At 57.1% G+C, this 115,343-nt stretch carries 90 protein-coding genes and 6 tRNA genes (1 of these 96 running past the window's edge); 41 read left to right on the forward strand and 55 right to left on the reverse strand.

The window, feature by feature from the left end:
* Together lolD and I6L41_RS07625 are read right to left on the reverse strand one after the other, a co-directional pair.
* Positions 1-57, reverse strand: partial view of a lipoprotein-releasing ABC transporter ATP-binding protein LolD gene (gene lolD / locus I6L41_RS07620; protein ID WP_005360062.1) — the beginning only. 642 nt of this gene lie to the left of the window's left edge; the window shows 57 of its 699 coding nt (coding positions 1-57); the start codon lies at positions 55-57; its stop codon lies off the left edge, out of view.
* An 88-nt stretch (positions 58-145) separates the two neighbouring features.
* Positions 146-1,381 carry a lipoprotein-releasing ABC transporter permease subunit gene (locus I6L41_RS07625; RefSeq protein ID WP_058057474.1) on the reverse strand — a complete coding sequence of 412 codons (1,236 nt, stop codon included), beginning with the start codon at positions 1,379-1,381 and terminating at the stop codon, positions 146-148.
* Between the two features lie 76 nt (positions 1,382-1,457).
* Here I6L41_RS07625 and I6L41_RS07630 point away from each other — a divergent pair, with 76 nt between their 5' ends.
* Together I6L41_RS07630 and mfd are read left to right on the forward strand one after the other, a co-directional pair.
* Positions 1,458-2,033 carry a PilZ domain-containing protein gene (locus tag I6L41_RS07630; protein ID WP_216963116.1) on the forward strand — a complete coding sequence of 192 codons (576 nt, stop codon included), beginning with the start codon at positions 1,458-1,460 and terminating at the stop codon, positions 2,031-2,033.
* A gap of 56 nt (positions 2,034-2,089) precedes the next feature.
* A complete protein-coding gene (gene mfd, locus I6L41_RS07635; RefSeq protein ID WP_216963884.1) occupies positions 2,090-5,557 on the forward strand; it encodes a transcription-repair coupling factor in 3,468 nt (1,155 codons plus the stop codon).
* A gap of 100 nt (positions 5,558-5,657) precedes the next feature.
* Here mfd and fbp read toward each other — a convergent pair whose 3' ends face one another.
* Complete coding sequence (gene fbp / locus I6L41_RS07640) at positions 5,658-6,692, reverse strand: class 1 fructose-bisphosphatase (protein WP_216963118.1); 1,035 nt, start codon at positions 6,690-6,692, stop codon at positions 5,658-5,660.
* Between the two features lie 382 nt (positions 6,693-7,074).
* On the opposite strand from fbp, the gene I6L41_RS07645 reads away from it, so the two are divergent.
* Entirely contained in the window at positions 7,075-8,691 is a 1,617-nt protein-coding gene (locus I6L41_RS07645; RefSeq protein ID WP_216963120.1) for a peptide ABC transporter substrate-binding protein, read from the forward strand.
* A 95-nt stretch (positions 8,692-8,786) separates the two neighbouring features.
* On the opposite strand, the gene I6L41_RS07650 is transcribed toward I6L41_RS07645, so the two are convergent.
* From I6L41_RS07650 to sixA, 3 genes are all read right to left on the reverse strand, one after another.
* Complete coding sequence (locus tag I6L41_RS07650; RefSeq protein WP_216963122.1) at positions 8,787-9,704, reverse strand: DMT family transporter; 918 nt, start codon at positions 9,702-9,704, stop codon at positions 8,787-8,789.
* A 164-nt stretch (positions 9,705-9,868) separates the two neighbouring features.
* Positions 9,869-10,075, reverse strand: coding sequence for a DUF1107 domain-containing protein (locus I6L41_RS07655; protein WP_005336998.1), 207 nt, complete (start codon positions 10,073-10,075; stop codon positions 9,869-9,871).
* A gap of 133 nt (positions 10,076-10,208) precedes the next feature.
* Positions 10,209-10,676 carry a phosphohistidine phosphatase SixA gene (sixA, locus tag I6L41_RS07660; protein ID WP_005351311.1) on the reverse strand — a complete coding sequence of 156 codons (468 nt, stop codon included), beginning with the start codon at positions 10,674-10,676 and terminating at the stop codon, positions 10,209-10,211.
* Between the two features lie 162 nt (positions 10,677-10,838).
* Here sixA and I6L41_RS07665 point away from each other — a divergent pair, with 162 nt between their 5' ends.
* Positions 10,839-13,625: an insulinase family protein gene (locus I6L41_RS07665; protein WP_216963125.1), complete on the forward strand. Its 2,787-nt coding sequence runs from the start codon at positions 10,839-10,841 to the stop codon at positions 13,623-13,625.
* A gap of 331 nt (positions 13,626-13,956) precedes the next feature.
* On the opposite strand, the gene I6L41_RS07670 is transcribed toward I6L41_RS07665, so the two are convergent.
* Positions 13,957-14,604 (reverse strand): thiopurine S-methyltransferase, encoded by a 648-nt coding sequence (locus I6L41_RS07670; protein WP_005337003.1) that lies wholly within the window; start codon positions 14,602-14,604, stop codon positions 13,957-13,959.
* A 310-nt stretch (positions 14,605-14,914) separates the two neighbouring features.
* A complete protein-coding gene (locus I6L41_RS07675) occupies positions 14,915-16,285 on the reverse strand; it encodes a leucine-rich repeat-containing protein kinase family protein (RefSeq protein ID WP_216963127.1) in 1,371 nt (456 codons plus the stop codon).
* 311 nt (positions 16,286-16,596) lie between these two features.
* Here I6L41_RS07675 and I6L41_RS07680 point away from each other — a divergent pair, with 311 nt between their 5' ends.
* Positions 16,597-17,361, forward strand: coding sequence for an SDR family oxidoreductase (locus I6L41_RS07680; protein ID WP_216963129.1), 765 nt, complete (start codon positions 16,597-16,599; stop codon positions 17,359-17,361).
* Between the two features lie 51 nt (positions 17,362-17,412).
* Positions 17,413-18,240, forward strand: a complete 828-nt coding sequence (locus tag I6L41_RS07685; protein WP_216963131.1) for a bifunctional transcriptional activator/DNA repair enzyme AdaA — start codon at positions 17,413-17,415, stop codon at positions 18,238-18,240.
* 316 nt (positions 18,241-18,556) lie between these two features.
* Here the strand turns inward: I6L41_RS07685 and I6L41_RS07690 are convergent, their stop codons facing one another.
* The 6 genes from I6L41_RS07690 to I6L41_RS07715 form a co-directional block, all read right to left on the reverse strand.
* The gene (locus tag I6L41_RS07690; RefSeq protein WP_216963133.1) at positions 18,557-20,932 is read right to left on the reverse strand and encodes a hypothetical protein; all 2,376 of its coding nucleotides are present in this window, start codon (positions 20,930-20,932) and stop codon (positions 18,557-18,559) included.
* Positions 20,860-22,353, reverse strand: coding sequence for a hypothetical protein (locus tag I6L41_RS07695; protein ID WP_216963135.1), 1,494 nt, complete (start codon positions 22,351-22,353; stop codon positions 20,860-20,862). Before I6L41_RS07695 ends, I6L41_RS07690 begins: the two co-directional genes overlap by 73 nt.
* 304 nt (positions 22,354-22,657) lie before the next feature.
* On the reverse strand, positions 22,658-22,930 hold the full coding sequence (locus I6L41_RS07700; RefSeq protein WP_005337011.1) for a hypothetical protein: 273 nt from the start codon (positions 22,928-22,930) through the stop codon (positions 22,658-22,660).
* Between the two features lie 379 nt (positions 22,931-23,309).
* Complete coding sequence (gene guaA, locus I6L41_RS07705) at positions 23,310-24,899, reverse strand: glutamine-hydrolyzing GMP synthase (protein WP_216963139.1); 1,590 nt, start codon at positions 24,897-24,899, stop codon at positions 23,310-23,312.
* Between the two features lie 84 nt (positions 24,900-24,983).
* Positions 24,984-26,447 (reverse strand): IMP dehydrogenase, encoded by a 1,464-nt coding sequence (gene guaB, locus I6L41_RS07710; protein ID WP_005345006.1) that lies wholly within the window; start codon positions 26,445-26,447, stop codon positions 24,984-24,986.
* A gap of 443 nt (positions 26,448-26,890) precedes the next feature.
* Entirely contained in the window at positions 26,891-27,442 is a 552-nt protein-coding gene (locus I6L41_RS07715; protein ID WP_216963142.1) for a cytochrome b, read from the reverse strand.
* Positions 27,443-27,731: 289 nt separating this feature from the next.
* Between I6L41_RS07715 and xseA the strand changes: the two genes are divergently transcribed.
* Entirely contained in the window at positions 27,732-29,111 is a 1,380-nt protein-coding gene (xseA, locus tag I6L41_RS07720) for an exodeoxyribonuclease VII large subunit (RefSeq protein ID WP_216963145.1), read from the forward strand.
* 116 nt (positions 29,112-29,227) lie between these two features.
* On the opposite strand, the gene I6L41_RS07725 is transcribed toward xseA, so the two are convergent.
* Complete coding sequence (locus I6L41_RS07725; protein WP_005360030.1) at positions 29,228-29,947, reverse strand: GntR family transcriptional regulator; 720 nt, start codon at positions 29,945-29,947, stop codon at positions 29,228-29,230.
* Positions 29,948-30,194: 247 nt separating this feature from the next.
* Here I6L41_RS07725 and mngA point away from each other — a divergent pair, with 247 nt between their 5' ends.
* Positions 30,195-32,141: a PTS 2-O-a-mannosyl-D-glycerate transporter subunit IIABC gene (gene mngA / locus I6L41_RS07730; RefSeq protein ID WP_216963148.1), complete on the forward strand. Its 1,947-nt coding sequence runs from the start codon at positions 30,195-30,197 to the stop codon at positions 32,139-32,141.
* Positions 32,142-32,228: 87 nt separating this feature from the next.
* The gene (gene mngB, locus I6L41_RS07735) at positions 32,229-34,883 is read left to right on the forward strand and encodes a mannosylglycerate hydrolase (RefSeq protein ID WP_216963151.1); all 2,655 of its coding nucleotides are present in this window, start codon (positions 32,229-32,231) and stop codon (positions 34,881-34,883) included.
* 169 nt (positions 34,884-35,052) lie between these two features.
* Here mngB and I6L41_RS07740 read toward each other — a convergent pair whose 3' ends face one another.
* The gene (locus tag I6L41_RS07740; protein ID WP_110303865.1) at positions 35,053-36,042 is read right to left on the reverse strand and encodes a D-alanine--D-alanine ligase; all 990 of its coding nucleotides are present in this window, start codon (positions 36,040-36,042) and stop codon (positions 35,053-35,055) included.
* Between the two features lie 204 nt (positions 36,043-36,246).
* Positions 36,247-36,855 (reverse strand): 2OG-Fe(II) oxygenase, encoded by a 609-nt coding sequence (locus I6L41_RS07745; RefSeq protein ID WP_058057456.1) that lies wholly within the window; start codon positions 36,853-36,855, stop codon positions 36,247-36,249.
* A gap of 350 nt (positions 36,856-37,205) precedes the next feature.
* Between I6L41_RS07745 and I6L41_RS07750 the strand changes: the two genes are divergently transcribed.
* Entirely contained in the window at positions 37,206-37,682 is a 477-nt protein-coding gene (locus tag I6L41_RS07750) for a glutathione peroxidase (protein ID WP_042080383.1), read from the forward strand.
* Between the two features lie 182 nt (positions 37,683-37,864).
* Positions 37,865-39,253 carry a DEAD/DEAH box helicase gene (locus I6L41_RS07755; RefSeq protein ID WP_216963156.1) on the forward strand — a complete coding sequence of 463 codons (1,389 nt, stop codon included), beginning with the start codon at positions 37,865-37,867 and terminating at the stop codon, positions 39,251-39,253.
* Positions 39,254-39,364: 111 nt separating this feature from the next.
* On the opposite strand, the gene hutW is transcribed toward I6L41_RS07755, so the two are convergent.
* Positions 39,365-40,726 carry a heme anaerobic degradation radical SAM methyltransferase ChuW/HutW gene (gene hutW, locus I6L41_RS07760; RefSeq protein WP_216963159.1) on the reverse strand — a complete coding sequence of 454 codons (1,362 nt, stop codon included), beginning with the start codon at positions 40,724-40,726 and terminating at the stop codon, positions 39,365-39,367.
* A gap of 256 nt (positions 40,727-40,982) precedes the next feature.
* Between hutW and I6L41_RS07765 the strand changes: the two genes are divergently transcribed.
* Complete coding sequence (locus I6L41_RS07765) at positions 40,983-42,578, forward strand: methyl-accepting chemotaxis protein (RefSeq protein WP_160880453.1); 1,596 nt, start codon at positions 40,983-40,985, stop codon at positions 42,576-42,578.
* A gap of 105 nt (positions 42,579-42,683) precedes the next feature.
* Here the strand turns inward: I6L41_RS07765 and aroG are convergent, their stop codons facing one another.
* The 5 genes from aroG to I6L41_RS07790 all read right to left on the reverse strand — a co-directional run bounded on the left by aroG (position 42,684) and on the right by I6L41_RS07790 (position 48,472).
* A complete protein-coding gene (aroG, locus tag I6L41_RS07770) occupies positions 42,684-43,739 on the reverse strand; it encodes a 3-deoxy-7-phosphoheptulonate synthase AroG (protein ID WP_042080388.1) in 1,056 nt (351 codons plus the stop codon).
* Positions 43,740-43,959: 220 nt separating this feature from the next.
* Positions 43,960-45,243, reverse strand: coding sequence for a 3-phosphoshikimate 1-carboxyvinyltransferase (gene aroA / locus I6L41_RS07775; protein WP_005351267.1), 1,284 nt, complete (start codon positions 45,241-45,243; stop codon positions 43,960-43,962).
* A 227-nt stretch (positions 45,244-45,470) separates the two neighbouring features.
* Positions 45,471-46,559: a 3-phosphoserine/phosphohydroxythreonine transaminase gene (gene serC, locus I6L41_RS07780; protein WP_120414429.1), complete on the reverse strand. Its 1,089-nt coding sequence runs from the start codon at positions 46,557-46,559 to the stop codon at positions 45,471-45,473.
* A gap of 225 nt (positions 46,560-46,784) precedes the next feature.
* Positions 46,785-47,723, reverse strand: a complete 939-nt coding sequence (locus tag I6L41_RS07785; protein WP_216963162.1) for an electron transfer flavoprotein subunit alpha/FixB family protein — start codon at positions 47,721-47,723, stop codon at positions 46,785-46,787.
* On the reverse strand, positions 47,720-48,472 hold the full coding sequence (locus tag I6L41_RS07790) for an electron transfer flavoprotein subunit beta/FixA family protein (RefSeq protein ID WP_216963164.1): 753 nt from the start codon (positions 48,470-48,472) through the stop codon (positions 47,720-47,722). Before I6L41_RS07790 ends, I6L41_RS07785 begins: the two co-directional genes overlap by 4 nt.
* Positions 48,473-48,641: 169 nt before the next feature.
* Here I6L41_RS07790 and I6L41_RS07795 point away from each other — a divergent pair, with 169 nt between their 5' ends.
* The 3 genes from I6L41_RS07795 to I6L41_RS07805 all read left to right on the forward strand — a co-directional run bounded on the left by I6L41_RS07795 (position 48,642) and on the right by I6L41_RS07805 (position 52,136).
* Positions 48,642-50,285 carry an electron transfer flavoprotein-ubiquinone oxidoreductase gene (locus I6L41_RS07795; RefSeq protein WP_216963167.1) on the forward strand — a complete coding sequence of 548 codons (1,644 nt, stop codon included), beginning with the start codon at positions 48,642-48,644 and terminating at the stop codon, positions 50,283-50,285.
* A gap of 293 nt (positions 50,286-50,578) precedes the next feature.
* On the forward strand, positions 50,579-51,526 hold the full coding sequence (gene corA, locus I6L41_RS07800; protein WP_005337059.1) for a magnesium/cobalt transporter CorA: 948 nt from the start codon (positions 50,579-50,581) through the stop codon (positions 51,524-51,526).
* 148 nt (positions 51,527-51,674) lie between these two features.
* Positions 51,675-52,136: a DUF2919 domain-containing protein gene (locus I6L41_RS07805; protein ID WP_042023947.1), complete on the forward strand. Its 462-nt coding sequence runs from the start codon at positions 51,675-51,677 to the stop codon at positions 52,134-52,136.
* Positions 52,137-52,148: 12 nt separating this feature from the next.
* On the opposite strand, the gene I6L41_RS07810 is transcribed toward I6L41_RS07805, so the two are convergent.
* Positions 52,149-52,919 carry a hypothetical protein gene (locus I6L41_RS07810; RefSeq protein ID WP_216963170.1) on the reverse strand — a complete coding sequence of 257 codons (771 nt, stop codon included), beginning with the start codon at positions 52,917-52,919 and terminating at the stop codon, positions 52,149-52,151.
* 227 nt (positions 52,920-53,146) lie between these two features.
* Between I6L41_RS07810 and I6L41_RS07815 the strand changes: the two genes are divergently transcribed.
* Together I6L41_RS07815 and I6L41_RS07820 are read left to right on the forward strand one after the other, a co-directional pair.
* A complete protein-coding gene (locus I6L41_RS07815; RefSeq protein WP_005337065.1) occupies positions 53,147-53,698 on the forward strand; it encodes a lipoprotein in 552 nt (183 codons plus the stop codon).
* A 195-nt stretch (positions 53,699-53,893) separates the two neighbouring features.
* Positions 53,894-55,891 (forward strand): hypothetical protein, encoded by a 1,998-nt coding sequence (locus I6L41_RS07820; RefSeq protein ID WP_216963175.1) that lies wholly within the window; start codon positions 53,894-53,896, stop codon positions 55,889-55,891.
* A gap of 84 nt (positions 55,892-55,975) precedes the next feature.
* Here the strand turns inward: I6L41_RS07820 and glgC are convergent, their stop codons facing one another.
* Entirely contained in the window at positions 55,976-57,250 is a 1,275-nt protein-coding gene (gene glgC / locus I6L41_RS07825; protein ID WP_005337070.1) for a glucose-1-phosphate adenylyltransferase, read from the reverse strand.
* A gap of 189 nt (positions 57,251-57,439) precedes the next feature.
* Between glgC and I6L41_RS07830 the strand changes: the two genes are divergently transcribed.
* On the forward strand, positions 57,440-59,080 hold the full coding sequence (locus I6L41_RS07830) for an EAL domain-containing protein (protein WP_204483313.1): 1,641 nt from the start codon (positions 57,440-57,442) through the stop codon (positions 59,078-59,080).
* Here the strand turns inward: I6L41_RS07830 and I6L41_RS07835 are convergent.
* The 14 genes from I6L41_RS07835 to lrp form a co-directional block, all read right to left on the reverse strand.
* Positions 59,043-59,537 (reverse strand): hypothetical protein, encoded by a 495-nt coding sequence (locus I6L41_RS07835; protein WP_069553886.1) that lies wholly within the window; start codon positions 59,535-59,537, stop codon positions 59,043-59,045. The two genes, I6L41_RS07830 and I6L41_RS07835, sit on opposite strands and share 38 nt — an antisense overlap.
* A 175-nt stretch (positions 59,538-59,712) precedes the next feature.
* Entirely contained in the window at positions 59,713-60,075 is a 363-nt protein-coding gene (locus I6L41_RS07840) for a DUF2750 domain-containing protein (RefSeq protein ID WP_005337077.1), read from the reverse strand.
* Positions 60,076-60,255: 180 nt separating this feature from the next.
* On the reverse strand, positions 60,256-61,560 hold the full coding sequence (locus I6L41_RS07845; protein WP_005337079.1) for an inosine/guanosine kinase: 1,305 nt from the start codon (positions 61,558-61,560) through the stop codon (positions 60,256-60,258).
* A 186-nt stretch (positions 61,561-61,746) separates the two neighbouring features.
* Positions 61,747-62,139 carry an MAPEG family protein gene (locus tag I6L41_RS07850; protein ID WP_005346381.1) on the reverse strand — a complete coding sequence of 131 codons (393 nt, stop codon included), beginning with the start codon at positions 62,137-62,139 and terminating at the stop codon, positions 61,747-61,749.
* A gap of 34 nt (positions 62,140-62,173) precedes the next feature.
* Entirely contained in the window at positions 62,174-63,148 is a 975-nt protein-coding gene (hemH, locus tag I6L41_RS07855; RefSeq protein ID WP_216963177.1) for a ferrochelatase, read from the reverse strand.
* 98 nt (positions 63,149-63,246) lie between these two features.
* Positions 63,247-63,891 carry an adenylate kinase gene (gene adk / locus I6L41_RS07860; RefSeq protein ID WP_005337083.1) on the reverse strand — a complete coding sequence of 215 codons (645 nt, stop codon included), beginning with the start codon at positions 63,889-63,891 and terminating at the stop codon, positions 63,247-63,249.
* 303 nt (positions 63,892-64,194) lie between these two features.
* Entirely contained in the window at positions 64,195-64,953 is a 759-nt protein-coding gene (miaE, locus tag I6L41_RS07865; protein ID WP_005346385.1) for a tRNA-(ms[2]io[6]A)-hydroxylase, read from the reverse strand.
* A gap of 205 nt (positions 64,954-65,158) precedes the next feature.
* Positions 65,159-66,679, reverse strand: coding sequence for an amidophosphoribosyltransferase (purF, locus tag I6L41_RS07870; protein WP_216963179.1), 1,521 nt, complete (start codon positions 66,677-66,679; stop codon positions 65,159-65,161).
* Positions 66,680-66,700: 21 nt separating this feature from the next.
* On the reverse strand, positions 66,701-67,189 hold the full coding sequence (locus tag I6L41_RS07875; protein ID WP_033115174.1) for a CvpA family protein: 489 nt from the start codon (positions 67,187-67,189) through the stop codon (positions 66,701-66,703).
* 187 nt (positions 67,190-67,376) lie between these two features.
* Positions 67,377-68,672 carry a serine--tRNA ligase gene (serS, locus tag I6L41_RS07880; protein WP_216963181.1) on the reverse strand — a complete coding sequence of 432 codons (1,296 nt, stop codon included), beginning with the start codon at positions 68,670-68,672 and terminating at the stop codon, positions 67,377-67,379.
* A gap of 287 nt (positions 68,673-68,959) precedes the next feature.
* Positions 68,960-70,297: a replication-associated recombination protein A gene (locus I6L41_RS07885; RefSeq protein ID WP_216963183.1), complete on the reverse strand. Its 1,338-nt coding sequence runs from the start codon at positions 70,295-70,297 to the stop codon at positions 68,960-68,962.
* A 76-nt stretch (positions 70,298-70,373) separates the two neighbouring features.
* Positions 70,374-70,982 carry an outer membrane lipoprotein chaperone LolA gene (gene lolA, locus I6L41_RS07890; RefSeq protein ID WP_216963185.1) on the reverse strand — a complete coding sequence of 203 codons (609 nt, stop codon included), beginning with the start codon at positions 70,980-70,982 and terminating at the stop codon, positions 70,374-70,376.
* A gap of 80 nt (positions 70,983-71,062) precedes the next feature.
* On the reverse strand, positions 71,063-73,579 hold the full coding sequence (locus tag I6L41_RS07895) for a DNA translocase FtsK (RefSeq protein ID WP_302054529.1): 2,517 nt from the start codon (positions 73,577-73,579) through the stop codon (positions 71,063-71,065).
* A 202-nt stretch (positions 73,580-73,781) separates the two neighbouring features.
* The gene (gene lrp / locus I6L41_RS07900) at positions 73,782-74,273 is read right to left on the reverse strand and encodes a leucine-responsive transcriptional regulator Lrp (RefSeq protein ID WP_005300047.1); all 492 of its coding nucleotides are present in this window, start codon (positions 74,271-74,273) and stop codon (positions 73,782-73,784) included.
* A gap of 150 nt (positions 74,274-74,423) precedes the next feature.
* Here lrp and ald point away from each other — a divergent pair, with 150 nt between their 5' ends.
* The 3 genes from ald to I6L41_RS07915 all read left to right on the forward strand — a co-directional run bounded on the left by ald (position 74,424) and on the right by I6L41_RS07915 (position 77,985).
* On the forward strand, positions 74,424-75,539 hold the full coding sequence (gene ald, locus I6L41_RS07905) for an alanine dehydrogenase (protein ID WP_058059143.1): 1,116 nt from the start codon (positions 74,424-74,426) through the stop codon (positions 75,537-75,539).
* A gap of 185 nt (positions 75,540-75,724) precedes the next feature.
* Complete coding sequence (gene trxB, locus I6L41_RS07910; RefSeq protein WP_216963189.1) at positions 75,725-76,675, forward strand: thioredoxin-disulfide reductase; 951 nt, start codon at positions 75,725-75,727, stop codon at positions 76,673-76,675.
* A gap of 62 nt (positions 76,676-76,737) precedes the next feature.
* Positions 76,738-77,985: a diguanylate cyclase gene (locus I6L41_RS07915; RefSeq protein ID WP_216963192.1), complete on the forward strand. Its 1,248-nt coding sequence runs from the start codon at positions 76,738-76,740 to the stop codon at positions 77,983-77,985.
* A 108-nt stretch (positions 77,986-78,093) separates the two neighbouring features.
* Here the strand turns inward: I6L41_RS07915 and I6L41_RS07920 are convergent, their stop codons facing one another.
* A complete protein-coding gene (locus I6L41_RS07920) occupies positions 78,094-78,564 on the reverse strand; it encodes a glycine zipper 2TM domain-containing protein (RefSeq protein ID WP_113739363.1) in 471 nt (156 codons plus the stop codon).
* Positions 78,565-78,583: 19 nt separating this feature from the next.
* On the opposite strand from I6L41_RS07920, the gene aat reads away from it, so the two are divergent.
* The 3 genes from aat to infA all read left to right on the forward strand — a co-directional run bounded on the left by aat (position 78,584) and on the right by infA (position 80,291).
* Positions 78,584-79,291: a leucyl/phenylalanyl-tRNA--protein transferase gene (aat, locus tag I6L41_RS07925; protein ID WP_216963195.1), complete on the forward strand. Its 708-nt coding sequence runs from the start codon at positions 78,584-78,586 to the stop codon at positions 79,289-79,291.
* Complete coding sequence (locus I6L41_RS07930) at positions 79,288-80,004, forward strand: arginyltransferase (RefSeq protein WP_216963197.1); 717 nt, start codon at positions 79,288-79,290, stop codon at positions 80,002-80,004. Before aat ends, I6L41_RS07930 begins: the two co-directional genes overlap by 4 nt.
* Before the next feature lie 68 nt (positions 80,005-80,072).
* A complete protein-coding gene (gene infA, locus I6L41_RS07935; protein WP_005300033.1) occupies positions 80,073-80,291 on the forward strand; it encodes a translation initiation factor IF-1 in 219 nt (72 codons plus the stop codon).
* 68 nt (positions 80,292-80,359) lie between these two features.
* On the opposite strand, the gene clpA is transcribed toward infA, so the two are convergent.
* Both clpA and clpS read right to left on the reverse strand, forming a co-directional pair.
* Positions 80,360-82,615, reverse strand: coding sequence for an ATP-dependent Clp protease ATP-binding subunit ClpA (gene clpA, locus I6L41_RS07940; RefSeq protein ID WP_005337110.1), 2,256 nt, complete (start codon positions 82,613-82,615; stop codon positions 80,360-80,362).
* Between the two features lie 59 nt (positions 82,616-82,674).
* Positions 82,675-82,992 (reverse strand): ATP-dependent Clp protease adapter ClpS, encoded by a 318-nt coding sequence (clpS, locus tag I6L41_RS07945; RefSeq protein WP_005337111.1) that lies wholly within the window; start codon positions 82,990-82,992, stop codon positions 82,675-82,677.
* A gap of 229 nt (positions 82,993-83,221) precedes the next feature.
* On the opposite strand from clpS, the gene cspD reads away from it, so the two are divergent.
* Positions 83,222-83,440 carry a cold shock-like protein CspD gene (gene cspD, locus I6L41_RS07950; RefSeq protein ID WP_005300025.1) on the forward strand — a complete coding sequence of 73 codons (219 nt, stop codon included), beginning with the start codon at positions 83,222-83,224 and terminating at the stop codon, positions 83,438-83,440.
* Positions 83,441-83,556: 116 nt separating this feature from the next.
* Here cspD and folD read toward each other — a convergent pair whose 3' ends face one another.
* Positions 83,557-84,411, reverse strand: a complete 855-nt coding sequence (folD, locus tag I6L41_RS07955; RefSeq protein WP_100646092.1) for a bifunctional methylenetetrahydrofolate dehydrogenase/methenyltetrahydrofolate cyclohydrolase FolD — start codon at positions 84,409-84,411, stop codon at positions 83,557-83,559.
* 213 nt (positions 84,412-84,624) lie between these two features.
* On the opposite strand from folD, the gene I6L41_RS07960 reads away from it, so the two are divergent.
* The 8 genes from I6L41_RS07960 (at position 84,625) to I6L41_RS07995 (ending at position 90,986) form a co-directional block, all read left to right on the forward strand.
* Positions 84,625-84,701 (forward strand) — tRNA-Pro (locus I6L41_RS07960).
* Positions 84,702-84,738: 37 nt separating this feature from the next.
* A tRNA-Arg gene (locus I6L41_RS07965) sits at positions 84,739-84,815 on the forward strand.
* A 53-nt stretch (positions 84,816-84,868) separates the two neighbouring features.
* A tRNA-His gene (locus I6L41_RS07970) sits at positions 84,869-84,944 on the forward strand.
* 312 nt (positions 84,945-85,256) lie between these two features.
* Positions 85,257-85,967 (forward strand): two-component system response regulator RstA, encoded by a 711-nt coding sequence (rstA, locus tag I6L41_RS07975; protein ID WP_216963200.1) that lies wholly within the window; start codon positions 85,257-85,259, stop codon positions 85,965-85,967.
* 21 nt (positions 85,968-85,988) lie between these two features.
* Complete coding sequence (rstB, locus tag I6L41_RS07980) at positions 85,989-87,314, forward strand: two-component system sensor histidine kinase RstB (protein WP_216963203.1); 1,326 nt, start codon at positions 85,989-85,991, stop codon at positions 87,312-87,314.
* Positions 87,315-87,368: 54 nt separating this feature from the next.
* Positions 87,369-87,551, forward strand: a complete 183-nt coding sequence (locus tag I6L41_RS07985; protein WP_005337116.1) for a hypothetical protein — start codon at positions 87,369-87,371, stop codon at positions 87,549-87,551.
* 151 nt (positions 87,552-87,702) lie between these two features.
* The gene (gene mprF / locus I6L41_RS07990) at positions 87,703-90,252 is read left to right on the forward strand and encodes a bifunctional lysylphosphatidylglycerol flippase/synthetase MprF (protein ID WP_216963206.1); all 2,550 of its coding nucleotides are present in this window, start codon (positions 87,703-87,705) and stop codon (positions 90,250-90,252) included.
* An 11-nt stretch (positions 90,253-90,263) separates the two neighbouring features.
* Positions 90,264-90,986, forward strand: a complete 723-nt coding sequence (locus tag I6L41_RS07995; RefSeq protein WP_216963208.1) for a virulence factor — start codon at positions 90,264-90,266, stop codon at positions 90,984-90,986.
* Positions 90,987-91,278: 292 nt separating this feature from the next.
* Here I6L41_RS07995 and I6L41_RS08000 read toward each other — a convergent pair.
* Together I6L41_RS08000 and dauA are read right to left on the reverse strand one after the other, a co-directional pair.
* Positions 91,279-91,366, reverse strand: a tRNA-Ser gene (locus I6L41_RS08000).
* 183 nt (positions 91,367-91,549) lie between these two features.
* Positions 91,550-93,286 (reverse strand): C4-dicarboxylic acid transporter DauA, encoded by a 1,737-nt coding sequence (gene dauA, locus I6L41_RS08005; RefSeq protein ID WP_216963211.1) that lies wholly within the window; start codon positions 93,284-93,286, stop codon positions 91,550-91,552.
* A 487-nt stretch (positions 93,287-93,773) separates the two neighbouring features.
* Between dauA and I6L41_RS08010 the strand changes: the two genes are divergently transcribed.
* The 6 genes from I6L41_RS08010 to I6L41_RS08035 all read left to right on the forward strand — a co-directional run bounded on the left by I6L41_RS08010 (position 93,774) and on the right by I6L41_RS08035 (position 98,689).
* A tRNA-Asn gene (locus I6L41_RS08010) sits at positions 93,774-93,849 on the forward strand.
* A gap of 4 nt (positions 93,850-93,853) precedes the next feature.
* A tRNA-Asn gene (locus I6L41_RS08015) sits at positions 93,854-93,929 on the forward strand.
* Between the two features lie 281 nt (positions 93,930-94,210).
* Entirely contained in the window at positions 94,211-95,461 is a 1,251-nt protein-coding gene (locus I6L41_RS08020; RefSeq protein WP_005361190.1) for an integrase domain-containing protein, read from the forward strand.
* A 275-nt stretch (positions 95,462-95,736) separates the two neighbouring features.
* Complete coding sequence (locus I6L41_RS08025) at positions 95,737-96,009, forward strand: AlpA family transcriptional regulator (protein ID WP_139460606.1); 273 nt, start codon at positions 95,737-95,739, stop codon at positions 96,007-96,009.
* A 2-nt stretch (positions 96,010-96,011) separates the two neighbouring features.
* Positions 96,012-96,905, forward strand: a complete 894-nt coding sequence (locus I6L41_RS08030) for a toprim domain-containing protein (protein ID WP_157188046.1) — start codon at positions 96,012-96,014, stop codon at positions 96,903-96,905.
* 80 nt (positions 96,906-96,985) lie between these two features.
* The gene (locus I6L41_RS08035; RefSeq protein ID WP_005361201.1) at positions 96,986-98,689 is read left to right on the forward strand and encodes a DUF927 domain-containing protein; all 1,704 of its coding nucleotides are present in this window, start codon (positions 96,986-96,988) and stop codon (positions 98,687-98,689) included.
* Positions 98,690-98,728: 39 nt separating this feature from the next.
* Here the strand turns inward: I6L41_RS08035 and I6L41_RS08040 are convergent, their stop codons facing one another.
* The 3 genes from I6L41_RS08040 to umuD all read right to left on the reverse strand — a co-directional run bounded on the left by I6L41_RS08040 (position 98,729) and on the right by umuD (position 101,438).
* A complete protein-coding gene (locus tag I6L41_RS08040; protein ID WP_005361211.1) occupies positions 98,729-99,235 on the reverse strand; it encodes a hypothetical protein in 507 nt (168 codons plus the stop codon).
* Between the two features lie 519 nt (positions 99,236-99,754).
* On the reverse strand, positions 99,755-101,014 hold the full coding sequence (umuC, locus tag I6L41_RS08045; protein WP_216963214.1) for a translesion error-prone DNA polymerase V subunit UmuC: 1,260 nt from the start codon (positions 101,012-101,014) through the stop codon (positions 99,755-99,757).
* Positions 100,995-101,438, reverse strand: coding sequence for a translesion error-prone DNA polymerase V autoproteolytic subunit (gene umuD, locus I6L41_RS08050; protein WP_139746934.1), 444 nt, complete (start codon positions 101,436-101,438; stop codon positions 100,995-100,997). The genes umuC and umuD overlap by 20 nt, the downstream gene beginning before the upstream one ends.
* 116 nt (positions 101,439-101,554) lie before the next feature.
* Here umuD and I6L41_RS08055 point away from each other — a divergent pair, with 116 nt between their 5' ends.
* Both I6L41_RS08055 and I6L41_RS08060 read left to right on the forward strand, forming a co-directional pair.
* Positions 101,555-101,743, forward strand: a complete 189-nt coding sequence (locus I6L41_RS08055) for a DUF3283 family protein (protein WP_216963218.1) — start codon at positions 101,555-101,557, stop codon at positions 101,741-101,743.
* A 659-nt stretch (positions 101,744-102,402) separates the two neighbouring features.
* Entirely contained in the window at positions 102,403-103,635 is a 1,233-nt protein-coding gene (locus I6L41_RS08060; protein ID WP_216963221.1) for an EAL domain-containing protein, read from the forward strand.
* Positions 103,636-103,731: 96 nt separating this feature from the next.
* On the opposite strand, the gene I6L41_RS08065 is transcribed toward I6L41_RS08060, so the two are convergent.
* From I6L41_RS08065 to I6L41_RS08095, 7 genes are all read right to left on the reverse strand, one after another.
* The gene (locus I6L41_RS08065) at positions 103,732-107,361 is read right to left on the reverse strand and encodes a transporter substrate-binding domain-containing protein (protein WP_216963224.1); all 3,630 of its coding nucleotides are present in this window, start codon (positions 107,359-107,361) and stop codon (positions 103,732-103,734) included.
* Between the two features lie 3 nt (positions 107,362-107,364).
* Entirely contained in the window at positions 107,365-107,988 is a 624-nt protein-coding gene (locus tag I6L41_RS08070; protein ID WP_139405446.1) for a response regulator transcription factor, read from the reverse strand.
* Positions 107,989-108,106: 118 nt separating this feature from the next.
* On the reverse strand, positions 108,107-108,679 hold the full coding sequence (locus I6L41_RS08075) for a cytochrome b (RefSeq protein WP_216963228.1): 573 nt from the start codon (positions 108,677-108,679) through the stop codon (positions 108,107-108,109).
* A gap of 416 nt (positions 108,680-109,095) precedes the next feature.
* Positions 109,096-112,113 (reverse strand): inverse autotransporter beta domain-containing protein, encoded by a 3,018-nt coding sequence (locus I6L41_RS08080; RefSeq protein ID WP_216963233.1) that lies wholly within the window; start codon positions 112,111-112,113, stop codon positions 109,096-109,098.
* 322 nt (positions 112,114-112,435) lie between these two features.
* Positions 112,436-112,573, reverse strand: coding sequence for a hypothetical protein (locus I6L41_RS08085; protein ID WP_180342858.1), 138 nt, complete (start codon positions 112,571-112,573; stop codon positions 112,436-112,438).
* A gap of 102 nt (positions 112,574-112,675) precedes the next feature.
* Entirely contained in the window at positions 112,676-113,689 is a 1,014-nt protein-coding gene (locus I6L41_RS08090) for a DUF823 domain-containing adhesin (RefSeq protein WP_139405449.1), read from the reverse strand.
* A gap of 114 nt (positions 113,690-113,803) precedes the next feature.
* Positions 113,804-114,886, reverse strand: a complete 1,083-nt coding sequence (locus I6L41_RS08095; protein ID WP_216963236.1) for a cadherin repeat domain-containing protein — start codon at positions 114,884-114,886, stop codon at positions 113,804-113,806.
* Positions 114,887-115,343 lie beyond the last annotated feature (457 nt).

Here is a 115,343-nt window from a genome sequence, read left to right on the forward strand (position 1 = left end):
GACATGGTTGAGCGCCTGGCAGCGCAGCAGAGGTTCACGGGATACGGCTTCATTCATAACAGGGGCTCCACTTGCCTCGGTAACAACGCTGGCACCCGCAACTACGGGGGCACCAGTCACAACAGAAGATGCATTATTCACGGCATTACTCATAACGCAGCGCCTCGGCCGGTTTCACCCGCGCGGCGCGGGCCGCCGGATAGAGGGTGGCACTGAAGCTCAGCAACACGGCGCCCAGCAAAATGGTGATGACCTGAGCCGGCTCGACAATCACCGGCAGGCCACTGCCGCCCGCCGCCATATAGAGGTTGAGCCCCACCGCATTGAGTAGGGGGTTGAGACCCAAGGAGAGCGCCAGGCCAGCCAGCCCGCCAAACAGGGCGCCAATCACCCCGCTGGAGGCGCCGAGCACCATGAAGATTTTGACGATCCCCGATTCACTCATGCCCATGGTGCGCAGGATGGCCACTTCGCCCTCCTTGTCCGTCACCACCATCACCAGCGCGGAGAGGATGTTGAAGGTAGCGACGGCGATGATCAGCACCAGCATCAGCCCCATCATCCGTTTTTCCATAGCGACCGCCTGGAACAGCTCGCCCCGCTCGCGGCGCCAATCCTGCCAGACCAATCCGTCAGGCAACGGCGTCTTGATCACTTCGTCGGCCGCAAAGGGATCATCGAGCCAGAGGCGAATGCCACCGACGGTTTCTGGCGGCAGGCGCAGCAGCCGCTGGGCATCCCCCAAGGCGATCAGCGCAATCTGGTTATCCACATCGGCGCCTACCCCGAAGATGCCGGAGACGGTAAAGAGGCGCTGGGCCGGTACCCGGCCAAACGGGGTGAAGCGGGTCCCTTCGGTCAGGATCAGGCGAACCTGATCGCCGATGGAGACATTGAGGCGGCGTGCCACCCCCTGCCCCAGCACGATGCGGTAGTGGCCGGCCTGCAGGGTATCGAGGCGTCCCCCCAGCATCTGGCTGTGGAGGATGTCATCCTTGGGCCACTTTGCAGGGTCGATCCCCTGCACACTCACCCCGGTCAGCTGGCCGGGGCTTTGCAGCATCCCTTCGCTGTCGAGCATGGGGGCCGAGGCGACCACATGGGGTAATTTGGCCAGATCCGGCAAGCCTTGCGGGTCTGCATCAATACGGCCAGCCTGATTGGTCACCACCACATGGGGGATCACCCCGAGGATGCGCCCTTTGAGCTGCCCTTCGAAACCGTTCATAACCGAAATGACCACCATCAGGGCGGCGACCCCGATGGCGATGCCAAAGGTAGAGAACAGGGAGATAAATGAGACGAAGCGATTGCTGCGCTTCGAGCCTGCATAACGCAGGCCGATGGCCAGCGAAAGGGGCTGAAAAAGTCCGGTCTTCAAGGATATGTACGTTGCCAACAAAATAAGATACCGGATAATAAAGGGAAACCGTCCATGACAACAAGGGATAGCCTCCATGCAGGAACAGTTCTTCAGCGTCACTCATGCCACGCCGGTCAATGTGATCCCCATGTCGGCCGACTTCCACCTCCCCTCGTTGGAGGAGCTGGACGCTGAGCTGCCGGAGCCCTTTCGGATCTCTTCGGCCATTACCTCCATCGATCTGGTGACCACTCGCCTGCTGCGCAACCAGAACGAGTCGATGCACGATTTGATCGAGATCGTCAATCAGCAGTCCCGCAAGATCGACATGATCATGGGCTATGTGCTCTCCCTGCAGGACCATCCTGAGCAGCGCTTCCACACCCTGCGCTTCGGGGCTGGCCAGCTCACCTACCTGCACCCCTATCATGATCACGGGGCTGCGCCGCACCTGCACCAGATAGTGCGCCTCAAGATCTTCCTGCGGGAAGAGGCGGCCGCCATCTACTGCTATGGCCAGGTCAAACAGCTCGACGGCGGTGAACATGGCACCCATGTGCAGCTCGACTATGTGCGGATCCGCGAAGATGACCGTGAACTGCTGGTTCGTGCCAGCCTCCACGTGCAATCGAAACAGCTCAAGCTGCGCGCCCAAGAGCGTCAGCGCTAACCAGAGCGAACGTCAGCGATAGATAACGTCAACGTTAAAAGAATCGAACCATGCCAATGACACTCCCCGCCTTGCCCGCCAAAGCGGGCCAAAAGATCACGCTCGGCCAGCTGGTCGGCAGCAGCCTCTCGCTGATTGCAGCCCGTCTCACCAGTGAAGCCAAGGGGCCGGTACTGCTTATCACCGCCGATACCCCGAGCGCCCTGCGCCTGGAGCAGGAGCTTCAGTACTTGCTGGCAGGCAAGCAGCCAGCCGCTCAATCCGTTCCCGTATTGCTGTTCCCCGATTGGGAGACCCTGCCCTACGACACCTTCTCTCCCCATCAGGACATCATCTCCCAGCGGCTCGAGACTCTCTACAAGCTACCGCAGATGAGCAAGGGGGTGCTGATTGTCCCCATCTCCACCCTGATGTTGCGCTGCGCCCCCCGGGTCTATCTCGACAAATACAGCCTGATGGTGAAGGCCGGCCAACGCCTCAATCTGCAACAGTTGCGCGGGCGGCTGGCCGAGGCGGGTTACGTGGCGGTGGATCAGGTGCTGGAACATGGCGAATTTGCCGCCCGCGGCTCCCTGCTCGATCTCTTCCCCATGGGCAGTAGCAGCCCCTATCGCATCGACTTCTTCGACGATGAAGTGGACTCCATCCGCCCGTTCGATCCCGAAACCCAGCGCTCCAGCGAACCGGTCAAGACGGTCAGCCTGCTGCCCGCCCGGGAATACCCTACCGACGAGGCGGCCATCGAACTGTTTCGCGGCCAGTTCCGCGAGCAGTTCGAGCTGTCGCGGGCCGAGGGTTCCGTCTATCAGGAGGTGAGCAAGGGGCGCTGGCCCGCCGGCATCGAGTATTATCTGCCGCTCTTTTTCAACCAGACCGCCAGCCTGTTTGACTACCTGCCGGAAGAGACCCTGCTGCTCACTGTGGGGGATATCTACCCCGCCGCCCAGCGTTTCTGGAACGATATCGGCCAGCGCTATGAAGACAGACGCTGGGACAACACTCGCCCCCTGCTACCCCCGGCCCAGCTCTATCTGCCGGTGGAGCAGCTCTTTGCCTCCCTCGGCCAATATGGTGCGGTGCGGCTGCAAGAGTCCGCTACCGCCGGTGATGCTGGTCAGCACGATCTGCCCATCTCCGCGCTGCCCGACCTGCAACTCGATCACAGCAAAGAGCAACCCCTGCTGGCGCTCAACCAGTTCCTCCAAGGTTTTGCCGGGCGCACCCTGTTTGCGGTGGAATCCGAAGGACGGCGGGAGGTACTCGGCGATCTGCTGGCGCGTATCTCACTGCAACCCAAGGAGTTCCCCTCCCTCGACGCCTTTATGGCGAGCCCGGATCGCCACGGCCTGCTGGTTGCACCGCTTGAGCGTGGCTTCCTGTGGCAGGAGGTCGGTCAGGATCCACTGGCGCTGATCACCGAGACCGAACTGCTGGGCGGCAAGGTGCGCAGCAAGCGGGCGCGGGAGAAGAGCAAGAACCTGAGCTCCGATGCGGTGATCAGAAACTTGGGCGAGCTGACCCAGGGTCAGCCAGTGGTCCATCTGGATCACGGGGTCGGCCGCTATCTGGGGCTCGAAACCATCGATGCCGGTGGCCTGCCCACCGAGTTTTTGACCCTCGAATATGCCGGCGGCGACAAGCTGTTCGTGCCGGTTACCAGTTTGCATCTTATCAGCCGCTACACCGGTTCTGATAACCCGCCCAGCCACAAGCTCGGCGGCGAGGCCTGGAGCAAGGCGCGGCGCAAGGCGGCGGAGAAGGTGCGCGACGTGGCAGCCGAGCTGCTGGATGTCTACGCTCATCGCGCCGCTCGCGCCGGTTTTGCCTTCAAGCACGACAAAGAGGCCTATCGCCAGTTTGCCGCCAGCTTCCCGTTCGAGGAGACCGACGATCAGCTCAACGCTATCAATGCAGTGCTGGGGGACATGTGTCAGGCCAAGAGCATGGATAGACTGGTGTGCGGCGACGTCGGTTTCGGCAAGACCGAAGTGGCGATGCGGGCAGCGTTTGTGGCTGTACACGGCGGCAAGCAGGTTGCCGTGCTGGTGCCCACCACCCTGCTGGCGCAACAGCACTACGACAACTTCCGCGACCGCTTCGCCAACTGGCCGGTGCGGGTCGAGGTACTGAGCCGCTTCCGCTCCGCTAAAGAGCAGAGCGCAGTGATGAAGGAATTGGCCGAAGGCAAGGTGGACATCATCATCGGCACCCACAAGCTGCTCGGCTCCGAACTCACCTTCAAGGATCTCGGGCTGCTCATCGTCGATGAGGAGCACAGATTCGGGGTACGCCAGAAGGAGAAGATCAAGGCGCTGCGGGCCGATGTGGATATCCTCACCCTCACCGCCACTCCTATTCCACGCACCCTCAATATGGCGATGTCCGGCATGCGGGATCTCTCCATCATCGCCACGCCGCCCGCCAAGCGACTCGCCATCAAGACCTTCGTGCGCCAGCACGAACCGGCGGTGGTGCGCGAGGCGGTGCTGCGGGAATTGAAGCGTGGCGGGCAGGTCTACTACCTGCACAACGACGTGGAGAGCATCGAGAAGTGCGCGGCAGACCTTGCCGAACTGGTACCGGAGGCCCGCATCGGCATCGCCCATGGCCAGATGCGCGAGCGCGAGCTTGAGCGAGTGATGTCGGACTTCTACCACCAGCGCTTTAACCTGCTGGTCTGCACCACCATTATCGAAACCGGCATCGACGTGCCGAGCGCCAACACCATCATCATGGATCGGGCGGATCATCTCGGACTGGCCCAACTGCACCAGCTACGGGGCCGGGTTGGCCGCTCCCACCATCAGGCCTACGCCTATCTGCTCACCCCCCATCCCAAGCTGATGACCAAGGATGCGGCCAAGCGGCTTGAGGCGATCGCCTCGCTTGAAGATCTCGGCGCCGGTTTTGCGCTGGCGACCCACGATCTGGAGATCCGTGGTGCAGGCGAACTACTCGGCGACGATCAGAGCGGCCAGATTGAATCAGTCGGCTTCACCCTCTACATGGAGATGCTGGAGCAGGCGGTCGAGGCGCTGAAAAATGGCAAAGAGCCGTCGCTCGAGCAGCTGATGAGCCAGCACACCGAGGTGGAGCTGCGCCTGCCTGCGCTGCTGCCGGATGACTATATTCCGGACGTCAACATGCGCCTCTCCATGTACAAGCGGATCGCCAGTGCGGCGGATGAGCAGGAGCTGCGCGAGCTGAAAGTGGAGCTGATCGACCGTTTCGGCCTCTTGCCGGAGGCGACCAAAACCCTGCTGGAGCTGGCTGCCTTCCGCCAGCGGGCCACCGCCCTTGGCATTCGCCGGGTGGAGATGAGCGAGCGCGGCGGCTATCTCGACTTCACCCAGGAGACCAAGGTTAATCCGGCCTATCTGGTCAAGCTGCTCTCCAGCCAGCCCCGGGTCTACAAGATGGACGGGCCGACCCGGCTGCGTTTCCAGGTGCCGACCCAGGATCGTGCGATGCGCCTGAAACTGGTCGATGGTTTGCTGGCTGATCTGGCCAACAACAGCCTGTGAATCTCTGCAACGCTGGCGTCGACCCAGACAGATAACGCCAACTAAAACGGGAGCCAAATCGGCTCCCGTTTTTGATTTGCTATCTGACTACTGCGTACGTTCAGTTCTGATTGGCCGGATCCTCATGGGCAGAGAACTCGCGCATAAAGGCCTCGGCGCGCTCCACCATTTTGGTCGAGCCAACGAAGTAAGGGGTACGCTGGTGCAGCGCGGTGGGCTGGATATCCATGATCCGGCCAAAGCCATCGGAGGCCTTGCCACCGGCCTGTTCCACCAGAAACGCCATCGGGTTGCACTCATAGAGCAAGCGCAGCTTGCCATTCGGCGAGTTGGTGCCGGACGGATAGATGTAGATGCCGCCCTTGAGCAGGTTGCGATGGAAATCGGAAACCAGGGATCCGATATAGCGGGAGGTGTAGGGTCTGTGGGTCGCTTCGTCCCGCTCCTGGCAATATTTGAGGTACTTCTTCACCCCGTCCGGGAACTTGATGTAGTTGCCCTCATTGATGGAATAGATCTTGCCCTCTTCCGGGATGCGGATGTTCTCGTGAGAGAGGCAGAAGCAACCGATGGAAGGATCGTAGGTAAAGCCGTTGACGCCAAAGCCGGTGGTGTAGACCAGCATGGTGGAGGAGCCGTAAACCACATAACCGGCGGCGACCTGACGGTTGCCCGGTTGGAGGAAGTCCTCCAGCGTCACCGGCGATCCCTGCGGGCTCAAACGGCGGTAGATTGAGAAGATGGTCCCGACCGAAACGTTGACGTCGATATTGGAAGATCCATCGAGCGGGTCGATCAGCACCACATACTTGGAGTTTTTGGAGAGCGGTGAGTCAAAGGCGACGAAGTCCTCTTCTTCTTCCGAGGCCATGCCGCACACCTCGCCGCGCGCTTCCAGCGCCGCCTTGAAGCGTTCGTTGGCGTAGACATCCAGCTTCTGCTGCACCTCGCCCTGTACGTTTTCAGCGCCCATGGAACCGATGATATCCGCCAGTCCCGCCTTGTTGATCTCCCGGTTCACCACCTTGGCAGCAAGGCGGATCGAGCTGAGCAACGAGGTCAGCTCGCCGGTCGCGGTAGGATAATCCGCCTGCTTTTTGACGATGAACTCACCCATGGTGATCATGTTTCGCATTTTTGTTCCTTTAGATCGCATCCGTTGGCATTGAAAACGTTTGCAGGCGTCAGCAAAAAAAATGCCGATCACCGGCGGCCTTGATTTGTAACCTAATGTAACGTCTGTTTTTTGTTTTTGCAGCGAATTAAGCGGCCTATTAAATAGGCTATTTCGCCTCATGTTATGGTAAAAGGCGCTTTTTATTCGGTTTCATTCGATAAGTTTCGGCCCCTTAATTCGTGGCAATAACCTGCTGCGAGCCATGATCCGACTGGCCTTGGGACATTAAAAATGGAGTCTGATGGGCCTGCCGTTCCCTCAGCCATTGCCTCTTGAGATCCGATCGCCAATCCAGCACACTGATTTCGCTTTGGAAGCAAATAAAACTCAAGGATTATCAATGAACAAGACTCTCATTGCCGGCATGGTAGCCGGACTGTTTGCCCTTCCCGCCTGGGCTGCCCAGGTGCCTGCCGGTACCAAGCTGCTGCCGGATGCCCAACAAATCTACGTGACCAATATCGGCACCGAACCCACTACCATCGACCCCCAGCTGGTAGAAGAGACCGCCGGTAGTGCCATCGTCAACGATCTGTTTGAAGGGCTCTATGAGCTGGATAATACCGGCAAGATCAAACCAGCAGGCGCCGTCAGCTACGAGGTCGACAAGACAGGTACCGTCTACACCTTCAAGCTGAGGCCCGAGGCCAAGTGGTCAAACGGTGAACCGGTCACCGCCGCCGATTATGTCTACGGCTGGCAACGGGCGGCCGATCCCAAGACGGCCTCCAACTACGCCTGGTTTATCGAGTTGACCGGAGTGGTCAATGCAAGGGAGGTGACAGAGGGCAAGAAGAGCCCGTCAGAGCTCGGGATCAAGGCGCTCGATGACCACACCCTGCAGGTCACCCTGAAAAATCCGGTCCCCTTCTTCCTGAAGACGCTGGCCCACTACACCACGTTCCCGGCCCCCAAGGCCACCATTGAAAAATACGGCAAGGATTGGGTCAAACCGGGCAATATCGTCTCCAACGGTGCCTTTGTACTCAAGGAGTGGACCCCCAACGAGCGGCTGAGTGCCGAGCGCAATACCCACTACTGGAACAACCAGCACACCGTCCTGAACAAGGTGATCTATCTGGAGATCATCTCGGAAACCGCCGCCTACAACCGCTATCGCACCGGTGAACTGCACTACACCACTTATCCGCTGGAGCAGTACAAGCAGCTCAAGAGCAAGAGCCCGGAAGAACTGGTCAGCGTCCCCACGCTGGCCAGCTATTACTATGTCTTCAATACCCAGCGCAAACCGTTCGATGACCCGAAAGTACGCAAGGCGCTCTCGCTCGCCATCGACCGGGAGACCATCACCGACAAGATCCTGGGACAGGGACAAATTGCCGCATATAGCTTCACGCCCCCCATTGTGGACGGCTTTGAATTGAAAAAACCGGCCAGCCAGCTGCAGAGCAAAGATGAGCGGATCAAGCAAGCCAAAGCCCTGTTGGCCGAAGCGGGATATGGCCCGGACAAGCCACTCACAGTGGACATTCTCTACAACACCAACGAGAGCCACAAAAAGATTGCGCTGGCCGTCTCCTCCATGTGGAAACACAACCTGGGGGTCACTGCCACCCTCAACAACATGGAGTGGAAGACCATGGTCTCGGCACTCAACGAGGGGGATTTCGGGGTTAGCCGCTATGGCTGGAACGGGGATTATAACGATGCCTCCACCTTCCTCGACATCATGACCTCCAGCAGCAGTGCCAACAGCGGCAAGTGGTTCAACAAGGAGTATGACGCCCTGCTGGCCAAGGCCCACGACTCGCTGGATCCCGCTGAACGCAATGCCCTGTATCAACAGGCAGAGGCACTCATTGATGCGGATGCCCCCATCGCCCCCATCTATTTCTCGGTCAAATCAAGGTTGCTCAAGCCTTTCGTGAAAGGCTACCCCCACCTTAACCCGCAGGATGTGGTCTACAGCAAGGAGCTCTATCTGGTTGCCCAGTAACCGGCTCGGCAAGATGTGACCATAAAAAAGCGCCTGCATTGCTGCAGGCGCTTTTCATTGGCGGCCATTGGGCCCACTTACGCTTTCACGCAAGATTACTCTTCGGGACAGGGTGCCAACACCACCCGGCGGCGACCCATCACCACCGGACGCACCAGCAGCTGTGCCAGCAAGACACCCAGCAGGGTCAGCCCACCCCCGATCAGGTGATAGCTGGTCAGCCGCTCCCCCAGCAGGGTGATGGCAAGGCCAGCCGTCATCACCGGCAGCAGGTTCATAAAGATGGCGGTACGGTTGGCGCCGAGCAGGGCGATGCCCTGCATCCAGAGCCAGGGCGAGAGCGCCGAAGTGGGGATACCGGCATAGAGGATCAGCCACAGGGCCCGCCCATCAGGCCACTGGCCATCCACCAGCAAAAAGAAGGGGGTCAGGATCACCACACTGCAGATCACCTGACCGTAGAGCAGCGACCAGTTGTCGAGCCCCAGATCCCACTTCTTGAGCAGCACGCTGTAAAGGGCATAAGTACCGGCCGAGATCAGCATATAGACAGAGCCGATATGAATGCCTTGGGTAAACAGCCGGGTCGGATCCCCCTGCCCCAGCAAGATAGACAAGCCAAGGATTGAAAGCAGCGCCCCCAGCACGGCGCCCCAGGTGGGCCGCTCGCGCAGCAGCCAGATGCTGAACAGCACGGTCAGCAGCGGCGTCAGTCCCATCATCAACCCCATCTCGGTGGCTCCCAGAGTTTGCGCCGCGTAGTACCCAAAAGTCTGGTTGAGCACCATGCCCAGCAAGGCCAGCATGGCGATCTGCCAAAAACCGGCACGAATGCGGGCACGCGCACGCCATACCCGACGGGCAAGAAACGGGCTTAATACCAGCGCAGCCACCACCCAGCGCGACCAGGCCAAGGCTGCAGGGGACAACACACCAACCGCCAGTTTACTGACGATGCCATTGCCAGCCCAGATGGCAATGCAGGAGAAGGGAAACAGACAGGCAAGGGGCATGAGAAGATCCAGACCGAAGAGACAACAGCGGGCCAGTATAGGGGGCGATGGGAGATAAACAAAGGTGTGGGCCTGAACAGCCACATGATGAACGCCAGTCGCCAGAAACAAATATGCCCGCAAAAGTGCGGGCATATCAGTGCAGAAACAGGTTCAGAAGCGCATCACGCGGCATCCATGTGCAGTCTGGAGATCAGCTCGTTGACCTCGGTGACTGTCTGGCGATGGGGAATATCCGCCGGATTCGGCATCAGCAACAAACCGGATTGGAAATCAAACCGCCCCCGACCATGGATGTAAATCCGACCTTTAAAGAAGGTTTTGACATGCTTTGCCACCATCAGTGGCAGGTACTTCTTGAACACTCTCATCGTTTGCAACCTCTTGCAGTTGTATCCGTATGACAGCAGCTTCTGCGAATTAATTCCGTAAAATATTTATAAAAATCCGGAAAACTCGCCCATCTCTTCCCAAAAAATTCAATCTATAACTTTTTATTAACTTTTAGCCTATTGTATGCGGCCCTTCGAGCCAGAGCAAGGCTCCTTTGCCATCGTGCCACTCGATACAGGCGATCCCTGAGGTGGCGAACATGGGTGCTCCTGCGGCCGGGCAGAGGCTTTGCACCAGATAACCCACCAGCGGCAGATGGCTGACCATCAGGATCTGGTCATGTTGCTGCGCCAGGGTGGTGAGGTAGCTGGCCACGAAAGCGGGATCACCGTAAGGGGTAATGTCGCCACTCTCTTCAACGGCTGCTGCGTCAGGTAATTCACTGCATATGGCTTGCCAGGTCTGGCGTGCCCGCAGATAGTTGCTGTGGATCACCCGATCCAGCGGGCCAATCAGCTGAGGCGCCAGCCAGCGGGCCATCTGGATAGACTCTTCAATACCCTGCTCGGTCAATGGACGCTGTTCATCTGTTTTCGCATTCATGCCAGCCTGGCCATGACGCATGATATAGATCTTCATTACAACCTCGCCCAACGGGCCTGTTTTGATAGCCGGGGGATCTTACCCCGCCACGGGTGTGGAAACAATTGCGCTACCTCTCAGAAAAGGGTTTGCCTGACGGGATAGCGGGGTCGATAATCATGTTTAAATTCAAATAAATCCAACGTGAGTCACACGCCAATGAGCCCATATGCCAGTCCCAATGACCATCGGCAATACCATTTTCTGGAGCTGGCCAACCGGCTCAGGGTCTTGTTGATTTGTGATCCCGACACAGACAAATCCGCCGCCTCGCTGGCGGTCAATACAGGCCATTTTGACGACCCCGCCGACCGGCAGGGAATGGCCCATTTTCTGGAACACATGCTGTTTCTCGGCACCTGCACCTACCCCAAGCCTGGTGAGTACCAGCAATTTATGAGCCGTCATGGCGGCAGCAACAACGCCTGGACCGGTACCGAATTCACCAACTTCTTCTTCGAGATCGACAACGGCTTCTTCGAAGCTGGGCTGGATCGCTTCTCCCAGTTCTTTATCTGCCCCACCTTTGATCCGGAGTGGGTGGACAAGGAGCGCAACGCAGTCGACTCCGAGTATCGCCTCAAGCTGCAGGACGATATGCGCCGCAGCTATCAGGTGCATAAAGAGACGGTCAACCCGTCGCACCCCTTCTCCAAGTTCTCGGTGGGCAACCTCGATACCCTGGCCGATCTGCCGGGACGGGATCTGCGCTCCGACCTTATCCGGTTTTACGAAAGCCACTACAGCGCGGATCGCATGGCGCTGGTGATGATCTCGCCAGAATCCATCGATACCCAGTTGCAGTGGTGCTGTCGCTACTTTGCTCCCATTTTGAATCGCAATTTGGGAAACCCGACCCTCACCATGCCGCTCTACCGGCTCGACAATCTCGGCGTGCGCATCCACATCAATCCGGTCAAGGAGACCCGCAAGCTGTCGCTCAGCTTCCCCCTGCCCAATGTGGACGAGTTTTACGACAAAAAGCCCCTCACCTTCCTGAGCCATCTGATTGGCTACGAGGGGGATGGCAGCCTGCTCTCTCTGCTCAAGGCGAAAGGCTGGGTCAACCAGCTCTCGGCGGGCGGTGGCATTAGCGGCGCCAACTTCAAGGATTTTGGCGTCAATTTCGGCCTCACCCCTCTGGGCCTTGAGCATGTGGATGACATCCTCGCCGCCCTGTTTGGCTATCTGAAACTGATCGGCCGCGAAGGGCTGCAGAGCTGGCGCTACGACGAAAAACGGACCGTGCTCGAATCGGCGTTTCGCTTTCAGGAGCGCGGCCGCCCCCTCGATACGGTGTCGGGGCTGGTGCTAAACCTCTTTAGCTACAAACCTGAGGATCTGCTCTACGGCGACTACATGATGCGCGAATATGACGAGGGGCTGATCCGCCGCTTCCTCGCCAAGCTCACCCCGCACAACCTGCGCATCACCATCACTGCTCCGGAAGTGGCGACCGATCGGCTGGCCCGCTGGTATCAGACCCCCTACAGCGTTGCGACCATTACCGAGGCCGAGAAAATTCGCTGGCAGCAGAGCGAGCCGGATCCGGCGCTGGCGCTGCCCAAGCCCAACCCCTTTATCAGCAGCCGGCTCGATCCGCGCACGCCAGAGCTTGCCGCCGACATGCCCGCCTGCCTTATCGATCGCCCCGGTTTTCGCCTCTGGCACCTCCATGAGCACCTGTTCAGCGTGCCCAAGGGCAATCTCTACATCTCCATCGACAGCGAACATGCGGTAAAAAATCCGCGCAATATCGCCATGGCGCGCCTCGCCGTGGAGCTGTTGGCCGACCACCTCAACGCCCTCACCTATCCGGCGGAGCTGGCGGGGCTGGGCTATCAGATCTATGCCCATCAGGGGGGCTTTACCATCAACCTGAGCGGTTTTGCCGACAAGCAGCCGCTGTTGCTCGACATGATCCTCGGCAACCGCACCCTGGGGTATCCGGATCCGGGCCGCTTCGCCGAGATCAAGGAGCAGCTCATCCGCAACTGGGACAACCAGTCCAAGGCGCGCCCCATCTCCCAGCTCTTTAACCAGCTCACCAGTTTGCTGCAACCGAACAACCCGCCGTTCGAGCAGTTGCTGCGTCACCTGCGCACCGTCGAGCTGGAAGAGATGCCCGGCTTCGTGGCCCAGCTGTTTGGCGAAGTGCATGTCGAGGCACTGGTACACGGCGACTGGACTGCTGCCGAAGCGCTGGAGCTGGCCGCCCTGATGGAGCGTCACCTGAGCGACATCAATGGCACCAGCAGCAAGCCGAGCGGCGAGACCCGCCGCCCGCTCATCTCCATTCAGGACAGGGGCACCCTTATTCGCGAGCAGGGTTGCGATCACGAAGACTCGGCACTGCTGGTCTACTACCAGTCCCGTACCACCCGTGCGCGGGATCTCGCCTGCTTCACTCTGGCGAACCACATCATGTCCTCTACCTTCTTTCACGAGCTGCGCACCCGCCAGCAACTGGGTTATGTGGTGGGCGCCGGTAACCTGCCCCTCAATCGCCATCCGGGCCTGATCTTCTATATCCAGTCGCCGGTGGCAGGGCCGCAGATCCTGCTCGATGCGGTGGAGGAGTTTATCGACCTCTTCCCGCTCGCCATGCTCGAATTTACCGAGCAGCAGTGGCAGGAGAGTAAGGCGGGGCTGCAAGCCCAGCTGAGCGAGCGGGATGCCAACCTGCGCAGTCGCGGCCAGCGGCTGTGGGTCAGCATCGGCAACAAGGATCTGGGGTTCGATCAACGGGAGCGGGTCTGCGACGAGGTGGGCAAGTTGAGCCGCGCCGATCTGGTGCGCTTTATCACCCAACTGCGCTCGCGCACCTCCGATCGGCTGATCCTCTGCAGCTATGGTCAGGGGCACGAACATGACGAGCGGATCACCGGCCAGTTTATCGACGATCCACGGGCATTTCGGCTCAATGCCGCCACCTTCGAGGCCTGATCAGGCCTCGACATCCCCCATTTTTCCTTCCCACCGCAAATCGCAGGCAATAAAAAGCCGACCCATCAGGGTCGGCTGGAAAAACCATAACAATTGCGACCAAAGCCGCCAAAAGTGAACATGAGCGTGAAAATCAGACACTGAGTTGCTGATCAGCAAGCGGGAAAGACCCGATACTCGCTTTGCAATGCCAACAGTGATTGAGAAACAGCCTCATATTAGGCACTCCCCCCGCCAGTCACGTTGATCTACGTCAAAGGAGGTAGCGAAGAGCGCGTAGCCCGATGATTTGTCGGCGCAGATCACCCTTTGGCCGCCCGCTAGCTGCCCGTTAACCCCGGCGAACCAGTCGGTAGGCCACCTCATCGAAGTAGGAGAGCTGACCCGACAGCACCCGCGGGTGATCCACCTCGGCGGCGCGCCCCAGCACCTCAATACGAAAATCGCGCTCGAACAGGGCTCGCACCTCCATCTCACCCACCGAGAAGGGGGGCTGACTCTGCTGCTCCGGCTGATATTCAAGGGTCACCAGCAAGATCTGGCCACCGGTCTCGACCAGCGAACTGATCAGGGCTGCATACTGGCGGCGCATCGCGGTCGGCAGGGCGATCAGCGCCGCGCGGTCATAGACCAGCCGGTAACGGCGACCCAGACTGGGGGCGGCGAAAAAATCCCCCTGAAAAATGCGCAGGCTGTCCACTTGATGGCACTGATAAGGGCCCACTTCGCTCACAGTCGCGGCGAGCTGGTTTTCACTGAAGAACTGGCTGACGGCAAGGCTCGATAGCTCGAAACCGTCGACCGGATGGCCCTGAGCGCTCAACCAGAGCATGTCGCGGGACTTGCCACACAGGGGAACCAGCACCGGCTCGTCCGCTTGCTGGGCTGACCACCAGGATTGCAGCCAGTGGTTAAAGTCCGCCTGATGAAAGCCAATCCGGTTCTCTTCCCAACGCTGATGCCAAAACGCAGCTTCCATCGTTATTACCCTTCTGTACTAAAGATGCCTCAATATCACAACTTAACCGGCACCGCGCAACCCTCTGCCCTCCCCTTTTTGCCGCGCAGCCTCTGCGTGTTATCGAGCGAATGATGGGACATCCCCTTGCCGTGTGCCTCGCAGTCGCAATGAGCGCTATTGGCTGTGCTTATGACGGGCAGAGGTATACCAATCCATGCAAAAACGTCATTGGTGTATGGCGATGAAGGAATGAAAGGAATGAAAGGAATGAAAGGAATGAAAGGAATGACGTTGGCAGGCCAAAACGTGCCTGCCAACGCCAAAAAGATCACGACAGCATGGCGCGAGCGGCCGCCAGCTGACGCTCGATATAAGCAAAATCGGGACGATCGGCGGGGAGTTCCGAGAGGCAGGCCGCTTTGAGTTGATGCAACCCATCGAGCGGTGAGTCTTGCGTATCGCAATGGGCCAACAGCTCCTCCAGCAGGCAGCCAAAGGCGCGCACTTCCAGTCGCTCAAGGCCCACGGCCCGCTCGCGGTTGCTGCGCTCATATAAAGAAGCGGCGCCAAAATCCCCCAGCAGGGCGCGAGCCGGTGCGTCAGACCCACGGGCAAACAGGATATTGTGACCGTAGAGATCCCCGTGCATGATGCCCGCGCGGTGCAGATGGCCCGCCACCGAGGCGATGCCGTGGGCCATCGCCAGCGCATCCGGCACACTCAGATGCAGCCCCTCGGGATAGACATCCCGGGTACAGGAGTCCAGGCTCGGCGGCCCGGCCAGATTGGCAAAGGCCGGATCGATCAGCTCCATTACCAGCGCCGGAATGCCGGAGGGGTGATCCGCCACCTTGCCCATCACCTTGATAAGGTTGGGATGAGTGCCCGCCACCAGCGATGCCGCCATCTCGCAGCGGGGCAACCCGTCACTGGTCACCGCCCCCTTGAACAGCTTGACCGCCACCTGACAGCCATCACCTCTGTCGCTCGCCTGAGTCACTTCATCAGCAGGATTGCCCACAAGGGTGGCGCGATGGATAACGCCAGATGCTCCCTGCCCCAGCAACTCGCCCAGCGCCAGCGTCTCCCAGGAAAGGGGTTCGACATGGGCATCATTGATGGCCCGCGCCTCCGCCCCTTCGCTAAAGGGGTTGCCGGAGTAGGCAAGCCATGAAAGGCGAGGCAGCGAGAGCAGCCACTCAGGGAAGCATTCGATGCGGTTGGCGGCGATGCGCAACAACTCAAGATTGCGGCAGTTGGCAAGACTTGCGGGCAGCTCGCGCAGACGGTTGCCCGCCAGCATCAGCTTTTGCAGAGCGTCGCACTGGCCCAGCTCGTCCGGCAGACTTTCAATCTGGTTATCGGTCAGGATCAACCAGCGCAGCCCCGCAGGCAGCGCCTTGGCCGAGACGGTAGCAATCCGGTTGGCCTTAAAGCCCACCATAGTGAGCGCCGGACAGCGCCCCAGCACCTCGGGCAGCTCGGTAAAGCGGTTCTCGGAGCAGAAGATGATGCGCAGCTTGCCAAACCCGGCCAGTTCATCGGGGAGCGTGCTTAGCTGGTTGCCGGTCAAATCCAGCACCTCCAGCGTCTCTTTCAGGCTCAAAATCTCGTGGGGGAAAACCGCGAGGTTTTCAGAGAGCTTCAGATGGCGGGCACCGCACAGTTCACCTGCGCGCAGCTGTTCCAGAGTATGCATAACCGTTTCTCAATCCTGATGATCTGCCTGATGGCTCAGCGACCATCAGCGCGCGCCGAACCCGGGTCCGGCGATTTTAAAGGGGGGCATTATAAAGAATTCGGGGCTCAGTTCTCCCCTTTTGTTGCCACAAAGGCCTGTATCGACATGTAGCAAAACGACTTGGGAACAAAGAGAGCAAGATTCGGGTCGTTCCAACGAGGAGTGGTTGCCATAGTGGGGGCCAAACCCAAGTAGGTTGGAACCTCCAACCCACAACCAACCTTGTGAGCCAATTAGCTGGCGCACAACACACATGCGAGGGAACTGCCATGTCATTACTGTCCAACAAGGTCGCCATCATCACCGGCGCCAGCTCCGGCATCGGCCGCGCCAGCGCCATCCTGTTTGCCCGGGAGGGAGCCAGCGTCGTCGTCGGTGCCCGCCGCCAACCCGAGCTGGATCTGCTGGTGGAGGAGATCCGCCATGAGGGGGGCCAGGCGGTGAGTCTGGCAGGAGATGTGAAAAGCGAGAGTTACGCCCGCGACCTTGTTGATCTCGCGCTAACTCGTTTCGGCGGGCTCGATATCGCCTTCAACAACGCAGGTACCACAGGCACGCCGGGCAGCGTAAAGGAGCTTGAATTGGCGCAGTGGCAGGAAATTCTGGATACCAACCTCACCAGCGCCTTTGTGGGAGCCAAGTACCAGATCCCCGCCATGCAGGCGCGTGGCGGTGGCTCGCTTATTTTTACCTCTACCTTCGTCGGCCATACCATGGGGCTGCCCGGCATGGCGGCCTATGCGGCGAGCAAGGCGGGCCTGCTTGGTCTGACCCGGGTGCTGGCTGCCGAATATGGGGCACAAGGGGTGCGGGTCAACGCCCTGCTGCCGGGGGGCACCGACACTCCCATGGGGCGGGCTTTTGCCAATACGCCAGAGAGCCTCGCCTTTGTGCAGAATATGCATGCCCTCAAACGGCTGGCCCAACCGGAGGAGATCGCCCGCTCGGCCCTTTATCTCGCGTCCGATGCATCCAGCTTTACCACCGGCATTGCCCTGCTGGCCGATGGTGGGGTATCAATTTGTCGTACATGACCTTGTCGCCCCCAAGATCCTGCGACCGCAACCTTATCGTGAGAGCGCCTTATGTCTGATTACGCCCGCATCGCCGATGCCATCCGTTTTATCGCAAGTCAGGTGGAGCGCCAGCCCACTCTGGACGAGATAGCGGCGCACGTGCACTTAAGTCCCTTTCACTTCCAGCGGCTGTTCAGCCGCTGGGCCGGAGTGACGCCCAAACGCTATCTGCAGGTGCTGACCCTGGAGCGGGCCAAGGCGCTGCTGCAGGAGTCGCGCCCACTGCTCGAGGTGGCCGATACTCTGGGCCTTAGCAGCGGCTCGCGGCTCTACGATCACTTTGTGCAGCTCGAAGCGGTGACGCCGGGCGAGTACAAGCAGCGCGGGGCCGGACTGGTTATCGATCACGGGGTGCACGACACCCCCTTCGGCCAGGCGTTCGTCGCCCTGACCCCGCGGGGGGTGTGCAACTTCTCGTTTCTCGATGACAAGGCCCCAGAGGCGCCACTGACCACCCTCGCCCGCAGCTGGCCTGAGGCAAGGCTGCAAGAAGCGCCATCACGCACCCAGAACGTCATCAACACCATGTTCGATGGCAGCAAGGCGCCGGATCGCCCCATCTCCTTGCACGTGATCGGTACCAACTTTCAGATCAGCGTCTGGCGGGCGCTGCTGCAGATCCCGCCCGCCAAGGTGGTGAGCTACGCCCAGGTGGCGAACGCCGTCGGCAACCCCAAAGCCGCCCGAGCCGTGGGGCTGGCGGTGGGCGCCAACCCCGTCGCCTTGATGATCCCCTGCCACCGGGTCATCCAGCAAAACGGCAAACTCGGCGGCTATCACTGGGGCGAGACCCGCAAACAGGCGATCCACGCCTGGGAAGCGGCGAGGTATGAGTAAACGTGGCCTTTTTCTGCCCGGCCTGATAAGGGTGACGAAACAGGAGTGCTGGTTGTGAGTCAGCAGACAATCAGGCTGCGCCAGACAGCGTGCGGCGATATAAAGCGGGGACATAAGAAGAATCGGGGCGCAGATCGCCCCTTTGGTTGCTTTGGCTAGGCTCCGCGCTCAGCCACAGCAGCGGATTAACGAAACAAGTAGGGTGCAATAAGCGCAGCGCATTGCACCGTTTGCCAAGCGGCTTTTGTTCAAGGTATGAGGAACAAAAGTAGAGGTGCAATTTCATTGCACCCTACGGGCTTGAAACAAACAGTTCTTATTCAAACCGCTGCTCGTGTTCCATATCCTCCCGCTGCTCTCGTTCTTTCTGGCGCTCGATTAGCTGAACCAAGTTTGCAGAGACTGTTTGAGCCGCAATCGAAATATCTGCACTTTCATGTTCAACCAACTTACGAATTACCTTCGCTCTGGACTGCATTAGTTCGGCTCGACTGCCAGACCAAGATGAAGGAATGACACACTCGGCGAATATTTCCAGAACAATAGCAGGGTCAGGAGATGACTCAAGCAGCCTGAGAGCTAACTCTGAAATTCTGAGCCCTTCAATCTCGTCATCTTTTTCCCACAAGTGAATGCTTGCTGCAATAGCTACCCATACGCGGGGCTCATTTCGGGCACAACACCACGAAATCAGAAAATCCATATTAATATGGGCAATAGGTGAGAATCGTAAGTCTCTATTACAAATAAAAAACTGCCGTCGTTCTTGTTGCTCTTCAGAGCCTTCAAAGACTCGGTTTAAAAATGCTTCTGGCATCAGCGCAGCTGTTGTCTCAATGGCGCTTTCATATGAATGAACGTAGCCATAGTGCAGATCAACAACAGCAAAGATCGTGTCCAACCACTCCTGTTTTTCTGGCTCATTGCCATCGAAACGTAATGCAGCATTGATGACGCATTCCATGTTGTAATCATCGATCCCAGAGGGATCACAGTGATCCTTTGGAAGACTTAAAATCGCCGCTTTAAGACCAATCTGACGAAAATCAAGGCCAAGCTGATCTCCTGATTCTTTACCATGTAACCGCATACTTAACGCACGCAGCACCACATCACAACCTCCCGGTTTTCTCAGGAGCCGAATCGCAAGCTCAATTACTCGTTCTCTGGATAAATCCCCATATTCATCCCGCCATAGGATTGATTCATACATACTCGGGTGAATATCAGAGTCATCCATAATATTCATACAACGATCCAGGTCGGCTTCTGTGAAACTCCTTCGAGGATGCAACTCAACCAAACCGTGTCGAGTTTGAGGATGTTGTGCACACTGATCAAGTAATACCTTTGCAAGAGCTGGGTCGATACGGTCAACTTCTTCGATAAAGCCCTCAAAAACTGACAAGTTTTTATATCCTGCAGGCTGTATCTCAAGATACTCAACAAGTTTCAGCCAAGCAGAATATAAATCATGCCCCCCCTTGGCCAAACCTCTCCCGAATGCTGTACGGTAAGGCATGTAGTCATTAGAAAATAGGTTAGGCCCCAGTTCATCGAAATTATGACTTGAGACTGCAAACTCCTCACCCAATTGGAATGCCTTGGTTGTGAGTCGCTTTTCGGCTGCCTGATACTTGTTATGATCGTTGTGATCAAAATCGGTATCCAGCGTCCAAGGGCCATGTACTCTGCTGAGCACATACATCATGATTGTCGGAAGCAAATCATGTGGTTCCAGAGCTTTCTCAAGTGCAACAAGGCTGTCTGGTATGGGCTCTACATTATTTACATTCATTTTCTTTGTATGATTGAAATAGATCGTAGAGCGGACAGCTTTCCAACCATCTCCCCAAGGGCTATGTGCATGTAGTTTACGGGCAGCGTCAACAAGCTTTTCCCTTATCGCTTGCTGGCCCCACATCCCTCGAAATGTATTCGCCATAATCTGCCGTGCGGGAACTTCAAGAGCAGGATCGCCAGAAGTACCCAATTGTAGGGCCCTATCGATAAAAGCACTTCGCCACTGCACAAGCTCATCATGATTAGGGTGAAGCCCATAGTTTCTCGGCCGAGCACCAAACGCATTCATTCCAAAGCCAGTACAGCGATCTTCTAAGGCTGTCGAAAGCATCTTGAAACCCAATGCTATACGTCGAGGAACATCCGATGAAAAACTTTCATTCATAATGGTCATTCTTTGTTCTAAAGTAGCGTGAGTACCGGACAGATATACTTGGAAGAAGCTTGTGATCTGCTTTATCAGCGAGTTATTGCTATCGTCTTCTTGTTCATAATCAGCCACATGAATAAGAATCCTAATACAGCGTTCGAATGCACTAGGCTCATATGCCAATAATTGCAGAAGATTAATCATGGTTGAAGTGCATATATTCTTACTCGTTGCATCTTCTTGAATGTAAAACGGGGTCAACACCGTTTCAATCCTATCTAGCAGAGCTTCAGGCGCAACTGGCACGATATAATTAAGCATTCTTTCCGATATATCGCTTAATTCTGTTAACCGTCCTAACAACCCGTCAGGCTGAAGCCAACATTCAACAATTTCTTTGGCCACGGGATGATCGTGCAACAGCCCTAACCTGTGCGCGAAAGACATCAGTAAGCGTTGACGACCGGTGGCTTCAAAGGTCGCCCTGAGTTGATCAACTGGAATGCTATTAAGTGCCAATGGGCCCTCTTTTGTACGATATGGCGATCTGACAACTTGCTTGTTGCTCGGAACAACTGGCTTACGGAATACCCCGAGATAGAACCCAATACCCCCAGTTCGCTTTGTCCTTCCTCAGCCGTTGAGACCGAAAATGAATAGACTAGAGACAATATTTCAGCCTGCTCCCGTAGACCATCATCCGGATTGTTTCGCTGTTCAAACAAACGGTTAAATAACTGTGCATCTGAAAGCTGGGCCAGACTTTCACCTTCCTCAACTCTCTCTGCAATAGCCAGAGAAACCCGCGCATTACCATCAGCAAACTCTGCTATTCGGCGGGCGTTATTTCGACCGATATTGGGAAAACGACGTAGAACAAGCTGTTCGGCAACCTCAGGCCCCACAGCTTCAATCTGGATGACCTCTGTGGTCTGAGGCTTGTCATCTCTAATGTCATACTCAACGGTAATAAGACTGATCGTACCTTTGGCCGCCACTTTACTGGCTAGAAGAGTGTGCAATTCAGAAGGACAATTATCGAGGATCATAATGGCCCGCCGTCCCTCAGCGATCAGTCTATCCAACATTGCTGTTGCAGAGGGCTCCGGGTTTTCACCGGTATCAACATAAACTGCGATAGTCCGATCGAGCGCATCTGCTCCGACGGATTCATCGAAAAGAGCCTGTACAATTCGGGTCTTCCCAACACCGGATAATCCCGTAATGCGAACCGCTTTATTGGTTGAGCGAATCAGCTCACGCATTGGCCCGATAGCATCCTGAATGGCTAGCTTTTGCCCTTTTCCTGATGGCAGAGTAATTGTCACCCCTGGTGCTGAAATCAAGGTATCTTCTGACCCCTGAGGTGGATTGCTCCAAGCCCCATATGGCTGCCACCCAGAATATCCCTGACCAAGTATTTTTTTGGCCCAGAGCATGACTGACGGATGCTGCCGCAGCCATTGCACCAGTTTCGAGCGGTCATAAAAATCCAAGTGAATATTGGATCGGTTAGGAACATCCGCTACCGCATACTGCATTGCTTGCAGGCGATCCTCTTTCATAAGGGGAGAACAATCATCACCCAAGCTGACGATAATATAGCTCCCTCCCTTTGCCGCTTGACCCGTGATAGTCGATGATAATGCACCATCAATAGTCATTTCTGAGGTTATCGCGGCCCTCGGCATTGGATGCTTTTTGGCTTGAAAAATCGTATCAGGTCTTTCAATAAAGCCAGTGCACATTTGCTCGACCGGTACTTTGACGTGCACATCGATACCGCCATCGGGAGCATTTATAGAGCCTGACCAGTGTACATAAGCAGGGCTATGACCATCGGCGGCAATTTCCGCCTCGGCAAGGCGCGCTATTAACTCTTCAAGCTGGGTATCAGAGAGCCGGAGTAAGTCGTCTTTCTCAATATCAAAAATCGCCACGATGCCCTCTGATGCTTCCGAGTTAGAAGGCCACTATGTTATTCACATATAAATCAATTATCTACTTGTACAGAAAATGGTGTGACCTATATCGGGAGGTGATTGCATTTCGAACAAAAATATCTACCCACGTCAACAATCGTATGAGTTTCATTTCTCCACTGTTTCGTTGTCCGAACAAAATTTACGTGCAAACTCCAGCAATAAGAAAGACGCCCTAAGGCGTCTTTACTTTTATCTGGTGTCTGAAGCAAACCGGTTAGGCGATCTCCCCCTCCCCGCCTTGCCCCGCAACGCAACGCAATCAGATCGGGGTAATGGAGGTGATATGGGCATCCCCGTCCAGTGATTTGAAGATCTGCACCACGGCTTCGCCATGGATCGGTTTGGCAAGCGGCACAGTGCTCTTGCACTTGAAGCGGTAGTTGGTGCCAGCCACCACTTGAGTGGAGACTTCAAAGGGTACGTACTGAACCCCGACAAATCCTTTCAGCGCCTGATCAAATACCGCCTGATCCTCGGCGGTCAGCTTGTGATATGCGGTCCATCCACCCACCAACACTGCTTGTTCTGACATATCAAACTCTCCGTGCTCTATGATCCCGACTCGTTTGGCCGTTCGGGCTGCGCCCCGTTGATTCAAGTGGTTTCCGGTCTCCACCGGGGTGTCATCACTGCCGGTTGGCACGATGACGATGGGCCCGATTGCGCAGCTATCTGCAACTCGATCAGCCCTCCCCCCAGCCACGAGCCGCTGTTGACAGCGGGCTCAATTGGCATGAGAGAGCCTAGTACGGGATGGCAAAAATGCCCCTGTCACATATGACAGGGGCAAGGTGGCAAAAAAGCTGCTCGAAAAAAGAAGATGTGTGGCGCAAACGATTGAGAAAAGAAAAGACGCCTCAAGGGCGTCTTTTTGCATTTTTATGCTCGATGGGCAGAAGGGCGCGAGCCGCTTATTCCCATTCGATGGTTGCAGGCGGCTTGCCGGAGACGTCGTACACCACGCGGGAGATACCGTTGATCTCGTTGATGATGCGATTCGATACGTGACCGAGGAAGTCGTACGGCAGGTGAGCCCAGTGGGCGGTCATAAAGTCGATGGTTTCGACGGCACGCAGGGCAATCACCCAGTCATATTTGCGACCATCGCCCATGACGCCAACGGAGCGCACCGGCAGGAACACGGCGAACGCCTGGCTGACCTGGTTGTAGAGGTCGGCTTTGCGCAGCTCTTCGATAAAGACCGCATCGGCGCGGCGCAGAATATCGCAGTACTCTTTCTTCACTTCGCCAAGGACGCGCACACCCAGACCCGGGCCCGGGAACGGGTGACGGTAGAGCATGTCGTAGGGCAGACCCAGCTCCAGACCAACGCGGCGCACTTCATCTTTGAACAGCTCGCGCAGCGGCTCGACCAGACCCATCTTCATCTCTTCCGGCAGGCCGCCGACGTTGTGGTGAGACTTGATGACGTGGGCCTTGCCGGTCTTGCTGGCAGCAGATTCGATCACGTCCGGATAGATGGTGCCTTGCGCCAGCCACTTGGCGTTCTTCAGCTTTTTCGCTTCATCATCAAACACTTCGACGAAGACGCGGCCGATGATCTTGCGCTTTGCTTCCGGCTCGTCAACACCGGCAAGCGCAGAGAGGAAGCGCTCTTCGGCATCGACCTTGACGATGTTCAGACCAAAGTGATCGCCAAACATCTCCATCACCTGGGTGCCTTCGTTCAGGCGCAGCAGGCCGTTGTCCACGAAGACGCAGGTGAGGCGATCGCCGATGGCACGGTGCACCAGCATGGCGACCACGGAGGAGTCGACACCGCCGGAGAGGCCGAGGATCACTTCATCGTCACCCACCTGCTCGCGGATGCGGGCAACGGCGTCGTCGATGATGGTGGCCGGGGTCCAGAGACATTCGCAGCCGCAGATGTCTTTGACGAAGTGCTCCAGCATGCGGGCACCCTGACGGGTGTGGGTCACTTCCGGGTGGAACTGCACGCCATAGAAGCGCTTGGCCTCACACGCCATGGCCGCGTGCGGGCAGGTCGGGGTCTGGGCGATGGTGGTGAAGTCGGCCGGAATGGTGGTGACCTTGTCACCGTGGCTCATCCAGACATCCAGCAGGGCATTGCCGTTGTCGGCGATGGCATCTTCGATGTTGCGCAAAAGCGCGCAGCTCTTGCCAGCTTCGCCCAGCACTTCCACCTTGGCGTAACCGAATTCACGCTCGGTAGAGGATTGCACCTTGCCACCCAGCTGCTCGGCCATGGTCTGCATGCCGTAGCAGATACCGAACACAGGGACACCGGCGTTGAACACATACTCGGGGGCGCGCGGGCTGCCAGCCTCGGTCACGGACTCGGGGCCGCCGGAGAGGATGATGCCGCTCGGATTGAATTCGCGGATCTGCTCTTCGGTTACGTCCCAGGCCCACAGTTCGCAGTAAACGCCGATTTCGCGCACGCGGCGGGCGATCAGCTGGGTATACTGGGAACCGAAGTCGAGGATAAGGATACGGTGCTGGTGAATGTCTTTAGTCATTTTATTCCTGCATCAGGCTGATGTTGTCACAAAGGGCACGGGATAAAAAAAGGGTGGAAAAACGGGGCGCAGGGCCCCGTTTTATCAGCCCATCCGATAGTTGGGGGCTTCTTTGGTAATGGTCACATCGTGGACGTGGGACTCTTTCATCCCGGCGCCGGAGATGCGCACGAACTCTGCCTTGGTGCGCATGTCGTCGATGGTGGCGCTGCCGGTCAGGCCCATGGAGGAGCGCAGGCCGCCCATCTGCTGATGGATGATCTCTTTGAGGCGACCCTTGTACGGCACGCGACCTTCGATGCCTTCCGGCACCAGCTTGTCGGCGGCGTTGTCGGTCTGGAAGTAGCGGTCGCTGGAGCCTTTGGACATGGCGCCCAGAGAACCCATACCACGGTAGGATTTGAAGGAGCGACCCTGATAGAGCTCGATCTCGCCCGGCGCTTCTTCAGTACCGGCGAACATGGAGCCTACCATGACGCAGCTGGCGCCCGCGGCGATGGCCTTGGCGATGTCGCCGGAGAAGCGGATACCGCCATCGGCGATAACCGGAATACCGGTGCCTTCCAGCGCGTCAACGGCGTCGGAGATGGCAGTGATCTGGGGCACGCCCACGCCGGTCACGATACGGGTAGTACAGATGGAGCCCGGGCCGATACCGACCTTGACCGCATTGACACCGGCAGCAGCCAGCGCCTTGGCGCCCGCGGCGGTCGCCACGTTGCCACCGATGATCTGCAGATCCGGATAGGCGTCGCGAGTGGCCTTGATGCGATCCAGTACGCCCTGGGAGTGGCCGTGGGAGGAGTCGATCAGCAGTACGTCAACACCGGCTTCCACCAGCGCAGCGACGCGCTCTTCGTTACCGGCACCGGCACCGACCGCAGCACCGACCCGCAGACGACCCTTGTCATCTTTACAGGCGTGGGGCTTGCGCTCGGCTTTCTGGAAATCTTTAACGGTGATCATGCCCTTGAGTTTGAAGTCGCCGTTCACCACCAGCACTTTTTCGATACGGTGCTTTTGCATCAGGGCAACCACCTCTTCACGAGGGGCCCCTTCACGCACGGTGACCAGACGATCTTTCTGGGTCATGATCTGTTCAACGGTCTGGGAGAGGTCAATCACGAAGCGCACGTCACGGCCGGTGATGATACCGACCAGCTGATTGCCGTCAGTCACCACGGGGTAACCGGCGAAGCCATTCTTGTGGCTCAGCTCCTTGATTTGGGCGATGGTCATGTCAGGGCGCACGGTAACGGGGTCAGTGACCACGCCGCTCTCGTACTTCTTGACCTTGCGCACTTCGGCAGCCTGCTGCTCGATGGACATGTTCTTGTGGATAAAGCCGATACCGCCTTCCTGGGCCAGTGCGATAGCCAGACGGGCTTCGGTCACTGTGTCCATGGCAGCGGAGATCATCGGGATGTTCAAGCTGATGGCGGAGGTCAGCTTGGTACGCAGATCGGCAGTATTGGGAAGAACTTCGGAGTGGGCGGGAACCAACAGTACATCGTCGAAGGTTAACGCTTCTTTGGCAATCCTGAGCATGGCAATATCTCACCGTTGAGGAAGTGGGGGTGTAAAATATTGCCGACGAAGTTTACTCACGCATTGGTCACTGGTAAAGAAGTTTTTTGAATTTTTTATGGCATAGCCCTCTTTTAGGCGGCCAAAACGCCAAAAAACCAAGATTATCAGTACGAAAAGCGCCATTTCGGGGCAAAAGAGTTGGCTAGCCGGTGATTTATGCAAAACCGGTAGGTGCCGACACATCCCAACCCCCATGCAAAGGGATGGTCGACAGGGGCTCAGGGGCAAGCGGCTTCTGCCCCCCCTCCCATTGTCTTGTGTCCTTGTATTGTCTCTTGCCCTCGCGGCGACCACTCGCACCGGTATCATTCTCTTCTCAATGTCCCTTGCTCGGTCTGGATAATAAATTTCACCCGCTGGCAATATATATTTCCCGGCACAACAAGGGGTGCATCTCTTTATTATTTTCGCCCCACCATCTGCAGCAAGGTATTATCTTTATCCAGCAGATGATGTTTCAACGCCCCGACAATATGCACCAGCAAAAATGCCAGCATGATATATGGCAAATATATATGGACTGTGTGAGCAATATCCCGAACGGATTCACTGAATGGAATCACATTGGCAGGATCATGGATATCTGGATTCATCGGGATAATAGACCAGCCAAATATCGCGACACCTCGGCCAGCCGCTGCGGAATAACAGAGACCAGACACCGGAATAAGCAGCGTTGAAATCAGCAAACCCCAGTGGATCGCCCTGGCTGCCAATGCCTCGTAAACAGGATATTGACGCACAGGCTCAGGCCACCCTTTAACAAGGCGGAGAATGGCGCGGGGCAGGATCAAGATCAGTGCAATCCCCCCCAGGGATTTATGCAGGGCATAGAGATCCCATATTTCAAATTTCACCATCAGATAGCCCACAAGGGTCAGGCCAATCATCAGCAAGGCAACCGACCAGTGCAGCAAACGGGTCGTCAAACTTAAGCGGGTTGAGGGATTCATAAGCTACTCCAAACTGGGGGCGAGTGAACGTTGGTCAAGATGGTGGCGCCGTGAACATCAGCGGGACAAGATATATCAACGGCATCGAGACAAGCCGCAACGCGGCCAGATGCGGGCAAGCGTGAGGGCTTTGTCGGGAGCCATACTGCCTGCCCGAATAAACGGCAGCGTTTCCAATCTTGCTTTTCTGCTGCTGACGCCTCCTGCTTAGCGCCCTCCCCCTGTTTCGGGTTAAGATAGCGGCCATCGTTTTATCCCGGCCCCGCCGGAGCAGACCACAGGTACGCCATTGAACCGATTTACCCCATCCAGTGCGGCAAGCGGCCGCGAGCAGCAGGTCTTTACCGTCACCCGCCTCAACAGCGCCGTGCGCATGATCCTGGAGCAGGATCTGGGACTGGTGTGGCTGACCGGCGAGCTCTCCAATCTGGCGATACCAAGCTCCGGCCACTGGTACTTCTCCCTCAAGGACATGTCAGCTCAGGTGCGCTGCGCCATGTTCAAGGGCAACAACCGGCGGGTGGCGTTTCGCCCGCAGGATGGCATGCAGGTACTGGTGCAGGCGCGGGTCTCCCTCTATGAGCCGCGCGGCGACTACCAGCTGATCATCGAGTCGATGCAGCCGGCGGGTGACGGCGTATTGGCCCTGCGTTTTGAAGAGCTCAAACGCCGCCTCGGCGCCGAGGGGCTGTTTGACGAGAGCCGCAAGCGGCCGCTGCCCCGCGAACCTCGGGCGGTGGGCCTTATCACCTCAGCCACCGGCGCGGCTTTGCACGATATGCTGACGGTGCTCAAACGGCGGGCGCCGGACCTGCCGGTCTTTATCTACCCGACTCAGGTACAGGGGAGCGCCGCCATCAGCCAGATCGTCGCGGCGATCGCCAAAGCGAACCAGCGCGCCGAGGTGGATGTGCTGATCGTTGGCCGTGGTGGCGGATCCCTCGAAGATCTCTGGTGCTTTAACGAAGAGGCTGTGGCGCGTGCCATTGCCCACTCCGCCATACCTGTGGTGAGCGCGGTGGGCCACGAGGTGGATGTCACCATCAGCGACTTTGCCGCCGACTTGCGCGCCCCAACCCCGTCGGCCGCCGCCGAGCTGGTGGCGCCGGACAATCAGGCCCGCATCCAGCGCCTCGCCCACCTTAAACAGCGACTGCTGCAGGCGATGAACCGCCAGCAGACCGCCGCCCGCCACGATTTCATCCTGCTGCAAAAGCGGCTCGACCATCAGGATCCGAAGCGGCGGCTGGAGCAGCAGTCCCAGCGCCTCGACGAGCTTTCCACCCGTTTGCAACAGCTATTGCGCCAGCGGCTGCATCAGGCTGAGCGGCGCCTCACCAACCTTGAGCTGCGCCTGCAGGGCAAGAGCCCGGAGCGCCTCTTGGCAGCTGGCAAGCGCCGCCATCAGCTGGCCGAGGAGCGACTCTATGCCCTGATTGCCAAGCGGCAAGACCTTGCTAGCCACCGCCTCGCCATGCTCACCGCCCGCCTCGACGGGGTGAGCCCGCTCGCCACTCTGGGGCGCGGCTACTCCATCACCCGCACTGCGCGTGGCGACGTCATCAGCCGCGCCGATCAGGTCAACAGTGGCGATCAGCTCATCACCACCCTGGCGCAAGGGAGCCTGCAGGTGCGGGTCGAGGGGATCGTCAAGGACTCTGCGCAGTAGGTCGGCTGCATCAAACCACCAGCCAATCTGCTATTCAGCCCGGCAATCAGCCAAAAACAAAGGCCACCACCGCAAACACGGTGGTGGCCTTTTTTATCTCGGGCGCTGGCGCCCGCTCACCCCTTGGTACGGCGCGCCACCAGCGTGAACTTGTAATCATCGCTCTTGAAGAAGTTGCGACTGAACTCGAACACGGTGCCATCTTGCAAAAAGCCACGGGAGACCTTCTCGATAATGGGCTTGGCAGGGTCGATACCGAGCGCCTCCACCACCTGCGCCGAGGGGAGCACCGGAATGATCTCCTGCTCGCTGCGGTCAATCACCAGCTGCTTCACCTCTTCGATGTAGTGGTACTTGGAGCCCTGCATCACCGCATAGCTGAGATCGGGGAAGAGGGCGAGCGGCATCCAGGTCTCCTCCAGCGTTACCGCGATCTGGCGAATAAAGCGCACCCGCTTGACGTAGTAGACCAGCGCCCCTTCCAGCAGATTGAGCCGCTCGGCCAGCTCGCTGCTCGCCTTGATCACCTCGAAGGCAAGAATGTCGCTGTGGGTCTCGGCCGCCGGATCAGTCACCTTCTCGTAGAGGCTGGTGAGCTGATAGATGTCGTAGTTCACCTTCTCCTGCCGCACATAGCTGCCGCTGCCCTGAATGCTCTCGATGACGTTGAGTTCGGTCAGCTGCTTGAGGGCCTGGCGCACCGTCACCCGGCTCACCCCGAACTGCTCGCGCAGCTCGGCTTCGGTGGGCAGGGCATCGCCGGGAGCCAGCTCCCCTTGCGCAATCCACTGCTGGATGGTGTCGGCTATCTGGCGATACATGGGTTTTTTCGACACGAAAGGCCACCTCGTCGGCTCTGCACCATGATAAATGGAAGAGGCGCCATTCTACCCCAGTTACCAGGCAGACAAAACGGCTCAGCTCCATTTGACCTAACAAATCACCCTGAACGAACAATACAAAAACAATACAAATAATGAATTGTATGATACTACTCACAAAAATCAGTCGGCCGGTTTGTTAGCATCGCTGTCACTTTCACCATGACGGCTTGCTGGCAAGCCAACCTGACAGAGGATCATCATGAATCTGACCAGTCTTACCGGCCCCCATCTCATCACGTTGCAAACCCGGTTTGCCGATCGGGATGCGGCCATTCATGCTCTGGCTGATCGGCTCGATCAGGCCGGCAAGCTGCACGACAAGGCCGCCTTTCTGGCTGCGGTCATGGCCCGCGAGGCGCAGGGCCCCACCGCCCTTGGCGAAGGGCTGGCAGTGCCCCACGGCAAGTGCGATGCGGTGCGCGAAGCGGCCTTTGCCGTCGCGACCCTGAGCGAGGAGCTGGGCTGGGAGGGGATCGACGGCCCCGAGCCGGTCAACCTGATCTTCATGCTGGCGATCCCGACCGATCAGGCGGGCTCCACCCACATGCAGCTGCTCACCACCCTCACCACCGCCCTGGTGGATGACGATACCCGCGAGGCGGTGCTGGCGGCACAGAGTGCCGAGCAGCTGATGGCGCTGCTCGATGGTGAAGGGGATGGCGACAAGCAACCAGAAAAAGAAGACAACTTAAATACAAATAAACCCACTGTGGTCTGTGTCACCGCCTGCCCGGCGGGGATTGCCCACACCTATATGGCTGCCGAGTATCTGGAAAAGGCGGGGCGCAAGCTGGGCATTCGGGTTCTGGTCGAAAAGCAGGGTGCTAACGGCATCGAGGATCGCTTGCCGCAAGAGGCGCTCGATGCTGCGGTGGCCTGCATCTTCGCCGCCGAGGTGGCCATCAAGGAGCAGGAGCGTTTTATTGGCATCCCCCGGATCGAGACGCCGGTGGCCGAGCCCATCCGCCATGCCGAGCGGATCCTCAATGATGCGCTGGAAGCGGCCAAGGCCGGTCGCACCGCCCCGACGCCAAACCCCAGCCAGAGCGACGCGCCGACCGGCAAGAAGGTGAGCCTCAAGACCGAGCTCAAGCAGGCGCTGCTGAGCGGTATCTCCTTTGCCGTGCCGCTGATCGTGGCAGGCGGTACCGTGCTCGCCGTCTCTGTGCTGCTGGCCCAGATCTTCGGCCTGCAACATCTGTTTGATACCGAGAACTCCTGGCTCTGGATGTACCGTAAGCTTGGCGGTGGCATGCTGGGCACCCTGATGGTGCCGGTGCTGGCGGCCTATACCGCCTACTCGCTGGCAGACAAACCGGCGCTGGGCCCGGGCTTTGCGGCGGGACTGGCCGCCAACATGATTGGCTCCGGTTTTCTCGGCGGCGTGGTCGGTGGTCTTATCGCCGGTTACCTGATGCGCTGGGTCAAGCAGCATGTGCGCCTTAGCCCCAACTTCAACGGCTTTCTCACCTTTTACCTCTATCCGGTGATCGGCACTCTGGTGGCGGGTAGCCTGATGCTGTTTGTCATCGGCCAGCCGGTGGCCTGGCTCAACAACAGCCTCACCGAGTGGCTCAACGGCCTCTCCGGCACCAATGCGCTGGTACTGGGCGCCCTGCTCGGCTTTATGTGCTCGTTTGACTTGGGTGGCCCGGTCAACAAGGCGGCCTACGCCTTCTGCCTCGGCGCTATGGCCAACGGGGTTTACGGCCCCTACGCCATCTTCGGCGCGGTCAAGATGGTCTCGGCCTTTACCGTCACCTTCTCCACCCTGCTGGCGCCGCGCCTGTTCCAGACCTTCGAGATCGAGACCGGCAAGTCCACTTGGCTGCTGGGGCTGGCGGGGATCACCGAGGGCGCCATTCCGATGGCCATCGAAGATCCAATCCGGGTGATCGGCTCCTTCCTCGCAGGCTCGATCGTCACCGGCGCCATGGTGGGGGCCATGGGGATTGGTCTCTCCACCCCGGGAGCCGGCATCTTCTCCCTCTTCCTGCTCCACGATGGCGGCCACGGCGCCCTGATGGCTGCTGCCGTCTGGCTCGGTGCGGCGCTGGTGGGCACCCTTATCTCCACTGTGGTGCTGATCGGCTGGCGCCGTCACGCCATGCAACGCGGCACCTATCAGGTGGTCGCCGCAGAGTAAGGCTCATCTTCACAACCGGTTTTTCAACAGACTATTTTTTCCGCACGGCAGGCAAGGGCCGCCGTGCGTCAGCAAAGGATCATTGTCATGACAGTTTCACGAGTTCACATCACGCCGCACATGCACTGGGATCGGGAGTGGTACTTCACCACCGAGGAGTCCCGCATCCTGCTGATCAACAACATGGCGGAGATCCTGGCGCGGCTTGAATCCGACCCAGACTACAAGTTCTATGTGCTCGACGGCCAGACCGCGGTGCTGGAGGATTACTTCGCCATCCAGCCCGAGAACAAGGCCCGGGTGAAGGCACTGGTGGAAGCGGGCAAACTCATCATCGGCCCTTGGTACACCCAGACCGACACCATGCAGGTAAGCGGCGAGTCCATCCTGCGCAACCTGCTCTACGGGATGCGCGACTGCCTTAGCCTTGGTGAGCCGATGAAGATCGGTTACCTGCCAGACTCGTTCGGTATGTCCTCCCAGCTGCCCCACATTTTCAACGGCTTCGGGATCGAGCGGGCCATGTTCTGGCGCGGCTGCTCCGAGCGCCACGGCACCGACAAGACAGAGTTCCTCTGGCAGAGCAACGATGGCAGCGAGGTGACCGCCCAGGTGCTGCCGCTTGGCTACGCCATCGGCAAGTACCTGCCGGAAGATGAGGCTGGCATGCGCAAGCGGCTCGAATCCTACTTCGAGGTGCTGGAGAAGGCCTCGGTCACCCAGGATATCCTGCTGCCCAACGGCCACGATCAGATGCCGCTGCAACAGAACATCTTCGCCATTATCGACAAGCTGCGGGAGATCTACCCCCAGCGTGAATTCCACATGAGCCGCTTCGAGCAGGTCTTCGAGCGCATCGAGGCGTGCCGCGATCAGCTGGCCACCCTCAAGGGGGAGTTCAACGACGGCAAATACATGCGGGTACACCGCACCATCTCCTCCACCCGGATGGACATCAAGCTGGCCCACGCCGCTATCGAGAACAAGATCGTCAACATCCTCGAACCGCTGGCGAGCATCGCCTGGGCGCTCGGCTTCGAGTACCACCACGGGCTTTTGGAGAAGATGTGGAAAGAGATCATGAAGAACCACGCCCACGACAGCATCGGCTGCTGCTGCAGCGACAAGGTACATCAGGAGGTGATGACCCGCTTCATTCTGGCCGACGACATGGCCGAGAACCTGATCCGCTTCTACATGCGCAAGATTGTCGACAACATGCCGGTGGCGCTCTGTGAAGACGGGGTACAGGTGGCCGACAAGCTCTGCCTGTTCAACCTGATGCCCTTCCCCCGTCAGGAGGTGATCAATACCAGCATCCGCATTCGCGCCCAATCCTTTGCCCTGCGCGATGAAGCGGGCCAGCCGGTCCCCTACTTCATCCGCGCCAAGCGCGAGATTGACCCGGGGCTGGTGGACAGGCAGATCGTTCACTACGGCAACTACGACCCCTTTATGGAGTACGACATCCAGCTCTGCCATCCGCTGCCGTCCATGGGCTACTGCACCCTCCATATCGAGGGCAACCAGCCGGGACTGGCGCAGCCGGTGACGGCCAGCGGCGAGCTGCTGGAGAACGATTTTTACCGCATCGCCCTCAATGACAACGGCACCCTGCAGATCCTGGACAAGCTGCGCGGTACCACCTTTGATCAGGTGCTCACGCTGGAAGAGGGCTCCGATGATGGCGACGAGTATGACTACTCGCCGTTGCGCGACGAGTGGCTGCGCTACTCCACCGAGTTTGCGGTGACCCGCGAGGTCACCCATCAGGCGTGGCAGAGTATCGCGACCCTCAAACTGCGCATGGCGCTGCCTGCCAACCTCGCCGAGCGGGCCAACCGCCAGTGCAGCGGCCACCTCGATGTCACCTGCCGCATCACGTTGGCGCACCAGAGTCCGCGCATCGACATTGAGCTGGAGCTCGACAATCAGGCCGATGATCACCGGGTGCGGGTGCTGATCCCTACCCCCTTCCCGAGCGACACTGTGGTATCCGACAACCAGTTTGGCTGCATCACTCGCCCCACCCGCGACAGCGCCATGGCGAACTGGGAGGCTGAAGGGTGGAAAGAGGCCCCCATTCCGGTCTGGCAGCTGATGAACTTCGTCGCCCTGCAAGATGGCAAGCAGGGGCTGGCGGTGCTGAGTGACGGTCTGCGCGAGTTTGAAGTGATCGGTGAGCAGTGCGACACCCTGGCACTCACCCTGCTGCGCGGGGTCGGCGTACTCGGTAAAGAGGAGCTGCTGCTGCGCCCGGGTCGCCCCTCCGGCATCAAGCTGCCCACCCCGGACTCCCAGGTGCGTGGCAAGCTCAGCTGCCGTTTCAGCCTTCTGGCGTTTGCTGGCGATCACATCAGCGCCAACGTGATGCAGGCGGCGCGCAGCTACCTCACCCCGGTGCGCTGCTACAACAAGATCCCGTTCGATGCCATGAAGCTCAACAAGGCAAGCTTCACTACCCCGCTCCACTTCAGTCTGCTCACCATGGATCCCTTCGGTCCGGTGCTGAGCGCCCTGAAAAAGGCAGAGGATGAAGAGGCGCTGGTGATCCGGGTCTACAACCCGAGCGAACAGGCGGTACTGGAGGGTGGCAAAGTGAGCTGCGAACACGCCCTGAACGACTGGCAAGCGGTGCGGATGGATGAGCAACCCCTGCCCCTTGAACTGGCTGCTGGCGAATTTGGGGAGCTGGCGCCGTGCCACTCCCGCAGCGTACGCTTTCGGGTGGCTCGCGGCTAACCGCCGGTAACACCCACAGCTAGCAACAGGCGGGGAAGAGTCATCCCCTCCCCGCCTGTTTATCCCTTCAAGCTGGCCTGCCCCGCTTGATAAAGGCATAAAAAAATCCCCGCCAATTGGCGGGGATTTTGATTGGGTTCTGCTTCATCCCGCGAGCGGGAGAGCGCGCTTAGCTGGCCTTGCGCAGGATCTGCTCAAGGTAGTCGGCGAAGCGGTGACCGTGATGCTCCAGCAGTTTCGGGAACATGGAGATGGAGGTCATGCCCGGGAAGGTGTTGATTTCGTTGAGCAGGATCTCGCCTTCATCGGTCAGGAAGAAGTCGATGCGCGAGAGGTGGGTCAGTTTCAGCTGACGGAACGCCTTGAGGGCATACTCGTGGATCGCATCGGCCTGCGCCTGGGTCAGCCCCTCGGCACGCAGTGCCGTCTCGGTATGGCTGGCGCTGCTGTACTTCTCTTCATAGGTGTAGAACTTGTCCTGCGGCACACAGATCTCGCCCGGATAAGTGGCCACCAGCTCGTCACCATACTGGTAAACCGCCACTTCCAGCTCGCGCGGCTTGACCGCTTTTTCGATCAGTACCTGTTCGGAGTAACCGAAGGCATCGGCAATGCCTTTCACCAGATCCGCTTCGTTGCTCGCGGAGTAGCAGCCAACGGAAGAGCCTTGCGAGGCCGCCTTGATAAAGACCTTGCCCCACTTGGCCAGCGCAGCCTTCGCCTCGGCAAGCGCCGCGTCATTTTGCTCGGTCAGGAACAGATATGGGGTGTTGGGAATGCCGATAGCGGAGAGCCAAAGCTTGGTGCTGATCTTGTTGAAGCAGATCTTGCTCGCCTCGGCATCGCAACCGAGATAGGGCAATCCGGCCAGTTCGAGGAAGGATTGCAGATCGCCGGTCTCACCCGGGTAGCCGTGGATGCAGGGCACCACGTAATCCACCGGACGGGCCACGCTGTCAAACGAAAGCAGCTTGTCGAGCCCCAGCTTGCACTCGCGGCCATCGGCACTGAGCCAGCGATCGGCGAACATCTCGACGCGGGTCACTTCGACACCGGGCAGAAGGCCCAGTTGTTGCTCGAGGAAATTGGCGCTGCGCAGAGAAACCTCGTGCTCTGAGCCACCGCCGCCGCACAGCAGCAAGACATGCATGTTCTTCATTAGATGTGATCCCTTGGGAAAAGCGGCCTCGTCATGACCATTTGATAAGCCAACCACCATAAAAACCGGACGAAGCCAGATACGAACATAAGTGCGCGCCAGTGTAGCAAGGGAGATCAACCCTTGTCAGCTGATGGGAGACCCATGACCCCACTTCTTGCAGTGAAAAGTCTCCCCTGTGTCAAAATCGGGACACATTGCCCCTCAGCGCGGGGGATCGACCCTTCCCATGCCGTTGCCATTGACCCGAAACCAGCCGGCAATGCTGTAGCGCTCGCGATTGGCAGGCAGCACCTCGTGGGGAAACTCCTCGGAGAGAAACATGACCAGCCGCCCCCCCTTGGGGCTGACATCCATCAGAAACTGCTCCTTGTCGTCATACATGCGCAGCACTCCACCCGCTTCGGGCAGCCAGTCGTTGTTGAGGTAAAACACGGTGGTAAGACGGCGGTTGGAGCGACCGGCAAAGGCATCCCGATGGGTGGCGTAAAAATCCCCGCTGCGATAGCGGGCGAAGTGGGCCTCGTAGTCGAACAGCCCCAGCATCAACATCCGGTTGGCGGCAAGACGCAGGGACTCCATCCGGGCGAGGTAGTCAGCCACCGGCGCACCGAGGGAGGGCTCCAGCCAGTGGATCTGGTCACGGCGAATATCGGGATTGCCCTGGTGCAGGGCGTCACGGCCGATCCCGGCCGGTTGCCATTCGCCTGGCAAACAGGCTTTGAGGGCATCCACCTCGGCGGCGGTCAAAAAATCATCCACTATCACCCATCCCCGGGTGTAAATGGCATCCATGGCAGCTTGATAGTCCAAGATTGGCTCACAATGAGTGGAGAGAGGGCGCTTTGTAGCGACTTAGCGGCAAAGTCACAAACCGGTTTGCTTCTCTTGAGAAGTCCCAACATCAATACGCGAGTTGCTGCCCGCCTCCCCGCATTTTTGTCGCCAGTTGTGATCCCGCCCTGCCAAAGAGCGTATTGGCTGTCGAAACTGTGATGGCCCTTGCAATCGGGACGAGGAGGCGCCGCGGCCTCCTTGCGGTACCAAGAGCCAACCGATACCGTAGCCGCATCGCCATGTTGCTGTTCATCCGGCGCTTGTCTCTGTCACCGACCGAACCACTCACGGCACAACCCGCGCATCACCCACGAAAGGATCTTCTCATGCCTCTGCCCGATCTCACTTTGCAACGACTGGATGGTACCCCCTACCCGCTGACTCAACTGGCGGGCAAGGTGGTGCTGGTGGTCAATGTGGCCAGTCGCTGCGGCTTTACTCCCCAATATGAAGGGCTGGAAACGCTCTATCGGGAGCTCGGCCCCAAGGGGCTGGTGATTTTGGGCTTCCCCTGCAACCAGTTTGGCAATCAGGAGCCGGGGGATGCGGACGAGATCGCCCGCTTCTGCTCCCTCGACTATCCGGTCACCTTCCCCATCATGGCCAAGTGCGATGTCAACGGTGAGCATGCCCACCCCTTCTACCAGTGGCTCAAGCAACAGAAACCGGGATTTCTTGGGCTGGAAAACGTCAAATGGAACTTCACCAAGTTCCTGATCGACCGCGATGGCAACGTGGTAGAGCGTTTCGCCCCCCAGGCCAAACCGGAGAGTCTGGCCGAGCAGATCCGCGAGATGCTCTGATGCTCCCGCACCGTTTTACGCCACTGCGTTGAACGATTGTATGGCGGCCGGTGCGACAGCTACTGCGCAGCGGCCGCTCTTTTGCTATATTACGGCCCCACTATCTTTTCCATATCGTGGCTGGCCCCAACATGCTGGCTACCCGTTGAGCCAAAGGCTCATCTCAGGAGTTTCTCTCGAACATGTCATTCAACGAACTGGGTCTGTCTCCGCATATTCTGCGGGCCGTCAAGGAGCTGGGTTACGAACAGCCAACCCCCATCCAGCAGCAAGCGATTCCGGCCATTCTGGCCGGTCAGGATGTGCTCGGCGGCGCTCAGACAGGCACAGGCAAAACGGCCGGTTTCACCCTGCCGATGTTGCAGCGTCTGCTGGCCAACCATGGTCGTGGCCGTCGTCAGGTGCGCGCACTGGTACTGACCCCGACCCGCGAACTGGCGGCACAGGTGGGCGAGAGCATCATCAAGTATGCCCACCACCTGCCATTCAAGACTCTGATCGCCTATGGCGGTGTCAGCATCAAGCCCAATCTGGACGCCATCAAGCTGGGGGTGGACATTCTGGTCGCCACCCCGGGCCGTCTGCTGGATCTGCTGACCCAGTGCGCCCTGACCCTGAGCCAGCTGGAAGTGCTGGTGCTGGATGAAGCGGATCGCATGCTCGACATGGGCTTTATCGTCGACATCCGCCGCATCATGAAGGCGCTGCCTGCAGAGCGGCAAACCCTGCTCTTCTCTGCCACCTTCTCAAACGACATCAAGGCGCTGGCGGATGATCTGCTGAACGACCCCACCCTGATCGAGGTTGACCCCAGCAATACTGCTGCCGAGCAGGTAACCCAACGCATCATTCAGGTGGATCGGGAACGCCGCCGCGAGCTGCTCTCCCACATGATTGGCCGTGGCAACTGGCAGCGGGTGCTGGTGTTTGTTCGCACCAAGCAGATCGCCGACCGCCTCGCACAGCAGATGCAAAAAGATGGTCTCAATACCGTGGCGATCCATGGTGACAAGAGCCAGGGTGCCCGCAACCGGGCGCTGGCCGATTTTCGCAGTGGCGAGGTGCGGGTGCTGGTAGCGACCGATATCGCCGCCCGCGGTCTCGATATCGATCAACTGCCCTACGTGATCAACTTTGAACTGCCCCAGATGGCGGAGGATTACATCCACCGTATCGGCCGTACCGGCCGCGCCGGTCGTGGCGGCGAGGCCATCTCGCTGGTCAGCCAGGACGAGCTGGGTCAGCTCAAGGCTATCGAAGCCCTGATCGGCCAATCCCTGACCGTGGAGATCCTGGAAGGGTATGAGCCAAGCGGCAAGCCGAGTCGCCAGACTCTGCCGGGCAGCAAGCCGGTGCAGAACCCGCCTCGGTCTCGCGGCCATGCCAACGCCAAAGGCAAGCCAGCCGCGGGCAAGGGCAAAGCCAAAGGCGACGCCAGCAAAAAGCCTGCCCAGGCTCCTCAAAACAAGTCCCGCAAGCGGGAAGTAGTGGGCGAGGATATCGGCTTTGCGCCAATGCGCCGCTTGCCCAAAGCAATGCGCGACAGCTATCAGGAGAGCAGCGACGAGTAAGCTCGCGCGACGCTGACTGCCAAGCCAAAAGAGGGAGCCTGCAAGGCTCCCTCTTTCGTTATGGATCGCACGGAGCCATGTAAGTGCTCCGTGCAAATGCTCCGCTCGGGCTCAAACCAGCGAATGGCGTACCGCGGCAGTACCATGGCTGGGCGGCGCTGAACCATCGAGCGGATTGAGCTGCAAGAACTCGAACAAGCCAGCCTGCATATTGACGTTCCAGAAGCGTCCGGCGAGGGTGAGTTGCAACCGTGCATTCTCGATCTCGGCCAGCCCGTGCTGCTGCCAGGCGGCAAAAAGCGGCATCAGATGGGTCAGCAAAGGCGCTGGCAGACGATCCAGCGCCAGCACGCCACTGTCGAGGGCGCCACGCAGCAGACCGTCCATCCTTGCATTGGGATTGCGTCCCATCACCATCCCGGGCGCCCGCTTGCCACTGGCCAGCGCGTCGTGCCAGGGGGCCAGATCCCGTCCATACATCAAGCCGTGGCCAAGAATGCTGCCCCCAGCACCGGCGCCAAAGGGGAGGATCTCGGCACCGCGCTTGGCCATCTGGTTATAACGACTCTGCTCGGCCGGACTGCGCCGCCAGTGACTGCAAGAGAGGCGCTCCCAGCCGTGAGCTTCCAGTTGCGCTCCGCCATAGGCATACATGGCCGCCCGCTGCTGGCCATCGGCGAGCCAATCCAGGGTGCCCTTCTCCTGCGCCCGCTCCAGATTGGTGCCCTGCATGGCGATGAGCTGATAGAGATCGACCCCGTGTACACCGCTCGCCATCACATCGCGGATATCCTGCTGCCACACGGCATCATCCTGACCGGGCAGACCAAAGATGAGATCCGCCACGATCACAGCCGCATCATCCCGGGTCAGCTCACCCAGACGGGTCAGCAGCGTCTCCCTGTCATCGAAACGGGCCGCCTGCTGACGCACCCGGGTATCAAAGCTTTGCACCCCGAAGGAGAAGCGGTTGAAGCCCCCCGCCAGCGCAACCTGCCATTTCTCATCATCAAAGCCGTTGAGACGTCCCTCCAGCGTCACCTCGGCATCCGCCGCCAGCGGAAAACGGCGGATCACGGCGGCCAGCATGGCCAGCTCGTCGGCGCTCATGTCGGTCGGCGTACCGCCCCCCACATAGACGGCTGAAAATGGCATGCTCTGCGCCAGCGGGGTGTCAGCTGCCTGCGTAAGAGAAGTACAGAGGGCGTTGACATAGCGGTTGATCCGCGCCGGATTGGCGCCATTTTCAAAGAAATTGCAGAAGCTGCAGCGCTTGCGGCAAAACGGAATGTGGATGTAGAGGGCGCGCTCCTCAGCTTCACTCTCTCGCTGCCACCAGCTCTGCCAGCCAGCCTCATCCAGCGGGAAGGGGCGCATCCCTCCCCGACTGGCGTGAGCCGAGGTCTTGGCGCTAAAAGCAAACTTGAGGGGATCCGGCGTGGCAATACCGGTCATGGAAGGGGTCAGATTCATGATGGTCACTATTATCAGCAAATAATGACAATGATAACGATTATCGTTACTGGCAATTTGTTCTGGATCAACCCGAGGAGCAGCCTCCCTCCCGAAAGGCATTTTGGCAACCTGCATTACCGATCTGCTTAACAGATTATTTACTCAAGAGTGGTTATCGTGTGCCGATAGAGAACCATCTCCCGCCGTTTCTTCGTCTACGATCAAGATGATACGGGATCACATAACAACACCAAGCGCATGGAACTTGCCCAAAATGCATAACCTCTCCTTGAACTGGAAAATATTCCTCCCTCTTGCGCTGGTCATCAGCACCACCTTTGGCCTCTGCTTCGAACTCTCCGCCTGGCTGCAACGGGATCTCGCCATCCGGCTGGCAGAGGAGAAAGTTGAGAGCATGGCCAACACCTATATGGATCAGGTGAACGTGTTGATGATGACAGGTGGCATGGCCAACCGGCAGATAGTGCAGACCAAACTCAAGAGTGAAGCGGGCATCGTTGAGGCCCGTCTGGTGCGCGCCCCCGCCGTCAGCAACCTGTTTGGCCCGGGTCACCCGGATCAGAAAGCGCAGGATCCCCTCGATGAGCGTGCCATCAATCAGGGCGAAGCCATCCTGGAGCAGCAGGGCAACCGGCTCACCCTGATCAAACCGTTCAAAGCCTACAAGGAGTATCGCGGCACCCAGTGCCTCACCTGTCACCAGGTCAATGAAGGAACCGTGATGGGGGCAGTGCGGATCAGTTATGACCTCAGCCACACCTTCGGCGAGATCCGCCACAACAACCTGATCCTGAGCGGCAGCCTGGCCGCCGTCTTCAGCCTCGGCTTCGGCTTGCTCTGGTGGGTATTGCAACGCTACGTGAAACACCCACTGCGCCAACTGCAGCTCACCATGATCCGGATGGCCAAAGAGCGCGACCTCGCCCTCCCCCTGATCAATCACAGCCGGGATGAACTGGGCCAGATGACCCGCGCCGTCAATGACATGGTGCAGGGCTTCCGCCACAGCCTGCAGGAGGTGGAAGGGGCAACCCACCAGCTCTATCAGGAGTCAAACCAGATCCGTCAGGTGGCGACCCAGACCGAAAACTCGGCCCGCCAGCAAGAGGGGATGACCACCCAGGTCGCCGCCGCCGTCAGCGAGCTGGCCGCCAGCTCTCATGAAGTCCGCGAACATGCCCGCCATAGCGCCGAGCTCTCCGCCCTCACCAATCAGGATGCCGCCGACACCAGCCGCCTCGCCCAGCACTCCATCACCGATATGGGCGAGATGTCGGCAGAGATTGATCGGGTGGATCAGGTGATCCAGCAGCTCGACAGCCGTTGCCTGGCGGTTGACGGTGTGCTCGAGGTGATCAAGGGGATTGCCGATCAGACCAACCTGCTGGCCCTCAACGCTGCGATTGAAGCGGCGCGGGCAGGTGAGCAAGGCCGTGGCTTTGCGGTGGTGGCCGATGAAGTACGAGCCCTCTCCAACCGCAGCCGCGCCGCCAGCGAAGAGATCTCACAGATGATCGCCGCCCTGCAAAATGAGGCCCAGAGCGCAGTTACGGTGATCGGGGATGCAAAAAGCAAAGCCGATGAGAGCATCAGCAAGACCGAAGCGACCCTGGCAGCCATGCAGAACATCATCGAGCGCATCGCCCGCATCAACGACCTAAACGCCCAGATGGCCCAGTCGGCCGAAGAGCAGGACAGGGTCTGCCATGAGGTAGACAGTTCAGTAAGCGATATTCGCAACACCTCCAACGACACCCTGGGTCAGGCACACGCCGCCAACCTAGCCAGCATCCAGCTGGTAGAGCAGTGCCAGAAACTGGAAGCGCTGCTCAAAACCTACCGCTGGTAATCCACTTCACCAACGAAAAAGCGCGACCCAAGGGTCGCGCTTTTGCTTTATGGATTCGATTTGGCCGAACGGCAGCGTTGCTGTTCCAGCGCCGCCAGGATAGCTTTAACGGGCGTTACGGGTTGCGACGGCATCAGCCAGGTTGCGCAGCAGCACTTCGGTATCAGCCCAACCGATGCAGGCATCGGTGATGCTCTGGCCAACAGTGAGTTCACACCCTTCCACCAGATCCTGACGGCCTTCTACCAGATGGCTCTCCACCATCACACCAAACACCGCCTTGCTGCCGGCACGCAGCTGACCGGCCACATCCTCGGCCACCACCATCTGGTTCTTGAACTGCTTGCTGCTGTTGGCATGACTAAAGTCGATCATCACCTTCTGCGGCAGACCGGCCTTCTCCAGCCCCTTCACAACTTCGCTGACATGGGCCGCGCTGTAGTTCGGCTCACGACCACCACGCAGAATGATGTGACAGTCCGGGTTGCCGCGGGTCGCCACGATGGCGGAGTGACCGTATTTGGTGACCGACAGGAAGTGGTGCGGCGCACTGGCCGCGCCAATGGCATCGATGGCCACCTTGATGGTACCGTCAGTGCCGTTCTTGAAGCCCACCGGACAGGAGAGACCGGAGGCCAGCTCGCGGTGTACCTGGGATTCAGTGGTACGGGCACCGATCGCGCCCCAGCTCATCAGATCCGCCACATATTGCGGGGTGATCATGTCGAGGAACTCGGAGGCAGTTGGCAGCCCCATGTCGTTGAGATCCAGCAACAGCTTGCGACCAATGCGCAGACCGTCGTTGATCTTGCAGCTATTGTCGAGGTACGGATCGTTGATCAGCCCCTTCCAGCCCACTGTGGTGCGCGGTTTTTCGAAGTAGACCCGCATCACGATCTCCAGCTGATCTTTCAGCTCGTCACGCAACGCCTTGAGGCGCTTGCCGTACTCCAGCGCGGCGACCGGATCATGGATGGAGCAAGGACCAATCACCACCAGCAGACGATCATCTTCGCCGGCCAGGATATTGTGAATGGCCTGACGGGATTCAAAAACGGTGGACGAGGCAACTTCGGTAGCCGGAAACTTCTCAAGCACCGCAACCGGGGGTAATAACTCTTTGATTTCACTGATACGAACGTCGTCGGTTTGATGCTGCATGACAAGGCTTCCTGCTAGATGACTGCGATTAGGAAATCTCAACATAGCCCGCGACAGCGCATGTGTAAATAGGAAATTACAGCAATCACAAAACTATTTTATATGGCAATCTTGCAAGTTATTGAAATGATGCTAAGCGAAATAGAAGTGCGGATAAGGAAGGCAAAAAGGCCCGCTCAGCGCGGGCCCGAAGCGTCGGTGATGACGGGTTTGTCAGTGATCAGCCACGCTGACTGATACTGGCCAGCTTGTCGAAGTAATCCGGGAAGGTCTTCGAGGTGCACTTGGGATCATTGATGGTGACCGGTGTATCCGACAGCGCCACCAGCGAGAAGCACATGGCGATACGGTGATCGTTGTAGGTATCGATCTCGGCATGCTTGAGCTGGGTCGGCGGGGTCACGGTGATGAAGTCATGCCCCTCCTCCACTTCGACGCCCAGCTTGCGCAGCTCGGTCGCCATGGCGTGCAGACGATCGGTCTCCTTCACCCGCCAGTTGTAGATATTGCGAATGGAGGTCGGCCCCTCGGCAAACAGCGCGGCAACGGCGATGGTCATGGCCGCATCGGGAATATGGTTCATGTCCATATCCACTCCGTGCAGCGGCGCCTGCTCCGCCTCGATGAAATCATCACCCCAGGTGATGCGCGCGCCCATCTTCTCCAGCACGTCGGCGAAGTGGATATCACCCTGAATGCTGTGCTTGCCGATACCGGTGACCCGCACCTTGCCCTTGATGGCGCCCGCCGCGAGGAAGTAGGAGGCGCTGGAGGCATCCCCTTCCACCAGAAAGTCACCCGGACTGATATAGGTCTGGTTGCCCTTGATGTAGAACAGCTTGTAGTTGTCGTGCTCGATGACCACCCCGAACTGCTTCATGATGTGCAGGGTGATGTCGATGTAGGGCTTGGAAACCAGCTCCCCCTTGATGTGGATCCGGGTATCACCGGCCGCCATTGGCGCCGCCATCAAAAACGCGGTCAGGAACTGGCTGGAGACGGAGCCGTCGACGTGCACATCGCCGCCCCACAGCCCCTTGGCATCCACCACCAGCGGCGGATAACCATCGTGTTTCAGGTACTGGATATGGGCACCCGCTTCACGCAGGGCATCCACCAGATGGCCGATGGGACGCTCTTCCATGCGCGGCTCGCCGCCCAGGGTATATTCACCGGAGCCCAAGCACAGGGCGGCGCACAGCGGTCGCATCGCAGTACCGGCGTTGCCGAGGAACAGATTGACCGGCTCTTTCACCGCAAAGCTGCGACCCAGACCCTGCACGGTACACTCGGTCTTGTCGGCGGAGAGCTTGTACTTGACCCCGAGCTGGGTCAGCGCAGCCAGCATATGACGAATGTCATCGCTGTCGAGCAGGTTGGTCAGACGGGTGGTGCCACGAGCCAGCGCCGCCAACAGCAGCGCACGGTTAGAGACACTCTTGGAGCCGGGCAGATTGACCTCACCGGCCACACGAGAAATGGGTTCCAAACGCAACGAATTCATAGACTTCCTGTGCTATCTCAAAAATAAACGCCTGTCCGGACGTTAACAGCCTGCGTCCCGCTCGGCAAGGGCACTTTCAGGGGAAATCGCACGGCAAACGCCAGCGCGCTGGTTCTGTTGAAAAAAAGACGCCGGGGTATCCCCGGCGTCTTGAATCACTGCAATAGCTGGAAGCGGCTCACTGGTTGTCACGAGAGGCCACCAGCAAACACATAGGGGCTCTGTTCTCAGCCGTTGCGCTTGGCAAAACCATCCATAAAGCTCACCAGGGCCTTCACTCCCTCCAGCGGCATAGCGTTGTAGATGCTGGCGCGCATGCCACCGACGATGCGGTGTCCTTTGAGGGCCAGCAGACCAGCCGCTTCCGATTCGGCCAGGAACTGCTTGTCCAGCTCGGCATTTTTCAGCTGGAACGGGATGTTCATCCGCGAACGGCAGCTGACATCCACCTGATTGCCATAGAAGCTCGACTGATCGAGATAGTCATACAGGAAGTCGGCCTTCTCCTTGTTGCGCGCTTCCATCGCCTCGAGGCCACCCTGTTCTTTCAGCCACTCGAACACCAAACCGGCCAGATACCAGGCGTAGGTGGGCGGCGTGTTGAACATGGAGTCGTTCTTTGCAGTGAGCTTGTAGTCAAAAATCGAGGGGACATCGGCTCTGGCCTGATCCAGCAGGTCATCTCGCACGATGGCGATGGCAAGCCCGGACGGCCCGATATTCTTCTGGGCACCGGCATAGATGATGCCAAAGCGGCTCACGTCGAGAGGACGGGAGAGAATGGTGGAGGAGAGATCTGCTACCAGCGGCACCTCGCCAGTGGCCGGGATGTCGAACATCTCGATGCCGTCAATGGTTTCGTTCGGACAGTAGTGAACATAGGCCGCATCGGCGCGAAACGCCGGGGTCGGCAGCAGGTGGGAGATCCCCTGCTCGTTCTTGGCAACACCCTGGAAGGTCTGGATATCGCCATACTTTTTGGCTTCATCCACCGCGCTCTGGGACCAGACACCGGTCAGCAGAAAGTCCGCTTTCTTGTTGGCCCCGCCCAGCAGGTTCATGGGCACGGCGGAGAACTGACCGCGGCCGCCACCGTGCATGAAGAGCACCTTGTAGTTGTCCGGCACCGCCAGCAGCTCGCGCAGATCCGCTTCGGCCTTCTCGGCAACCGCCATGTAGGGCTTGCCGCGATGGGAAAGCTCCATGACCGAGGCTCCCAGCCCCTGAAAATTACAAAATTCGCGCTGGGCGCGCTCCATGACTTCAACCGGCAGCATGGCGGGGCCGGCGCAGAAGTTGTAAATCTGTTTGCTCATGACGCTTTCCGTGAGTGGATGAGAGTAATCGATGACTTGTCAGGTTTTACACAAGAGCCGCCACAGGATCAAAGGCTTTTTGGGAGCTGGCTCAACCTTTTACCATCACTCTGCATCCCCCTTGCAGTAGAAAAAGCCCTGAACGGGTCAGGGCTTGCAGGGAACATGCACAGAAATGGCGGGCAGAGCGCATAAACGACCACAGCTCAGCCATTTCTGACAAATTTACAGTTTGGCGGTGAGCTCAGGCAGCAGGGTGAAGAGATCCCCCACCAGCCCGTAGTCCGCCACCTGAAAGATGGGGGCGTCGCTGTCCTTGTTGATGGCCACGATCACTTTCGACTCCTTCATCCCCGCCAGATGCTGGATGGCGCCCGAAATACCGACCGCGATATAGAGCTCGGGCGCCACCACCTTGCCGGTCTGCCCCACCTGCAGATCGTTGGCGACATATCCCGCATCAACGGCGGCCCGCGATGCCCCCACCGCGCCGCCCAGCTTGTCGGCCAGCGCCTCAATCAGAGCAAATTGCGCCTTGGAGCCCAGCGCCCGACCACCGGAGACCACCACCCGAGCGGCTGTCAATTCGGGCCTGCTGGAGCGCACCGCGCGGCGCTCGACCAGCCGGGTACGGCCAGCGAATTCGGGCACGGCCAAGTGCTCGATAAGAGCCTGTCCGCCCGTCGCCGCCTTGGCAAACGCGGTGGCCCGCACCGTCATCACCTTGACGGGTGCCGAGCTTGCCACTCTGGCAATGGCATTGCCCGCATAGATGGGGCGCAGGAAGATGTCGCTGCTCTCGATAGCCGTCACCTCGGAGAGCATCTCCACCCCGAGCCGAGCCGCGACCTGTGGCAGCAACGCCTTGCCCATGGTACTCGCCGCCATCAGACAGTGGCTGTAACCTTTGCACCAGCTGGCCAGCAGCTTGTCCACCCCATCCAGCAGCCCGTCGGCCAGCAGGGGATGTTCGGCAAGCAACACCTTGTCGACGCCGCTGAGGGCTGCCGCCTGTTCACCCGCCTCGGTCAGCCCCTGCCCGAGCAACAGCAGGTCGACCTGACCGCCGATGGCTCCGCCGATGGCTCCGGCGGCGGTGACCAGTTGTGCCACGTTGTCGGCCAGATGACCCTGATGATGTTCGGCAATGATCAGCACGCTCATGGCAGCACCTTCGCTTCGTGTTTGAGTTTGTCCACCAGCTCGTCCACCGAGCCCACCTTGATCCCGGCGCTGCGGGCTGGCGGCGCCATCACCCCGAGCAAGCGGGTCTGATTGGCCACCTCAACGGCGAGTGTCGAGAACGGGGCGCTATCAAGCGGCTTGCGCTTGGCCTTCATGATGTTGGGCAGCGAGGCAAAGCGCGGTTCATTCAAACGCAGATCGGCGCTTACCACCGCAGGCAACGGCATGCCCAGGGTCTCTAGGCCACCGTCGATTTCGCGAGTCACCAGCAGTTCTCCCGCTTCCACCTTGAGGGAGGACGCGCAGGTCGCCAGCGGCCAATCATTGAGGGCAGCCAGCATCTGGGCCACCTGATTGTTGTCTGAATCGATGGACTGCTTGCCGAGCAGCACCAGATCCGGCAGCTCCTGCTCACACACCTTGTGCAAGGCGCGGGCGACAGTCAGCGGGGTGAGCGTCTCATCAGTGACATAATGCAGCGCCCGATCCGCCCCCAGCGCCAGCCCATGGCGCAGTTGCTCGGCGGCAGCGTCAGGGCCAAAGGTCACCACCACCAGTTCGCTGGCAACCCCGGCTTCCCGCAGCCTGACCCCCTCCTCCACCGCAATTTCACAAAAGGGGTTGATCCCCATCTTCACATTGGCGAGCTCCACGTCGGAGCCGTCTCCCTTCACCCGGATCTTGACGTTGTAGTCGACTACCCGTTTGATCGCGACCAGCAGCTTCATGGGGTCATGCCTCGTCTCTTTGGATTGAATTCATTAGTGTGCCTCTGCGTTTGTTGCAGTACGCCCTTCCCTGATTTTTTGCTTTTTCTTGCTCAGTTTTGCTTACAACTGCTTTACGTTTACGTAAACTACCAGCATTACCCTAGGCCAACCAGAGCGCAGAGGCAAGATGGAACGGGAAGCAATGGAATTTGATGTCGTCATCGTCGGCGGCGGTCCGGCGGGGCTCAGTGCAGCCATCGCCCTGAAACAGCAGGATGCCACTCTCTCTGTCAGTCTGCTGGAGAAGGGGGCCGAAATTGGCGCCCATCTGCTCTCCGGCGCCCTGTTTGATCCCGTCGCCTTGCAAGAGCTGCTGCCGGATTGCTGGCAGCAAGCGCCGCTCGGCGTGCCGGTCAGCGACGATCAGGTTCATCTGCTGCAAAGCGAGCAACGTTCCCTGCAACTCCCCGCCTGGGCGGTGCCACCCCGGATGCACAATGAGGGCTGTCACATCGTCAGCCTCGGCAATCTCTGCCGCTGGCTTGGCCAACAGGCGGAAAAACTGGGAGTCGAAATATACCCAGGATTTACCGCCAGCGAACTTATCATGGAAGCGGGCCGGGTCAAGGGGGTCATCACCGGCGATCTGGGGCTGGATCGGGCGGGCAATCCAAAAGCTGATCATGTGCCCGGCATGGCGCTGCTCGGCCGCTACACCCTCTTTGCCGAAGGGGCCCGCGGCCATCTCGGCAAACAGCTGATCGCCGACTTCAACCTGGCAAGCCCTGCCCAGCCCCAGCACTATGCCATCGGCTTCAAGGAGCTGTGGCAACTGCCAGTAGGTCAAGGCAAAGCGGGACAGGTGCTGCACGGCAGTGGCTGGCCCCTCGGCAAGCAAGGGGGCGGCAATAGTCACGGCGGTTTCTACCTCTATCACATGGAGGAGGATCAGGTGGCAGTCGGGCTGATTGTCGATCTCAACTACCAGAATCCCTGGCTCAGCCCGTTCGACGAATTCCAGCGCCTCAAACATCACCCGCTTATCGCTGGCGTGTTGCAAGGAGGTGAGCGCATCAGCTATGGCGCCCGCGCCATCACCAAGGGGGGCTGGCACGCCCTGCCCCGCATGCACTTCCCGGGCGGCCTGCTGATCGGTTGTAATGCGGGCACTCTCGACTTTTCCCGCATCAAGGGGATCCACACCGCCATGAAGTCCGGCATGCTGGCGGCAAAAACCGTCGCGATGGCCCTGCGGGGGGGCGATGAAGGGGGCCGGGATCTGGCCCAGTATGGTGACGAGCTGCACCAGAGCTGGCTGGCCCGCGAACTCAAGGCGGCGCGCAACTTCGGCGCGGCGCTTCACCGCTATGGTCCCTGGTTAGGCGGTGCCTTCAACTGGCTGGAGCAACGGCTGTTTGGCGCAAACTCGCCCTTCAAGCTGCTCGATAAGGCTCACGATTACCGTCAGCTGCGCGTTGCCAGCCGCTGCGAGCCCATCCATTATCCCAAACCCGATGGCAAGCTGAGCTTTGACAAGCTCTCGTCTGTGTATCTGGCCAACACCAGTCACGACGAGGATCAGCCTTGCCACCTCAAGCTGCAGGACGAGCGCATTCCGGTCGAGGTCAATCTGCCCACCTGGGCCGAACCCGCCCAACGCTACTGTCCGGCCGGGGTGTTTGAGGTACTGGAAATGGAAGGCGCGGCCAAACTGCAGATCAACTCCGCCAACTGCATCCACTGCAAGACCTGTGACATTAAAGATCCCAGTCAAAATATCGTCTGGACACCGCCACAGGGAGGCTCCGGGCCCAATTATCCCAATATGTGATGAAGCGGGGCAGCGGCAACAAGCAGCCCCAGCTAGCCCTCCTCCAGCCAAAGGCTGGGTTCTACCCCGCATAGCCGCTCAGGTGATCCGACCTCGCTGTTTTTTTGAACAAACAAGCTGAATCCCTGATGAATAGCCCCTGACAAGCGCGGCCCGCCCCTGTATAGTTCGCCGCATTCAGGTTTTCCATCGGCCCGATCTGCTTATCCACGGGATCGCCTTCTGCAGCGATCTAAGGCCGCATGACCTGTGCAACCATCCCTGATTACCCATGACTTTTTAAGGGGGGACAGATGATCACCGCCTACATTCTCAATAACAAGGTGCTGGACATAGTCACGCTCGGGCCTGACGACATAGTACCTGACAACACGGTCTGGCTTGATGCCTACAAGCCGGACACGGCAGAGCGAGAATGGTTGACGGGCCTGTTCCTGGAAGAGGTCCCCGACAAGGAAGAGCTCGACGACATCGAAGCATCCGCCCGTTTTTACTGGGATACCGATGGTCTACACATTCACTCCCTGTTTCCCCAGCGGATCGGTCGTGACACCAAGGGTGTCCACGTCTCCTTTACCCTGCGCAACAACCTGCTGATCAGCATTCGCGAAGATGACATCGGGCTGGTGCGCCTGCTGCGCCACTATATGCGCCAGGATCGGCTGGAGGTGGAGGATGCCCTCGACATCCTGCTGGAGGTGCAGAACCTCAAGGTGGAGTACCTCTCCGACCTTATCGAAGATGGTTACAAGACCTTGGAAAACACCGCCGATCAGATCTTCGAGCCGGATCAGATCAACCCCATGTTGAAAGAGTTGATGGCACAGGAAGAGGCCAACGGCCAGATCCGTCTCTCTCTGCACGATACCCGCCGCGCCCTGCGTTTCCTCAAACGCAGCCTGCGCCAGCGCATGAGCCTTGAACAGAACAAGTGGATCGACGAGATGCTGCACGACGTGGAATCCCTGTTGCCCCACACCCAGTTCCTGTTCGACAAGATCAACTTCCAGCTGGAGGCCTCCATGGGGGTGACCAATCTGGAGCAGAACAAGGTGATCAAGATCTTCTCGGTAGCCGCCGTGATCTTCCTGCCGCCGACCCTGATCGCCAGTATCTACGGCATGAACTTCGGCCGCATGCCGGAGCTCGCCTGGGAGTATGGTTATCCCATGTCACTGGTACTGATGGTGATGTCATCGCTCGGCACCGGCCTCTTCTTCAAGCGCAAAGGCTGGCTGTAACGCCGCCGACGCGCACTGCGATATCTGAAGAAACGGATTGGGGGGCATGGCCCCCCGATTAATTTGCGCCCCGCCCAACGCCTTGCAAAGGACGCTTCGTCGCCCCATATCCCCTTCATCACTCAATTCAAGTGGATAACGGGCAACCATGACCCTCTACCCCGAACACCGATATGACGACCACGGCCAGTTGCGCCCGCCCCTCTGGTTCTGGCCCATCGCCCTGTTGCTGACCCGCTCGGTCTGGCTCTTTTTGATGGCAGGGGTCACCCGCGAGAGCGGCAGCGAGATCCTGACCCTCTTCTATCCGGACAAGATCACCCTCTACATCAGCCTGCTGACCGACGTGCCCGCCATGCTGGCGTTGCTCGCCTGCGGCGGCACCTATCAGCAGACCCAGAGCATTCGCGCCAGACTCCGGCGCCACAGCCCGCTGCTGCTACTCTGCTCTGCCGTCAGCGGCCTGCTGATGCAGTTGCACAGCCTCAATCTGCAGAAGTGGTCATTCAGCTGGCCCACCGCACTGGTGCTGGTCGCCAGCCTCTGGGCGCTCTGGTATCTGCTGCGCAGTCGCCAGCTACGGGAATATGCCGCAGATCAGCCCCACTGACGGGGCTGACACCTATTGACGAGTGACCCGGATCTGCAGGGTCTGGCGCTCGCTCTGGCTGCCTCGCCCGCCCTGTAGCTGGGTGCCGAGGCTGCTTCCCTGATCTGCCGAGCTGGTCGAGAGCTCCCCCACCGTCAGCCACTGGCCCGGGGCCCCGCTCACCTCGGTGGCACTCTGCCCACGATTGATGGTGCCCTGATCCAGCCTCGCCTGTTCGCTGCTCAGCGCAATCTGCACCCGATCGCCAATCAAGGTGGCCGTGGCATAGAGGCCGTTCACCAGCGGCATCATCCCCACCACGGCTCCCCCATTCCACTGATAGAAGGTGACCGGTTGATAGGAGCCCATCTGCAGCAGCACGGGACGGCCAGACAGCCCGCGCACCTGCCAGCTGTCGTTTTGGCTGCGCTGGTACTGCTGGGCGTTGCCATCGACCAGCCACTGCCGCTTGGCCTCGTCGCGACTGATTGAGCCCCCCAGTTGCTGACCGCTGGCGGCACCATCGACCCGCCACTCGATAAGCAGGCTTTGCGGTGGCTGGTTGATCTGTGCCAGCGTGGCTTCGGCCTCCTGCAGCTGGGCTGGCGTACCGCTCAGCACCAGCTGATTACCCATGGCGCTGACCCCAAGCTGGGGATAGATCTCCTTGAGGGTCTGCACCGCCGCCTGCGCCTCGAAGACCGAGATCACTTTCACCTCGGCCCACAGCGATGGGCTCCAGAGTCCCATCATGCAGCCAAGCCACAGCAGCGCCCTGCGGCCAACCTTGCCCATCCGAACCATTACGCTCTCCTCGTTCTCTGTGCTCTTCTCTCTGCTTAAGGCGTAGACCCATGCCCGCAGCAAACAGCTCAGCCCTATTCCGCTCACTCGTCGATGATGAACCCGGCGGTTGCCAAAAAACAATCGGGAATGCAGCAACTCCGTGATTTCCCACGGTATGAGGCTCTCATTCCACGCCCGTTATCGCGTAAGATAGCGCCATCATAGTTGCCCAAGCGGAATCCATCATGTTGAAACAGTTGTTGTTACTCCCCCTCGCCCTGCTGCTGGGAGCCTGCTCCTTGACCCAGTACAACGTCAGCGAGGCCGAAATCAACCAGTACCTCAAAGATCAGGTCTCTTTTGAAAAACAGCTGGGGATCCCCGGCATCATGTCGAGCAAGATCCGTCTGGATGAGATGCAGAGCCGTATCGGCCGCAAACAAGCAGATCGCATCGAGCTGGATGCCGCTGGCGACCTGCAGGTGAGCAGCCCCCTTGGCAGCCAGCAGATGAAGATCCGCTTTGCTTTGAGCGCCCGTCCGGACTATGTGGCCGATCAAGGCGCCATCTATCTGCGCGACCTTGAGCTTGTCTCGGTCAAGACCGAGCCGGCCGATATCGGGGCCGCCCTCACCCCGCTGCTGCCCACCTTCAATCAGTCGCTCTCCCTGTTCCTGTCACAGACCCCGGTCTATCGCCTCGACAGCAGCCGCAAGAACGAAGCCAGGATCAAGGAGAAGGTCGAAGCCCTCAAGGTAGAGCCGGGCCGTCTGGTCATCCCGTTCAAGCTGCTCTGATCGCCGTTGCACCGGCACTTTCAGCGCAATAAACAGATAACCGTCCTCTTCGACAGCGCACATCCGGTTCAACGTGCAGCCGAATGGGGCGGTTTTTTACTTCTCAAGTCCCCGCCAACACAGCATAATGCAGACCATTCTCATTTAGATTCGTCATGAGAAGCGTCAATAATAAAACCAATGGTGAGAAGGGACATGAGAAAAACCGTACTGGTTCAGGCGATCGCCTGCGCACTGATCAGCGGCGCCGCACACGCTGCCGTCAAGGTCGAAGACAAGACATTCAATACCGCCGCCAACATGCTGGCCTATACCGAATTCGAGCTCTCCGGTGAGCCGCTGGCCGAAGCGCTGGGGCTGGATCTGGATGTGCTGGATGCCAACCGTGCCGATGAGCCGACCCCGTTCGACTTCGCCGCCGGCATCGAATCCTACGAATACTCCGAAGAGGCCATGTACGCCCTCAACTACCAATCCGGCATGGGCCCGCATCTGGTGAACGGGCCGCAAAACCTGGCCCGTGGTGGCACCATGGCCTCTCTGGGGCAACGGGTGCTGGACATGGCCGACGCCGTTGGCTTCCCGGCTGATGAAGTGCCGCAGGGCATGTATCCCCTCTCCCTGCCCTACGCTTCCGCCAATCCGGAGTTTGCCCAGGCCGTCAACGCCACCCCGGTCAATGGCGACCAGATCACCATCAAGACCGCCAAAGGGACCGAGAAAACCGTCAAGACCCAGGTACCCGCCTACTTCCGTGACTACAGCACCCTGCGCTGGAGCGGCAGCGACAACCTGCTGGTGCCCGCAGCGGTGGGCGGCATCCTGCTCAAAGAGGTGATGTGGTCCCAGGACTTCCTCGGCGGCATGCACGTAGCCGAAACCGATGAAGAGGTAGAAGCCGCCTCCGCCACCATGGATCAGGATGGCAAGCACAAGCTGGGCGTCTCTGCCGCCGATGGCTTCAACGGCATGATGCTGACCGAGCAATCCATCGACAAGCTGGCCATCATGCAGAACCAGCTTGGCTTCGATGGCAAGCAACTGGGTGCCAAGATTACCCCGCAGTACGATCCGGCCAAGGGCGTGATTTACTTCCCCCATCAGGTGAAAGTGACCGAAACCAGCAGCAACGATGCCGGTGCCATCGGCAAGCTGGAAGTGATGGATGGCTCCGCCCAGTTGCGCGATGCCTGGATGATGCTGTGGCCGCTCTCCGAGTTCTATGCCTTCAGCGATCAGCGCAGCGCCAACACCAACCAGAACCCGGCCTTCCACGCCGTGTTTGACGGTGCGCCGTTTGCCGCCGCACCGGCTGCCAACAAGACCAATGACCTGGGCAAAGCGGTCGCGGGCAGCGATGCCTTCTCGCTGGCGATAAATCTCTCCAACCTCACCTTCAAGAACCTGGCAGCCCTGCACTTTGATACCAAGGCTGGCACCCTGGTCGACAGCTGGCAGGCAGGCAAACAGGGCAAGCACGTCACCACCTTTGACGCCGCTTACGCACTGGTCGCCCTGCAGATATTCCAGCGCGCTCAGGACGCGCTGCCGGTCGGTTACGCCGCCGGTGACAATGGCGAGCTGAACCTCAAGACCAAGCAGGGTCAGCAAGCGCTTGAGCTTATCCGCAAGCAGGCCGATTTCATCCTTGCCAACCTCAAGGGCAAAAATGGTCTGGTGCATGATGGCATCACCCTGGGTGGCAAACTCGATGCCGGCCACTCCATCGATGCGCAGTTCGCCGCCATCCGTGGTCTGACGGCTGCGTTCCTCGCCACCTCCGATGCCAAGTACCGCACTGCCGCCCGCGAGCTGTTTATCGCTGCCGACAAGGCCTACTTCAATGACAAGGCGGGCACCTGGCTGGCGGGTAAACAGGGTGAATACACTCCCTGGACCCAGGCTGCCATCTCCGGCGCCCTGCGCTCTGCCATGCTGAACCTGCGCAACGAAGGGGCCGAGAAGGCGCCCGAGCTGGAGCTGGCAAAGCTGACCGGTCAGTACGTCAGCTGGTTCCGTGGCACCGTCAACGGTGGCATGCAGATGGCCGAGTGGATTGGTGACTCCGGCGAGAACATCATCGAAGGTGCCGGCAGCGACACCGATGAAGATGGCGTACCGCAAGTGACCGCCGCCGGTGGCAAGCACGGCACCGCCATGGTGATGGCCGCCAAAGCGGTGGTTAGCGAATAATCCTCGCCATTCACCAGCATGAAAAAGGGAGCCAACTTGGCTCCCTTTGCATTACAGCGTCTGACACAGTTTCAAGGACTTTCCTCAAACCAGCTTGTCCAGCATCTCCTTGGTCACCAGCACAATCCCCTGCTCGGAGCGGTAGAAGCGGCGGCTATCCTCATCGGCATTCTCGCCCACCACCAGCCCATCGGGCAGCACACATCCCTTGTCCACCACCACCCGGCGCAGACGGCAACCGGCGCCGATCTCGACCCCGGGGAAAATAATGGCCTGATCCAGGGTGCAGAAGGAGTGCACCCGCACATTGGTAAAGAGCACCGAGTTGAGCACAAACGACCCGCTGACGATGGTACCGCCCGAGAACATGGAGTTGATGGTCATGCCGTGCTGGCCATTGCGGTCCTGCACAAACTTGGCCGGTGGCGTCAGGGTCTGGCTGGTCCAGATGGGCCAGTTCTGATCGTAGATGTCGAGCTCGGGCAGCACGGAGGCGAGATCCATGTTCGCTTCCCAGAAGGAGTCCAGCGTACCCACGTCACGCCAATAGGGCTTTTGCCCCTCGCGCGCCCCGACACAGGACATGTTGAAGGGGTGAGCAAATGCCATCCCCTCCTCCACGATGCGGGGGATCACGTCCATCCCGAAGTCGTGTTTGGAGTCCTGATTGTGAATGTCCTCCTCCAGCAGTTGGTAGAGGTACTCCGCCTCGAAGATATAGATCCCCATGGAGGCCAGCGAGCGATCTTCGCAACCTGGCATGGCGGGCGGATTGGCCGGTTTTTCGACGAAGGCGCGGATCTTGCGCTGCTCGTCGATATCCATGATCCCGAAGGCGGATGCCTCGGCCCGCGGCACCTCGATACAAGCCACAGTCACCTTGGCGCCAAGGCGCACATGGTCGAGCAGCATGGCAGCGTAATCCATCTTGTAGATATGATCCCCCGCCAGCACCACCAGGTATTTGGGGCCGTAGTCGCGGATGATATCGACGTTCTGGTAGATGGCATCGGCGGTGCCGCGATACCAGTGCACCTCGTCCACCCGTTGCTGGGCAGGGAGCAGGTCGATGAATTCGTTCATCTGGTAACGCAGGAAGGACCAGCCCGATTGCAAGTGACGCAGCAGACTGTGAGATTTGTATTGGGTGACTACACCAACGCGGCGGATCCCCGAGTTGATACAGTTGGAGAGCACAAAATCAATGATCCGGAATTTGCCACCGAAATGGACGGCAGGCTTGGCGCGGTTGTCAGTCAACTGCTTCAGGCGACTACCACGTCCACCCGCCAGCACCAGTGCCATACTCTGGTTCAATAATTGTCGTGCTTTGGCACTATTTTCGGGCTCTAACAACATGATTTACCTCTGCCTTGTTTGATCTATTTTCAACTCATCTTCGCCTGTTTCGGCACCTGTGAAAGTGGTTTCACTCACATTTAACCGATCTCAATTGACCCTTTTCACCGAGTTGCGAGGAATAGCATGCTTTGCTCCGCCAGCTTGGTTAAAATTCCCCCACAAAGCAGCCACTTCAAGGATGACAAGATGGTTCACAAGCTCGGACGTACCCTCTTTCTGATCGCCACCATAGTGACCATACCCCTGCTGCTCCTGCAAGCAGTTTGGTTGGCCCTTCAGAGCACACCGCTCACTTTGACCATTATTCTGGCCACCACACTGCTTGGCATGATCCTGCTGTTGATGCTGGCCATCCGCACCATGGATGGCATGCTCCAGCATCAGGAGCTCACCTGGGTCAAGGCGATCAGGGGGCGGGATCCCTCACAACTCGATGAACCCGCCTCCCGGGAGGTGCTGCAACAGCTGCTGGAACAGTTCGAAAGCGCCGAGCAGAGCGCTCATCGCCAGCTGACCGAGCTCAGCAACCTGGCCACCACCGACGAGCTGACCCAGCTACTCAACCGCCACGCGTTTCGCCGCGACATGACCGAGTTGCTGCAGCGGGATCAGGACACCCAGACCGCGACCCTGGTGCTGATCCGTGCCACCGAGCTTGGCAAGATCAACGCCCAGCGCGGCTTCCAGTCTGGCGATGCCTACATCAAGGACATGGCCGCCCTTATCAAGCGGGTGGTAAGCCGCTTCCCGGGAAATCAGGTCTACCGCATTTCGGGGGCTGATTTCGCCGTGCTGGTGCAACCGGTGGCCAATATTCCCCCCCATCTGCTGGGGCAGGATTTAAAGGTGGCCTTCGATCACTATCAGGATCAGCACGAGCTGGAGAGCACCGGTTACTCGGGGCTGACCAAGCTCAGCAGCGGCCAGAAAATCGAAGCTGTGCTGGCCAGAGCTGATCTGGCGCTGGCTCGCGCTCAGACCGAAACCATCAACGGCTGGGCCATCCAGCAGGATGACAGCGCCTCCGATCTGCAGGGGCAACACCACTGGCGCGATGTGCTGACAGAAGTGCTGGCGCAGGAGCGGCTCAGCTTTACCTACCAGCCGATCCAGCCCCTGCACCGCAGCATGCTGGCTTACAACGAGATCTACACCCGCTTCAGCGGCAATGATGGCACTGCCCTGCCCACCGACACCCTGTTTGCCATGGCCCAGCGGCTGGATATGGTGATGCGGCTGGAGCAGCTGGTCATTACCCACATCATGCGTCAGTACCGGGCCTTTGGTGCCAACCAGAGTCGCTGGGGGATCAACCTCTCCCCCAACCTGCTGCAAAACAGCGCCTTCCTGATCTGGCTTGACCGCCAGCTGCTCAAAGATCCCAATACCAGCGCCAATCTGGTGTTCGAACTGGATGAAGAGCATCTGGAGCGCAACCTGACAGGCGCCAAGCGGGTGTTTGAACTGCTGCGCCGCAACGGCAGTCGCTCGGCGATCGCCAATTTCGGCAAGGGGATCGGTTCCTTTACCCTGTTTCGCGAGCTCAAGCCCGACTACATCAAGCTCGATCCTGCCCTGATCACCGGGCTGGAGCAGGATCAGACCAACCAGCAGTTCGTGCGGATGATCGTCGATGTATCACATCGGATGGGGTGTCAGGTGATTGCAGAGGGGGTGGAACAGCTTGGCCAGAAACAACTGCTGCAGGGGATGTACGTGGATGGGTTGCAGGGTTATCTGATCGCCCGGCCGCAACCGCTGCGACCGGATATCAGCCAGCTGGGGCTCTTTACTGAGGATGCTTCAGCTTCAAAAGGGTCAGAATGATGTCATTGAGCTGGCGATAGCGCTCCAGCTCTTTCTGATCGTAACGGGTCGCCAGCGTGGTGGGGTTGTGGCGGTTCTTGAGGTAACGGTTGATTTGCAGGCGATTGAACCCCGCCACCTGATAGACCTGGCCAAGCAGGCTATTGAGTTCATCGTGCTCCAGACCGGCTCTGGCCAGATAGTCCCCATCGGCGGGACTCTCGGTCTGGTGACTCCACTTGCCAATGCGACCACTCTCTTGCAGGTAGCTGAGCCACTGCTCGATATAGAGCGGTTTGCATCCCGCCAACAGATTGAAAAAGCCCACCGCGTCGCAACGACAACCGCTCAGAAGCACGACCGCCAGCTGATCATCATCGCACTGGAAGGTCACTGGTCCGGCTTGTGCCCAATCCAGCGCCTGCACCCGAATGCTGGCCTTCTCACCCGCAGCTCCCGTTACGTCGAATACAAACATGGCGCTCCTCCCTTGGCAAAAGATTGATGATGGACCATCCCCCTGACAGGTGCAAAGGCAAATCGGCCTTTAACTCATCAATCGGGCCATTCGACCATAAAAAAGACCGGCACCCTCACGGGTGCCGGTCTTTGTCCTGATGGCCTGTACGTTCAGGCCATCAATGGAGGCGCTTTCAGGCGTCCAGTTCAACCAGTGCCTTGGCCAGCTCGATGGGTTCGAGCTCCTGACCTTCCAGATCGGCGTTCCAGTTCGGGCCGACCAGTACATCGTCTTCATCCAGATCGTTGATCCAGATATCGAGAAACTCTTCCAGATCGATCACTTCCGGCTCGTAATCGGCCCACTCGTCGACGCAGTGCAGACGGGCGTCCTCTTCGGCAGACCAGAGCGGCATCACGTCGGCATCTTCAAATTCGGCGGAGCGGCAGACGACCCAGTCTTCCCCATAGCGCAGACCCCACACCTGACCCGACTCGCGGACTTGTTCGATAAACAGTTGGAAATTGGCGTCAAGGTTGTCGTTAAGCATGCTCATGGGATTCTCTCTTTCTTTCGGGTGCTGCGGCATTGTCGGGCGACAATACGATGGCCAAATGGTGTCGTAAAAGTGACATGGACTCAAGCATATTGGGGTTATTCTGGGAAAAAAGCCGGGATAACCCATATTTGCCTGCAAAAATGCCTCCCGATGGAGGCGTCTTGCAGATTCAGGAGATCAACGCTCCCAGTAAACCTCTTCCAGGCTGTCCTCTTTCTCCGGCAAACCGCGGGAGAGACGTGGGCTGCTCTGGGCCAACACCTCGTAGCTGACGCGGTTGGCATATTTGCACACCTGGGCCAGTGAGGAGTAAGTCAGGAACTCGGAGATGTGCTTGGCGGAGTTGGGCACATTCATCCGGTGATAAGAGTTGGCCACCATGTCGTGCAGCACGGCGGAAAGGGCGCCATCCCCTGCCCCGTTGGTGTTCTTGATCTTCTCCGGGCCACCCATATACGGGGAGATGTGGGAGTAGATACGGGCCGGTTTGCGGCACTTGGCACGGGCCATCGGGCGGCTGAACTCATACATGTTGAACTCGGGGATAACGCCCGGCAACAGGGTATGAGTGGTCTCGCGCTTGTAGTCCTCGTCGGTGTAGCTCGCCATGTAGAGACCAATGGGGCCAGCAGTACAGAGCACCATGTCGGCCCAGTCGAGCGCCTTGTCGGCCGCACCCAGCGGATCAGCGATACCGGTCAGGGCTTCACCTTCGTCTTCGTTCATGGCCAGCACGGTCACGTTCTCGGCAATGAAGTCGCGCCACCACTGGGGGTTTTCGTCGATGACGAAACGGGTGCCCAGGGTCAGCACCACGGGAATACCGGCCTCGCGGGCATAACGCACCGCGGTCATGGCCGCCTCTTTCATCGGATCACCATCGTCACCACGCACCAGATAGGCGGTGATCACCAGGGCAGACGCCCCTTTGATCACATCCTCCGGAATGTGCTGCACATCCAGCTGGTTCATCTTGCCGGCGTTGATGCCGAAGCTGCGCTCGCCGCACTCGGTGATGAAGGTGAAGCAACGGCCGATGGGGCCATCCACCGGCTGCAGATAGTCCAGATTGACACGGGAAGAGGTGTTGCACAGATAACGGTAGGCGTAGCAGCCGATGCGAATATCCTGACTCATCACACCCAGCAGGATGGAGTGGGAGTCGGCCAGTACCGAGTAGTTGTGTACCGTGTTGCCAATGGTGCCACCGGCAAACTCGCTCACTACCATGTTGTTGGCCTTGAGCTCGTCATAAATGCGCTCTGCCACGTCGTCGTTGATGACGACGGAGTGCCCCTTGCTCAGACCATAACGGGTCAGAAAGTCTTCATCCACATGGGCTTCGATATCAACCAGGGTCTGATCAATCCCGACGACGTAGGCTTTGCCCAGCTCGGTTAACAGGGGATTTTGCGGAACCAGGGGATCGCGTCTGTCGACAGGGAAGTAGTGTTTGGACTTGCGCTGACCGGGAAATTTCATGGCAATGTTCTGTGCTCTGGGGGAAAGAGGGGCGGGATTTTAACACAATCCGCCGCCCCGAAAAGTCGCCCTGTTTAAATAATGGAGTCAGTATAGACAAGGCTTGCAAGGAAAAACGTTTGCCTTTTCACCATAAAAAAACCACCCTGCCCGGGGTGGTTCCATAGCATAAAAAAGCGCCAGTTTTCAGGCGGCCGCCATGCCCTGCAACAGGGCCAGTACCGAAAAGAGGCCGAGGGCGAGCCAGAACAGCAAGGTGCCCAGAAAACGGGGCACATTGGGGGCTTTGGGGATCTGGATGCCGATGGCATGCAGGATGCGGCCGACCAGCAGCATGGCGCCACCGGCATGCAGCCAGAGCGCACCGGCACCGGAGAGCTCGCACAGCGCCATCAACAGCAGGGTCAACGGCACATACTCGGCAAAATTGCCGTGGGCCCGGATCGCCGCCAGCAGCTCGGGGGCCTCCCCCTGCCCTATCATCACCCCGAACTGGGCACGACGTCTGACCACCCAGAAAGATAGCCCCAAAAACAGCAGCCCCAGCAGGCCTGCGTATATAAGCGTGATATGTACCATGACTCGACTCCTTGTTTTACTGACTGCCGGTCACTCATGCCAATTCGCGGCAGATGAGCGAGACCATCATCCTGATGTGGGCCTGATCGCTGTTGAGGGCCGGAATATATTCAAACCGCTCGCCACCGGCCTCCATGAAGATCTCCCGATTCTGTACCTGAATTTCCTCGAGGGTTTCGAGGCAGTCGGCGGCAAAGGCGGGGCAAATCACATCGAGCCGCTTGATACCCGCAGCTGGCATACCGGCGATGGTCACGTCGGTGTAGGGCTTGAGCCACTCCTCCTTGCCAAAGCGGGACTGGAAGCTTGCCGTCCACTGCCCGGCTTCCAGCCCGAGCGCCTCAGCCAGCAGAGTGGCGGTGTGGCGACACTGATGACCATAGGGGTCCCCTTCGTTCTCGTAGCGCTCGGGAATACCGTGGAACGACATCAGCAGGTGATCACCCTGACCGTGCAGCTCCCAGTGACGGCGCACGCTCATGGCCAGCGCCTGTATATATTCGGGATGGGCGTGATAATCACGAATGAGCCGTACCACCGGCAGATTGCGTTCTCTCTTCATCGCCTTGCTCCAGGCATCGAAGACCGAGGCGGTGGTACTGACCGAATATTGCGGATAGAGCGGCAACAGGATCACCCGGTTGACCCCTTTGGCCTTGAGCGCCTGCCAGCCATCATTCACTGACGGGGAACCATAGGTCATCGCCAGCTCTACCGGCACCTCGACCCCCTCCCGCTTGAGCTCCTGCTCCAGTGCGGCGCGCTGCTGCTTGCTTATCACCATCAGCGGCGAGCCCTGCTCGGTCCACACCTGCTGATAGAGCTTGGCCACTTTGGGCGAGCGCGTCGGCAAGATGATGAAGTGGAGCAGCGGGCACCAGAGGTAACGGGGCAGGTCCACCACACGGGGATCGTGCAGGAACTGGCTGAGGAACGCTTTGACGGCAGCGGTGGTCGGTGCGGCTGGGGTACCCAGATTGACCAGCAATATTCCGGTTTTCGTGGTCACGTTGGCTTCCTGTCTATCTGTCATTATGCAAAAAGGGCCCGACAGGGCCCTTCTCTTTATTTATCTGATGGCACGGGAAACAGTGCCGACAGCAAAGATCAGCCCAGAATGGTGGCAAGCTGCTTGCTGACCAGATCAACCGGCTGGGTGCCGTCGATCTTGACGTAACGGGTGTGGCCCGCTTCCGCCTCTTTGCCGTAGAAACCGATCAGCGGCGCGGTCTGCTGATGATATACATCCAGACGCTTGCGTACTGTGGTCTCTTCGTCGTCGGCGCGGATCACCAGATCTTCACCGGTCACGTCATCCTTGCCTTCCACTTTCGGCGGGTTGAACACCACGTGGTAGGTACGGCCGGAGCCGGAGTGAACGCGACGGCCGCTCATACGCTTGACGATCTCCTCGTCCGGCACATCGAACTCCAGCACGAAATCAACCACGACACCGGCGTCCTTCATGGCTTGCGCCTGGGGAATGGTGCGCGGGAAACCGTCCAACAGGAAGCCTTTGGCGCAGTCCGGCTGAGCGATGCGCTCTTTGACCAGACCGATGATGATGTCGTCAGAGACCAGCTGACCTGCGTCCATCACAGCTTTGGCTTTCAGACCGAGCTCGGTGCCCGCCTTGATCGCCGCACGCAGCATATCGCCGGTGGAGATCTGGGGAATACCGTGTTTTTCCATGATGAACTGAGCCTGGGTACCTTTGCCGGCGCCCGGAGCCCCCAACAGAACAATGCGCATACACGCTCCTATTGATTGGTTATTCAAATCTTGCGAAGGCAAAAAAGTACACGGTTTCGCCCGTTTCTACAAGGGTGAGCCACCTGAATGAGCACTTTATCACCACAATAACCGGCTGATCGAACAGGATTTCATCGCAAGGGGAAGACGCAAAAATAGCCAGGGATTCAGCATAGAGCGCCAAAAGCAGGAAGGAGGTACGACAGAAAAAAAGATCCCGGCTCAGGGCCGGGAATTGCGCTCAAAAGTAACTACTTGTCGCTCGTAGTAGGAACAGGGCAATAGTAGTTTGCCCCCTGTGCGTCAACAACTGTCAGATGTGACAGGCAGGCCGCTATGGAACCGGAACTGCGGATCCGGTGAGCAGATTAGCTCGGCTTCGAGCTTGCCAAAGAAGGCCACCCGCTCGCTGATATCCTCCCCTGCATACTGTTCAGCCAGGCTCAGGTAATCCTGATAGTGGCGCGCCTCAGAGCGCAGCAAAGAGACATAGAAGCGACTCAGCTCTTCGTCCAGATGGGGCGCCAGCTTGGCAAAGCGCTCGCAGGAGCGGGCCTCGATATAGGCGCCGATGATCATCTTGTCGACTATGGTGGCCGGCTCATGGGTGCGCACATGCTGCATCAACTGACGGGCATAGCGGGAGGCCGTCACTGGCCCGTATTCGATGCCGCGGGCCTGCATGATCTCCAGCACCTGCTCGAAGTGATGCAGCTCCTCCTGAATGAGCCGCACCATGGGAAACAGCAGCGGATTGCGTTCCAGCTCGGCAAAGACGGTGCGATCAGACTCCCCCATGCTGCGTTTGCCCAGGATCTCGGCCTTCTCCGGAATGGCATCCAGCTCGCGATAAAACTCCAGCTTGGGCAGCAGATGGCGCTTGCCCTTGGGCAGGCAGTAGCGGCGCACCAGACTGTGGGCAGTGAGTGCGGCCTTGGTCTCGCAGTTGGCGTGATCGATGAGCAGGGTCGGTAAACGGGCCGGATCCCGCGCCATCTCTACCCACTCATCCGGGGTCTCGCACTGCAAAAACTGGCGCACTGGGGCTAGCAGATCATCCATCTGAACTCTCGTTTCTTAAAAGCGTATCGATCATATATGTTGCCGCCTATGCTAGCGGATCCCGCTGGCCATGCCCATATCCGGCAAGATAAACGGATGTTTTTCAAACAGATACCCCCTACCCCTTCTGCCGGTGCGAGGCAAAAACGACAATGGGGGCCACAGGCCCCCATCTCGCTATCCCATCTGGCAAAACCGCAAACGTTTAACTGCCTTCGTTAAAAATTTCCAGATTGCTGGTGCCTTCCTGCCATTCACGCACCGCTTTGGTGTCATCGTTGCGCAGGGCGTTGAGGTGATCCAGATAGGACTGGTCCACATCGGAGGTGACGTAGTGGCCATTGAACACCGAGGTCTCGAAGTGACGCAGATCCGGGTTGATCTCCCGCACTGCCGATTCCAAATCTTCCAGATCCTGGAAAATCAGGCCGTCAGCACCAATCAGCTTGCACACCTCTTCCACTTCACGGCCGTGAGCGATCAGCTCGTTGGCGGTGGGCATATCGATGCCGTAGACGTTGGGGAAGCGAATTTCCGGCGCCGCCGAGGCGAAGTAGACCTTGGCTGCCCCCGCTTCACGGGCCATCTGGATGATCTGCTCGGACGTGGTACCACGCACGATGGAATCATCCACCAGCAACACCTTCTTGCCCTTGAATTCAGAGCTGATGGCGTTGAGCTTGCGACGCACCGACTTCTTGCGCTGGGTCTGACCCGGCATGATGAAGGTACGGCCGATGTAGCGGTTCTTCACGAAGCCCTGACGGTATGGCAGATCCAAGGTGTGAGCGATCTCCAGCGCCACGTCACAGGAAGTCTCGGGAATGGGGATAACCACATCGACGTCGAGATCTTCCCACTCGCGGGCAATCTTCTGACCCAGCTTGCGGCCCATGATGAGGCGGGCGGCGTAGACCGAAACCTTGTCGATACACGAATCGGGACGGGCGAAATAGACATATTCGAAGATGCAGGAGCTCATCTGCGGGTTCTCCGCACACTGCTCGGAGAAGAGCTGGCCCTGCTCGGTGATGTAGATGGCTTCACCCGGCGCAATATCCCTCACCGTCTCGAAACCGATGGCGTCGAGCGCCACGCTCTCTGAGGCGAGCATGTACTCCACCTGACCCTGCTCGTCCTGACGACGACCGAGGATCAGCGGGCGAATGCCGTTGGGATCGCGAAAACCGATGAGACCATGACCAATTACCAGCGAGACCACCGCATAAGCGCCGCGGATCTGCTGATGGGTTCTGCGCACTGCGGCGAAGATATCTTCGGGGCGCAGGGCCATCTTGTCACAGCGATCCAGCTCGTGAGCCAGCACGTTCAGCAACACTTCCGAATCGGAGGTGGTGTTGATGTGACGACGGGCGACCTTGAACTGCTGCTCCTTGAGCTCCTTGGCGTTGGTGAGGTTGCCGTTATGGGCCAGCACCATGCCGTAGGGCGAGTTCACATAAAAAGGTTGGGCTTCAGCGGCACTTGAGCTACCTGCGGTGGGATATCTGACATGACCTATGCCGATGTTCCCTTGCAAACGCTGCATGTGGCGCACTTCAAACACGTCCTTCACCAGGCCATTGGCCTTGCGTTGCCGGAAGTTTCCACTATCAATGGTCACGATCCCGGCGGCATCCTGTCCCCTGTGCTGCAACACCGTCAAGGCGTCGTAGAGGGCCTGATTGACGGGGGTGGTGCCAACTATACCGACAATACCACACATGTCTTTGCTACCTCGAAGTCACTATACCTGTTTAAGAAAACTGGATGAGTTCAGCATGAACCCGAAAAACCACTGGATCACCGGCTTGAACTCCGGCACCAGCTTGGATGCCGCCCACCAGTCGCTCTGGGAGAGGCTGGTGAAGGTATCCATGAAAAAAAGCAGGGCACTGACGATCAGTACCCCGCGAATTGCGCCGAAGCAGACTCCAAGCACCCGATCGGTACCGGAGAGCCCCGTCTTGTCCACCAGCAGACCCACCACGTAGTTCACCACGCTGCCCAGGATCAGGGTTGCCACGAACAGGGCCGCGATGGCCAGACCGTTGCGCACCAGCGCATCGGAGAAAGAGGTAAAATAGGCGGCGAGATCAGGATAGAAGTGGCTGGCAATAAAGAAGGCAACGAACCAGGTGACGAGAGACATGGCCTCTTTGACGAAGCCGCGCACCAGGCTGATGAGTGCAGAAAAACCGACGATGCCGATGATGGCGTAATCAATCCAGACCATAGAAAAAGATGTCCTGCGAAATTGCGGCGCAGTCTAACAAAAACGATTGCGCAATGCTTGATAAAATTGTGTTACATGTTCAAAGAGGCGCCGGAAACGCAGATTTATTCACGATAAAAACGGTTGAGCGGCGCCAGAATGCACAACGCCATGGCATGGCCATGGCGTTGTCGTCTGCAACGAGCGCTTACCCGATGTGGGTCAGGCCGCCCATGTAGGATTGCAGCGCAGCCGGGATGGCGATACGGCCATCTGCCTGCTGGTAGTTCTCGATCACGGCGACCAGAGTACGGCCTACAGCCAGACCGGAGCCATTCAGGGTGTGAATGAGCTGCGGCTTGCCATCGACACGCACGCGAGCCTGCATGCGGCGCGCCTGGAAGTCGGTGCAGTTGGAGACGGAAGAGATCTCGCGGTAAGTGTTCTGGGCCGGCAGCCACACTTCCAGATCGTAAGTCTTGGCCGCGCAGAAGCCCATGTCACCGGTAGAGAGCGCCATCACGCGATATGGCAGCTCCAGCAGTTGCAGCACCTTCTCGGCGTGACCCACCATCTCCTCCAGCGCATCCCAGGATTTCTCCGGGTGAACCAGCTGAACCATTTCGACTTTGTCGAACTGGTGCATACGGATGAGGCCACGGGTATCACGACCGTAGGAACCGGCTTCGGAGCGGAAGCAGGGGCTGTGAGCGGTCATCTTGATCGGCAGCTCCTGCTCGTCGAAGATCTCGTCGCGCGCCATGTTGGTAAGCGGTACTTCGGAAGTCGGGATCAGGGAGAACTTGCGCACCTTGCCCTCTTCTTCCCCTTCGCCGTCAATACCGGTATTGAACAGATCCTGGGAAAACTTCGGCAGCTGGCCGGTACCGTACAGGCTGTCCGGGTTGACCAGATAAGGTACGTAGCACTCGGTGTAACCGTGTTGCAGGGTGTGCAGATCCAGCATGAACTGGGCCAGGGCGCGGTGCAGACGGGCAATCTGGCCCTTCATCACCACGAAACGGGAACCGGAGAGCTTGACGCCGTTCTTGAAATCGACGCCCTTGGCCGCTTCACCCAGATCGATGTGATCGCGTACCGGGAAGTCGAAGTGACGCGGGGTACCCCAGCGACGCACTTCCACGTTGTCGTTTTCGTCACGACCAACAGGGGTAGTTTCGCTCGGCAGGTTGGGGATGGCATCGGCAATGGTTTTCAGCTGGGCCAGCAGGGCATCCAGCTCAACCTTGCTGGTCTCCAGCTCGTCGTTGATCTTGGTCACTTCAGCCTTGAGCGGGGCAACATCTTCACCGCGACGGGCAGCCTCACCGATGGACTTGGAGCGGGCGTTGCGCTCGGCCTGCAGCTCCTGGGTACGGGACTGCAGATCCTTGCGCTTCTCTTCCAGAGCATTGACAGCCGCTACGTCCAGAACGTAGCCACGTGTCGCCAGACGAGCGGCAGCTTCATCGATGTCGCTGCGCAGATATTTGGGATCCAGCATGGGTTACCTACTTTTTTAATAAGGGATCTGGGCCTGAGTCATCATGACGGGCTAAAAAACAGATCCGGAAGTTAACATCGGTTGGCCCCCGTCGCCTTGAGAGTCAGGCCTTCGAAATCAAGAAGATGGTATCAGGCCGAAACCAACGGGGTCAGAGGGGCAGTGTAGCAGACCGCCCCCCTGCCCGAACAGGGACTATTTGGGTCGTTTTTGCCAACTTGTGCGGTCAAACACCCCAATTATTCCGGTACTTGACCAATTTTCATTCTGCTGACAAACAAGCGGGGCTATCGGCCCCGTTTTTGCGAGCTCTGTCGATCCAGCTCGTGGAGATAATCGAGCTTCTGGCCGATCTGCTTTTCAAGGCCACGATCGGTAGGCTGATAGTACTGCTTGCCGGCAAGCTCGGGGGGAAAATACTCCTCCCCCGCGGCATAGGCGCCCGGCTCGTCATGGGCGTAGCGATACTCGGCGCCATAGCCCAGATCGCTCATCAGCCGGGTCGGCGCATTGCGCAGGTGTACCGGCACCTCGAAGTCAGGGAGGTTTTTGGCATCATGAAGCGCCGCCTTCCAGGCGGTGTAGACTGCATTGCTTTTCGGGGCGCAGGCGAGATAGACGATCGCCTGGGCGATAGCCCGCTCCCCTTCCGCCGGCCCGATGCGGTGGAAACAATCCCAGGCAGATAGCGCCACCTGCATGGCACGGGGATCGGCATTGCCCACATCTTCCGAGGCGATGGCCAGCAAGCGGCGGGCAATGTAGAGGGGATCGCAGCCGGCACTCACCATGCGGGCATACCAGTAGAGTGCCGCATCCGGTGCCGAGCCGCGGATAGATTTATGCACCGCCGAGATGAGGTCGTAGAAGTGATCCCCCCCCTTGTCGAAGCGGGCCACATGTTCCCCCGCTACGGCGGCAAGCAGCGCGCTGTCGATCACCCTCGCCCCTGTGCTGTCGGTTTCGGCCATGTCGGCCAACAGCTCCAAATAGTTGAGGGATTTACGCCCGTCCCCATCCACCGCCTTGGCCAGCGCCTCCTTCACCCCGGGGGCAAAGGTGAGCACCGGATCATTGAGACCACGGGGATCGGTCATCGCCTGATCGAGCATGGCGAGGATGTCGCTCTCCTCAAGTCGCTTGAGCAGATAGACCCGAGCACGGGAGAGCAGCGCGTTGTTGAGTTCGAACGAGGGGTTTTCGGTGGTGGCACCGATAAAGGTGATGGTGCCATCTTCGATATGAGGCAGGAACACATCCTGCTGACTCTTGTTGAAGCGGTGCACTTCATCCACGAAGAGGATGGTGCGCACCCCGCGCCAGCTGTTCTCTTTGGCCTTGTCGATGGCGGCGCGGATCTCCTTGATGCCTGAGGTCACTGCCGAGAGTCGCTCCACTTCCGCCTGACAGTAGTGAGCCACCAGCTCCGCCAGAGTGGTTTTACCGGTACCGGGTGGCCCCCACAGGATCATGGAGTGGCAGTGACCCGCCAGGATCGCTTTGCGCAGGGGCTTTTCAGCCCCCAGGATATGTTGCTGACCGATATACTGGTCGAGGTTTTGCGGCCGCATCCGGGCCGCCAGCGGACGAAAGTCCGATGAGAAATCCAGCGACAAGTTGCTCATCTGTATTGACCACCCAGCGTCACGCCACTCGCCTTTGACTGGCGCAGTGGCAAGCAATCCAACGACCGCTTGCTCATTAGCGCTGGTCGTCCAGTTCGACCCCCTTCGGGATCTTGAAAACAAATTCGTTGCCCTTGAGCACCGGCTTGCGGTTGAAGCTGCTCAGGGTGAATTCACTCCACTGCCCTTGCGCCTCTTTCACATCGAAACGACTGATGTTGTCTTGTCTGTCGAAGGTGACACGGAAGGAGGCAATCAGCTCATCCTTGTTACGGCTGGTGACGGTGTAGACATCCCCCTGCTGGGTCACGTCATAGTTCTTCCAGAACTTGTCGTCATTGCCGGCGATCAGAATAAAGGGGGTGTTGAGCACCGCATCTTTCAGCTTGAGGGCGGTCACCTGCTCGACGAAGGGATCATAGACCCAGACATCCTGACCATCGGCAACTATCAGGCTCTCGTCCGGCGAGGTGGTGTGCCAGTTGAAACGGTTTGGCCGCTGCACCAGCAGATCGCCGCTGGCGCGCTGCAGCTCCTTGCCCTTGCTGTCATAGACGGTCTGGGCAAATTTGGCGGAGAAGAGGCTCACCCCCGCCAGCTTCTGTTTGAGATCGCTGGCCGCATCGGCCCACACCTGGCTGCTGGCCATCAGCAGCACGGTACCCATCAACAGTTGTTTTTTCATCACGCTCTTCATAAAGACGCTCTCGATAAAAGGCCACGCCCGCGGGGGGCATGGCCAGGGATAGTATGAAACGGTGAGGCTTAGTCCCGCACCGGCGGCGGTGCCAGCACGTCGCGCTGACCATTGCCACCCGGTGAGCTGACGATGCCCTGATTCTCCATCTGCTCGATGAGACGGGCTGCCCGGTTGTAACCAATCTTGAACTTGCGCTGGACGCTGGAGGTCGAGCCACGGCGGGACTCCACCACAAAAGCGACCGCTTCGTCGAACAGGGGGTCGAGCTCTTCATCGCCACCACCGCCATATTCGCCGCTGCCACCTTCGCCACCCGACTCACCGGAGAGGATCTCCTCGATGTAGTTCGGCTCGCCGCGCAGTTTCCAGTCCGCCACCACCTTGTGCACTTCGTGATCATCGACGAACGCACCGTGTACCCGGGTCGGGTTGGAGGTGCCAGCCGGCATGTAGAGCATGTCGCCCATACCGAGCAGGGATTCGGCGCCGCCCTGATCGATAATGGTACGGGAGTCGATCTTGCTCGATACCTGGAACGAAATACGGGTCGGGATGTTGGCCTTGATAAGACCGGTAATCACATCCACTGACGGACGCTGGGTCGCCAGAATGAGGTGAATACCGGCGGCCCGCGCCTTCTGGGCGATACGGGCGATCAGCTCTTCCACCTTCTTGCCGACGATCATCATCATGTCGGCAAATTCGTCCACCACCACCACGATGTGGGGCAGCTTCTCCAGCTCCGGCGGCATCTGATCCATGGAGTCACCCGGGCGCCACAACGGATCCAGCAGGGGTTCCCCCTCCTCGATGGCGGCCAGCACCTTGTCGTTGTAGCCCTTGAGGTTACGCACCCCGACCGCCGACATCAGCTTGTAACGACGCTCCATCTCGCCCACACACCAGCGCAGGGCGTTGGCGGCATCCTTCATGTCGGTCACCACCTCGGTCAGCAGATGCGGGATCCCTTCGTAGACCGAGAGTTCCAGCATCTTGGGATCGATCATGATGAAGCGCAGATCATCTGGGGATGACTTGTAGAGCATCGAGATGATCATGGTGTTGACCCCTACCGACTTACCGGAACCTGTGGTACCGGCCACCAGCAGGTGCGGCATCTTGGCCAGGTTCACCACCACCGGCTCGCCGGCGATGTCCTGACCCAGGCCCATTGTGAGCGGGTTGCGGCTATCGCGGAAAGCATTGCAGTCGAGGGTTTCACGCAGGTAAACGGTCTGGCGCACCCGGTTGGGCAGCTCGATACCGACATAGGTTTTACCCGGGATCACCTCAACCACCCGCACACTGCTGGCAGACAAGGAGCGGGCCAGATCGCGTGAGAGGTTGGTGATCTTGCTCGCCTTCATGCCCGGCGCCAGATCCAGCTCGAAACGGGTAATGACCGGGCCCGGATAGACACCGACCACCTTGGCCTGCACGTTGTAGTCGGCAAGCTTGGCCTCCACCAGACGGCCCATGCGATCCAGCTCATCCTTGCTCATCATCTGGGTCTTGGCTGGCGGTCTGTCCAGCAGCTCGATACTCGGCAACGGCGGCATTGTAGATTGCGGACGACGCTTGGGCTTGGTCGGTGCGACGGCTACCGGCGCGGCAACCTCGTCGTCCCCTTCGGCCCAGGGTAGATCCAGATCGTCCTCATCATCGTCATCGGCCACAGCCAGTACCGGCTGACGGCGACCATTGGCGGCCGCCACCGCACGTTTCGGTTTGGCAGCCGGAGCCGGCTCATCATCTTCATCATCAAACTGTGGGTCGAACTCGAAGGTATCGTCGTCGAGTTCCGGCAGCCACTCTTCGGCGGCAGCCTTCTGGTTCTTGGCCTTGGGCTTGCGCGTCCAGCTGGTGTGCGGCTCATCTTCCTCGTCATCAAACGCGATGGCCCCTACCCCGCCTTCCAGCAAGGGATCCGGCCCCTCGTTGCGGGGTTGACGCCAGCCACCGGTCAGCCAGCGGCCGAGGGTGGTCGGGAAGTGGTAAACAGCACTGACCGAACCGGTACAGGCCGCACCGATCTGCTCGACAATAGTGAGCCAGGACCAGCCGGTAAACAGGGTGATGCCGGTTGCCACGAAGCAGAGCAGCATCAGGTTGGCCCCGACGCCGCCAAACAGCGGCACCACTGCAGAAGCGATCACATCCCCCACCAGACCACCGGCGGAGAAGTTTTGCATATCGTTGAAGTTCATGCTGGCAATGGCCGACATGCCGAGCACGGTCAGGATAAAGCCGATGATCCGCACCCCCAGGGTGAGGTAATCCACATCGAGCAGACGGCTCGGGCGCCAGAACAGACTCCAGCCCAGCAGCACCACCAGCGGCGGCACCAGATAGGAGAAGGCACCAAAGGTAAACATGGTGATATCGGCGAGCCAGGCACCGGCACTACCGGCGAGGTTCTTCACCTCCCCTTGCCAGGAGGTCTGGGACCAGCCGGGATCAGCGGGATGATAGGACAACAGGGCAAGCAGAAGATAAGCAGCCATCAGGGTGATGGCGATCAAGACGGCTTCGAAGATCCGTTGTGTACCTGATAAAGGAGTAAACAGCTTTTTATCGGCCAAACTCCGGCTCCTTTCTGAAAACATGTAATGCAGGAAATAAGGGGGCCTAGTATCCCCGAAAAGCCCATCGATTGTCAGCCAGAGCCTGATGGGACGGGGCCATATTTGCAATTATCTTTACAAGAAGAAACGAGCGGACCGGCCGCTCGTTTCTGACTGTCATGGTGTCTCATATGGAAAAGATACCACGGCATAACCTGCTTTATCGGGTGCTGATCACCAGACGACTGCTCTGCTTGACCTCTTCCATCACCACGTAGGTGCGGGTGTCATTGACACCGGGCAGACGCAGCAGGGTTTCCCCCAACAGACGGCGGTAAGCCGACATGTCGCTGACTCGGGTCTTGAGCAGATAGTCGAAGTCACCGGAAACCAGATGACACTCCTGGATCTCTTCGAGCACCTGAACAGCCTTGTTGAACTGTTCAAACACATCAGGCGCCCCGCGATTGAGGGTTATCTCTACAAACACCAGCAGAGATGCGTCCAGATAATGAGGGTTCAGAATAGCGGCATATCCTTCGATATAACCTTGTCGCTCGAGGCGACGAACACGTTCTAGACACGGTGTAGGACTCAGGCCAACTCGCTTGGACAACTCAACATTCGAAATCCTGCCATCCTTTTGCAGTTCATTAAGAATGTTGCGGTCAATCCTGTCCAAATCCTTTAGCCGACTCTTAGCTTCCATCATTTTATTCCATCCTTTGGCTATTTTTTGGTAAGAATCACCAGTCATTTTATAATTATGGTCACAAATCCTGTCAATACCTGAATATACTAGGCGCAAATGTTGGTTAACATTTTGGCAACATGAAACACCAATCTATAGACGAGGGATAGCATGATTATCGGTGTACCTAAAGAGATAAAAAACCATGAATACCGCGTAGGCATGGTTCCGGCCAGTGTACGTGAACTGACAGCACGAAACCATACTGTTTTCGTCCAAAGCGGTGCCGGAAACGGCATTGGCTTCAGCGATGCAGATTATATCGCTGTTGGAGCCGAAATTTTGGCCTCTGCAGCAGAGGTTTTCGCCAAAGCCGAGATGATCGTCAAGGTCAAGGAACCTCAGCCTGTCGAATGTGCCATGCTGCGTCCGGGTCAAACCCTGTTCACCTATCTGCATCTGGCGCCAGACTTGCCCCAGACCGAAGCCCTGCTGAAAAGCGGCGCCATCTGTATCGCCTATGAAACCGTCACCGACGGCCGTGGCGGCCTGCCCCTGCTGGCCCCCATGTCGGAAGTGGCCGGACGCATGTCTATTCAGGCGGGTGCCCAGGCGCTGGAAAAATCGCGCGGTGGGAGCGGTGTGCTGCTCGGCGGCGTACCCGGTGTCGAACCGGCCAAGGTGGTGATCATCGGTGGCGGAGTGGTCGGCTCTAATGCAGCCCGCATGGCCATTGGCCTGCGCGCAGATGTGACCATCCTCGACAACAACGTCGATACCCTTCGCCGTCTCGATAACGAGTTCCAGGGAGCGGCCAAAGTAGTCTACTCCAACAGCGAGACGCTGGAGCGCCATCTGCTGGCGGCCGATCTGGTCATCGGCGGCGTGCTGGTGCCGGGTGCCACTGCGCCAAAACTTGTCAGCCGTGACCACATTGCGCGCATGAAGCCGGGTTCTGCCATCGTCGATGTGGCCATCGATCAGGGCGGCTGTGTGGAAACCTCCCACGCCACCACCCACCAAGATCCGACCTATATCGTCGATGAGGTGGTGCACTACTGTGTCGCCAACATGCCAGGGGCGGTGGCCCGCACCTCGACCGTGGCGCTCAACAATGCCACCCTCCCCTTTATCATCAAGCTGGCCCAGCAAGGGTATCGTCAGGCACTACTGAGCGATCCCAACCTGTTGCACGGGCTCAACGTGATGGAGGGCAAGCTCACCTGCAAGGAAGTGGCCGTGGCACATGGCCTTGCCTACACGGATCCCCTGACCCTGCTGAACTGATCTGCGCTGGCCTGCGCCAGTTGGAGATGAGTGAAAATCCGCCCACGATGGGCGGTTTTTTTATTCCTTTATTTTGCATGTCACCCCTTGTGAACACGATTAGTGCAATCGACTCACCAGCCTTTGACCCCGGATCACGAATTACCTACAATCGCGCAAACTCATCACATCCCGGAAATGACATCATGAGCCAAGTCACTCACAGCAAATTGCTGATCTTAGGGTCAGGCCCGGCCGGTTACACCGCGGCCGTCTACGCCGCCCGCGCCAACCTCAATCCCCTGCTCATCACCGGCATGCAGCAAGGGGGTCAGCTGACCACCACCACCGAAGTAGAAAACTGGCCAGGTGATCCGGAAGGCCTGACCGGCCCGGCCCTGATGGAGCGCATGAAAGAGCATGCAGAGAAGTTCGATACCCGCATCCTGTTTGATCACATCAACAGTGTCGAACTGACTCAGCGCCCGTTCCGTCTCAAGGGCGACAACGGCGAGTACACCTGCGATGCCCTGATCATCGCGACCGGCGCCTCCGCCAAGTATCTGGGTCTGCCCTCCGAAGAGGCCTTCAAGGGTCGCGGCGTCTCCGCCTGTGCCACCTGTGACGGTTTCTTCTACCGCAATCAGGAAGTGGCGGTGATCGGCGGCGGCAACACCGCTGTGGAAGAGGCCTTGTATCTGGCCAACATCGCCAAGAAGGTGCACCTGATCCACCGCCGTGACGAATTCCGTGCCGAGAAGATCCTGATCAAGCGTCTGTACGACAAGGTCGCGAGCGGCAACATCGTGCTGCACACCCACCAGACCCTGGACGAAGTGCTGGGTGATCAGATGGGGGTCACCGGTGTGCGCCTGCGCAACACTCAGGACAACAGCACCAGCGAGCTGCCGCTGATGGGCGTCTTCATCGCCATCGGCCACCAGCCCAATACCCAGATCTTCGATGGCCAGCTGGAGATGCAAAACGGCTATCTGAAGGTACGTGGCGGCCTCGACGGTTTTGCCACCCAGACCAGCATTGAAGGTGTCTTCGCTGCCGGCGATGTGGCCGACCACAACTACCGTCAGGCGATCACCTCTGCCGGTACCGGCTGCATGGCAGCCCTCGATGCCGAACGCTACCTCGACGCGCAATAAACAAGCGCAGATGTGATATAAGGCATACCAGTCGGTATGCCTTTTTTATTTAAAGGAGTCTAATGAAACAGAAGATATTGATTGTCGAAGATAGCCTGACCATCCGCCGTATGCTGACTCAGGCCATTGCCCAGCAGACAGGCCTCGAGATTGACGCCTTCGATACCCTCGAAGGTGCCCGTCACTGCCGGGGCGAGGAGTATGTGGTCGCGCTGGTGGACCTGACCTTGCCGGATGCGCCCCGGGGCGAAGCGGTCAACGAGCTGCTGGCTCGAGGTTTGCCGGTGGTGATCCTCACTGCCGACATCAGCGAGGATAAACGTGCCGCCTGGCTGGAAACCGGCGTGCTGGACTATGTGATGAAGGATTCGCGCCACTCGCTGCAATATGCCGTTAGTCTGGTGCACCGCCTCTATCTCAACCAGTCCATCGAAGTGCTGGTGGTCGACGACTCACGCACCTCCCGTCACCGCACCATGGCCCAGTTGCGCAAGCAGTTGTTGCAGGTGCATGAGGCCAGTCATGCCCGTGAAGCGATGGCGATGCTGGAGCAACACCCGGACATCCGGCTGGCACTGGTCGACTACTATATGCCGGATATCGATGGCATCAGTCTGGTGCGGATGCTGAGAGAGCGTTACAGCAAGCAGCAGCTCGCGATTATCGGGATCTCGGTCTCGGACAAACGCGGTCTCTCTGCTCGCTACCTCAAGCAAGGCGCCAACGACTTTCTCAACCAGCCCTTCGAGCCGGAAGAGCTGCAGTGTCGGGTCAGCCACAATCTGGAAGCGCTCGAACAGTTCAACAGCATTCAGGAGTCAGCCAATCGTGACTACCTGACCGGTCTCTACAACCGACGCTACTGGTTCAACGAAGGGCAAAAATGGTTTGAAGAGCATCAGCGCCAGCAGACGCCTCTGGCACTCTGTGTGCTCGATGTGGATCACTTCAAGCAGGTCAACGATCACTGGGGCCATGCCATCGGCGATCAACTGCTCTGCCATCTGACCCGGCTACTGACCCAGTTCTTCCCCGATGCCATGATCGCCCGGTTTGGCGGAGAGGAGTTTGCCATGATGGTGCCTCACTGTAGCGTCCCCGTGTTGATCAAGCGTCTTGAAGGGCTGCGTCAGCAACTGCGCCAGCAACCTTTGTCACCGGAAACCCCGCTCTTTGTTCGCGCCAGTTACGGCGTGATCAGCGTCGGGCGGATATCCATGGACGAGGCGCTGAGCGTAGCGGATCGGCTGCTCTATCAGGCAAAGAACACCGGTCGCGACAAGATAGTCTCTCAAGAGATAACTATCTGAATCCTCAGGGCATCAGTCCCGTGTATTACCGCCCGACAGACTTTCCAGCAGGAGAGTCTGCGGGTTCCTTTCCTGCCACAGTCTCCCCATCACCATGACTATCGAAAGTCAGTAAGTCTTGTCGACCCGCACCCCATCATCGAAGTAGAGAATGCGCACCTTGTCCCCATTGGCAAAGACCATGGCGGGATCATAATCCTGGATCACGTTGATAAGGGCATTTTGTTCGTTGCGGATCAGCAGCTCCACCAGCTTGTTTTCCACCACGGTTCCCCCGGACTGGTATTGCTGCGCAGCCGCAGCCCCCGCGAGCGCCCCGACGGCGGTGGCGATTTCACGGCCATGACCGCCGCCAAACTGGTTGCCCAGCAGGCCGCCCAACACGGCACCACCGAGCGTCCTCCAGCCAGAGTGCTCGGACTCCAGGATCTGGCGCTGGGTAATATTGCGCACCGTTTCGACCTGACCAAACACCACCTGATTGACCGGCCGCGCGGTATTGCGCTGGTAGACCTCCGCCCCGGCGGGCGCCGTGACAAAGCAGAGCAAGCTGGATACTATCAGGATAATGGCCTTCATCTATGAACCTCGTTGCCTTATGTCTCGCTATCTCACTCAACTGGATGATGAGCTTTGCTGGTTTCCCGACCCCAGCCATGCGCTGGAAGAGCCCAACGGCTTGCTGGCGATCGGCGGGGATCTCTCCCCTACCAGATTGCTGGCAGCTTACCACAAGGGGATCTTCCCGTGGAACGAACCACACCAGCCGACCCTGTGGTGGTCACCGGATCCCCGCGGAGTGATCCGCCCAGACCAACTCCATGTGGGACGGACACTGCAGAAGATTATCCGCCGTACCCCATTCGATATTTCCGTCAATCGCGCCTTTAATGAAGTCATTACCGCCTGCGCCGCCCCTCGTCGCACTGCCGATGGCACCTGGATCAGCCAACCCATGATCGAGGCCTACCAGCAGTTGCACCGGCTGGGTCATGCCCACTCTATCGAGATCTGGCAGGAGGGAGAGCTGCAAGCGGGGCTGTATGGCCTATCTATCGGCCGACTGTTTTGCGGTGAATCCATGTTCAGCCGGATTGATAACGGCGCCAAACTTGCCATGGTGGCACTCTGTCGCCACTTCGCCCGCCATCGCGGCGCTCTCATCGATTGCCAGATGCAGAACCCGTTTCTGGCGACCCTGGGTATCGAGGAGTGGCCAAGGGCCCGTTTTCTGGCCGAGCTGGCGCGCCTTGGCCATCAACCACTGTTGGCTTCCTGCTGGCAAGAGGGGGAGATCAGCCTATGACTGAAGAAGTGATCCTTAAAGTAGGGCTGACTCCCAAGCATCCCTGCAGTTATCTGGACCATGAACAGGAGCAGTTGCTGGTGCTGATGGATCACAATCTGCTCAACGCCAACGGTTACGAGCGATTGTTGACTGCCGGTTTTCGCCGCAGTGGCAACGACATCTATCGTCCCCACTGCCCGGCGTGCCATGCCTGCCAATCCCTTCGTATTCACAGCGAGCACTTTCGCCCCAGCCGCGGCCAGAAGCGGATCCGCCAGCTTAACAAAGATATCGAGATTGTCCTGAGCTACGATGACAAGCCCGAGTATTACCTGCTCTACGAACGCTATATCCGCGAGCGACATCACGATGGCAGCATGTATCCCCCCAACCGCAGCCAGTATCGCGGGTTTCTCCATTGTGACTGGATGCCGCCACTCTATCTGGAGATGCGCAAGGAGGGCCGTCTTATCGGCGTGGCCACCACAGACCTGCTACCCCACTCCTTGAGCGCTATGTACACCTTCTTCGATCCGGATTATGCCGATCGCTCCCTAGGCACCTTTGCCATCCTTTGCCAGCTCGATCTGGCCAAGCGAACCGGGCGAAGCTGGCTCTATCTTGGCTATCTGGTAGAGGAGTGTCGCAAGATGAATTACAAACGCAATTACCTCCCTCATGAGCTGTTAATTCAGGGGGAATGGAAAAATATCGACACCAAGCCCGAGTAAACTTTACACATAGCCTTAAATCCGGCATGATCCAGCGGTTTTTTGTTGTGGCTTATCAAGAGGATTCAATGGCTAAAGAAGACAGTATTGAGATGCAGGGCACTATTCTCGAAACCCTGCCCAATACCATGTTCCGTGTGGAACTGGAGAATGGTCACGTGGTTATCGCTCATATTTCAGGCAAGATGCGCAAAAACTACATTCGTATCCTGACTGGAGACAAAGTAACGGTAGCACTGACTCCCTACGATCTCTCCAAGGGACGTATTGTTTTCCGCTCTCGCTAAGCCAGGAATTCAGCAAAAAACCCCAACCTTTCGGTTGGGGTTTTTTGTCGTTTTCTGATCACTGACGCTTAGTGGGAAACAGCTTCAACATTGACCTGAAAATCAAAGCTGAGGCTGTCATTTACCAACTCAACCTTCACAATTCCCCCGTCAACCAGTGAACCGAACAGGATCTCGTTGGCCAGGGGTTTCTTGAGGTGCTCCTGGATTACCCGACCCATCGGTCTGGCGCCCATGGCTCTGTCATACCCCTTCTCCGCCAACCAGTGGCGGGCACGCTCGGACACCTCGAGAGAAACTCCCTTCGCATCCAGTTGAACCTGCAATTCGACAATGAACTTGTCGACCACCTGATGGATCACCGTCATATCCAGATGGTTGAACCAGATGGTGTGATCAAGCCGGTTGCGAAACTCCGGACTGAAGGTCTTGTTGATCACCGCCATGGCATCGTGGCTCAAATCCTGTTGCTGGAAGCCAATCGATTTGCGCTGAGTCTCCTGCACTCCGGCGTTGGTAGTCATCACCAAAATGACGTTACGGAAATCCGCCTTACGCCCGTTGTTGTCGGTCAAGGTGCCGTTGTCCATCACCTGCAGCAGTAGATTGAATACGTCCGGGTGAGCTTTCTCAATTTCGTCGAGCAACACGACGGAATGAGGGTGTTTGATCACCGCATCGGTCAGCAGACCACCCTGCTCAAAACCGACATAGCCGGGAGGCGCACCAATCAGACGTGAGACGGTGTGACGCTCCATGTATTCGGACATATCAAAGCGCAGCATCTCGACACCCAATGCCTTGCCCAACTGCTGGGTCACCTCTGTTTTACCGACACCGGTAGGACCGGCAAAGAGGAAGCAACCAACCGGGCGACGCTCGTTACCCAAACCTGAACGAGAGAGGCGAATCGCATCGGTCAGCACCTCGATGGCTTTATCCTGACCAAAGACCACCATCTTCAGATTGCGTTCCAAGTTCTTCAGTACTTCTTTATCTGAAGAGGAGACTGATTTTTCCGGAATGCGGGCGATCTTGGCTACAATGGACTCAATTTCCTGCACATTGATCACTTTCTTGCGCTTGCTCGCCGGCAGCAACCGTTGACCGGCACCCGCCTCGTCGATCACATCGATCGCCTTGTCGGGTAGGTGACGATCATTGATGTACTTGGCAGAGAGCTCGGCAGCTGCACGGATCGCCTTGGCGGTATAGCGTACGCCGTGGTGGGCTTCGTAGCGACTCTTGAGCCCCATCAGGATGCGAGTGGTGTCATCGATAGTTGGCTCGACAATATCGATCTTCTGGAAGCGACGGGCCAACGCACGGTCTTTCTCGAAGATCTGGGCGTACTCCTGATAAGTGGTGGATCCCACACAGCGGAGCAAACCATTGGAGAGCAGCGGCTTGATCAGGTTGGCTGCATCCAGCTGACCACCGGATGCCGCACCGGCACCGATGATGGTATGGATCTCGTCGATAAAGAGGATGGCCCCTTCCTGACGCTCAATCTGCTTGAGCAGTACCTTGAGGCGCTTCTCGAAATCACCACGGTATTTGGTGCCCGCCAGAAGAGAACCCATATCCAGCGAATAGATGGTACTGCCCGCAATCACCTCGGGGACATCCCCCTTGACGATGCGATAGGCCAGACCTTCGGCAATGGCGGTTTTCCCCACGCCCGCTTCACCCACCAGCAGCGGATTGTTCTTGCGACGGCGGCAGAGCACCTGAATGGTACGATTGAGCTCCTGATCACGGCCAATCAGCGGATCGATGCGCCCTTCCAGCACCAGCTGGTTCAGGTTGGTGGCAAAGCTCTCTATCTGTGCGGCCGAGACATCATCATCAGACTCGGGATTGTTATTGCTGCCGAGATCAGGCTTGCTGTCCTTGCGCACACCGTGGGAGAGGAAATTGACGACGTCGAGACGGCTGATCTCGGCTTTTTTCAGGAAATAGGCCGCTTGTGACTCCTGCTCACTGAAGATAGCGACCAGCACGTTGGCGCCGCTGACTTCGGTATTGCCGGAGGATTGCACATGGAAGACGGCACGCTGCAACACGCGCTGGAAGCCCAGTGTCGGCTGGGTTTCACGATCTTCATCGTCGCGCGGTATGAGCGGAGTAGTTTGGGTGATGAATGCGCGGATCTCCTTGCGCATCTGCTCAACATCGGCACCACAAGAGCTCAGCGCCTCATGGGCTGAACTGTTATCCAGAAGGGCTAACAACAGGTGCTCGACGGTCATGAATTCGTGGCGCTCGTCACGGGCCAGTTTGAAAGCCTCGTTCAGCGTCTTTTCTAGATCTTTATTCAACATAGGCACCTCCCCTAGTACAGCTACAATGTGGTGTCACACTCGCCATCAAGTCATCAGATTCAAGCCTTTTCCATAGTACAGAGCAGTGGATGTTCGTTGTTACGTGCATAGGTGTTGACCTGGACAACCTTGGTTTCGGCGATCTCTGCGGTAAACATGCCGCAGACACCCTTACCACTATAATGCACACTCAGCATGACCTGAGTCGCCTTGTCCAAATCCATACCAAAGAACTTTTGCAGCACCTCCACCACAAACTCCATGGGCGTGTAGTCATCGTTGTTCAACACAACCTTATACATGGGTGGCGGCTGCAGCTTTGTTTTCTCTGCTTCTGCAATCTCTTCATTAGCAAAGAGTTCTTTCTGCTTGCTCATAATCGCGCTTTGGTACCTCTAGATTACTACCGTCTAACACAAGGTTGTCAATAGACTTGTTAACCAGATCACATCAGCTGTTAACAACTTCTTGACTCGCTCAAAAGTTAGACTAGATTGGTTACTTGCTAATCTGTGCCCGTCTGCTATGGGCTCATGTCCCTAGTTATAAAGGGCTGGCGCAGGTTACTCAACGACTTCTGGGTAATCAATAAAAGGATGTAGAAGTATGGCAACCGGCACAGTTAAGTGGTTTAACAACGCAAAAGGATTTGGGTTTATCTGTCCGGAAGGGGGTGGTGAGGATATCTTCGCGCACTACTCCACGATTCAAATGGAGGGCTACAAGACCCTGAAAGCGGGTCAGGCTGTCAATTTTGAACTGCAACAGGGGCCGAAAGGAAATCACGCCTCTGTGATTGTGCCAAACGAAGCACAAAATATGTAAATAACACCCGTTGGATAAATAAAAAACCGGTTCCTCTCTGAGCAACCGGTTTTTTATTGTCAGATTTCTGGCGAGTCCTGCCTCCTCACGGGATCACAGGGTTATCGCCAACCTGATCAGTCGTGATATTCACTACAGGCGATCAGGGTATTTTCCATCAGGCTGGCGACCGTCATCGGGCCCACGCCACCGGGTACCGGGGTAATGAAGGAGGCATGGCTGCGCGCCGTCTCAAACTCCACATCCCCGACCAGCGAGCCATCAGCCAGACGGTTGATGCCCACATCGATCACCAGTGCCCCCGGTTTGATCCACTCCCCAGGGATGAAGTTGGGCTTACCGACTGCAACAACCAGCAGATCGGCACGGCGAACCTGCTCTTCCAGATCCCGGGTAAAGCGGTGACAGGTCGTGGTTGTGCAGCCCGCCAGCAACAATTCGAGGGTCATGGGACGCCCCACTATGTTGGACGCTCCCACCACGACCGCATGCAGACCATGTGTCTTCACGCCGGTGGTCTCGATCAGTGTCATGATCCCTTTCGGAGTGCAGGGGCGCAGCGCCGGAATACGTTGGGCCAGACGGCCGACGTTATACGGGTGAAATCCATCTACATCCTTGTCAGGCTGGATCCGCTCCAGCACCTGAGTGGTATCAAAGTGATCCGGCAACGGCAGCTGAACCAGAATGCCATCTACGTGGTTATCCGCATTCAACTGGTCGATCAGCGCCAGCAGCTCTTCCTGACTGGCAGTGGCACTCAGATCATAGGAGCGGGAGAGGAACCCCACCTCCTCGCACGCCCGACGTTTGCTGCCGACATAGACCTGAGAGGCTGGATCTGCCCCCACCAGAATGACTGCCAGCCCTGGAGCCCGTTTCCCTGCCGCCAACCGCTGTTGGACTTGCGCCGCGACCTGGCTGCGAATCGTTTGCGCAACCTGTTTTCCATCTATGATTTTGGCAGACATCGTTCTCCACTCACCATGTGTTCAACTGCCGCGCATTGTCGCATTTTTTTAGCCGGGATGTTAGCGGCAGACGCACGCCATACCTGTAGCGGGCAATAAGTAGGCACTTGAATTTACTGGGGGAAAAAGTCGTTGACGCTGGCCCTTACGCTTGGCTATGATGCCCGCCCGTTGCCCAGTACGACTCATGTCGATATGCTGGTCAGGGATTTTCGGTGATTAGCGCAGTCCGGTAGCGCATCTGGTTTGGGACCAGAGGGTCAAAGGTTCGAATCCTTTATCACCGACCATGTTCATCGACTCGTCCTTAAGACGTGTTGATACAAAGCGCCCTTAGCTCAGTTGGATAGAGCAACGGCCTTCTAAGCCGTGGGTCGCAGGTTCGAATCCTGCAGGGCGCGCCATTGATGTTCCCCAATCCTTCTGGATTGGTGAGCGTTGATGAAAAATTTCAGTGGTGGCTGTAGCTCAGTTGGTAGAGTCCCGGATTGTGATTCCGGTTGTCGTGGGTTCGAGCCCCATCAGCCACCCCATTATTCTGTCGATAATCGCCGTAAGGTGATGTCCATCGACTTGGTGCAGTGACCTTCTGGTCTGCTCCGCGAAAAACCGGCCTTGGCCGGTTTTTTGTTTTGCGCTCGACTGTGCCATGCCTTGTCTGCAAGGCCATCATCCTCCAGATCGATAAACGCGGCTCCGCCCATTTGTCACGATTCGCGCCTCCCCATCGATACACACAGCCCCCCCCCACACATCAGCCTGCCTGGTTCTTTTTCTGTATTTCCCAGGCGCCATTGATATGCTGATCGCTCTTCTTCTCTCCTGCTTTCCGTTGGAGCTTTTCTATGCAACGCATTCTTTTTGTCGAAGATGATCCCGAGATTGGCCAGCTCATCAGCAGTTGGCTCGGTCGCCACGATATGGAAGTGATCCTCGAGCCCAGAGGGGATATGGCGCTGGCCCGGATCGAGGCCGAACAGCCCGATCTGGTGCTGCTCGATATCATGTTGCCGGGGCAGGATGGCATGTCCCTCTGTCGGGATCTGCGGCCGCGCTTCGACGGCCCCATCGTAATGCTCACCTCGCTGGATAGCGACATGAACCAGATCCTTAGTCTGGAGCTGGGCGCCAACGACTACATCCTTAAAACCACCCCGCCCCCCGTGCTACTGGCCCGACTTCGGGTGCAGTTTCGCCAACACCAGCAAACATCAACCCCACCCGTCGCCACCAGCAGCGTTCCCCAGCAACTGCAATTTGGTCGGCTCCGGGTGGATGGCCCGGGACGAGATGTGCGCCTCGATGGCGAGAGCGTTGCCCTCTCGACCACCGACTTTGATCTGCTGTGGGAGCTCGCCTGCCACGCGGGCCAAATCTTGAGTAGGGAAGCCCTCTTTCGCAGCTTGCGCGGCCGGGAGTACGACGGTCAGGATCGCAGCATGGATGTGGCCATCTCCCGCCTGCGCCGCAAACTGGGTGATAACCCTGACAACCCGACCCGGATCAAGACGGTGCGCCAGAAAGGCTACCTCTTCGTCCCCCACGCCTGGGAATAACCCTCTTTCGGGAGCACCGCCATGCGCCGTCTCTTTATCCAGTTCTATCTGTTGCTGATCGGCTGCTTCACCCTGGCCATCCTGCTGGTGGGCGTGGTCTATCAGGTGACCGCCGAACGGGCGGGTGATCGCTATCTCGAACGCATGATGCAGGGCTCTCTTGGCCTGTTGACCGGCGAGTTGGCAAGAACCCCGCCAGAGCGCTGGCCCGATCGGCTGGCCGAGCAGAGCAGCCAGTTTACCCTCCCCCTCAAGATCGGCGAGCTGGTGCACCAGCCCCTGGCCAGCGAGGATCAGGCCTTTCTGGCTGCTGGCAACATTGTCATCGTCGAGGAGGATGACACCTTCCTGCAGCGCATCCCCGATACCGACCGGGTGCTGATTGTCGGCCCTGTACCCTACCTCTCCTACCTGCACGAGCTGCACTGGGTCGATGTGGGGCTGCTGCTAGTGATCGGCCTCTCTCTCGGCCTGCCCATCCTTCTGTGGCTTCGTCCCCACTGGCACGGCTTGCAGCAGTTGGAGCAAACCGCACGTCGCGTAGGCGATGGGGATCTCTCCTGCCGAACCAATCTGCCACCGGGCAGCAGTCTGGCCCGGGTGGGACGCACCTTCGATCAAATGGCGACCCAATTGCAAGCCATGATTGCCAGCCGCAAGCAACTGACCGATGCCATCGCCCACGAGTTGCGCACCCCGCTGGTCCGGTTGCGCTATCGGCTTGCCATGCTCGATCCTGCCCCTGCCGAGCAGCAGCAGCAGGCGCTGGAACGAGATCTGGGAGCGCTGGACGCTCTGATCGAAGAGATGCTCACCTACGCCAAGCTGGACAGGCCGGAGCTGCCGTTGCAACAGGACGAGCTTGAGCTCAGTCACTGGGCACAAGCGCATCTTGGCGACTGGCAGGCGCTGTCACTCGAGAAGAGGCTCACCCTCGATCTGCCGCCACGCCACATGCCCTGGTGCGGCGATCAGCGTCTGCTGACGCGCGCAGTGGAGAACCTCATCGGCAATGCTCTGCGCTACGCCGAGAGCGAGGTTACCCTCTCCATCTCGCGGCTGCAGGAGAACTATTTGCTGGAGGTGAGCGACGATGGGCCGGGGATCGATCCGGCGCTGGCGCCCCAGATCTTCGAACCATTCGTGCGCCTTGATCAGAGCCGGGATCGTCGCACCGGCGGCACCGGACTGGGGCTGGCCATCGTGCGCAGCATTGCCCGTCATCACGGGGGGGATGTGGCGCTGCTGGCCAGTGACCACGGCGCCCGCTTCTGCCTCACCCTGCCTGTACATTTGGATACAAACCGTCACCAACCGCTCACTGAAGGGCCGCCGCAACCGTCATAGGATGACTGTCATGGAGAACGCTCCATAACATCAACCCGAATAAGGAAATTGAACATGAAAAAGATCATTCCCCTGACCCTGGCTGCCGTCTTCGCCCTCACTTCCGGTTTCACCATGGCGGCCACTCCGACCAAGACAGCCACACCGCAGGCGACCCAGACCAAGGTGGTGAAAAAACACCATAAAGCCACCCACGCCAAGACCCCAGCCGTCAAAGTCGCGCCGAAAACCAAGTGATCCAACCGGTCACTGGATAACACAGAGGGAGGCTGACGCCTCCCTTTCCATCTCTTCCCGAAATTTTCCTGACGAGCGCCTCCCTCGTCCAAACCGGATCCACGACCCGGCCCCCTTTGCGGGAAACGGTCAATGACCACAGGAACATGGCATGTGGCGTCATCTGCTTAAATGGCTCGGCCCCTTGTGCAGCTTGCTGCTGCTCGGCACCGCACTGACCGTGCTGTATCACCTGACTCAGGCATGGCACTGGCACGATATTCGTGTGGCCATCTGGTCCCAACCCCTGCCGCGACTGGCGGGCGCCCTGTTGCTGACCCTGCTCAGTTATGGTTGCCTCTGCAGCTATGACATGCTGGCGCTCCATGCGCTGGGCAAGCGCCTTCCCTGGCAACAGGTCAGCATCACCTCCTTTATCGCCTACACCTTCTCCAACACCCTGGGATTTTCCCTGCTGACCGGCACCTCGGTACGCTATCGCCTCTACTCAGCATTGGGGCTCGCCACCGGGGAAGTGGCACGCGTGGTGCTGTTCTGCTCCATCACCTTTTTCCTCGGCCTGCTGGCGTGGGGAGGTGGCGCCCTACTGACCTGCGATGTATCACAGTTGCTGCCTGACTGGCCGCAATGGGCAGATACCCTGCTCAGGCTGGCGGGCGGCATGGCTCTGCTGTTGGTGGCCAGCTACCTCTGCTGGCCTACACACCGTCTCTCCTGGCGGAAACACACCCTGACCCTCCCGGGCTTTCGGATACGTCTGTTGCAACTGCTGGTCGCGCTGGCCGACTGGATGGCCGCCGCCGCCGTGCTGTTTGTACTGTTGCCTGCAGATAGCGTCCCCTACCCTGTGCTGCTCAGTGCCTTCGTGCTGGCCAGCTTCCTCGGGGTACTGGCCCACGTGCCGGGCGGGATCGGCGTGTTCGAAGCGAGCATGAGCCTGCTGCTGGCTCACTACCTGCCAGCCGACAAGCTGCTCGCCTCGCTGCTGCTCTATCGCTGCATCTATTACCTGCTGCCTTTTCTCTGCGCCCTGCTGCTCTTTGCGAGTCAGGAGATGCTGCAACAAAAAGCGCGCTGGCAGCGGCTACAGGGGCTGATGAGCGCGGTGCGCGAATTTCTGCCTGCCCTTATCAGCATGGGCACCTTTGCCGCCGGCAGCCTGCTGCTCTGCTCGGGGATGATCCCGACCATGCGCAGCCACATTGAAGTGTGGCTGCAGGTGTTGCCGCTCCATCTGCTGGAGCTCTCCCACGTGCTCGGCAGCGTGAGCGGTATCCTCCTGATCCTGCTGGCGCGCAGCCTCTACCGCCGTCACGACGCCGCGTTTCGCATCACCCAACTGCTGCTGGCACTGGGGATCGCCTTCTCCCTGCTCAAAGGGGGGGACTGGGAGTCAGCCCTGCTGCTCGGCAGCTTCCTGCTCATCATGACCCCCTGCCGCGCCCTCTTCTATCGCAAGGGGTCGCTGCTCTATCCCCAGTACACCCCGGGCTGGCTCATTTCAGTCGGCGCCGTGCTGCTGGGGGCGCTGTGGCTGCTGCTCTTCTCCTACCGTCAGGTGGAGTATGACCACGCCCTTTGGTTCCACTTTTCGCCCCACGGCGGGGCTGCCCGCGGCCTGCGCGCCATGGGGAGCGTGGTGGCCGTGCTGGCCGTGGCTGGGGTTGCCCAGCTGCTTGCGCCGCTGCGCGTAGTTGGTGAAAAGCCGGACAAGGAGACGCTGGCGCGCGCTCACGAGCTGGTGATGCGCGAAGGGGGGATCCACGGCTATCTGTCCCAGTTGCAGGACAAGTCCCTGTTGTTCCACCCCGCCGGTGACGCCTTTCTGATGTATGGCATCGAGGGGAACAGCTGGATTGTGATGGGGGATCCCGTCGGTCGCCCCGAGCAAATCGAAGAGCTGCTCTGGCAATTTCGCGAGCGGTGCGACGAGCACGACGCCAATCCGGTCTTTTATCAGGTCTCGGCCCGCTATCTGCCGCTCTATCTGGAGCTGGGGCTGATCCCCTTCAAGCTCGGTGAAGAGGCGATGGTCGATCTGGCCACCTTCGATCTGGCGGGCAGCCGGCTGCGCAACCTGCGTCAGAGCCACGCCAAGGGCAAACGGGAAGGGTTGGCCTTCGAGGTGGTCGAGGCCAACGCCGTGGCCCCCCTGCTGCCCAGATTGCAGACCGTCTCCGATACCTGGCTGCAGAGCAAGATGGGCAAGGAGAAGGGCTTCTCGGTCGGCCGCTTCGAGCCAGACTACCTGACCTTGAGCCCGGCTGCGCTGGTGTGGCACGAGGGGCAGATCGTCGGCTTTGCCAACCTCTGGGTGAGCGATAACAAGGAGATGCTCTCCATCGATCTGATGCGCTACAGCCTGGATACCGGTACTGCCCCCATCATGGATTTTCTCTTTGTCGAGCTGCTGCTGTGGGGCAAGGCGCAAGGGTACGCCAGCTTCAATCTGGGGATGGCCCCCATGTCCGGCTTCAACGATCACCCGCTCAACAGCTACTGGGCCCGCCTTGGCAATACCCTGTTTGTGCGTGGCAGCCGTTTTTACAACTTCCAGGGGCTCAGACGCTACAAGGAGAAATTTTCGCCCCGCTGGGAACCCCGCTACCTGCTCTGCAGCAGCAAGCTGGTACTGCCCAGAACCCTGACTCACCTGATCACCCTGATTAGCCGCGGCCCGCTGGGGCTCATCAAGAAATAGGAGCATGGCCAATGAGAGCCTTGATATTGCTGTTACTCAGTCTCGTACTGCCCGTTTCGTCTTTTGCGGCACACGCCGCCCCGGTCAAGGATGACCTGAGCCTGATTGAGCTGCCGGTCAAGCAGCCATCCGACGCCCCCATGGTGATCTTTCTCAGCGGCGATGGTGGCTGGGCGGCCCTCGACAAGGGGTTGAGCGCCCAGTTTCAGCTGCACGGCATGCCGGTCGTGGGCTGGAGCTCCCTCACCTACTACTGGAAGAAGAAAACCCCGGAGCAGGTGACCGCCGATCTGGAGCGGATCCTCGATGATTACCAGACTCGCTGGCAGCGCCCCCGCTGGCTGCTGGTCGGTTTCTCGTTTGGTGCCGAGATTGTCCCCTTCGTCATCAACCGGCTGCCGGAGCACTATCGTCAGGGACTGGTCGGGGCCGTAATGCTCTCCCCCTCCACCAGCTCGGACTTCGAGATCCACGTCAGCGACATGCTGACCCACAAGGCGCGCAGCTATCCGACCGAGCCGCAGGTGAAAACCATCCGGGATCTGCCGATGGTCTGCCTGCAAGGTGCCGATGACGATGACGACGACCGCCTCTGCCCCCGTATCAACCAGCCCAACGTCACCACCGTCACCCTGCCGGGAGGACATCATTTTGACGATAACTACCCCCAGCTCTATCAGGCCATCACCAAGCATCTGAACCTGCCCCCAGATCCGCTGACTGTGGAACATTAACCCGTATCACCACGGAATGCCTTTTAAGTACCGAGCAGGGCAAATCAGTGAACAATGAAAAGGGCCTCTCTTGCGAGAGGCCCTTTTACTGAATTGGGCGGAAACTTTAAAAGGAGCGACCAATGGATTGGCTGTGCCGTCAAGGTCACCGAGGCGTTTCACTGCTATTGCCCAAGCTGTTCAGCCAGATGCTGGGCTATCAACAATAAGGATTTGCAGGCCTATGCTGACAACCGCTCGGGATTGCGCCATAAAACAAAAGCCCTGATGTTTCCATCAGGGCTTTGCAATTTGGCGGTGAGGGAGGGATTCGAACCCTCGATACGTTGCCGTATACACACTTTCCAGGCGTGCTCCTTCAGCCACTCGGACACCTCACCAAATTTTGGTCTGTGGTTTAACGTGTTCAGCCAACACGGTATTCGCTGCGCTGTTGCGCTGGAACGGGGCGTAATGTAAGGGATACGATGGCTTTTGGTCAATGCAATTTTTTACTTTTTGCGTTCGTTTGCTCAATATCCGAACCAAGTGACCAAAAATATGCCATTTCATATCCCTTTCAATCAATTTACTGCCGCTTCGTGCAAATGTTCACCTTTGAGCGCCTCTTCCAGCGAGCCGTAAAATTCCAGCTTGCCGGGCTGCGGCCGCACCTTGGCACGGGCCAGGGTCTTGAGCGGTTGGAACTGCAACTCGGCCACCCGCAACTCGACACCGGCTTTAGCCATCTGCTTGCCAAAGTGGAGGAAGGCAGACAGGCCGCCCGCATCGAGGATGGAAACCGCCTCCATCTGCAACACCAGCACCTTGTGTCCTTTCACTTGCGCTTCCAGCTCGGCAAAGACCCGTTCGGCCGCTGCGAAGAAGAGCGGACCGTTGATCTTGTAGAGCAGGCCGTTGTCCGGCACCTCATGGGCATAGTGCTTGTGCTCGGCCAAATCGTGCAGTTTGGTCATCTTGGCGATTTCGCGCATAAAGAGCAGGGATGCAAGGATCACCCCGAAGGTGATGGCGATGACCATGTCGAAAATGACGGTGAGCGACAGGCAGACCAGCAGCACCAGCACATCGGATTTGGGGGCGCGACGGATCAGCTCCACCACCTTGTGCGCTTCACTCATGTGCCAGGCCACGATGAGCAGCAAGGCAGCCATGGCTGAGAGCGGCAACCAGGAGAGCCAGGGGGCCAGCACCAAAATGGCGGCCAGCACCACCAGCGCATGGACGATCCCCGAGACGGGGGACGTAGCGCCGGCACGCACGTTGGCCGCCGAGCGGGCGATGGCTGCAGTCGCGGTGATGCCGCCAAAGAAGGGGGCGAAGATATTGCCAAGCCCCTGCCCCAGCAGTTCGGCATTGGAGCTGTGCTTGCGGCCGGTCATGCCGTCCAGCACCACGGCGCAGAGCAGCGACTCGATGGCTCCCAGCATCGCCATGGAGAAAGCGGCGGGCAGCAGCCGCTCAACAGCCGCCAGGTTCCATTCAACTGGCAAGCCATCCGGTCCGGGCAAGGCCCAGGGCATCACCAGAGTTGGTGCGATGGGCGGGATCCCCATCCCTTGAGTGCCATCGGCCAGGGTATAGCTGAACTTGCTGCCGATGGTGGCCACATCCACCCCGAAGTAATGGAGGCCAAAACCCAGACCTACCCCGACCAGCACCGCGGGCAGGTGGCCGGGCACCGGCAGACGCAGGCGCGGCCAGAGCAGCAGCACGGCCAGCGTTGCGACCCCCACCAGGGTATCGCCCCACTGCCAGCTTGGCAGGGCGGCGGTCAGCGCCTCGACCTTGCCCAGATAGGTTTCCGGCATCTCGGGCACGCTTAGGCCAAAAAAGTCCTTGATCTGCAAGGTGGCAATCACGATGGCGATACCACCGGTAAAACCCAGCGTCACTGACGGGGGAATGTACTCGATAAGGCGGCCAAGACGGGCCATCCCCATCGCCACCAGAAAAAGGCCGGAGATGAGCGTCGCCATCAACAGACCACCGACCCCGAACTGCTGGGCGACAGGATAGAGGATCACCACAAAGGCAGCGGTCGGGCCGGAGATGGAGTAACGGGAGCCACCGGTCACGGCGATCACGATACCGGCAATGATGGCGGTATAGAGACCGTGTTGCGGCGGTACACCGCTGGCGATGGCCAGCGCCATGGCGAGCGGGATGGCGATGATGCCCACCGTCACACCGGCGATAAGATCACGGCCGAAGCGGGCCATGCTATAGGGTTCATCAATACAGGACTGGCGTAAGGCTATGGCGAGCTTCACGCTATTTAAAGAGGCTTGCTTGTGCATGTATATCGTAATACCAGAAGAGGGAGATAAAGGCCGGAGAGATCCGGCGCCCGATCATCATCAAGGGCCGGCAGGGCTGTCGACGCGGCGATGGTATCCTGCGTAACCTTACTCCAGACGGGCCATTTTTTCGATGGGCAGGATCAATGAAACTCGCCCTTACCCATTATTTGGCCTATTTGCCGCCAAATCGCCGATCTTGACTCCAGCTCTCCCCTTTTTAGCCACAAGGATTACCATTTGAGCCTCACTTAGTTGCCAGCACGTTCGCGACATCATGCTGGCATCATCAGGTTGATGCGAACCGAGCCAATAACCCCTGCGCCGGTTGGGGGCGGTGATGGCAAGAGACTGATTGTGCTGAAAATAAACCGCAAAGCACAACTTTTGGGCAAACAGTCCGAAAATCCGGTTTTCGGGAAATTCGCGGGTTGACACCCGCCGCCCTGGTCATTAATATTCGCCCCGTCTTAACGAGACAGGCAATTCCTCCTTAGTTCAGTCGGTAGAACGGCGGACTGTTAATCCGTATGTCACTGGTTCAAGTCCAGTAGGAGGAGCCACTTTTCCCTCGTAGTTCAGTCGGTAGAACGGCGGACTGTTAATCCGTATGTCACAGGTTCAAGTCCTGTCGAGGGAGCCAAATACTGTTCCGAGAAGGAACGAGAAAGACCAGAAACCCGCATTCCGAAAGGCTTGCGGGTTTTTTGTTGTCCGAAATAGTTCGGCGAAGTTCGCCAAGAACCGGGGTCATTGGTACCATGAATGGTACCAGCGAACACCAACGCCAATTTTCATTGGCGCTTCTCGTTGTATTAGTGTCATGGTTGATGCTGGTACCACGAGCACAACTCGTGGTACCAAAACAAGGCAAACATAGTCAACGCTGGTACCAAGTCAGTCATCATCAAGGAGGATAATGAGATGGCTAAAGATCTGCTGAGCGACAGCAAAATCAAGGCGGCAAAGCCCAAAGAAAAGGACTACACCCTGTCAGATGGTGAAGGGCTACAATTGCGAGTCTCTGTGCAAGGTTCCAAACTTTGGGTGTTCAAGTACTATCGGCCCGCAGATAAAACTCGGACCAATATGAGCTTCGGCTCTTATCCCGAAGTTCCCCTCGCCAAGGCTCGAGAACTAAGGCAAGGCGCCCGCAGCCTTCTAGCTCAAGGCATCGATCCGAAAGCTCACCGAGATGAACAAGCTCAGGCTGCGGCTGACCAACAGGCAGCAAACTCAGCAACCTTCGAGCGTATGGCGGCTAAGTGGCTCGAACTCAAAAGTCATTCTGTTACCCCTCGCTATGCGTCTCATGCCTGGCGAACTCTGCAACTTAATATCCTTCCCCACATTGGTTCACTACCCATCGATCAGATCCGGGCACCACAAGTTATTGAGTTGCTTCGTCCGCTCGAAGCGCAGGGCAAGTACGAAACAGTGCACCGTCTGTGCCAACGAGTTAATGAAATTCTCGACTACTGCGTAAACCACGGTCTGCTTAATGCGAACCCATGTACTGCCATACACAAAGTATTCAAGAAGCCCGCTGGGCAACACATGCCAACCATCAAGCCATCCGAACTACCTCAGCTCATGGCTGATATAGCTAATGGCAGCTTGAGTAATACGACGCGTGGTCAGATCGAATGGAGTCTTCATACGCTGGTACGCCCGAGTGAATCGGCCGGTACTCGCTGGGATGAGATCGATTTTGACGGCAAGGTATGGAACATTCCGGCCGACAGGATGAAGATGTCTCGTCCGCACCGAGTCCCGCTAACGGATCAAGCTATAGCTCTTCTTGAGTTCATGAAGCCCATTAGTGGACATCGTCCATTTGTATTCCCCGGGGATCGAGACCCTCTTGGCCACATCAACCCACAAACTGCAAATGCGGCACTTAAGCGGCTTGGGTATGGGGGACGTCTAGTTGCACATGGCCTACGCTCTCTTGGGAGTACCATTCTGAACGAGCACGGCTTCAACCCCGATGCCATCGAAGCCGCCTTGTCGCATGCTGACGAGAACGAGGTTCGCCGCGCTTATAACCGCTCAGATTACTTTGACCAAAGGGTGACGATGATGAAGTGGTGGAGTGAGCATATAGAGCAGGCAAGTCATGGCCATGTGCCCCTCTCCTCTGTCAAAAAGACCGTGAGTCTTGTACACCGCTAACCCCGTTCTTCCCCCTACCTTCCAATGCCAGTCATCAACTTGACTGGCATTTTTTATTCCCCCCTTTATGACTGAGCATCTTGCTGGATGCCTTCTTGTTGGCGTCGTCAATGCATTCCAAAAACAAATAAAATATCACCATTCAATGAAAATAATTCATATAAAAGTGGTGTTCTAGTAGGACGATAGCATTTGCGGGTCGGTGGTTTACTGAGCGCACTGTACGGCCCCGGACCATGCCGTACCTTGACGAACCGCTACGCAAGGAGCTCAGTATGAAAACTAAAAGCACTCGTTCGACTCATATCAAAGAGGCCGAGCACCTCCACGCAGCCCCACATGCCAAGCCGCTCTCATCCACTGAACCCTCCTTTCGCTTCTTGGATATCAAAGAAGTGCTGGCTTTAATCCCTGTCAGCAAGACAACGTGGTATGACGGTATTCGGAAGGGAATCTACCCGAAAAAGTGCAGCCTCGGTGGTCGCCGCGTCGCTTGGCGCAGCTGTGATATCGAGGACTTGATGCAGAAGTTGGTCGGGGGGATGTAACCATGACCACCGCCCTCTCCTTGGAGGACTCAATGATTGCCATGGGCGTGAAGCCATCACGCGCATTGAGCCCTACACCTGGTCAGGTCCTCCGCTTTCATATTCAAGGGGACCGCCCAGGTACACGCAATGGTTGGTTGATCACCGACGAGTTGGGTAATCACGCCGCTTTTGGCTCGTGGAAGACGGGAATAAAGTGCGTATGGCGGCCAATCGGACCCGCAATACCAAGCTATATACGTGCCCAACTCACTCAGCAGGCAAAAGCTGCTGAGGCAAATCGGCTTGCCGAGGCCCAAGCAAAGGCGCTCAAGGAAGCCAAAGAGATCTGGGGGGCAGCCGAGCCCCCATACCAACACGCTTACCTTGCACGCAAACAAATCTCAGGGGTCGGTGCTCGTCAGTTTGGTAACCGGTTGATAGTACCGGTCTTCAATGCACGCTCCCAGTTGTTGAGCTTGCAAGACATTGATGAAAGCGGGAATAAGCGCTTCCATCGGGGTTTGTCACTCAAGGGCGGGTTCTTACTCCTTGGCCCTTCACCCAAGTCCGACGCCCCCGTATTGCTTTGCGAAGGCTATGCAACCGGGGCCACGCTGTTTGAGAACCTCGGCATACCGGTCGCCATTGCATTTTCTGCCGGTAACCTGCTCGAGGTCGGCCGTATCATTCGCACGCTCTATAGCAGCAGCAAGCTGTGGGTGTGTGCAGACAACGATCATGCCACTGCTGGCAACCCCGGACTAACCAAAGCGCGTACAGCAGCATATCAACTGCACGGCCGCTTGATTGTGCCACCGACCATCCCCGGTATAACCGACTTCAATGACCTCTTCTGCCTTAACGGCAAAGCCGCACTGTTCGCGAGTGTTGAGGCCGCTCCTCCAGCCCATTAAATCCGGTGTCACGGCGTCACTGTGTCACAAACACCAACGAGACCGGATCGTTCAACCAACTTTATACAAAGGAATATCTCATGAATACAAGGCGTTACGAGCTGAAGGTTGAGCCCTTCCAGTTAGGTCCCATTGAGTTTCAAGATGGACTCTACTGTGTCACCACTGACAAAGGTCAAGACGATGTGTGGAGCAGGATCGGTGCTCCACTCTGGGTAATCGCCAGCGGGAGCGACACTGCTGGTCTAGGCTGGGGCATACAGGTCAACTGGTATAGCCCGGATGGCCGGCCGCAGGAGGCGTTTATTCGAGATGTTCACCTGCTGTCTGACGGACGCGAAGCGTTGATGAAGCTGATGGACGGAGGCTATCGCTTCAACTTGGGTATGAAGAGACAGCTGATTGACTATCTCAACTCGAAGCCCACTGACAACACGCGTATTCGGCATGACCGGCTAGGCTGGATCCCGGATACCCACATCTTCATGTTTGGAGATGGGGCTGTGGGATATGCCAATGCGGTCAAGTATATCTATACCGGTCATACCCCAATACAATCCGACGTGGCAGGCACCTTGGACGAATGGCGTGATGAAGTTGCGGCGCTGTGCCTTGGCAACAGCCGCTTGCTATTAAGTACCTCGCTTGCTTTCGCTGGCCCCTTGCTGCGCTTGACCAATCAGAGCAGCTTTGGCGTCCATCTGGTGGGGCCATCCTCAATCGGCAAGAGCACCGCCATGCTGGTTGCAGCCAGCGTGCTCGGCAAGCCTGCCAACAAGATCCAGACGTGGAATGCTACCAAGGTGGGATTGGAAACCACCGCGGACTTGTGCAACGACAGCACCCTCTTTCTGGACGAGATCGGGCAGGCAGACCCTCATGTTCTGGGCGACACCATCTACATGCTGGCCAACGGTGAAGGACGAGCTCGTGCCAATGCCGATCTGTCGCGCCGTGCCAAACTACAATGGCGAACAACCTTCCTCAGCAACGGGGAAGTTGACTTGGAGCACAGCCTCGCCTCGGTCGGTAAGCGTCACAAAGCTGGCCATGATGTCCGCATGATCAATATTGAGGCCGATACCGACCGCCATGGCATCTTCGAAGAGTTGCATGGCCATCCGAGTGGAGCCTCCCTCTCCAAGACCCTCGCAGAACGTACTACCCGGTATCATGGCGTTGCCTTCCGCTCTTTTGTTGAAGAGCTGACCTTGGACATCGATGGTGCTCAGGCATTCGTTGACGAGCATCGCGCTGACATGATGCGACGGCTTGGAGCCAAAGAGTGTGATGGCCAAGTGCAAAGGGTGGCCGATGCATTCGGATTGATATCGGCTGCAGGTGAGTTGGCCAACCGCTTCGGGATCACAGGTTGGCCTGCGGGTAGTGTAGCAGCCGTTGTCGAGCAACTATTCCGCAAGTGGCTCGCAAGGCGTGGTACAAGCGGATCCCTTGAAGAAGCAAACATTATCGAGCAGTTGGTCGAGCTACTCGAACGCCGCAGAGGGCAGTTCCTTGCCGATGGGCCGAATGTCACGAAGCTGGGAGAGACTTACGGCTACACGACCTCTCTCGAACTGCACCTCTATGTGGATGGGTTTAAACAAACCTTCATCGGTTTTAACGCCAACTATGTCCATAAGGTGTTGCGTAAACACGGCATCCTCACACATGGCACCGGCCGCGACCTGCCCCGACACAAGAAATCCAGGGTGTATCAATTGTCGTTGGACAAGATAGCGGACGCCCACGACAGGCTGTTGTCGGAACAAGGAGGAGAGTAAACAACAGGGGCCGCAGAACGCGGCCCCTGTTGTTTGTGGTTAGTGTAGAGGTGATTGTGGTTCGTCAGCCCCCTCCTCTTCAAGCCAATGCTGCCGCTTGTGTGTCAGTTGAGCGACCAGCTCTTCCTGCGACCATACCCTCTCTCGCAGGTCGGTCTCGACTCGCCCTCGCAGTTGCTCAAAGAAATATTCATCCGCGATGGCCATCAGATAGGCCAGCTCCAACACCTCATCACCGTTGAGCGAGACACGACGAGCCTTTCGCTTGGCACTCACGCTCACCTTCTCTTCCCGCTGGCTGTGACTAACATGGAGCCCAAGGAGAGACGGGTTCAGACCGGAGATGATGCGCTCGCTCAATCCCCACTTGATGCTATCCATCAACGGCTTGCCCAGAATGCCCCCTGTTGCCACCGTCAGTGACGCGACAAACAGGCTGAAGTCCAACAACTCCTCCTTGGTCAGCTGACCGTTATCCAGCATCCGCTGGATCGACCGACCCGACTTGCCAAAGAGTCGCTCTATGAGATCGAGATTCACTTTCATGATGATGTCCTTTGGTTTTGGCACTATTGCCGCCCCAAGATTTAAGTCCCCCTTTAGGGGGACAAATGGCCATCAAATGCAATTGATATTTATTCCCATCAAGTTGGGTGTAACTTCATAAGTTCATGAGAGATATTGGGCCACAGGTCGATTGATGCGGCCCTGCTCGACGGGATCTCGAATGCACTGCCCCTCCTCTAGGTCATGCCAAAGATGGGGTTCGTTTCCTATTATAGGAAACGAACATTCGAGCAATTTCAATTGGTTACCATACCTAGCAGCGGTCATGACAGCACACTCACCCGCAGAGGATGAGTCGAGGGTGAGTGTGGCTATCGGTTGCACAAGGGAGAAAAACCGGTACCGACGGGGTGGTGGGGGTGGGTCAAATCAAGATGGGGGGGCGGGAGGTGTCCCCGCCGCCGCGCATGTGGAATGAGTCACCGAGACCCGTCTACATTCGCAGCACTTTTCCAAAACGTCCTACTACAGCCAAGTAGCTGCTTCATTGTGTCTTGGTTACCTCGCCACCGGCAGGTCCTCCCAGCGGGTGGTGTAGCAGGGGCTCAGGTGCTCTTGTCGCATCATCCACTCAGGCGACCCCGTGCCTTGGCTGGCAAAGCCTACTCGCCCCAATCCCTTGGCTTTGATCTGGTCCATCACGGCCATCAGCGCGTCCGATTGAGCGGAGGACGGGGCAAACAGGTCAGCCTGTTGCTGCCCCTTGGGGGTGAACTCACTCAGCATGACCCCACCCTTCTGATAGCGGTAACCGTCGCGCCAAATCTGCGGTAGCAGCACGTTCACTTGCTGCAGCAGCAACCGGGTATCATCGCTAGGGCAGACCAGCCGGATGCCCGCCTGCTCACTGTAGTAAGGGGCTCGTTCATCAAAGGGGCTGGTTCGCACGAACAGGTGCACCCGCTGGCAGCACATCCCCTCGGCCCGCAGCTTCTCGGCTGCGCGAGCCATAAAGCCTGACAACGCTTGGGCCATTTCTCCACGGTCAGTCACTCGCTCACCAAAGGAACGGCTCGAGAGGATCTGCAGCTTCGCCGCCGGTTCAACGGTCAGCTCTGCGCAAGGCAGGCCACGCAGCTCCTGTACGATCCGCTCGACCACCACGCCGTATTGGGCGCGTAACCCTTTGGCATCGATAGCCACCAGGTCAGCCACGGTGTTGATGCCTTGTGCCACCAACTTGGCCCCCAAGCGCCGTCCTATGCCCCACACCTCGTCCACCGGGGTGATAGCCATCAGCCGGGCACGGCGCAGCTCGTCACGCAAGTCCACGACGCCACCCGTGGCAGGCCACTTCTTGGCTGCATAGTTGGCCAGCTTGGCGAGGGTCTTGGTGGGGCCTATCCCAACCCCTACCGTTAGTCCGGTCCACTGCCACACTCGCTGCCGGATCTGTTGTCCATAGGCTGTCAGGTCCCCGGCAAACGACTCCGACAGTGACAGGAATGCTTCATCGATGGAGTAGACCTCCAGCTCGGGGGCCATGGTCTCCAACGTGCTCATCACCCTGCCAGACATGTCTCCATAGAGCGCGTAGTTGGAGCTGAATGCCACACCGCCATGCGCCTCGAACTGCTTGCGGATCTTGAAGTAGGGCCCGGCCATCTTGATACCCATCGCCTTGGCTTCGGGGCTGCGCGACACCACGCATCCATCGTTGTTGGAGAGCACCACGATCGGGCAGCCACGCAGCTCAGGGCGAAACAACCGCTCACAGCTGGCGTAGAAGTTGTTTACATCAACGAGCGCTATAGCCATCACGCAGCCTCAGATTGCCAATCACATGGGTGACCACTCCGAACAACTCCAGGGAGAGGCTCATACAAGGGTCGATAGGCGAGAACGCCGGATTGGCTGGCAACAGCCGCAACCTCGGCTTGAGCTGCAAGGTCTTTACCGTGAAGCCGCCATCGAGTAGTGCAATCACCACATCACCATGGCGCGGGGTGAGGCTCTTATCGACCACCAGCAAGTCACCGGGAAAGATGCCGACCCCGGTCATGCTCTCCCCCTCGGCACGCAGATAGAAGGTTGCTGCAGGGTGGGCCACGCAGTGGGTGTTGAGGTCCAACTTCCCTTCCAGATAGTCGCTGGCTGGGCTGGGAAAGCCGCAAGAGGCGCGGTGCAAAAACAGCGGGATGGTCACCTCGGCGGGTGATGGGTCTGGGGTTAACAACTTCATGGCAACAACACCTGTATTTATATACAGCCATTATAGCGCACCACCTTTGAACCAGCGCAAGTCCCGCATGCCAGTGATGGCATACCATGGCGCCAACAAATAACAAAGAGGCCAGTATGAGTCACCATCTGTGTGCCCTACCGAAAGAACAGCAAGAACGGGTCGAGGTCGAGAAGGCCGCCGCATATGCGGTATGGAAGGAGCGCAACGGTCACTTGGTCAGCGCAGAAAGCGAAGCGAACCAACATCAAGGTGAACTGGGTCGCTACTTCCTTGAAAAGGTCGCCTACTTCAAGTCTCGCTGACCTTATCAACATGTTCATCGGTGGCTATGCAGGTCACCGCATTCCAAACAACTTAACGAGGTACGTATTGTAACGGCATTGGGGTTTACAAGTCTCAAGTCGTAGTTGTCATTGAAGGCTGCCAGCTGAAACTCTCGATACCTGATGTCAATGAACTCCACGATGACGGGTGTGATGTCATAGACATCGTTTTAAATTCCTTCTAGATGACTCACATTGTGCACACATGCCCCTATTACTCGCTATATGTGTACCTTTAAGTATTCCCTAATGTAACGAAAAACCGAACCTATACTAATAACAAAGCCAATAAAAAATACAATTCTCCAATAATAAAACAGCTTCTCTTTGGAGGACTAATCAGATGAGTCACCACTCTCTTATTAAAGTAAATAATACCGCAACAATAACTAAATAATCAGGCATCAACACGGTAGGAAATTAAAGTAACACCAAAACACATGATTAATTAAAATTTCATGTGTTCATTGAAAATTCATGGTCACCATCTTGTATAGTTAAGGGGGCCCATCCCCTCAAACGCACTTCTTCATACAACCTGCTAAAATAGATAACAAGGCCAAGTCATTCATAAAAATCAGCTTTATTGAGAATCATTCAACACCATTCATGAATCATTTCAAGAGGAGAACAGCAAAATGGAGGCTCATATCTGGAACAATAAAGACAATTTGGTTCTCTTGATTGTAGAAGACTACGCGCTTCACCGCACCATACTGGTCAGTATGCTTAGCAACATGGGTTTCCAACATATTTTAGAGGCAGAGGATGGGTTTGATGCGCTGGAGGTTTGTGAACAAAACTGCGTCGACATTCTGTTCTGTGATCTAAGGCTCCCAGGAATGGATGGCATGGCACTACTACGAAGACTTTCCTCTAAAGAATTTAAAGGAGGAATCATTCTTTCTAGTGTGCTAGAGAACGATGTGGTCGATGCAGTATTGCGAATGGGAGCAGAATTTGGTCTGCAAATATTAGGTAAAATTGATAAACCGACCAACCCTTCTCAGCTAGAAGCATTAATCGGCCGTTGGTCACCAGTATTAACCGTTTTATCCGATAAGAAACAAGAGCCACGAATTACCAATATTGACCTGGAATATGCGATTCAGCATGGACAGATACACCCATGGTATCAACCCAAGGTTGACTTTTTCACTAGTGAATGGTGTGGCATTGAAGTGCTTGCTCGGTGGCTTCATCCAACATATGGGATGATACCACCGGATCTATTTATACCACTGGCAGAAAAACATGATCTAATGCACCCACTTACCGAGATGATTATTCGTGATGCCCTTTCACAATACCATCAGTGTGCCAAAGGCAAACCATCATTAAATATGGCTCTAAACTTATCGGCTAGTTCAATTACTGATAAAAGCTTGAGTAATTTTCTGCTACTACATTGTGGATTGAACCAGATCCCCCCTCAGAAAATCACTCTGGAAATTACGGAAAGTGCGTTTACTGAAGATATCGGTCAAGCACTTGAAGTATTAACACGGCTAAGAATGCATGGGTTCGGTATTTCTATTGACGATTTTGGCACAGGATACTCATCACTACAGCAGCTGGCTTTGCTCCCTTTCACCGAGTTAAAACTTGATCGTACTTTTGTCGATCACTGCCATAACATGCCATCACATCTAGCTATCATAGAAACAAGTATCAAGTTGGCCAATAACCTTGGACTAAAAACAGTGGCCGAGGGCGTAGAGAATATAGATACGTGGCAAATTCTAAAAAAACTGGGCTGCGATATATGTCAAGGTTATATTGCAGGAAAAGCGATGCCATATCATGAATTGAGTGGTTGGCATCTAAATTGGAAAGCCAAGTCAGTAACGTTAAATTCTGGATTCGAGTAAACTTAAAATAAAAAGACCCCTTGCATTTTTAATCCAGGGGTCTGAAAAATACCTCAATTATAGTATGAAGATTTAAATCACCCTTCATTTCTTCTCTTATTCAATTACGCCTTTACTCTCCTGCCAATATAAAATCCCCTGTTTTACTTGGCCATAAATATCATTAACCTGATCCAGCGATCTCGGCATAGACCCACTCAAATTGGGTGCTTGTTCCCACTCGGTGCAACATTCAACAAGTTGATCAGCACCGATGATCCTTGCACCACCTTTGATTCGGTGCAAATAATCGAGAAAACGCCGGCTATCATTATCGTTACTAGCCAATGTCAACATAGCGATATCATCATCCGTAGCCTTCAAGAACTCTTGTAGCAAAGGCAACATAAACTGGGTATTTCCGGCTGCTAATCCCCCAAGCACCTGGTCAATCCGTTCAGCTATTGCTGCACTAGTCGTCACTTGTGCATCATTACCCGATGGTCGTGGATCATGCTTGGCAAGACAATCTCGAATCTGATCCAGACTGACAGGCTTGAATAAACAATCATCCATGCCTACTTCGATCGCATGCTGGATCTGCTCTTGTCTCGCATCGGCGGTCAACCCAATAATAACTGTCCGTTCTCGTTGCTCGTCACGCTCTTGCTGACGATAGCGCTCAGTAAAATCAAGGCCATTTATATCCGGCATATTAAAATCGGTAATAATGAAATCGAAGCGTTGATCCACTAACTGCTGTAAGGCATCCCGACCGGACTCAGCCATCGTAACCTCGTGCCCTAAAAAGGTCAGTTGTTGATTCACCAACAATCGATTAGTTGGATGATCATCGATAATCAGAATTCGACTGCTGCGGGTGGCAATAGCTGATATGTCACTCAACGTCGGGAGTGATGGCCGCACCATAGCAGAACTGCCAACTATTGGTAACCGCAGTGATATCAGGACCCTTGTACCTTGACCCGGTTCGCTCATCAGTTCGAGACGCCCCCCCATCATTTCGCACAGGGTACGACAAATCATCAAACCGAGCCCGGTACCAGAACGATACTCATCTTGGGACTGTTCTACCTGACTGAAAGGTTGAAACAAACGAGTTTGATCATCCTGGCTTATCCCTATCCCGGTATCCGTAACGTTTATCGTCACTACACACTCGTCATCCTCGCTTAATAGTGTAAGAGCAAGATCAACGCCCCCTCTATGGGTGAACTTAATCGCATTGCTGATCAAGTTTGATATGATCTGTTTGTAACGCATCGAGTCGATCAAAACCGTCTGTTCATCATCGATGGAACATGTGAGGTAAAGCCCCTTTTCTCGTGCATTCGCTGAGAAAACATTAATTACTGAGCGGCTAAGTTCAGCAATATTATGAGGAGCAGGAGATAGCTCAAGCTTGCCTGATTCAATTTTTGATACATCAAGGATATCCCCAATCAATCCCAGCAATTCTTTCGAAGACTTGAGTGCAATTTCGATTGAATCATTCGCCTGTGCACTAATACCACCTTTACGAAGGGTCAATTCAAGCAAACCGATTATTGCATTCATTGGTGTGCGAATTTCATGACTCATGGTCGCAAGAAATGTTGTCTTGGCCCTATTAGCATATTCTGCACGTTGTGAGGCTTCTGCCAACTCCTCCATCAAGCGATGACGTTCACTGATATCTAGCCAACCACCAATAATACCACTGACTTCATCGGATAGATCATGATAGATATGCAACCAATAATAAACATGAAAGGCTCGACCATCCGCAAGTTTCAATAAGTGATCATTATTATAACTAACCCCATTTTCATGAAGCTTACGGTAAATCTCTCGAAGATCTTCTTGTGATTGTTCCGATATCGGCAGGTTGGCAATATTTGTGCCTAACATCCGCTCTTTTTCAACCCCAACAAAGCTACAGTAGCTTTTATTACATAGTATGAAGTTGTTATCTTTATCTCGAGCGAATACAGGATGCGGAATACTGTCAACCAGATCGTCCATGAATTTAAGCTGTTGCTTTAGCGCGAATTGAGCACGCTTTCTTTCATTGTTTTGGCGGCGCAAGATCAATGCCCATGACACAACTATCAATAGTGTGACGGTTGCTGCAACAATCTCCAGCCAGAATTGATGAAACACATCATTCAAGGTCAATATATCTTGCTTGGCGCTGACTCGCCAACGACTGGATAATACTTCCAGTTCATCTGGTGGAATTGATGCAATAACTTTATCCAATATTTCAATCAGCGCACGATTATCTGGCCGTGTTGTGAAGGCCGCTGCCACCGGCTGTGAGTCATAAAGTTCCCCTCCCACAGCAAGTGAATCGGTATGATTACTGTTAATGAAATATTGAGCAGGCCGCAATGGCACAATCGCAGCGTTACATAGCAGATTGGCAACGCAAGCCAATGCATTGTCGTACTTGTCAAAATAGGTGACTTTCAGATTATCGGATTGGTACTCTTCAACCAATTTTTCCGCTACGGTACTCTTTACCAACGCTAACGGACCATCATTTAGCACACTCTCAACATCTGAATACTTATCGTAATTTTCCTTTCTGATCACATAAACCAACGGATCCAACACAATCGCTCTGCTGAAAACCAAAGGCTGGCTATATTTTCTATTGGGGCTGCTAATGGTCACATCAGCATCACCGGATTGCACAGCATCCAACTGATCCCGCAAGTTAGTCATGACCGCCAACTTGACATTAATCCCGAGCCGTAGCCGAATTGTTTGTATCAGGTCAGCCAAGATGCCTCGAAAATAGCCATCCTGATCGACGAATCCCATCGGCGGGATCCGGTCATTTACTGCCAAGGTGATCTCTTTCTTTTGCGCCAGAAATGCCTTTTGGGCAGCGGTCAGATTGAGCGACTCACCAACCAGCGACACCCCACCTCCAGCCCAGCGTTGATAAATAGCGTTGATAGATGTAGCCGGAATGATGTCGATGGCTTTGTTGATTAATTGCTGGAGGAGTTTGTTTTCGGGAGAGAGGGCAAATGAGAAACCGTAAGAGTTGAATGGTATCGTTTTTCCGAATTCAACATTCTCCAGATAGAATTTGTTGACTAAAAAGTTCCCAGATAACAAGTCGATCAAAACCGCATCATTTCTTTTGTAGGCCACACTGGCCAAGGCACTGTAACGCCCTGAATAATGAATGACTTTTTTATCATTGAACAAGGTGTTGAAAAATTCGTCTGGTAGGTAATCTTGTGGCACCGCAACAGATTCAACGTCATCTACCTGTATGCCCTGGCGAATAAAGAGCACAGGGGTGTCGCTAATATAGGGCTTGGTGAGTAAAAAACCCTGAAAAGATTCATAGGTGTTTGCGGAACCAATAAAATCTACTTCTCCACGCCTGATTGCCTGCAATGCAGCAGAGCGTGTCTCATAGCGCTTGGCGATGACAGGGATGCCAAAGGTGGCAGAGAGCAACCCCACGATGTCTGCCGTAACCCCTTCATAGTCACCGGACATCAGAGATATATCGAGAGGTGGATTGTCGGGGGCAGGCACGGCCAACACCAACTGCTTTTTATTGTGCAGCCATGTCTGTTCGGCGGTATTAAAGGGCGTCACGGCTCGACTGACAGGGACTGGCTCACGGGAAAATATTGGAATTATGGTCTGATCCGTTTTTTCTGAAGCGACAACAGTGGAGCAAGTGATAAAAAAAAATAGCGTCAAGATTTTTTTCATGGCTCAGACCAGATTATGGCGTTTGGCAAAGTTAAGTAGATCGACAATATTGTTGAGCTGTAACTTGGTCATCAGCCTTGTTTTATAGGTACTAATTGTTTTTTCACTTAATACCAAATCGTTGGCAATTTTCTTGTTATTATCGCCTCTTGCCAAAGCCATCAGCACACTCATCTCACGCATTGAAAGCGTCTTCAATACCTCTGCACTGTCGATATCTGACTTGCCGGCAGCATCAAAGCGAAGGGCTTGGTCAAATAACACATAGCCAGCCAGCACCTGCTCCACCACAGAAGAGAGCTTGGTGAGATCATCAAGCTTGGAGACAAAGGCGGAGACCCCCAGTTGAACACAGCGGGTTTTGACGTGGTCGCTGTCATGGGCACTTAACACGATAATTCTTGGTGACATGGCCAGCTCGTGGCAGCGCTTGATTACATCAAAGCCATCGATACGGGGAATATTGATATCGAGCACCAGGATATCGGGCGCTTGCTGGCGGATCTGCGCCAGAGCATCGATACCATTATCAAATTCACCCGAGATCTGGTGGCCCTTACTTTTTAACAGGATGCCTACGGCCATTCTGATAGCCGGATGGTCATCCACAATCATGATCGTTGCCATGCGATTCCTTTATCAAGCCAATAGTAAAGCCAGTAAGTTATTGATTGTAACCTAGAACATTATCGATAAGGGGGCAAGTCAGCAGTCGGATGGTACCTGCCGACCTGTGGTACAACACTTAGCTCAACAACATTCTGGTCAAGAGATTGTGCCCCTTGAACCGGTGCACCATCACAGCAGTGATATGCAGCAGCACCACGGCCATCATGGCAAAGGCCAGAACACTGTGGCACTGCAACAAGAGCTGGTAGATGGTGTTAGTGGCCGCTTGTTTGGGATCACCCAACTCAACGAGGTTGGGCAGGGTCAGCCACTCTTGCCAGAACAGGCGCAGTTCGTATCCTTTGGCGTTGGCGGTGGCCCACCCCAGCAGGGTCAGAAGGATCACCCCGTACTGCAAGAACAGATGCACCGCCTTTTCAAGAGCGTGCTTGAGCGGATGATCCGCATTGATTGAACGGGGTCTCTCAGCGCGGTGACTTAGGGAATTGCAGATTCGCACCACAGTCGCCAGCAGTAAAAAGAAACCGACCGTCTCATGGCCGATAAATGTGGCAAACACTGTATCTTTGGTAAAGGGGAGATGGAAGGTTTTAACACTCCAATAAAAAAGAGAAAAAAATATAACCATTGTCATCAAGATAGCTATAAGCCAATGAAAAACAATCATTGTGCCGTGATATTTTTTCACCAACATAAACTCCACCAATTACATTATTACTAACCATAAAAATGAATATACTGCAATGATATTTAAATCAGTCAATTCCTACTATCTAAATGAAACTCAGTAATAACCCCCCTATAAATGACAGCAAATTAATTACAGAATTAAAAACAGCACGATTATCTTTAATAGTAGACCGTTCCTAAGTTATTGGTCTTTGACATTACCATACCTCTATTTCTTCAAGCTCTAGCTATACCTACCTTTTACGAGTTTAGCATAACGAAATAATTCGTAAGCACCGTTGAATAACCAGGGCAGCGTTGTTTATTGTTTCAATTAATCTTCCTGTTTGTTTAGTGCTTGGTGTTGGCAGCCCATCAGTAGATGGGCAACCTATTTATGACAAGACGATTTACGAGACCTTCATCTCCTGACCGTCACTGTGCGGTGACGTGAACACGGAAGGTGTAACCCTGATCCGCACCGGTCGTTGTGTAGCGATCAAAGGAGCCGATATCGCTCCAGTTCACGCCATCATTGGTACGTTGCCACTGGTAAGTCAGCCGTGAACCGCCAGTCAGTTGCTCATCACCCCGGCCGGTTTGTCCGTCAACCTCTCCTTCCAGGCGCACATGGGCATAGAGGATAGTACCCACCGGAGCATAAGCCGGTACATCGTTACCACTCTGGTCAGTCACCCGCACACCATCGCTTGCGATCTGCCCAGCAGCAAAGTTCACATCAGCCTGTTGGCTGGAGCCCAGCAGGGATGCGGTTACAGTAACGCTGGCAATCCCGGTATGTCTCACCTCGATGCGGGCAATACCGTTCACATCAGTGATGCTGGTTGTTCCCGAGAGGCTGCCGGCAGTGGTGGTCCACTCGACGGTCACACCGGCTTTCGCATTGCCCGCAGCATCGACTACTGCCACTTGCAACTCGTTGCTGTCAATACCATTCGCTACAGCGTTATTACGTACCACAGTCAGGCTGTTATCACTCAACTTCATACCACCATTAAGCGGGTCGTTCGGGTCGAGCGGATTGCTGCCGTTGTCTACTTCGGTCTTGTCATCAATGCCGTCACCATCGGTATCCTTGTTCTCCGGATCGGTACCGAGCTGGCTTTCCTGACCGTTGGTCAGGCCGTCACCATCAAGATCCCCGTCCGGATCAGCCACCGGGTCGTTCGGGTCGAGCGGATTGCTGCCGTTGTCTACTTCGGTCTTGTCATCAATGCCGTCACCATCGGTATCCTTGTTCTCCGGATCGGTACCGAGCTGGCTCTCCTGACCGTTGGTCAGGCCGTCACCATCTATATCCCCGTCCGGATCAGCCACCGGGTCGTTCGGGTCGAGCGGATTGCTGCCGTTGTCTACTTCGGTCTTGTCATCAATGCCGTCACCATCGGTATCCTTGTTCTCCGGATCGGTACCGAGCTGGCTTTCCTGACCGTTGGTCAGGCCGTCACCATCAAGATCCCCGTCCGGATCAGCCACCGGGTCGTTCGGGTCGAGCGGATTGCTGCCGTTGTCTACTTCGGTCTTGTCATCAATGCCGTCACCATCGGTATCCTTGTTCTCCGGATCGGTACCGAGCTGGCTCTCCTGACCGTTGGTCAGGCCGTCACCATCTATATCCCCGTCCGGATCAGCCACCGGGTCGTTCGGGTCGAGCGGATTGCTGCCGTTGTCCACTTCGGTCTTGTCATCAATGCCGTCACCATCGGTATCCTTGTTTTCCGGATCGGTACCGAGCTGGCTTTCCTGACCGTTGGTCAGGCCGTCACCATCAAGATCCCCATCAGGGTCAACAACTTCAGGTCTGGTTCGGTTTTGCAGTACCTCAAGGGCGCTATACGCACTGACCTCGTTGCCCTTGATGTCACGAACAATGACTGTGATACCGTATAAATTGCTGCCTTCGGCTTCAAATACGGGCAACTCGGGCAAGCGCAGCGTGGTCAAATCGGCACCGCGCAACTGCGCTGCCGGAATACCAAGCTTGTCAAACAAGGGGCTCTGCCAAACAATCTCGGCAACAGGGTGTTTGCTGCGTAGCTCCTGCACCGAAATATCAAACGGGCTGCCTTCGAACCCACTCAGCTGTTGCGGTAATGCCACAGACATCAGTTGTGCCTTGGTATATTCGAGAACAATCTGGTTGTTACGCTCGACCAGGTCATAGCGCATGCCGCGCATGGACTTGTTGACCTTGCGGCCATCCAACATGTTGTTGAGTGACTCGCCCAGACGCCATTCAAGATTTAACCCAAACTGGCTGTTGCTCTGACCACCGGATGCTTCAGTGTGCTTGACATCAAATTTGACCAATGGAACGGGCTGATACCCGACCCCCAGGGTAATGGCATGGGGATCTTTCTCCAGCTTCTGGGAGCCCAAGATATCCACCTTGTCACCAAAATACTGCTCTGCGGTCACAGAGCCTGACAGTGCCGGATGCGAAGGCAGATAGGCCTGAATGTTGACATCAATACCACTGGCCGCACGGGACAAGTGATCTTCGATCTTGTCGCTCTCTTTCCAGGAACTCAGCGGTATATAGCCGTTGGCAGACATCTTGAGATTGTCACGCCATGCTTCTGCACCAATACCGGCACGGGACGCGCGCTCGGTGAAATCCTGGTCATAAAAGGCGTTGTAACCGAGCATCCAATCTTTGGTGAAATGGCGCTGGCCGATACCAACGTTCGCGGTAATGTTGTCATTGCTGGATTTTCTGACCCCAGCTTGTACAAACGGCATGCGCGACTCGCTTTCTGCGAACGGCATCAGCACATCAAGGGATGACTCGGCAAAATTCATTTCATCGTCGAGAGCAATCTTGGCTCTGGCGGTCCCCTTGCCTACCAATTCCTGAGCATACTGGTTGGCTTCGGCCTCAAAACCTGAGACAGCTTGACGTTTCCAGTACTGCGCTTCCTCTTTGGCGCCATAGGATGAACCTGTAACAACAGATGCATTGTCAGCATTACCATACGTCTGGCGTGCAAATTTATCAGCCAGGGTCTCATCAACCCCAGCCTCATCGTTGGTTGCAAACTGGGTTGCAATGCGCGCAGCATTTTCCGCAGCGTAATCGGCAACGGATTTAGCGCTCTCATTACTCGCTGTCAAATTGAGAGGATTTTTGCCGCCCAGCTCAGGAAGAGCCACTGCTGCTGGCACCATTATTTTTTGGCCAACTTCGAGGGGGTGAGTTGCCAGCCTGCTCTCGTTCATGGCAAGCAGAATATGAACAGCTACACCATGAGCTTTGGCAATACCACTCAGGCTGTCACCTACTTTAACGGTGTAACTATTCTGTGAGGACTGTTCCTGACGTTTTTTCGTTTCAGGTATTGCACCAGCAGCGTATGCAATCGGCAATACAGCGTTATGTCCAATAAAGAGGTAAGCCCATACCAGTTGATAGACGCGGCTTTTCTTAAACATACTTAAAACTCACTTCTGTTGTTGCAATATATGTCAGCGGTCCATCAATTGGAGAATCCATGTCAGCTATCATATAGAAATGGACGAACATGCGATGTAGGAAATCACCTATAGCGATGTAGGACCCGCCTTATGCGATTAAAACTACAATCCACACCTTAAAAGTGACCAGTATGTTGTTTTATGTTCTTAGATTTCACAAAAAAAATTAAGTCTATTCCTACAAGGGTTTTATCTTTAAACGTGGCATTATTTAGTCGCGTAACACATATCCCGTGCCTGGCTGACAAGTTGCGCGTTTAATAAAGTCAGATCATCGACTTTATCCAGCCATTTTGGCCGCCGCCAGGCGGCTTTTTTTATGCATAAAATCTTGATTATCATTTCTATACATTCTAATATTCATCAGTCCGCTCTGCTGAAACAGCATCAACCCACCTTTTAATTTCTTGCCAGACACAAGCACTCAAGTAGCATTTCGCCACTTATCCTTATGCTGCTTCAAAAAGTGTGGACAAATAAAAAGACCGCCTCGAGCGGTCTTTTTTTATTCATATCGTCATCAACTAACACAGAGATAATACTCATTGTTTATCGAGTAGGTTCCGTTAGTATTTCCATTATCCAGTCTGAACGCCCAGTGTATGGCTCCTGCCGTGTGAACCTCTGATGTCCAAAATGCATAGATGTTTGTTGGCCAGCCAATAGCGGAAGATATTTTATTGGCTGGGTAGGCATTATAGAGAAGCTGATACTCGGCCCTTGTCGGCAGTCTCATACCAAGCTGCTGGCACTTTGTTGTAGCACCACTCTGGGAAGCCAGTTCGCCCGATACTGCAGAACGGTAAAAAGTAAGCGCCCCCACTTTCACTTTTAGATGCGCTACTTTCCATACTACTGATGCCCTCTTTTTACCCAGATTTGCCAACCCACTCTGAGCCATCGGCTCAACCTCTACAGCCAGCTCTTTATTGAGATCGCTCTCTTTCACCATGTATTGGCGTGCCGTTTCACCGGCCATAGCAACGCCGTTGACGTACCACTGATAGCGACTGGCTCCCTCAAGGTCTCCATCCAGATCTTCATACAGGTAACTGGCAGAAACCGCTGTTCCTGGCCCAGCCAACTGACCACGGTTGACCTCGATATTGGTAACCTTGGGTATCCGGCCAGTCGCCAGTTCAGTCCAGTCGCTACCACCTTGTGTTGCTTGCGGATAGCCCCGTGGGGTAACCGCACGCGCCGCAACGTAATAACTTACTGATTCAGACATCTGTCGTGCATCGCCGTATGAGCAAGCGCCCTGACCAGACGGCTCAGAACACCAGCGTGTCTGGTAAGTGATCTCGTCGCCATCCGGATCAATAGAGCCGTCAACGCGATCCACGCGAAGATACTGATCTTGTGTCATGGCTTTAAATGTAATCGCAGGGGCTGTTGGAGCACCGCGCCCATAAATGGCTGCCGTCGAATCACTCTCCTTGGCTATGGCTGAGTGACCTGCCAGCACAAACAATATCAGGCATCCTATCTTTGACCGGCGCAGGGTTGGGTGTAAACGCTGTGGTAGTGTCATGGTTTCTCCCTTGGTTAAACTGTCGCAATATGAACTTATTGCCAACCCGTATGTTGATAAAAAAGGCCCGGTATACACCGGGCCTCCTTGCCGCTTTTGTGATTTGTAGCGATATTACTTACCGTTGGCGTCCACGCGGAACTTGTAACCCTGATCTGCACCGGTGGTGGTGTAGGTGGCACTGGTTGCACCATCAACATTAGCCCAATCTTCCGAACCATCCAGCGCACGCTGCCATTGGTAAGTGGCATCAACACGGTCAAGTTTCTCGCCAGCACCGTCATCCAACGTCACGGAGGAGTGCAGAGTGGTCCCTACGACAGGGTTGCCGGTGATGGTTGCACCAGTCGCATCCACTACCTTGACGTCGATTGCAGCTTCAACCACGTTCTCCACAGTGATGGTGATAGTGATACTGTCCTGCGCCCCTGTAACCGGATCGGTTACCGTGACCTCAACTACGTAGGTACCATTACCATCCGTATCAAGCGGGTTTTCAGCATCTTGCGGCTTCAGCGTCAGTACACCGTTGTCGTCAATGGTGAACTGACTACTATCATCGCCACTCAGGCTCCACTGCAGATCACCACCGCTGTTGTTGTTGGTGACCGAAGAGCCAACATCAACCTTGATCTCCTGGTTTTCGGGGCCACTGCCGTTACCTGCGCCGTCAAGACCAATGGAGCCCGGGATACCAGGATTTTCAACAATGGGGCCTTCACCACCGATCTCCAGATCTCCGGCCGCAATCATAATTTCATTGGAGAGGCTATCTGCTGAGTAACGGGTTGCTACCGGGAAGCTTCGCTCGTCTGCAACGGCACGCAGCTTGAGAGTCAGCTTCTTGCCGGCATCAGCAGGTTGCGGGGTATAGGCGGGAATAGCATCAACGCTGCCAGCCAGCTGCTCGGCACCGACATCAACACCATCCAGTTGCCAAACGTAGTACCAGTCGGTCAGTGCATCACCATCTGCATCGGCAGTACCCGGAACCATTGGCAGAGTGACCGGCACACCGACCACCCCCAGCCCAGTGATTTCCGGTGCGGCGACGACGGTGATTTGACGACCATGAATGGGGCCTGCGCTATTGGTTGAGACCAAAGCGCTCGCGCCGTTACTGACCAGCGTAGCCAGCAAAACGGCAGCCAAGGTGGTACGACGAATATGGTGAGCAGGAGTTACAAACTTTTTCATGAATAGAGACCTTGTCGGTTACATCAGCAGCCAAAAGACAACTGCATTTTGTTAACTATCGCGAGGAGACTATCCCTGGTTCACTGCCCCGAAGATGGGCTTGATACTGTTTGCACTATTTAACCTGTTAGATGAGGCAAAACACAAACAACTCTGTATCCGGCTGGACAACATTTTAATACTGACCAACGCATTAAGACCGGCAACTCGATTTTGGATTTTTATCTTTTCAACGAGCCCGCTGAATCGATGCATGAATAATAGCCACATAGTGATTCGAGGTATGTAGGATTACATGGCAACGCAATGTAGGAAAATACTTATCAACTCAATAAGTCAAGAGTATAGACTTGCCCATCCTGAGATTTACCGTGCTAATAACATGCTGATGTGGCCCAACAGGGGCTAAATCTCATAACTCCACATAGCGGCGTTGTTTACATGGTCCCTATTGTTG

The organism is Aeromonas sp. FDAARGOS 1411, from assembly GCF_019047125.1.
In the GTDB taxonomy this organism is placed as follows: domain Bacteria; phylum Pseudomonadota; class Gammaproteobacteria; order Enterobacterales; family Aeromonadaceae; genus Aeromonas; species Aeromonas veronii.

Bases quoted from the DNA above. Each gene is read 5' to 3' on its own strand.
- rstB (WP_216963203.1), top strand. From the start codon at position 85,989: ATGCGCCGTCTCTTTATCCAGTTCTATCTGTTGCTGATCGGCTGCTTC.
- clpA (WP_005337110.1), bottom strand. From the start codon at position 82,615: ATGTTGAATAAAGATCTAGAAAAGACGCTGAACGAGGCTTTCAAACTG.
- I6L41_RS07785 (WP_216963162.1), bottom strand. From the start codon at position 47,723: ATGAGCGTGCTGATCATTGCCGAACATCATCAGGGTCATCTGGCCGAC.
- I6L41_RS07845 (WP_005337079.1), bottom strand. From the start codon at position 61,560: ATGAAATTTCCCGGTCAGCGCAAGTCCAAACACTACTTCCCTGTCGAC.
- I6L41_RS07840 (WP_005337077.1), bottom strand. From the start codon at position 60,075: ATGAGCATGCTTAACGACAACCTTGACGCCAATTTCCAACTGTTTATC.
- mfd (WP_216963884.1), top strand. From the start codon at position 2,090: ATGACACTCCCCGCCTTGCCCGCCAAAGCGGGCCAAAAGATCACGCTC.
- I6L41_RS07795 (WP_216963167.1), top strand. From the start codon at position 48,642: ATGGAACGGGAAGCAATGGAATTTGATGTCGTCATCGTCGGCGGCGGT.
- I6L41_RS08065 (WP_216963224.1), bottom strand. From the start codon at position 107,361: ATGAAAAAAATCTTGACGCTATTTTTTTTTATCACTTGCTCCACTGTT.
- folD (WP_100646092.1), bottom strand. From the start codon at position 84,411: ATGTCTGCCAAAATCATAGATGGAAAACAGGTTGCGCAAACGATTCGC.
- cspD (WP_005300025.1), top strand. From the start codon at position 83,222: ATGGCAACCGGCACAGTTAAGTGGTTTAACAACGCAAAAGGATTTGGG.
- I6L41_RS07810 (WP_216963170.1), bottom strand. From the start codon at position 52,919: ATGGTTCGGATGGGCAAGGTTGGCCGCAGGGCGCTGCTGTGGCTTGGC.
- corA (WP_005337059.1), top strand. From the start codon at position 50,579: ATGATCACCGCCTACATTCTCAATAACAAGGTGCTGGACATAGTCACG.
- guaB (WP_005345006.1), bottom strand. From the start codon at position 26,447: ATGCTCAGGATTGCCAAAGAAGCGTTAACCTTCGACGATGTACTGTTG.
- purF (WP_216963179.1), bottom strand. From the start codon at position 66,679: ATGTGTGGTATTGTCGGTATAGTTGGCACCACCCCCGTCAATCAGGCC.
- I6L41_RS07850 (WP_005346381.1), bottom strand. From the start codon at position 62,139: ATGGTACATATCACGCTTATATACGCAGGCCTGCTGGGGCTGCTGTTT.
- I6L41_RS07815 (WP_005337065.1), top strand. From the start codon at position 53,147: ATGTTGAAACAGTTGTTGTTACTCCCCCTCGCCCTGCTGCTGGGAGCC.
- I6L41_RS08090 (WP_139405449.1), bottom strand. From the start codon at position 113,689: ATGACACTACCACAGCGTTTACACCCAACCCTGCGCCGGTCAAAGATA.
- lrp (WP_005300047.1), bottom strand. From the start codon at position 74,273: ATGATGGAAGCTAAGAGTCGGCTAAAGGATTTGGACAGGATTGACCGC.
- I6L41_RS07835 (WP_069553886.1), bottom strand. From the start codon at position 59,537: ATGTTTGTATTCGACGTAACGGGAGCTGCGGGTGAGAAGGCCAGCATT.
- I6L41_RS08035 (WP_005361201.1), top strand. From the start codon at position 96,986: ATGAATACAAGGCGTTACGAGCTGAAGGTTGAGCCCTTCCAGTTAGGT.
- miaE (WP_005346385.1), bottom strand. From the start codon at position 64,953: ATGGATGATCTGCTAGCCCCAGTGCGCCAGTTTTTGCAGTGCGAGACC.
- I6L41_RS08030 (WP_157188046.1), top strand. From the start codon at position 96,012: ATGACCACCGCCCTCTCCTTGGAGGACTCAATGATTGCCATGGGCGTG.
- I6L41_RS07750 (WP_042080383.1), top strand. From the start codon at position 37,206: ATGCCTCTGCCCGATCTCACTTTGCAACGACTGGATGGTACCCCCTAC.
- I6L41_RS08040 (WP_005361211.1), bottom strand. From the start codon at position 99,235: ATGAAAGTGAATCTCGATCTCATAGAGCGACTCTTTGGCAAGTCGGGT.
- serS (WP_216963181.1), bottom strand. From the start codon at position 68,672: ATGCTGGATCCCAAATATCTGCGCAGCGACATCGATGAAGCTGCCGCT.
- rstA (WP_216963200.1), top strand. From the start codon at position 85,257: ATGCAACGCATTCTTTTTGTCGAAGATGATCCCGAGATTGGCCAGCTC.
- I6L41_RS07920 (WP_113739363.1), bottom strand. From the start codon at position 78,564: ATGAAGGCCATTATCCTGATAGTATCCAGCTTGCTCTGCTTTGTCACG.
- adk (WP_005337083.1), bottom strand. From the start codon at position 63,891: ATGCGCATTGTTCTGTTGGGGGCTCCGGGCGCCGGCAAAGGTACCCAG.
- dauA (WP_216963211.1), bottom strand. From the start codon at position 93,286: ATGCACAAGCAAGCCTCTTTAAATAGCGTGAAGCTCGCCATAGCCTTA.
- mngB (WP_216963151.1), top strand. From the start codon at position 32,229: ATGACAGTTTCACGAGTTCACATCACGCCGCACATGCACTGGGATCGG.
- I6L41_RS08080 (WP_216963233.1), bottom strand. From the start codon at position 112,113: ATGTTTAAGAAAAGCCGCGTCTATCAACTGGTATGGGCTTACCTCTTT.
- sixA (WP_005351311.1), bottom strand. From the start codon at position 10,676: ATGAAGATCTATATCATGCGTCATGGCCAGGCTGGCATGAATGCGAAA.
- I6L41_RS07915 (WP_216963192.1), top strand. From the start codon at position 76,738: ATGAAACAGAAGATATTGATTGTCGAAGATAGCCTGACCATCCGCCGT.
- I6L41_RS07685 (WP_216963131.1), top strand. From the start codon at position 17,413: ATGTCTGATTACGCCCGCATCGCCGATGCCATCCGTTTTATCGCAAGT.
- I6L41_RS07670 (WP_005337003.1), bottom strand. From the start codon at position 14,604: ATGGAAGCTGCGTTTTGGCATCAGCGTTGGGAAGAGAACCGGATTGGC.
- I6L41_RS08070 (WP_139405446.1), bottom strand. From the start codon at position 107,988: ATGGCAACGATCATGATTGTGGATGACCATCCGGCTATCAGAATGGCC.
- mngA (WP_216963148.1), top strand. From the start codon at position 30,195: ATGAATCTGACCAGTCTTACCGGCCCCCATCTCATCACGTTGCAAACC.
- infA (WP_005300033.1), top strand. From the start codon at position 80,073: ATGGCTAAAGAAGACAGTATTGAGATGCAGGGCACTATTCTCGAAACC.
- umuD (WP_139746934.1), bottom strand. From the start codon at position 101,438: ATGAAGTTGTTAACCCCAGACCCATCACCCGCCGAGGTGACCATCCCG.
- fbp (WP_216963118.1), bottom strand. From the start codon at position 6,692: ATGCGAAACATGATCACCATGGGTGAGTTCATCGTCAAAAAGCAGGCG.
- I6L41_RS07675 (WP_216963127.1), bottom strand. From the start codon at position 16,285: ATGCATACTCTGGAACAGCTGCGCGCAGGTGAACTGTGCGGTGCCCGC.
- I6L41_RS07680 (WP_216963129.1), top strand. From the start codon at position 16,597: ATGTCATTACTGTCCAACAAGGTCGCCATCATCACCGGCGCCAGCTCC.
- I6L41_RS07930 (WP_216963197.1), top strand. From the start codon at position 79,288: ATGACTGAAGAAGTGATCCTTAAAGTAGGGCTGACTCCCAAGCATCCC.
- glgC (WP_005337070.1), bottom strand. From the start codon at position 57,250: ATGTTGTTAGAGCCCGAAAATAGTGCCAAAGCACGACAATTATTGAAC.
- I6L41_RS07740 (WP_110303865.1), bottom strand. From the start codon at position 36,042: ATGAAGAACATGCATGTCTTGCTGCTGTGCGGCGGCGGTGGCTCAGAG.
- I6L41_RS07700 (WP_005337011.1), bottom strand. From the start codon at position 22,930: ATGTCAGAACAAGCAGTGTTGGTGGGTGGATGGACCGCATATCACAAG.
- lolA (WP_216963185.1), bottom strand. From the start codon at position 70,982: ATGAAAAAACAACTGTTGATGGGTACCGTGCTGCTGATGGCCAGCAGC.
- I6L41_RS07790 (WP_216963164.1), bottom strand. From the start codon at position 48,472: ATGAAGCTGCTGGTCGCGATCAAACGGGTAGTCGACTACAACGTCAAG.
- I6L41_RS07630 (WP_216963116.1), top strand. From the start codon at position 1,458: ATGCAGGAACAGTTCTTCAGCGTCACTCATGCCACGCCGGTCAATGTG.
- clpS (WP_005337111.1), bottom strand. From the start codon at position 82,992: ATGAGCAAGCAGAAAGAACTCTTTGCTAATGAAGAGATTGCAGAAGCA.
- aroG (WP_042080388.1), bottom strand. From the start codon at position 43,739: ATGCAGCATCAAACCGACGACGTTCGTATCAGTGAAATCAAAGAGTTA.
- I6L41_RS07830 (WP_204483313.1), top strand. From the start codon at position 57,440: ATGGTTCACAAGCTCGGACGTACCCTCTTTCTGATCGCCACCATAGTG.
- I6L41_RS08025 (WP_139460606.1), top strand. From the start codon at position 95,737: ATGAAAACTAAAAGCACTCGTTCGACTCATATCAAAGAGGCCGAGCAC.
- trxB (WP_216963189.1), top strand. From the start codon at position 75,725: ATGAGCCAAGTCACTCACAGCAAATTGCTGATCTTAGGGTCAGGCCCG.
- I6L41_RS08060 (WP_216963221.1), top strand. From the start codon at position 102,403: ATGGAGGCTCATATCTGGAACAATAAAGACAATTTGGTTCTCTTGATT.
- ald (WP_058059143.1), top strand. From the start codon at position 74,424: ATGATTATCGGTGTACCTAAAGAGATAAAAAACCATGAATACCGCGTA.
- aat (WP_216963195.1), top strand. From the start codon at position 78,584: ATGTCTCGCTATCTCACTCAACTGGATGATGAGCTTTGCTGGTTTCCC.
- umuC (WP_216963214.1), bottom strand. From the start codon at position 101,014: ATGGCTATAGCGCTCGTTGATGTAAACAACTTCTACGCCAGCTGTGAG.
- I6L41_RS07650 (WP_216963122.1), bottom strand. From the start codon at position 9,704: ATGCCCCTTGCCTGTCTGTTTCCCTTCTCCTGCATTGCCATCTGGGCT.
- I6L41_RS07805 (WP_042023947.1), top strand. From the start codon at position 51,675: ATGACCCTCTACCCCGAACACCGATATGACGACCACGGCCAGTTGCGC.
- I6L41_RS07755 (WP_216963156.1), top strand. From the start codon at position 37,865: ATGTCATTCAACGAACTGGGTCTGTCTCCGCATATTCTGCGGGCCGTC.
- I6L41_RS07645 (WP_216963120.1), top strand. From the start codon at position 7,075: ATGAACAAGACTCTCATTGCCGGCATGGTAGCCGGACTGTTTGCCCTT.
- I6L41_RS08020 (WP_005361190.1), top strand. From the start codon at position 94,211: ATGGCTAAAGATCTGCTGAGCGACAGCAAAATCAAGGCGGCAAAGCCC.
- I6L41_RS07655 (WP_005336998.1), bottom strand. From the start codon at position 10,075: ATGAGAGTGTTCAAGAAGTACCTGCCACTGATGGTGGCAAAGCATGTC.
- I6L41_RS07875 (WP_033115174.1), bottom strand. From the start codon at position 67,189: ATGGTCTGGATTGATTACGCCATCATCGGCATCGTCGGTTTTTCTGCA.
- I6L41_RS08055 (WP_216963218.1), top strand. From the start codon at position 101,555: ATGAGTCACCATCTGTGTGCCCTACCGAAAGAACAGCAAGAACGGGTC.
- I6L41_RS07995 (WP_216963208.1), top strand. From the start codon at position 90,264: ATGAGAGCCTTGATATTGCTGTTACTCAGTCTCGTACTGCCCGTTTCG.
- aroA (WP_005351267.1), bottom strand. From the start codon at position 45,243: ATGAATTCGTTGCGTTTGGAACCCATTTCTCGTGTGGCCGGTGAGGTC.
- I6L41_RS07765 (WP_160880453.1), top strand. From the start codon at position 40,983: ATGCATAACCTCTCCTTGAACTGGAAAATATTCCTCCCTCTTGCGCTG.
- I6L41_RS07715 (WP_216963142.1), bottom strand. From the start codon at position 27,442: ATGAATCCCTCAACCCGCTTAAGTTTGACGACCCGTTTGCTGCACTGG.
- I6L41_RS07820 (WP_216963175.1), top strand. From the start codon at position 53,894: ATGAGAAAAACCGTACTGGTTCAGGCGATCGCCTGCGCACTGATCAGC.
- I6L41_RS07885 (WP_216963183.1), bottom strand. From the start codon at position 70,297: ATGAGCAACTTGTCGCTGGATTTCTCATCGGACTTTCGTCCGCTGGCG.
- mprF (WP_216963206.1), top strand. From the start codon at position 87,703: ATGTGGCGTCATCTGCTTAAATGGCTCGGCCCCTTGTGCAGCTTGCTG.
- hutW (WP_216963159.1), bottom strand. From the start codon at position 40,726: ATGAATCTGACCCCTTCCATGACCGGTATTGCCACGCCGGATCCCCTC.
- I6L41_RS07665 (WP_216963125.1), top strand. From the start codon at position 10,839: ATGAGCCCATATGCCAGTCCCAATGACCATCGGCAATACCATTTTCTG.
- I6L41_RS08095 (WP_216963236.1), bottom strand. From the start codon at position 114,886: ATGAAAAAGTTTGTAACTCCTGCTCACCATATTCGTCGTACCACCTTG.
- serC (WP_120414429.1), bottom strand. From the start codon at position 46,559: ATGAGCAAACAGATTTACAACTTCTGCGCCGGCCCCGCCATGCTGCCG.
- guaA (WP_216963139.1), bottom strand. From the start codon at position 24,899: ATGACTAAAGACATTCACCAGCACCGTATCCTTATCCTCGACTTCGGT.
- I6L41_RS07985 (WP_005337116.1), top strand. From the start codon at position 87,369: ATGAAAAAGATCATTCCCCTGACCCTGGCTGCCGTCTTCGCCCTCACT.